General features: G+C 67.4%; 104 protein-coding genes, 1 pseudogene and 1 riboswitch (2 of these 106 cut by a window edge). Of the genes and pseudogenes, 60 read left to right on the forward strand and 45 right to left on the reverse strand.

What is annotated here, in order from left to right; genetic code table 11:
• Both WS89_RS03345 and WS89_RS03350 read left to right on the forward strand, forming a co-directional pair.
• Window positions 1-564: the 3' portion of a VRR-NUC domain-containing protein gene (locus tag WS89_RS03345; RefSeq protein WP_059505259.1), read on the forward strand. 1,131 nt of this gene lie to the left of the window's left edge; the window shows 564 of its 1,695 coding nt (coding positions 1,132-1,695); its start codon lies beyond the left edge, outside the window; its stop codon occupies window positions 562-564.
• Window positions 561-2,861: an ATP-dependent DNA helicase gene (locus WS89_RS03350; RefSeq protein WP_059789485.1), complete on the forward strand. Its 2,301-nt coding sequence runs from the start codon at window positions 561-563 to the stop codon at window positions 2,859-2,861. The genes WS89_RS03345 and WS89_RS03350 overlap by 4 nt, the downstream gene beginning before the upstream one ends.
• 107 nt (window positions 2,862-2,968) lie before the next feature.
• Here the strand turns inward: WS89_RS03350 and WS89_RS03355 are convergent, their stop codons facing one another.
• Window positions 2,969-3,739 carry an IclR family transcriptional regulator domain-containing protein gene (locus WS89_RS03355; protein WP_059505261.1) on the reverse strand — a complete coding sequence of 257 codons (771 nt, stop codon included), beginning with the start codon at window positions 3,737-3,739 and terminating at the stop codon, window positions 2,969-2,971.
• A 164-nt stretch (window positions 3,740-3,903) separates the two neighbouring features.
• On the opposite strand from WS89_RS03355, the gene WS89_RS03360 reads away from it, so the two are divergent.
• Both WS89_RS03360 and WS89_RS03365 read left to right on the forward strand, forming a co-directional pair.
• Window positions 3,904-4,137, forward strand: coding sequence for an AbrB/MazE/SpoVT family DNA-binding domain-containing protein (locus WS89_RS03360; protein ID WP_059789722.1), 234 nt, complete (start codon window positions 3,904-3,906; stop codon window positions 4,135-4,137).
• Window positions 4,124-4,537: a PIN domain-containing protein gene (locus WS89_RS03365; protein WP_059789486.1), complete on the forward strand. Its 414-nt coding sequence runs from the start codon at window positions 4,124-4,126 to the stop codon at window positions 4,535-4,537. Before WS89_RS03360 ends, WS89_RS03365 begins: the two co-directional genes overlap by 14 nt.
• A 72-nt stretch (window positions 4,538-4,609) precedes the next feature.
• Here the strand turns inward: WS89_RS03365 and WS89_RS03370 are convergent, their stop codons facing one another.
• Together WS89_RS03370 and shiA are read right to left on the reverse strand one after the other, a co-directional pair.
• Window positions 4,610-5,911, reverse strand: a complete 1,302-nt coding sequence (locus tag WS89_RS03370; protein ID WP_059789487.1) for a UDP-N-acetylglucosamine 1-carboxyvinyltransferase — start codon at window positions 5,909-5,911, stop codon at window positions 4,610-4,612.
• Window positions 5,912-6,123: 212 nt separating this feature from the next.
• Window positions 6,124-7,428, reverse strand: coding sequence for a shikimate transporter (shiA, locus tag WS89_RS03375; protein WP_059505267.1), 1,305 nt, complete (start codon window positions 7,426-7,428; stop codon window positions 6,124-6,126).
• Window positions 7,429-7,786: 358 nt separating this feature from the next.
• Here shiA and WS89_RS03380 point away from each other — a divergent pair, with 358 nt between their 5' ends.
• Window positions 7,787-8,914: a 4-hydroxyphenylpyruvate dioxygenase family protein gene (locus tag WS89_RS03380; RefSeq protein WP_059789488.1), complete on the forward strand. Its 1,128-nt coding sequence runs from the start codon at window positions 7,787-7,789 to the stop codon at window positions 8,912-8,914.
• Between the two features lie 158 nt (window positions 8,915-9,072).
• Here the strand turns inward: WS89_RS03380 and WS89_RS03385 are convergent, their stop codons facing one another.
• The 3 genes from WS89_RS03385 to WS89_RS03395 form a co-directional block, all read right to left on the reverse strand.
• Window positions 9,073-10,413, reverse strand: a complete 1,341-nt coding sequence (locus WS89_RS03385) for a type II toxin-antitoxin system HipA family toxin (RefSeq protein WP_059789489.1) — start codon at window positions 10,411-10,413, stop codon at window positions 9,073-9,075.
• 2 nt (window positions 10,414-10,415) lie between these two features.
• Window positions 10,416-10,820 carry a helix-turn-helix domain-containing protein gene (locus WS89_RS03390; RefSeq protein WP_059789490.1) on the reverse strand — a complete coding sequence of 135 codons (405 nt, stop codon included), beginning with the start codon at window positions 10,818-10,820 and terminating at the stop codon, window positions 10,416-10,418.
• Window positions 10,821-11,293: 473 nt separating this feature from the next.
• A complete protein-coding gene (locus WS89_RS03395; RefSeq protein ID WP_059789491.1) occupies window positions 11,294-11,959 on the reverse strand; it encodes a cation diffusion facilitator family transporter in 666 nt (221 codons plus the stop codon).
• Window positions 11,960-12,136: 177 nt separating this feature from the next.
• On the opposite strand from WS89_RS03395, the gene WS89_RS03400 reads away from it, so the two are divergent.
• From WS89_RS03400 to WS89_RS03445, 10 genes are all read left to right on the forward strand, one after another.
• Entirely contained in the window at window positions 12,137-12,958 is an 822-nt protein-coding gene (locus WS89_RS03400; RefSeq protein ID WP_257128110.1) for a hypothetical protein, read from the forward strand.
• Window positions 12,959-12,964: 6 nt separating this feature from the next.
• A complete protein-coding gene (locus WS89_RS03405; protein WP_059789493.1) occupies window positions 12,965-13,885 on the forward strand; it encodes an alpha/beta fold hydrolase in 921 nt (306 codons plus the stop codon).
• A 339-nt stretch (window positions 13,886-14,224) separates the two neighbouring features.
• On the forward strand, window positions 14,225-15,244 hold the full coding sequence (locus tag WS89_RS03410) for a DNA-binding protein (protein ID WP_059789494.1): 1,020 nt from the start codon (window positions 14,225-14,227) through the stop codon (window positions 15,242-15,244).
• Between the two features lie 169 nt (window positions 15,245-15,413).
• On the forward strand, window positions 15,414-16,037 hold the full coding sequence (locus WS89_RS03415; protein WP_059789495.1) for a TetR/AcrR family transcriptional regulator: 624 nt from the start codon (window positions 15,414-15,416) through the stop codon (window positions 16,035-16,037).
• Window positions 16,038-16,271: 234 nt separating this feature from the next.
• Window positions 16,272-17,330, forward strand: a complete 1,059-nt coding sequence (locus tag WS89_RS03420) for an NADP-dependent oxidoreductase (RefSeq protein ID WP_059789496.1) — start codon at window positions 16,272-16,274, stop codon at window positions 17,328-17,330.
• Between the two features lie 93 nt (window positions 17,331-17,423).
• A complete protein-coding gene (locus WS89_RS03425; protein ID WP_006482784.1) occupies window positions 17,424-17,723 on the forward strand; it encodes a putative quinol monooxygenase in 300 nt (99 codons plus the stop codon).
• Between the two features lie 148 nt (window positions 17,724-17,871).
• Window positions 17,872-18,327 carry a (2Fe-2S)-binding protein gene (locus tag WS89_RS03430; protein ID WP_059505285.1) on the forward strand — a complete coding sequence of 152 codons (456 nt, stop codon included), beginning with the start codon at window positions 17,872-17,874 and terminating at the stop codon, window positions 18,325-18,327.
• Between the two features lies 1 nt (window position 18,328).
• Window positions 18,329-20,548, forward strand: a complete 2,220-nt coding sequence (locus WS89_RS03435) for a xanthine dehydrogenase family protein molybdopterin-binding subunit (RefSeq protein ID WP_059789497.1) — start codon at window positions 18,329-18,331, stop codon at window positions 20,546-20,548.
• Between the two features lie 15 nt (window positions 20,549-20,563).
• Entirely contained in the window at window positions 20,564-21,874 is a 1,311-nt protein-coding gene (locus tag WS89_RS03440; protein ID WP_059789498.1) for a cytochrome c, read from the forward strand.
• Between the two features lie 153 nt (window positions 21,875-22,027).
• Window positions 22,028-23,473, forward strand: coding sequence for an NAD-dependent succinate-semialdehyde dehydrogenase (locus WS89_RS03445; RefSeq protein WP_059505291.1), 1,446 nt, complete (start codon window positions 22,028-22,030; stop codon window positions 23,471-23,473).
• An 82-nt stretch (window positions 23,474-23,555) separates the two neighbouring features.
• Here the strand turns inward: WS89_RS03445 and WS89_RS03450 are convergent, their stop codons facing one another.
• Entirely contained in the window at window positions 23,556-24,605 is a 1,050-nt protein-coding gene (locus tag WS89_RS03450) for a hypothetical protein (RefSeq protein WP_059789499.1), read from the reverse strand.
• A gap of 413 nt (window positions 24,606-25,018) precedes the next feature.
• Window positions 25,019-25,417 carry a RidA family protein gene (locus tag WS89_RS03455; protein WP_059789500.1) on the reverse strand — a complete coding sequence of 133 codons (399 nt, stop codon included), beginning with the start codon at window positions 25,415-25,417 and terminating at the stop codon, window positions 25,019-25,021.
• Window positions 25,418-25,527: 110 nt separating this feature from the next.
• Between WS89_RS03455 and WS89_RS03460 the strand changes: the two genes are divergently transcribed.
• From WS89_RS03460 to WS89_RS34150, 5 genes are all read left to right on the forward strand, one after another.
• The gene (locus WS89_RS03460; protein ID WP_059789501.1) at window positions 25,528-26,487 is read left to right on the forward strand and encodes a LysR substrate-binding domain-containing protein; all 960 of its coding nucleotides are present in this window, start codon (window positions 25,528-25,530) and stop codon (window positions 26,485-26,487) included.
• 287 nt (window positions 26,488-26,774) lie between these two features.
• Complete coding sequence (locus tag WS89_RS03465) at window positions 26,775-27,221, forward strand: VOC family protein (RefSeq protein ID WP_059789502.1); 447 nt, start codon at window positions 26,775-26,777, stop codon at window positions 27,219-27,221.
• A gap of 319 nt (window positions 27,222-27,540) precedes the next feature.
• Window positions 27,541-28,752, forward strand: coding sequence for a porin (locus WS89_RS03470; protein ID WP_059789503.1), 1,212 nt, complete (start codon window positions 27,541-27,543; stop codon window positions 28,750-28,752).
• A gap of 420 nt (window positions 28,753-29,172) precedes the next feature.
• Entirely contained in the window at window positions 29,173-29,664 is a 492-nt protein-coding gene (gene pal / locus WS89_RS03475; RefSeq protein ID WP_034206187.1) for a peptidoglycan-associated lipoprotein Pal, read from the forward strand.
• Window positions 29,665-29,797: 133 nt separating this feature from the next.
• Window positions 29,798-29,953, forward strand: a complete 156-nt coding sequence (locus WS89_RS34150) for a hypothetical protein (RefSeq protein ID WP_179949838.1) — start codon at window positions 29,798-29,800, stop codon at window positions 29,951-29,953.
• Between the two features lie 91 nt (window positions 29,954-30,044).
• On the opposite strand, the gene WS89_RS03480 is transcribed toward WS89_RS34150, so the two are convergent.
• Genes WS89_RS03480 through WS89_RS03490 form a run of 3 tightly spaced genes read right to left on the reverse strand, consistent with a single transcriptional unit; the run spans window position 30,045 to window position 34,872 of the window.
• A complete protein-coding gene (locus WS89_RS03480; protein WP_059789504.1) occupies window positions 30,045-31,304 on the reverse strand; it encodes a cytochrome c in 1,260 nt (419 codons plus the stop codon).
• The gene (locus tag WS89_RS03485; protein WP_059789505.1) at window positions 31,301-31,996 is read right to left on the reverse strand and encodes a (2Fe-2S)-binding protein; all 696 of its coding nucleotides are present in this window, start codon (window positions 31,994-31,996) and stop codon (window positions 31,301-31,303) included. The genes WS89_RS03480 and WS89_RS03485 overlap by 4 nt, the downstream gene beginning before the upstream one ends.
• On the reverse strand, window positions 31,993-34,872 hold the full coding sequence (locus WS89_RS03490; protein WP_059789506.1) for a xanthine dehydrogenase family protein molybdopterin-binding subunit: 2,880 nt from the start codon (window positions 34,870-34,872) through the stop codon (window positions 31,993-31,995). Before WS89_RS03490 ends, WS89_RS03485 begins: the two co-directional genes overlap by 4 nt.
• A gap of 453 nt (window positions 34,873-35,325) precedes the next feature.
• Between WS89_RS03490 and WS89_RS03495 the strand changes: the two genes are divergently transcribed.
• The 3 genes from WS89_RS03495 (at window position 35,326) to WS89_RS03505 (ending at window position 38,689) form a co-directional block, all read left to right on the forward strand.
• The gene (locus WS89_RS03495; protein WP_059505306.1) at window positions 35,326-36,876 is read left to right on the forward strand and encodes a sensor domain-containing diguanylate cyclase; all 1,551 of its coding nucleotides are present in this window, start codon (window positions 35,326-35,328) and stop codon (window positions 36,874-36,876) included.
• A 249-nt stretch (window positions 36,877-37,125) separates the two neighbouring features.
• On the forward strand, window positions 37,126-37,401 hold the full coding sequence (locus tag WS89_RS03500; protein ID WP_059505308.1) for a hypothetical protein: 276 nt from the start codon (window positions 37,126-37,128) through the stop codon (window positions 37,399-37,401).
• A 253-nt stretch (window positions 37,402-37,654) separates the two neighbouring features.
• Window positions 37,655-38,689, forward strand: a complete 1,035-nt coding sequence (locus WS89_RS03505) for a succinylglutamate desuccinylase/aspartoacylase family protein (protein ID WP_059789507.1) — start codon at window positions 37,655-37,657, stop codon at window positions 38,687-38,689.
• Window positions 38,690-38,750: 61 nt separating this feature from the next.
• On the opposite strand, the gene WS89_RS03510 is transcribed toward WS89_RS03505, so the two are convergent.
• Window positions 38,751-39,821, reverse strand: coding sequence for a hypothetical protein (locus WS89_RS03510; RefSeq protein WP_059789723.1), 1,071 nt, complete (start codon window positions 39,819-39,821; stop codon window positions 38,751-38,753).
• Window positions 39,822-40,698: 877 nt separating this feature from the next.
• Here WS89_RS03510 and WS89_RS03515 point away from each other — a divergent pair.
• From WS89_RS03515 to WS89_RS03550, 7 genes are all read left to right on the forward strand, one after another.
• Window positions 40,699-41,619, forward strand: a complete 921-nt coding sequence (locus WS89_RS03515) for a recombination-associated protein RdgC (protein ID WP_059789508.1) — start codon at window positions 40,699-40,701, stop codon at window positions 41,617-41,619.
• 491 nt (window positions 41,620-42,110) lie between these two features.
• Window positions 42,111-42,671 carry a GNAT family N-acetyltransferase gene (locus WS89_RS03520; RefSeq protein WP_059505503.1) on the forward strand — a complete coding sequence of 187 codons (561 nt, stop codon included), beginning with the start codon at window positions 42,111-42,113 and terminating at the stop codon, window positions 42,669-42,671.
• A gap of 66 nt (window positions 42,672-42,737) precedes the next feature.
• Window positions 42,738-43,691 carry an ABC transporter substrate-binding protein gene (locus WS89_RS03525; RefSeq protein WP_059789509.1) on the forward strand — a complete coding sequence of 318 codons (954 nt, stop codon included), beginning with the start codon at window positions 42,738-42,740 and terminating at the stop codon, window positions 43,689-43,691.
• Between the two features lie 53 nt (window positions 43,692-43,744).
• The gene (locus tag WS89_RS03530; RefSeq protein WP_059789510.1) at window positions 43,745-44,794 is read left to right on the forward strand and encodes an LLM class flavin-dependent oxidoreductase; all 1,050 of its coding nucleotides are present in this window, start codon (window positions 43,745-43,747) and stop codon (window positions 44,792-44,794) included.
• A gap of 10 nt (window positions 44,795-44,804) precedes the next feature.
• Window positions 44,805-46,157, forward strand: coding sequence for an LLM class flavin-dependent oxidoreductase (locus tag WS89_RS03535; protein ID WP_059789511.1), 1,353 nt, complete (start codon window positions 44,805-44,807; stop codon window positions 46,155-46,157).
• 60 nt (window positions 46,158-46,217) lie between these two features.
• Window positions 46,218-48,017, forward strand: coding sequence for an amino acid ABC transporter permease/ATP-binding protein (locus WS89_RS31700; RefSeq protein ID WP_082741772.1), 1,800 nt, complete (start codon window positions 46,218-46,220; stop codon window positions 48,015-48,017).
• 34 nt (window positions 48,018-48,051) lie between these two features.
• Entirely contained in the window at window positions 48,052-48,984 is a 933-nt protein-coding gene (locus WS89_RS03550) for an ABC transporter substrate-binding protein (RefSeq protein ID WP_059789512.1), read from the forward strand.
• 71 nt (window positions 48,985-49,055) lie between these two features.
• Here WS89_RS03550 and WS89_RS03555 read toward each other — a convergent pair whose 3' ends face one another.
• Together WS89_RS03555 and WS89_RS03560 are read right to left on the reverse strand one after the other, a co-directional pair.
• Window positions 49,056-50,150, reverse strand: coding sequence for an LLM class flavin-dependent oxidoreductase (locus WS89_RS03555; protein ID WP_059789513.1), 1,095 nt, complete (start codon window positions 50,148-50,150; stop codon window positions 49,056-49,058).
• Between the two features lie 52 nt (window positions 50,151-50,202).
• Entirely contained in the window at window positions 50,203-51,171 is a 969-nt protein-coding gene (locus WS89_RS03560; RefSeq protein WP_059505324.1) for an ABC transporter substrate-binding protein, read from the reverse strand.
• A gap of 295 nt (window positions 51,172-51,466) precedes the next feature.
• On the opposite strand from WS89_RS03560, the gene WS89_RS03565 reads away from it, so the two are divergent.
• The 3 genes from WS89_RS03565 to WS89_RS03575 all read left to right on the forward strand — a co-directional run bounded on the left by WS89_RS03565 (window position 51,467) and on the right by WS89_RS03575 (window position 54,712).
• Window positions 51,467-52,384, forward strand: coding sequence for an alpha/beta hydrolase family protein (locus WS89_RS03565; RefSeq protein ID WP_059789514.1), 918 nt, complete (start codon window positions 51,467-51,469; stop codon window positions 52,382-52,384).
• Complete coding sequence (locus tag WS89_RS03570; RefSeq protein ID WP_059789515.1) at window positions 52,381-52,812, forward strand: MarR family winged helix-turn-helix transcriptional regulator; 432 nt, start codon at window positions 52,381-52,383, stop codon at window positions 52,810-52,812. The genes WS89_RS03565 and WS89_RS03570 overlap by 4 nt, the downstream gene beginning before the upstream one ends.
• A gap of 454 nt (window positions 52,813-53,266) precedes the next feature.
• Entirely contained in the window at window positions 53,267-54,712 is a 1,446-nt protein-coding gene (locus WS89_RS03575) for a sialidase family protein (protein ID WP_059789516.1), read from the forward strand.
• A gap of 77 nt (window positions 54,713-54,789) precedes the next feature.
• On the opposite strand, the pseudogene WS89_RS34510 reads toward WS89_RS03575, so the two are convergent.
• Window positions 54,790-55,029, reverse strand: a pseudogene (locus WS89_RS34510) (zinc-dependent alcohol dehydrogenase); the annotation flags it as partial.
• A 309-nt stretch (window positions 55,030-55,338) separates the two neighbouring features.
• Here WS89_RS34510 and WS89_RS03585 point away from each other — a divergent pair.
• From WS89_RS03585 to otsA, 3 genes are all read left to right on the forward strand, one after another.
• Window positions 55,339-57,414 (forward strand): TonB-dependent receptor, encoded by a 2,076-nt coding sequence (locus WS89_RS03585; protein WP_082741773.1) that lies wholly within the window; start codon window positions 55,339-55,341, stop codon window positions 57,412-57,414.
• Window positions 57,415-57,860: 446 nt separating this feature from the next.
• Window positions 57,861-59,495, forward strand: a complete 1,635-nt coding sequence (locus WS89_RS03590; protein ID WP_059789518.1) for a methyl-accepting chemotaxis protein — start codon at window positions 57,861-57,863, stop codon at window positions 59,493-59,495.
• 351 nt (window positions 59,496-59,846) lie between these two features.
• Window positions 59,847-61,253, forward strand: coding sequence for an alpha,alpha-trehalose-phosphate synthase (UDP-forming) (gene otsA, locus WS89_RS03595; RefSeq protein ID WP_059789519.1), 1,407 nt, complete (start codon window positions 59,847-59,849; stop codon window positions 61,251-61,253).
• A 139-nt stretch (window positions 61,254-61,392) separates the two neighbouring features.
• Here the strand turns inward: otsA and ftsH are convergent, their stop codons facing one another.
• A complete protein-coding gene (gene ftsH, locus WS89_RS03600; RefSeq protein ID WP_059789520.1) occupies window positions 61,393-63,369 on the reverse strand; it encodes an ATP-dependent zinc metalloprotease FtsH in 1,977 nt (658 codons plus the stop codon).
• A 461-nt stretch (window positions 63,370-63,830) separates the two neighbouring features.
• On the opposite strand from ftsH, the gene WS89_RS03605 reads away from it, so the two are divergent.
• Window positions 63,831-65,495 carry an acid phosphatase gene (locus tag WS89_RS03605; RefSeq protein WP_059505336.1) on the forward strand — a complete coding sequence of 555 codons (1,665 nt, stop codon included), beginning with the start codon at window positions 63,831-63,833 and terminating at the stop codon, window positions 65,493-65,495.
• 140 nt (window positions 65,496-65,635) lie between these two features.
• On the opposite strand, the gene WS89_RS03610 is transcribed toward WS89_RS03605, so the two are convergent.
• Complete coding sequence (locus WS89_RS03610; RefSeq protein ID WP_059505338.1) at window positions 65,636-67,501, reverse strand: phosphoenolpyruvate carboxykinase (GTP); 1,866 nt, start codon at window positions 67,499-67,501, stop codon at window positions 65,636-65,638.
• 624 nt (window positions 67,502-68,125) lie between these two features.
• On the opposite strand from WS89_RS03610, the gene WS89_RS33585 reads away from it, so the two are divergent.
• Window positions 68,126-68,266 (forward strand): hypothetical protein, encoded by a 141-nt coding sequence (locus WS89_RS33585; protein ID WP_156440507.1) that lies wholly within the window; start codon window positions 68,126-68,128, stop codon window positions 68,264-68,266.
• A 72-nt stretch (window positions 68,267-68,338) separates the two neighbouring features.
• Here WS89_RS33585 and WS89_RS03615 read toward each other — a convergent pair whose 3' ends face one another.
• The gene (locus WS89_RS03615) at window positions 68,339-69,922 is read right to left on the reverse strand and encodes an isocitrate lyase (RefSeq protein ID WP_059789521.1); all 1,584 of its coding nucleotides are present in this window, start codon (window positions 69,920-69,922) and stop codon (window positions 68,339-68,341) included.
• A 404-nt stretch (window positions 69,923-70,326) separates the two neighbouring features.
• On the opposite strand from WS89_RS03615, the gene WS89_RS03620 reads away from it, so the two are divergent.
• From WS89_RS03620 to WS89_RS34515, 8 genes are all read left to right on the forward strand, one after another.
• Window positions 70,327-70,848: a YbaK/prolyl-tRNA synthetase associated domain-containing protein gene (locus tag WS89_RS03620; protein ID WP_059789522.1), complete on the forward strand. Its 522-nt coding sequence runs from the start codon at window positions 70,327-70,329 to the stop codon at window positions 70,846-70,848.
• The gene (locus WS89_RS03625; protein WP_059789523.1) at window positions 70,845-71,483 is read left to right on the forward strand and encodes a helix-turn-helix transcriptional regulator; all 639 of its coding nucleotides are present in this window, start codon (window positions 70,845-70,847) and stop codon (window positions 71,481-71,483) included. Before WS89_RS03620 ends, WS89_RS03625 begins: the two co-directional genes overlap by 4 nt.
• Before the next feature lie 69 nt (window positions 71,484-71,552).
• Complete coding sequence (locus tag WS89_RS03630; protein WP_059789524.1) at window positions 71,553-72,527, forward strand: threo-3-hydroxy-L-aspartate ammonia-lyase; 975 nt, start codon at window positions 71,553-71,555, stop codon at window positions 72,525-72,527.
• Window positions 72,528-72,644: 117 nt separating this feature from the next.
• Complete coding sequence (locus WS89_RS03635; RefSeq protein ID WP_059789525.1) at window positions 72,645-72,893, forward strand: hypothetical protein; 249 nt, start codon at window positions 72,645-72,647, stop codon at window positions 72,891-72,893.
• Between the two features lie 202 nt (window positions 72,894-73,095).
• Window positions 73,096-73,288: riboswitch (cobalamin riboswitch) on the forward strand.
• A 215-nt stretch (window positions 73,289-73,503) separates the two neighbouring features.
• Complete coding sequence (locus tag WS89_RS03640) at window positions 73,504-75,432, forward strand: TonB-dependent receptor domain-containing protein (RefSeq protein WP_059789526.1); 1,929 nt, start codon at window positions 73,504-73,506, stop codon at window positions 75,430-75,432.
• A 107-nt stretch (window positions 75,433-75,539) separates the two neighbouring features.
• Window positions 75,540-76,112: a TetR/AcrR family transcriptional regulator gene (locus tag WS89_RS03645; RefSeq protein ID WP_059789725.1), complete on the forward strand. Its 573-nt coding sequence runs from the start codon at window positions 75,540-75,542 to the stop codon at window positions 76,110-76,112.
• A 22-nt stretch (window positions 76,113-76,134) separates the two neighbouring features.
• Entirely contained in the window at window positions 76,135-77,136 is a 1,002-nt protein-coding gene (locus WS89_RS03650) for an alpha/beta hydrolase (RefSeq protein ID WP_059789527.1), read from the forward strand.
• A 7-nt stretch (window positions 77,137-77,143) separates the two neighbouring features.
• A complete protein-coding gene (locus tag WS89_RS34515; RefSeq protein WP_257127374.1) occupies window positions 77,144-77,275 on the forward strand; it encodes a hypothetical protein in 132 nt (43 codons plus the stop codon).
• Here WS89_RS34515 and WS89_RS03655 read toward each other — a convergent pair.
• On the reverse strand, window positions 77,272-77,904 hold the full coding sequence (locus tag WS89_RS03655; RefSeq protein ID WP_059789528.1) for a LysE family translocator: 633 nt from the start codon (window positions 77,902-77,904) through the stop codon (window positions 77,272-77,274). The two genes, WS89_RS34515 and WS89_RS03655, sit on opposite strands and share 4 nt — an antisense overlap.
• A 116-nt stretch (window positions 77,905-78,020) precedes the next feature.
• Here WS89_RS03655 and WS89_RS03660 point away from each other — a divergent pair, with 116 nt between their 5' ends.
• Window positions 78,021-78,482, forward strand: coding sequence for an Lrp/AsnC family transcriptional regulator (locus WS89_RS03660; RefSeq protein WP_059505357.1), 462 nt, complete (start codon window positions 78,021-78,023; stop codon window positions 78,480-78,482).
• 112 nt (window positions 78,483-78,594) lie between these two features.
• On the opposite strand, the gene WS89_RS34155 is transcribed toward WS89_RS03660, so the two are convergent.
• The 6 genes from WS89_RS34155 to WS89_RS34520 form a co-directional block, all read right to left on the reverse strand.
• Window positions 78,595-79,890 carry a collagen-like triple helix repeat-containing protein gene (locus tag WS89_RS34155; RefSeq protein ID WP_179949839.1) on the reverse strand — a complete coding sequence of 432 codons (1,296 nt, stop codon included), beginning with the start codon at window positions 79,888-79,890 and terminating at the stop codon, window positions 78,595-78,597.
• Window positions 79,891-80,150: 260 nt separating this feature from the next.
• The gene (locus WS89_RS03675; RefSeq protein ID WP_059789530.1) at window positions 80,151-80,498 is read right to left on the reverse strand and encodes a copper-binding protein; all 348 of its coding nucleotides are present in this window, start codon (window positions 80,496-80,498) and stop codon (window positions 80,151-80,153) included.
• 53 nt (window positions 80,499-80,551) lie between these two features.
• On the reverse strand, window positions 80,552-81,343 hold the full coding sequence (locus tag WS89_RS03680) for a DUF2182 domain-containing protein (RefSeq protein WP_059789531.1): 792 nt from the start codon (window positions 81,341-81,343) through the stop codon (window positions 80,552-80,554).
• A complete protein-coding gene (locus WS89_RS03685) occupies window positions 81,340-81,984 on the reverse strand; it encodes a DUF1326 domain-containing protein (protein WP_059505365.1) in 645 nt (214 codons plus the stop codon). The genes WS89_RS03680 and WS89_RS03685 overlap by 4 nt, the downstream gene beginning before the upstream one ends.
• Window positions 81,985-82,150: 166 nt before the next feature.
• Entirely contained in the window at window positions 82,151-82,450 is a 300-nt protein-coding gene (locus WS89_RS03690; RefSeq protein ID WP_059505367.1) for a hypothetical protein, read from the reverse strand.
• A gap of 219 nt (window positions 82,451-82,669) precedes the next feature.
• The gene (locus tag WS89_RS34520; protein WP_034204763.1) at window positions 82,670-82,918 is read right to left on the reverse strand and encodes a hypothetical protein; all 249 of its coding nucleotides are present in this window, start codon (window positions 82,916-82,918) and stop codon (window positions 82,670-82,672) included.
• Window positions 82,919-83,054: 136 nt separating this feature from the next.
• Here WS89_RS34520 and WS89_RS03700 point away from each other — a divergent pair, with 136 nt between their 5' ends.
• Complete coding sequence (locus WS89_RS03700) at window positions 83,055-83,462, forward strand: hypothetical protein (protein ID WP_156440509.1); 408 nt, start codon at window positions 83,055-83,057, stop codon at window positions 83,460-83,462.
• A gap of 12 nt (window positions 83,463-83,474) precedes the next feature.
• Here the strand turns inward: WS89_RS03700 and WS89_RS03705 are convergent, their stop codons facing one another.
• Window positions 83,475-83,804, reverse strand: coding sequence for a hypothetical protein (locus WS89_RS03705; RefSeq protein WP_257128111.1), 330 nt, complete (start codon window positions 83,802-83,804; stop codon window positions 83,475-83,477).
• 40 nt (window positions 83,805-83,844) lie between these two features.
• Here WS89_RS03705 and WS89_RS03710 point away from each other — a divergent pair, with 40 nt between their 5' ends.
• Window positions 83,845-85,233, forward strand: coding sequence for an MFS transporter (locus WS89_RS03710; RefSeq protein WP_059789534.1), 1,389 nt, complete (start codon window positions 83,845-83,847; stop codon window positions 85,231-85,233).
• Between the two features lie 488 nt (window positions 85,234-85,721).
• Here WS89_RS03710 and infA read toward each other — a convergent pair whose 3' ends face one another.
• The 4 genes from infA to WS89_RS03735 form a co-directional block, all read right to left on the reverse strand.
• Window positions 85,722-85,985, reverse strand: coding sequence for a translation initiation factor IF-1 (infA, locus tag WS89_RS03720; protein ID WP_027780754.1), 264 nt, complete (start codon window positions 85,983-85,985; stop codon window positions 85,722-85,724).
• A 468-nt stretch (window positions 85,986-86,453) separates the two neighbouring features.
• Window positions 86,454-86,657, reverse strand: a complete 204-nt coding sequence (locus tag WS89_RS03725; protein ID WP_006483056.1) for a cold-shock protein — start codon at window positions 86,655-86,657, stop codon at window positions 86,454-86,456.
• Window positions 86,658-87,080: 423 nt separating this feature from the next.
• Complete coding sequence (locus WS89_RS03730; RefSeq protein ID WP_257128112.1) at window positions 87,081-87,497, reverse strand: type II toxin-antitoxin system VapC family toxin; 417 nt, start codon at window positions 87,495-87,497, stop codon at window positions 87,081-87,083.
• A complete protein-coding gene (locus WS89_RS03735) occupies window positions 87,484-87,720 on the reverse strand; it encodes a FitA-like ribbon-helix-helix domain-containing protein (protein WP_059789726.1) in 237 nt (78 codons plus the stop codon). Before WS89_RS03735 ends, WS89_RS03730 begins: the two co-directional genes overlap by 14 nt.
• Before the next feature lie 492 nt (window positions 87,721-88,212).
• On the opposite strand from WS89_RS03735, the gene WS89_RS03740 reads away from it, so the two are divergent.
• Window positions 88,213-89,439, forward strand: a complete 1,227-nt coding sequence (locus WS89_RS03740) for an acyltransferase family protein (protein ID WP_059789536.1) — start codon at window positions 88,213-88,215, stop codon at window positions 89,437-89,439.
• A gap of 11 nt (window positions 89,440-89,450) precedes the next feature.
• Here WS89_RS03740 and WS89_RS03745 read toward each other — a convergent pair whose 3' ends face one another.
• The gene (locus tag WS89_RS03745; RefSeq protein ID WP_082741793.1) at window positions 89,451-90,128 is read right to left on the reverse strand and encodes a hypothetical protein; all 678 of its coding nucleotides are present in this window, start codon (window positions 90,126-90,128) and stop codon (window positions 89,451-89,453) included.
• Between the two features lie 830 nt (window positions 90,129-90,958).
• Between WS89_RS03745 and WS89_RS03750 the strand changes: the two genes are divergently transcribed.
• The gene (locus WS89_RS03750) at window positions 90,959-92,344 is read left to right on the forward strand and encodes a DHA2 family efflux MFS transporter permease subunit (protein ID WP_059789537.1); all 1,386 of its coding nucleotides are present in this window, start codon (window positions 90,959-90,961) and stop codon (window positions 92,342-92,344) included.
• Window positions 92,345-92,353: 9 nt separating this feature from the next.
• On the opposite strand, the gene WS89_RS03755 is transcribed toward WS89_RS03750, so the two are convergent.
• On the reverse strand, window positions 92,354-92,734 hold the full coding sequence (locus WS89_RS03755; RefSeq protein WP_059505384.1) for a DUF4377 domain-containing protein: 381 nt from the start codon (window positions 92,732-92,734) through the stop codon (window positions 92,354-92,356).
• Between the two features lie 296 nt (window positions 92,735-93,030).
• Between WS89_RS03755 and WS89_RS03760 the strand changes: the two genes are divergently transcribed.
• Complete coding sequence (locus WS89_RS03760) at window positions 93,031-94,227, forward strand: tyrosine-type recombinase/integrase (protein ID WP_059789538.1); 1,197 nt, start codon at window positions 93,031-93,033, stop codon at window positions 94,225-94,227.
• Between the two features lie 126 nt (window positions 94,228-94,353).
• Here the strand turns inward: WS89_RS03760 and WS89_RS03765 are convergent, their stop codons facing one another.
• The 7 genes from WS89_RS03765 to WS89_RS03795 form a co-directional block, all read right to left on the reverse strand.
• Window positions 94,354-94,572, reverse strand: a complete 219-nt coding sequence (locus WS89_RS03765; protein ID WP_059505388.1) for a YXWGXW repeat-containing protein — start codon at window positions 94,570-94,572, stop codon at window positions 94,354-94,356.
• 58 nt (window positions 94,573-94,630) lie between these two features.
• On the reverse strand, window positions 94,631-95,788 hold the full coding sequence (locus tag WS89_RS03770) for a DUF1501 domain-containing protein (RefSeq protein ID WP_059789539.1): 1,158 nt from the start codon (window positions 95,786-95,788) through the stop codon (window positions 94,631-94,633).
• 2 nt (window positions 95,789-95,790) lie between these two features.
• The gene (locus tag WS89_RS03775) at window positions 95,791-97,185 is read right to left on the reverse strand and encodes a DUF1800 domain-containing protein (protein ID WP_059789540.1); all 1,395 of its coding nucleotides are present in this window, start codon (window positions 97,183-97,185) and stop codon (window positions 95,791-95,793) included.
• Between the two features lie 229 nt (window positions 97,186-97,414).
• Window positions 97,415-97,918, reverse strand: a complete 504-nt coding sequence (locus tag WS89_RS03780; protein ID WP_059789541.1) for a periplasmic heavy metal sensor — start codon at window positions 97,916-97,918, stop codon at window positions 97,415-97,417.
• Entirely contained in the window at window positions 97,915-98,334 is a 420-nt protein-coding gene (locus WS89_RS03785; protein WP_059789542.1) for a hypothetical protein, read from the reverse strand. The genes WS89_RS03780 and WS89_RS03785 overlap by 4 nt, the downstream gene beginning before the upstream one ends.
• Window positions 98,331-99,116 carry an RNA polymerase sigma factor gene (locus tag WS89_RS03790; RefSeq protein WP_082741775.1) on the reverse strand — a complete coding sequence of 262 codons (786 nt, stop codon included), beginning with the start codon at window positions 99,114-99,116 and terminating at the stop codon, window positions 98,331-98,333. The genes WS89_RS03785 and WS89_RS03790 overlap by 4 nt, the downstream gene beginning before the upstream one ends.
• A gap of 226 nt (window positions 99,117-99,342) precedes the next feature.
• Window positions 99,343-99,642, reverse strand: coding sequence for a YXWGXW repeat-containing protein (locus WS89_RS03795; RefSeq protein ID WP_059789727.1), 300 nt, complete (start codon window positions 99,640-99,642; stop codon window positions 99,343-99,345).
• 321 nt (window positions 99,643-99,963) lie between these two features.
• On the opposite strand from WS89_RS03795, the gene WS89_RS03800 reads away from it, so the two are divergent.
• Both WS89_RS03800 and yddG read left to right on the forward strand, forming a co-directional pair.
• Window positions 99,964-101,649 carry a purple acid phosphatase family protein gene (locus tag WS89_RS03800; RefSeq protein WP_059789543.1) on the forward strand — a complete coding sequence of 562 codons (1,686 nt, stop codon included), beginning with the start codon at window positions 99,964-99,966 and terminating at the stop codon, window positions 101,647-101,649.
• A 579-nt stretch (window positions 101,650-102,228) separates the two neighbouring features.
• The gene (yddG, locus tag WS89_RS03805; RefSeq protein WP_156440510.1) at window positions 102,229-103,170 is read left to right on the forward strand and encodes an aromatic amino acid DMT transporter YddG; all 942 of its coding nucleotides are present in this window, start codon (window positions 102,229-102,231) and stop codon (window positions 103,168-103,170) included.
• A 70-nt stretch (window positions 103,171-103,240) separates the two neighbouring features.
• Here yddG and WS89_RS03810 read toward each other — a convergent pair whose 3' ends face one another.
• Window positions 103,241-103,873 carry a LysE family translocator gene (locus WS89_RS03810; RefSeq protein WP_179949841.1) on the reverse strand — a complete coding sequence of 211 codons (633 nt, stop codon included), beginning with the start codon at window positions 103,871-103,873 and terminating at the stop codon, window positions 103,241-103,243.
• A 118-nt stretch (window positions 103,874-103,991) separates the two neighbouring features.
• Window positions 103,992-104,888, reverse strand: coding sequence for a LysR family transcriptional regulator (locus WS89_RS03815; protein ID WP_059789545.1), 897 nt, complete (start codon window positions 104,886-104,888; stop codon window positions 103,992-103,994).
• A 616-nt stretch (window positions 104,889-105,504) separates the two neighbouring features.
• Between WS89_RS03815 and WS89_RS03820 the strand changes: the two genes are divergently transcribed.
• A complete protein-coding gene (locus WS89_RS03820) occupies window positions 105,505-105,762 on the forward strand; it encodes a hypothetical protein (protein ID WP_006478949.1) in 258 nt (85 codons plus the stop codon).
• A 286-nt stretch (window positions 105,763-106,048) separates the two neighbouring features.
• Entirely contained in the window at window positions 106,049-106,348 is a 300-nt protein-coding gene (locus tag WS89_RS03825) for a DUF4148 domain-containing protein (protein WP_059505405.1), read from the forward strand.
• Window positions 106,349-106,432: 84 nt separating this feature from the next.
• Here WS89_RS03825 and WS89_RS03830 read toward each other — a convergent pair whose 3' ends face one another.
• From WS89_RS03830 to WS89_RS03840, 3 genes are all read right to left on the reverse strand, one after another.
• Window positions 106,433-108,205: a diguanylate cyclase domain-containing protein gene (locus tag WS89_RS03830; RefSeq protein WP_059789546.1), complete on the reverse strand. Its 1,773-nt coding sequence runs from the start codon at window positions 108,203-108,205 to the stop codon at window positions 106,433-106,435.
• Window positions 108,202-109,332: an extracellular solute-binding protein gene (locus WS89_RS03835; protein WP_059789547.1), complete on the reverse strand. Its 1,131-nt coding sequence runs from the start codon at window positions 109,330-109,332 to the stop codon at window positions 108,202-108,204. The genes WS89_RS03830 and WS89_RS03835 overlap by 4 nt, the downstream gene beginning before the upstream one ends.
• Window positions 109,333-109,507: 175 nt before the next feature.
• Complete coding sequence (locus WS89_RS03840) at window positions 109,508-110,230, reverse strand: FadR/GntR family transcriptional regulator (protein WP_059789729.1); 723 nt, start codon at window positions 110,228-110,230, stop codon at window positions 109,508-109,510.
• 267 nt (window positions 110,231-110,497) lie between these two features.
• On the opposite strand from WS89_RS03840, the gene uxuA reads away from it, so the two are divergent.
• The 4 genes from uxuA to WS89_RS31740 all read left to right on the forward strand — a co-directional run bounded on the left by uxuA (window position 110,498) and on the right by WS89_RS31740 (window position 113,799).
• Window positions 110,498-111,559, forward strand: a complete 1,062-nt coding sequence (gene uxuA, locus WS89_RS03845; RefSeq protein WP_179949842.1) for a mannonate dehydratase — start codon at window positions 110,498-110,500, stop codon at window positions 111,557-111,559.
• Between the two features lie 72 nt (window positions 111,560-111,631).
• Window positions 111,632-112,942 (forward strand): MFS transporter, encoded by a 1,311-nt coding sequence (locus tag WS89_RS03850; RefSeq protein WP_059789548.1) that lies wholly within the window; start codon window positions 111,632-111,634, stop codon window positions 112,940-112,942.
• 306 nt (window positions 112,943-113,248) lie between these two features.
• The gene (locus WS89_RS03855; protein WP_059789731.1) at window positions 113,249-113,638 is read left to right on the forward strand and encodes a hypothetical protein; all 390 of its coding nucleotides are present in this window, start codon (window positions 113,249-113,251) and stop codon (window positions 113,636-113,638) included.
• A gap of 35 nt (window positions 113,639-113,673) precedes the next feature.
• Complete coding sequence (locus WS89_RS31740) at window positions 113,674-113,799, forward strand: hypothetical protein (protein ID WP_373557138.1); 126 nt, start codon at window positions 113,674-113,676, stop codon at window positions 113,797-113,799.
• 82 nt (window positions 113,800-113,881) lie between these two features.
• Here WS89_RS31740 and WS89_RS03860 read toward each other — a convergent pair whose 3' ends face one another.
• Window positions 113,882-113,890, reverse strand: partial view of a virulence factor family protein gene (locus tag WS89_RS03860; protein ID WP_059789549.1) — the 3' portion only. 1,272 nt of this gene lie beyond the right edge of the window; the window shows 9 of its 1,281 coding nt (coding positions 1,273-1,281); the start codon falls outside the window, past its right edge — the gene reads right to left on this strand; it ends in the stop codon at window positions 113,882-113,884.

Consider the following 113,890-nt stretch of genomic DNA (forward strand, 5'->3'; position numbering starts at 1 on the left):
TACGTCGAAAACACGCTGATCAATTCGCTGTTCGGGCTGCTGTGCTGGGAGCCCGTGTTCGCGGCCGTGCCCGGTGCGTTTTTTCACCCGTTCCAGCGCGGCCCGGCCGATCTGCACGCACCCGATTTCGCGATGCGCCGCGCGGCGGCCTTCGACGCATGCTTCGCGCAGCTCGATTCGGGCGCGTACCGCGACACGATCCGCCGGCATTTCGCGACGAAGGCCGGGCTGCAATCGCCGTTCGTGTTCTGGGGCGTGCTGACCGACACGCTGCTCGACGAAGCGCTCGCCTGCCTGCCGCCCGAGCATCTGCGGCTATGGTTCACGCGCCTGCTCGCGGATATCCGCAGCAACCGGTCCGGCCTGCCCGATCTCGTCCGCTTCTGGCCCGACGAACGCCGCTACGAGCTGATCGAGGTGAAGGGCCCCGGCGATCGGCTGCAGGACAACCAGACACGCTGGCTCGCCTACTGCGTCGCGCACCGCATGCCGGTGCGCGTCGTCGACGTCGAGTGGGCCGGCGCGGCCGCCGCGCACGCCGAAGCGGCGGGGTTGTCCGCATGAGCTACGTCGTCGCGGTGCGGGCCATGTGCGAGTTCACCGCGCGGCGCGGCGATCTCGACCTGCGCTTCACGCCCGCGCCGACCGCGCTCGAAGGCATCGCCGGCCACGGCGCGGTCACGTCGAAGCGCGGCGCGCGCTACGAAACCGAGATCGCGCTGACGGGCACGTGGGGCACGCTCACCGTGCGCGGCCGCGCGGACGGCTACGATCCCGTGGCGAACCGGCTCGAGGAAATCAAGACCTATCGCGGCAGCCTCGACGCGATGCCGGACAACCATCGTGCACTGCACTGGGCGCAGGCCAAGGTCTATGCGCACCTGATGTGCGACGCGCGCGATCTCGAGGAAATCGACGTCGCGCTCGTGTATTTCGACATCGTGTCCGAGCGCGAGACCGTGCTGACGGAAACGCTGGATGCCGGCACGCTCGCGACGTTCTTCGCCGAGCAGTGCGCGTGCTTCGTCGGCTGGGCCGAACGCGAGACGGCCCATCGCGCCGCACGCGACGCGGCGCTGCGCGCGCTCGCGTTTCCGCACGCGCAGTTCCGCAGCGGCCAGCGCGAGCTGGCGGTGGCCGTCTATCGCGCGGCGCGCGACGAACGCTGCCTGATGGCGCAGGCGCCGACCGGCATCGGCAAGACGCTCGGCACCGTGTTCCCGCTGCTGAAGGCATGCGGCGAAGGCGAGCTCGACCATGTGTTTTTCCTGACCGCGAAAACGCCCGGCCGTGCGCTCGCACTCGAAGCGGCGACGACGCTCGGCGCCGGCACGCCCGCGCTGCCGCTGCGCGTGCTGGAACTCGTCGCGCGCGACAAGGCGTGCGAGCATCCGGACAACGCGTGTCACGGCGAATCGTGCCCGCTTGCGAAAGGCTTCTACGACCGGCTGCCGGCCGCGCGCGATGCGGCGATCGACGCCGGGCTGCTCGATCGCGACACCGTGCGCGCCGCGGCGCTCGCGCACGACGTCTGTCCGTATTACCTGGCGCAGGAGCTCGCGCGCTGGTCGGACATGGTGATCGGCGACTACAACTACTACTACGACGGCAGCGCGATGCTGCACACGCTCGCGCAGCAGAACCAGTGGCGCGTCGGCGTGCTCGTCGACGAAGCGCACAACCTGCTCGACCGCGCCCGCAAGATGTACAGCGCGTCGCTCGATCCGTTCGCGTTCGCGGCCGCGCGCGAAGCCGCGCCCGCGGCGCTGCGCAAGGCGTTCGACCGGCTGGCCCGTGCGTGGGGCACGCTCAATCGCGCACAGGCCGAGCGCTATGCGGCCTATCCCGACGTGCCGGGCCCGATCGTGTCGGCCGTGCAAAACCTCGTCGCGGCGATCGGCGAACACCTGACCGACGCGCCGCGCGCGAACGGCGACGCGCTGCTGCGCTTTCATTTCGAGGCGATCCAGTTCGGCGTGCTGGCCGAAGCGTTCGACAGCGCATCGATCTTCGACGCGACGCTGCATGGCGAACCGATGCCGCGGCAGCCCGCGCTCGACGGCGTGGCGACGGCCGGCCGCCAGCGCCGCGTCCAGTCGACGCTGTGCGTGCGCAACGTGATCCCGGCCGGTTTCCTGGCGCCGCGCTACGAAGCCGCGCGCGCAACCGTGCTGTTCTCGGGCACGCTGAGCCCGTTCCATTTCTACCGCGACACGCTCGGGCTGCCCGGCGATACGGGCTGGCTCGACGTCGACGGGCCGTTCCGCGCCGAGCAACTGACGGTGCGCGTCGCGAGCCACGTGTCGACGCGCTGGCGCGACCGCGATCGCTCGCTCGAGCCGATCGCCGACCTGATCGCCGCGCAATACACGGCCCGGCCCGGCAACTATCTCGGCTTCCTGAGCAGCTTCGACTACCTCGGGCGCGTGGTCGCGCTGATGCAGACGCGCCATCCGGACGTCCCCGTGTGGGCGCAAGCGCCCGGCATGGCCGAAAGCGAGCGCGACGCGTTTCTCGCGCGCTTCGACGCGGCCGGCCGCGGCGTCGGTTTCGCGGTGCTGGGCGGGGCTTTCTCGGAAGGCGTCGACCTGGTCGGCGAGCGGCTGATCGGCGCGTTCATTGCGACACTCGGATTGCCGCAGGTCAACGACGTCAACGAGCAGATGCGGCGCGCGATGGACGCGCGCTTCGGCAACGGTTACGACTACATGTACCTGTACCCGGGGCTGCAGAAGGTCGTGCAGGCGGCCGGGCGCGTGATCCGGACCGAGCACGACGAGGGGGTCGTGCATCTGATCGACGACCGTTACCGGCGGCGCGAGGTGCGCAATCTGTTGCCGCGTTGGTGGCGGATCGGGTGAAGGGCAAAAACCGGCCGACGGACTGCCGGTTGCGGCGCAGGGCGCTATTCGTTACGTAGCGGGGTTGCAGGCGTTGCACCGGGGCCGTTCGCGGCGAGCAGGGTGCGCTACAGCACGTTGAGCATCGCGAGCGCCGCTTCCTGCAGATGCGGCAGCACGCGCCGCACGGCAGCGTCGGTCGTCTCCGCGCCGATCGGCATGTTCGTGCTCAGCGCGGCGACGACTTCGCCGTGACGGTTCTTCAGCGGCACCGCGATCCCGCGCACGCCAACCTGCAACTGCTGCTCGATCGCCGCGTAGCCGGCGTCGCGCGCCTGGTCGACCTGTTCGAGCAGCCGCGCCTTGTTGGTGATCGTGTGCGGCGTGAACGGCGGCAACTCGGTCTCGTCGAGCCACGCGCGCACGGCCTCGCGGTCGGGATGATGGGCGAGCAGCACGACACCGGGCGACGTCAGCGGCGCCGGCACGCGTGCGCCGAGCACGAAGCCCGTCGTCATCACGCGCGACACGCCGTTGCGGGCGATGAACACGAGTTCCCAGCCGTCGAGCACGCTGACGTACGCCGATTCGTTCAGCGACGCGCTCAGTTGCTGTAGATAAGGCTGGACCGTGCGCGGCAGCCGCGCCGAATCGAAGTACGACCAGCCGACCCGCAGCACGCGCGGCGTGAGGCCGTACAGCTTGCCGTCGGTGTACACGTAGCCGAGCGACTCGAGCGTCAGCAGGTAGCGCCGCGCGGCCGTGCGCGTGAGGCCGGTGCGGGCGGCGGCCTGCGTGGGCGTCATGCGCGCGTGCTGGCTGTCGAACGCCTCCAGGATCATCAGGCCTTTTTCGAGGCCGGCAATCCAGTCGCGTCGGTCGAGATCGGGCTTTTTCATCGTCGCAGGCGGGCAGTGGATGCGCGTTATTCGCGCGGAAGTGAGCGATTATCGCGCGAGTCATGGGTAATGGGGCGCGCGTGCCCGCCCAATTGTCCATTCAGCCGAATTGCGGATTCGCACCAACAATATACAATCGACGACGTATATCCATGGAGGCTCAGATGCAGGTCGCTAAATGGGGCAATAGCCTGGCGGTTCGTCTTCCGGCCAGTGTGGTCGACGCACTGGAACTTCGCGAAGGCGACGATATCGAGATCGTGGTCGACAGTCCCCGCGTTTTCGCGGTAAGTCGCAAGCCGAGGCCCGACGAGCTTCTGGAGCGACTGCGGCGTTTCAGGGGCAAGTTGCCCGCGGATTTCAAGTTCAGCCGGGACGATGCGAATGAGCGGGATTGAGACGGAGAAATCGTTCGTCGACAGCAATGTCGTGCTTTATCTGCTGTCCGAGGACGAAACCAAGGCAAATCGTGCGGAGGCGCTGTTCCTTCGACGGCCAACCCTCAGCGTCCAGGTATTGAATGAGGTCGCCAGTGTCTGCAACCGCAAACTGCGGATGCCGTGGCGCGAGGTAGGGGAGTTTCTGGAGCCGATCAAACGTTTGTGCGACGTCGTGCCGCTCACCGTCGATGCACACGACCTCGCGCGGCGGCTGGCGGAGCGGCATCGCTTGTCCTTCTACGACGCATGCATCGTCGCAACTGCTTCGATCGAGGGATGCGAATATCTGTACACCGAAGACATGCACGACGGCTTGCAAGTGGACGGCGGTCCGGTATTGCGCAACCCGTTTGCTTGAGGCCGGGCGAACCGGAAAAGCGGAGGAACCGGATGCGACGCGACCGTGACGCGCGTCGCATCCGTCATGGCCTTACTCGCTGCTCGTCCACTCGACGTTCGCGCCGACCGAACGCAGGTTCTCGACGAAATGCGGATGCGCGCGGCGGATCGGCAGCGCGTTCATGATTTCCGAGCGACCTTCGATGCTCGCGGCCACCATCAGCAGCGCGATCGCGACGCGGATGATGTACGGGCTCTCGACGCGCGCCGGCGTCAGTTGCAGTCCGCCGAACGTGATCAGCCGGTGCGGGTCGGACAACAACACGTGCGCGCCGAACTTCGACAGTTCGCCGGACCAGCCGAGCGCACCGTCGTAGACCTTGTTCCAGAACATCGCGCTGCCTTCCGCGCGCACGCCGAGCGCGATGAAGATCGGCAGCAGGTCGACCGGCAGGTACGGCCATGGCGCGGCCTCGACCTTGGTCAGGATGTTCTGCGTGAACGGCCGGCGCACGCGCAGCGGGCCATCGCGCTCCGCGCGCGACCAGCCGTCCCGGTGCGTGACGGTGACGCCGAATTTCGCGAACGTACGGTCGATCAGCGGGAAATGCTCGGGCGACGAATTGCGCACCGTGATGTCGCCGCCCGTGATCGCGCCGAGCGCAAGGAACGTCGCGATTTCATGGAAATCCTCGGCGAAGCGGAACTCGCCGCCGCCGAGCTTGCCGCCGCCCGTCACGCAGAGCCGCGACGTGCCGATGCCCTCGATCGAGACGCCGATCATCGCGAGGAACTGGCAGAACTCCTGCACGTGCGGCTCGGAGGCCGCGTTCATCAACGTCGACGTGCCGTTCGCGGCCGTCGCGCACAGCGCGAAGTTCTCGGTGGTCGTCACCGACGCGTAGTCGAGCCAATGAGCGTTGGCCGTCAGCGGCCCGTCGGTACGGACGATCAGCGAATCGGGCGTGCGCTCGATGTGTGCGCCGAAACGTTCGAACACCTCGACGTGCGGATCGATCTCGCGCACGCCGAGCGTGCAGCCCTTCACGTCGTTCTCGAGGCGCGCGACGCCGAAGCGCGCGAGCAGCGGCGGAATTAGCATGATCGACGAACGCATCGCCTCGGGCAGCCGGTGGATGGCCGGATCGAATTGCGTGTTGCGATGGTGAAGCTCGAGCAGACCCGTCGTGAAATCGACCGACACGTCGCTGCCGAGCGTGCGGAAGATGTCGAGGATCTTGCGTACGTCGGTGATGTCCGGCACGCCGACGAGGCGCAGCGGCTGATCGGTCAACAGGGTGGCGCACAGAATCGGCAGGACGGCGTTCTTGTTCGCGGACGGCTTGATGTCCCCGCGCAGCGGAGTGCCGCCGTGGACGATGAGATTCGACATGATATGGGGGCGTATCGGTGACTGACGTAGGCCCATATGATGCCATTGGTCGGCATGCGGCGTGGAGTGTTCGGAGGGGAAAAGGGGAATCGGCGCGCGTAACTGACAGTGTTTGACGTCGCGCCGCGATGCGGCGGGTCGAATGCCGGCCGGCATGGCCGAACGACCGCCGCGTTGGCCGACCGCGAATCGGGTCGGCCGACGGTCAGCCGTCATTGCGCGGCCCGCATCCGCGCGGCGACCGCCAGTGAGATCAGGCAGCCGAACGCCAGATAGCCGGCGACGAGGTGCCACGAACCGCCTGCCACGCTGACGAGGCCGACCGCGATGAACGGCGTGAACCCGCCGCCTACGACGCTCGCGAACTGGTAGCCGACACCCGCGCCGCTGTAGCGGTATTCGGCGCCGAACAGCTCGGTGAACAGCGGCTGCTGGACGCTCACGACCATGTCGTGCGCGGCGTTCGCCAGCAGGATCGAGAAGATCACGATCCACGCGATCGATCGAGCTTCCAGCGCGACGAAGAACGGCACCGCCGATACGAGGCCGATCAGCGCGCCGATCAGGTAGATGCGGCGCAGGCCGTAGCGGTCGGCCAGCCATGCGAAGCAGGGGATCGTCACGCAGCTCACCGCGCCCACCAGCAGGCCGATGTTCAGGAACAGGTCACGCGACATGCCGAGGTTCGTCGTCGAATAACTGAGCGCGAACGCGGTGACGATATACATCGTGAACAGTTCGGCGAGCCGCAGCGCGACGATCAGCAGGAACGCCTTAGGGTGGCGCGTCAGCGCCTCCAGCACCGGCAGGCGCAGTTTGCGGTTGCCGTGCTCGACCTTCTCGACGAACTCCTGCGATTCGTCCATGTTCTTGCGCACCCACAGTCCGATCAGCACCAGCACGATGCTGAACACGAACGGCAGGCGCCAGCCCCACGACTTGAACGCCGCCTCGCCGAGCGTATGGCTCAGGATCGAGACGATGCCGGTGGCCAGCACGAGCCCGACGCCGTAGCCGACTTGCACGCCGCTGCTGTAGAACGCCTTCTTCTGCTTCGGCGCGCTCTCGACGGCCATCAGCGCCGCGCCGCCCCATTCGCCGCCGACCGCGAAGCCCTGGATCGCGCGCATCAGCACCAGCAGCACGGGCGCCCACCAGCCGATCGTCGAGAACGTCGGCAGCAGGCCGATCGCGACCGTCGACAGCCCCATCAGCATCACGGTCAGCACGAGCATCCGCTTGCGGCCGAGCCGGTCGCCGTAGTGGCCGAACACGATGCCGCCGAGCGGCCGGAACAGGAAGCCGACGCCGAAGGTGGCGAATGCCGCGAGCGTGCCCATCGTCGGGCTGACTTTCGGGAAAAACTCGGAATTGAACACCAGCGCGGCGACGATCCCGTACAGCAGGAAGTCGTACCAGTCGACGACGGCGCCGACAAAGCTGCCGATCGCAGCCTTGCGGGCCTGGCTGCGGGCGCGAGCGCCGGCGGTGTCGAGGGTGTCGAAGGTGGGGGTCATGGCGATGTCTCCTGGCACGGCGCATCGTGGAATCGTGGCGGCGCCGCGTCCGATGCTGCATTGAAGTCGATGAGTGAACGGAGAATAGGGCGCGGGCCGCACGGCGGCAATTGGCCAATCGGACAATGTGCGCGATTATCGTTCAATTACGTGCGATTATCGAACGCTTTTGGGGTTTGCACTAAGCGGCGCGACGATATGCCGTTTGGCCGGGGTGTGCCGCGGTGAACGATCTGGTTAAAATCTGCAACATCGACAACTCGCCCGTTCGGGGCGGACGCGAGGCCGCCGCATCGGCCGCGCATGCCGCACGCGACAGGCACGAACCCCCATCGACCGCATGCCCCCGGAGACTGGAATGCCCGGCAATTTCCACCCCTTGTCCAGCGATACGCCGCCCGTTGCCGATCCGGCCGCCAATCCGCTCGGGATGGCCGGCCTCGAATTCGTCGAATTCGCGGCGCCCGTGCCGGAAGCGCTCGCGCAGCGCTTCGAGCAGTTCGGGTTCAAGGCGATCGCGCGGCACGTCAGCAAGAACGTCACGCTGTACCGGCAGGGGCAGATGCATTTCCTGATCAACGCCGAGCCCGATTCGTTCGCCGCGCGCTATGCGGAGGAATACGGGATGGGCGTCTGCGCGATCGGGTTGCGCGTGGCGAACGCCCGGCGCGCGTTCGAGCGCGCGATCCAGCTCGGGGCGTGGGCGTTCGAAGGCGAAAAGGTCGGCGTCGGCGAGCTGAAGATCCCGGCGATCCAGGGCATCGGCGATTCGCACCTGTATTTCGTCGATCGCTGGCGCGGGCGGGGCGGCCAGCGCGGCGGCGTCGGCGACATCTCGATCTTCGACATCGATTTCCGGCCGATCGACATCGCGACCGCGCATACCGATCTCGATCGCGCGGGCGTCGGCCTGCAGCAGGTCGACCACTTCACGCAAACCGTCGGCGCGGGCCGCATGCAGGAGTGGCTGGATTTCTACCACGACCTGCTGCATTTTCGCGAGATCCACCAGATCGACGCGCACTGGCATGTGTCGGAGGAGTCGCGCGTGATGGTGTCGCCGTGCGGCGCGGTGCGGATTCCGGTCTACGAGGAAGGTACGCGGCGCACCGAGCTGATGCATGCGTACCTGCCCGACCATCCGGGCGAGGGCGTGCAGCACGTCGCGCTGGCCACCGACGACATCCTGGCGTGCGTCGATGCGTTGCGCGCGAACGGCGTCGAATTCATCGAGCCGCCCGTACGCTATTACGACGACGTCGACGCGCGGCTGCCCGCGCACGGTGTCGATCTCGACGCGCTGCGCCGCCGCGCGGTGCTGGTCGACGGCGAGATCGGCGACGACGGGGTGCCGAGACTGTTCTTCCAGACCTTCGTCAAACGCCGCCCCGGCGAGATCTTCTTCGAGATCGTGCAGCGCAAGGGGCACCACGGGTTCGGCGAGGGCAACCTCGCGGCACTCGCCCGCGCGCGCGACGCCGGCTGAACGATCAAGCGCCGGCGGCCGGCAAGCGGTTCGGGGCGGGGCGTTCGATGTCCGTATCTGCGGCGGCATAACCGCTTCGGTCCTGCCAGGACCGCCCGTCGACCGAGGGTCGAAGTATTGCGGCGAAGACCGGCAGCCCGTCGCGGCCGGTCGATTTGTCACGCCGCGCCGGCCGCCGCGAGTTTGCGGCTTTGCCGACGCATGCCCGCGAATATCGCGTCTGCCACGTCCGCAGGAAAATCCGCCGGGATCTGTGCGGCGGCTTCGGCAATCGCGGGCTCCGTCCGTGCTGCGACGGCCGTCATCGCGGCCCGCACGTCGTCTTCGGTCAGGCCGACGCGCCGGCCCTGTGCGATCCAGTGGCGCGGCCGGATTTCCCCGATCACGTAGTGCCGGTTCTTCCCGCAGACGGCCATCGCCAGGCGCGCGCGGCTCGGCGGGATCTGATTGCGGCGCGTACCGATGATCGGATGCGCGGACAGCACGTCGTACAGCGGCGTGCTGCGATACGTATTACCGGGCAGGTGCGCGATGCTGAAGTTCTTCGCGTGGCCGTCGATCGCAGCCAACACCCAGAACACGAGCTGTGCGACGAAGAAATTCATCCGGTCGCGGGAAGCGTCGGCCGAATTCGCGAGGATACCCATGATCGTCTCGATGCCGGGGCCGCCGTCCGCTTCGTATTTCGCCCCCGACGGCGTGCCGGTCGCCTGACACATGTCCTCCTGCGGCAGCCGCAGGATCCACGAGCCGTCGCGCGACGGGCGCCGGTCGAAGCGCTCGACGATCAGCGCCTTCTGATCGTCGAACCGGCCGATCTCGCACGGTGCGACCGGCAAGCCGTACGCGGCGACGATCTTCGAGCACAACCATTCGTTTTCGACGGACGTGCGCATGTCGGCCTGCATGTTGCCGACGCGCCCGAGCGGCAGCTTGAAGATGTGGGTCGTCGGCGTGCTGCCCGACGGCCGCAGCCAGCGGTTGCGCTGACGCAGCAGCGCGGTCTTTTCCTGCGCGCCGGCAATCGACAGGCGCAGGTCGCCGTGCGGTTCCCCGTGGCCGGGCAGCGGCGCGGCGGTCGCGTGGCGCAGCACATCGGCAACGGCTGCGTCGTCGAGCGGCGCGCCTTCGATTCCGTTGAGATTGACCGGTGTCTCGTCGGGCGGCAGCATTTGAATCGCGCCGACGCAATCGCGGCCGATCGACGCGAGCAAGTCGAATGGCGCTGTCGACCGGAGCCGGTAACGCTGCGCGATGCGACGGCGGATCGGCTCGCTGTCCGGCAGCAGATTGTCGAAGTAGTCGGCCACGATCGCGCCCTGGTGCGGCTGGTTGCCGGGCGTGAAGGGCAGCGACAACGACAGCGGCCGGCCCTGGGGATCGTCGAGCCAGTCCGGCAGGTAGACGAGACGCTCGACCCCACGCCGGATTTCCCAGTAGCCGACAGGAATGCCGTTCATCCACAGGTCGAGCCGGTTGCTGCGGGCGCGTGCGACCATCGTCACCAGTCCTCCCGCTCCGACGCGCGAGGCCTGGCCCGCGTCGCTGTCGGGCGCTTCCGCGCAGTTCTAACGGCGGCCCCGGTCGGGGTTGTGGCGGCCGTGGTGCCGCGCTTGCTCGCGACCGGCTTGCGGCGCACCACCGGTTCGGCATCGGGAGCCGAATCGGCCGCTTCCGCCGGTGCATCCCGCTCGTCGAGGCTGAGCAACATGCGAACGCCAAGCGCGTTCATCACCTTGAAAAGCCGTTCGATGCTGACCGCCGACGGGTTGGCTTCGAGCTGAGCATAAGATTGCTGGGTGATGCCGAGGCGGGCGGCCAGTTGCGCCTGCGTGAGCCCCGCGGATTTGCGGAAACCGACGAGGATCGGGCGCAATTGGGTCAAGGTCTGGACAGGAAAGGCCATCGGGCGCTCCGCGAGATGACAGGTGATCGTTTGTAATCGGAAAATACAGTCTATGGCATGTATCGTCAAAATACAAACTAAAGACTGTATTAACAAAATACAAGCAATAGCCTGTTACGCGGAGCCCGATCGGTCAACCCGCCTGCGGTCGTCGCGCACGATGCCCGCGCATCGCCCCATCACGCCGCCTGTGGAGCATACGTGTGCGTCGCGGGATGCCGTGCAAGGCGGCCCGATATTCCATTGCGCGAAACCGTCCGATGTGTATGCCGCGGCCGTTGCCCGGCGGCGCTCGTGCGGATTTTGCCCGGGAGTGTCGTGCCGCTCGGGTGGGCGATAGCATCGGTACGCCAGGAACGACATGCCGATGGCGACATCTCGCAAAAGAGGCTCGCGGGGGGCGAGCCTCTTCTTCATTCCGTTCAGTCGATCACGCGCATCGAAGCATCGACGAGCGGCGCGACGATCCGCGTTCACGACCCGCGCGTCGAGCGATTCGCCCAATCGGCCAGTGCCGGCCACTGCGCATAGCCGCGCCGGATGAACCCGGCGCCCGTGCGGATCACGAGCGCACCGATCGCGAGCGCCGCCAGATCGTCGAGGCGGCCGAAGCCGAGCAGCGCCGCACTCATCGCGAGCGCCGCGAGCAACGACGACAGCGCATCGGTCCGCACGTGCCAGCCGCTCGCCTCGAGTAGCGCGGAGCCGGTCTCGCGCGCCTGGCGCAGCATCCAGTACGACAGCACGGCCTTGCCGGCGAGCGTGACGGCAGCCAGCGCGAGCGCGGTCGCGCCCGGCTGCACGACGGGCGGCGTATCGAACCGGGTCAGCGCATGCCAGATCATCTGCGCGCCGGTCGCGGCCAGCAACGCGCCGAGGCCCGCGAGTGCGAGCGGCTCGTAGGTCGGGCGCCGCTCCGGCGGCAGGCGCGCGTCGAACCGGCAGGCGACGAGGATCAGCGCATCGGCCGCAAGATCGATCGCGGCGTGCGCGACGTCCGCGAGCAGCCCCGACGAATGCGCGAACCATGCCGCCGCCGTCTCGACGGCGAGCAGCAGCAGGTTGATCGCGAGGCTGATAGCGAGGGCGCGGGACGTGGCTGCGTAAACGTGGGGCGTGGCGCGCGACGGGCGCTGCATGTCGGTTCGCTTGTCGGAATCGGGGCGGCTTCGAACGTTACCGGCCTACGGTGGCACGCGAATGACAGACCGAACGAAGGCCCTGAGCGACGATTAGGCCCCCGGCGATCCACTTTCCGCTCACCCGTAGCGCCCCCACGCTTTCGATCATGCTGAAAAAATTACAGCGCGCGTTCGTTGGTAGCGAATTCGACGGCATCGCATGAGGCTGCCGCGCCGTCGACGCAGGCCGCTCGCGCGAGCGTCGAAGCGCGACAAGCGCCGCTGCCGGCGTGCGGGCAGGACCGTGATTTGCTCGCGCGACAGCCCGGCATGTTCGCCCAAACGGCGTATGTTTTTTCTCGGACGCCATCGGGCACCGCCGAGCGACGAAATGTACCGCCCCTTCGCTTCAGCCATCAGATGCACGACAGTCAACGCCTTTCCCCGTCGGACACGATTCGCGAGTCGAGCACGATCGTCGTCGGCCGCGTCGTTCATCCGGGACGGGAAAGGCAATTCGATCGATGGGCGCGCGAGATCGACGCGGCAGCGCGGCGTTACCCGGGGCATCTCGGAAACGTTCGCCTGAACGATTCAAGCGGCATCAACTATCTGGTTTATCGTTTCGACTCGCCGGAGCACCTGCATGCGTGGGAGGCCTCCGGGGAACGGCGAAAGCTGGTTGCGAAGGGCGACGAGATATCGGACGAACATCGCGACGCCGCCGTCGGCATGGATGCGTGGTTCGCGATTGCCGGCAAGCCCGCTGCACCGAAGTGGAAGACGTTTCTCGTGACGTGGCTGGCGGTTTATCCGGTCCTGCTGTCGATCACCTTCCTTCTGAACGCGCTCCTTCCCGCGCTGGAGCGTCCTGTCCAACTCGCGCTCAGCTCCGCACTCCTGACTTCGTCGCTGACGTGGATCATCATGCCGCTCCTCACGAGGCAACTTCGGCCATGGCTGCTCCGCGGCGTGAAGCAGGTCGACAGGCTGAGCGACCGGCAACGTAACGGATGACGACTCATGCAGAATGAACGATCGATGTCAGGGATGCCGGCGGCCGGCTTGCCGGCCGGTTTCCATCGGCGATTCAGCCGGCGCTACGCGCAGGTCGACGACGTGCGTCTCCATTACGTGACCGGCGGGCCGGACGACGGCGAGATGGTGATCCTGCTGCATGGCTGGCCGCAAACCTGGTACACGTGGCGTCACGTGATGCCGGTGCTGGCGGAAGAGGGGTATCGCGTCGTCGCGGTCGATTACCGCGGCGCGGGCGAATCGGACAAGCCGCTCGGCGGCTACGACAAGGCCTCGATGGCAGGCGACATCCGGGCGCTCGTCCGCCAGTTGGGCGCGACGCGCATTCACCTCGTCGGCCGCGACATCGGCGTGATGGTTGCCTACGCGTACGCCGCGCAATGGCCTGCCGAGATCGCGAAGCTTGCGATGCTCGACGTTCCGGTGCCGGGCACGCGAATCTGGGACGAAGCGAAGGCCCGTGCCGATCCGCAGATCTGGCATTTCGGCTTGCATCAGCAGCGCGATATCGCCGAAATGCTGATTGCGGGCAAGGAGCACGCGTACATCCTCGATTTCTACAAGAAGAGAACCCACGTCCCACTGTCGGACGACGATATCGCCGTCTACGCCGCCGCTTATGCGGCGCCAGGCGCGCTACGCGCCGGATTCGAACTCTATCGCGCGTTTGCACAGGACGAGACGCAGTTCAAGGCGTTCATGAAGCACAAGCTCCCGATGCCGGTGCTGGCGCTCGCCGGCGACAAGAGCAACGGCGCCAAGGAACTCGACATGGCGAGGGAACTGGCGCTGGACGTGCGTGGAGCCGTTGCGCCGAACACCGGTCATTGGCTGCCGGACGAGAATCCGGCCTTCCTGACGCGCCAATTGATCGACTTCTTCAGGGAAGCGGCGCCCGGCCGCTGAAGGCAGGCGCGCTTCGCGCCATCGGCGCGCCCACGCTGGTGTTTGGTTGCCGCGCGTGTGGCGCGATCGTACTTGTCCGGCTGCCGTGCAAAGGGCGGCTGTCCCGATCCAGCGGATGCCCCGAGACGCTCGGTGAAATCTGCGGACATGACCCGATAGGGGATTCCGGCGTTTCGATGCCGCACCGCGCCACGCCGTAACGAGCGGGGCCGGCTTCGTTCATCTTCCCCTGAGAAATTCTCGACATTATAGAAATAATGTCAAACTGAAACCGGCCGATGATTGGATATTTAACGGTTTACGTTATATTATCGACGAAATTCCTCGATAGAACCCGCCATGTCCGATCTCGTCGTCGATGAACCTCGCCTGACCGCCGAAATCGAGCGCCTCAAGGCCGACTTCCCGAAAACGCGCGAGCTGTACCGCGAAGTCTGCGCGCTGTTGTTCTTCCGCTTCGGCATCACGCCGACGGCGAACCGCCTGTACCAGCTCGTTCGCAAGGGCAGCATGAGCACGCCGACGGCCGTTCTCGGCGAGTTCTGGGCCGAACTGCGGGAAAAAAGCCGCGTGCGCATCGAGCATCCGGACCTGCCGGCCGATCTGCAGGCGGCGGCCGGTGAACTCGTCGCGGCACTGTGGAACCGGTCGAGCACCGCCGCGGCAGCGGCCCTCGACGCGCTGCGCGCGGAAGTCGAAGCGCAGCGAGCCACGGCGCAAACGGAAGTCGCGACGTTGCAGGCCGAACTGGCCCGCACCGAAACCGCGCTGGAGCAACGCACGGCCGCGCTGCTGGCCGCGCAGGTCCGCATTCAGGAGCTGGAGCAGGCGAGGGCGGCCGACGATGCCTCCCGGCAAGCGCTGCAAGCCGATATCGAACGCCTGACGGCCGACAACGCGGAGGGCGATCGTGCGCTCGCCGAGGCCCGTGCGGATTTCACCACCCAGCTCGACCGGTTGCGCGACGACGCCGGCCGCGCCGAGGAACGCCTGCGCGCATCGGAGAAGCGGGCGCTTCAGGAAATCGATCGCGAGCGGCTCGCCGCCGCGCGATTGCAAAAGGAACTCGACGCGGCGACATCGCGCGCGGAACAACGCGATGCGCAGCAGCGGAAAGAAGTGGCCGCGCTACAGGCGCAACTCGGCGACGCGCTGCATCGCTGCGGCGTGCTTCAAGGGCAGCTCGATGGCGCACTGGCGACCGAGGCGGCGCGCGGCAACGAACTCGATGCGTTGAGGCGCGAGATGGCGGCACTGTTGCGGCGGCCGCCGTTGCGCGGGGTCAAGAGTGCCCCGGCCGCCGAACGGAGCGAGCGTCGGGCGCGCATGAGAAAGCGCGCCGACGAAGCGCCGCGCTGACGGCGCAACCGAGTCGCCGCGATGTCGTGCCACGCGTGTACGCCCCGGGCAGGCGAGAAGCGCGCCGGCCAGGCATTGGGCCCGTGGCGGGGATCGGGTAAAGTGCCGCTCAACATGCCGGTTCGACATTACTAGACGACCGGTCTAATCGTTGCTACCATACGCCATCATGAATGCATCTTCAGGCGCCGAAGTCCGCCAGCACATCCTGAATATCGCGAAGCCGATCATGCTCCACAAGGGGTTCTCGGCGGTCGGTCTGAACGAGATTCTCGCCGCGGCGGGCATCCCGAAGGGCTCGTTCTACCATTATTTCGGCTCGAAAGAGGCATTCGGCGAAGCGCTGCTCGAATCGTATTTCGAAGGCTATCTCGCGCATCTCGACAACCTGCTCAAGCAGCAGGCCGGCACCGGCGCCGAGCGCCTGATGACGTACTGGGGCAACTGGCTGCACACGCAATGCGCGGACGATCCGGAAGGCAAGTGCCTCGCGGTGAAGCTCGGTGCGGAAGTGTCGGATCTGTCGGAAGCGATGCGCACGGTGCTGCGGCGCGGCACCAGCCAGATCATCGAGCGGCTCGCGGGCGGCATCGAGGCCGGCCTCGCCGACGGTTCGCTGAGCGGCGTCGACGATCCGTCGTACACGGCCGCGATCCTGTACGAGCTGTGGCTGGGCGCGACGCTGCTGGAAAAGATTCACCGCAACCGCAAACCGCTCGAAAGGGCGATGGCCGAAACGCGGCGCATGCTGAACCTGCCGCCTGCCGCGCCACGCAACGGGGCGCAGTCGTAATCCGGGCGCGCTTGGGCGCGCCTTGTTTTTGCCCTGATTCTAGACGACTGGTCTACTCAATCATTCATGACGAATGCCTCACACCGCGTTACGCTGTCCCGATCGTTCCAATCGCCTGCCTGCGATCGCACCGGCTCGACCGCCGACGCCGCCGCAGGCGCGCCCTTTCCGCTGGTCCATCCCTGATCCGAGCGTGCGCACGCAGCACGTTCATTCCCGTTGACGGAGGCTCACATGCCGCAAAGCAAAACCGCAAACCGCCAGATCGTCCTGAATTCGCGCCCGGTCGGCGCACCGACGCCGGACAACTTCCGCGCCGAAACCGGCGACGTGCCGGTGCCTGGCCCCGGCCAGGTACTGCTGCGCACCGTCTGGTTGTCGCTCGACCCGTACATGCGCGGCCGGATGAGCGACGCGCCGTCCTATGCGCCGCCGGCCGAGCTGGGCCAGCCGATGGTCGGCGGCACGGTCAGCCGCGTGGTGGCGTCGAACCTGCCGGCGTTTCGCGAAGGCGATCTCGTCGTGGCCGGCGCCGGCTGGCAGGACTATGCGCTGTCCGACGGGCGCGACCTGATCCCGCTCGGCCGCGACTTCGCGCACCCGTCGTACGCGCTCGGCGTGCTGGGCATGCCGGGCTTCACCGCGTACACCGGGCTGCTGACGATCGGCGAACCGAAGGCCGGCGAAACCGTGGTCGTCGCGGCCGCGAGTGGCGCGGTCGGCGCGGTGGTCGGACAGATCGCGAAGCTGAAGGGTTGCCGCGTGGTCGGCGTCGCGGGCGGCGCCGACAAGTGCGCGTACGTGACCGGCACGCTCGGCTTCGACGCGTGCGTCGACCATCGCGATCCGGCGTTTGCCGCCAAGCTGAAGGACGCGTGCCCGAACGGCATCGACGTTTATTTCGAAAACGTCGGCGGCGCCGTGTTCGACGCGGTGTGGCCGCTGCTGAACGACCATGCGCGCGTGCCCGTCTGCGGAATCATCGCGCATTACAACGACGCGGCATACGACGACAAGGCCGTGTCGACCGGCCGCGACCGCGTGCCGGCGCTGATGGGCGCGATCCTGCGCAAGCGCATCCGCGTGCAGGGTTTCATCATTCTCGATCACTATGCAACCGGCTATGCGCCGTTCCTGAAGGACATGAGCGAGTGGGTCGCGCAAGGCAAGGTGAAGACGCTCGAGGACGTCGTTCCCGATCTCGCCGACGCGCCGCAAGCGCTGATCGGCCTGCTCGCCGGCAAGAATTTCGGCAAGGTCGTCGTGCGGGTCGGCCCGGACGAACTGGTCTGATCCCCGCTCGGCGATAGACCACCGCTGCACGCTGGCGTCGCGAGACGCCGGCTTGTGGCATGCTCGTTTCCGTTTTCAAAGGAGTGAAAAAAAATGGCGCTTCACGTGATTGCTTCGCTGTTCCTGAAACCCGAACACGCGCAGGCCGCCGAGGCCGAACTGCGCAGCATGGTCGCCAAGACGCGCACCGAACCGGGCAACCGGCGCTATGACCTGTTCCGCGAGCAGGACGGTTCGCCGAACCTGCATCTGTACGAAATCTACGACGACCAGGCGGCGTTCGACGCACACCTCGCGAGCCCGTATTTCGGCGAATTCCGTACGAAGTCGGCCGACTGGTTCACCGCACCGCCGGTCATCAAGGTGCTGTCGGGCATCGACGTGGCCGAGTAACGACGCAAGCATGCAACACCACCGCCGCGGCTCGCCCGCACCCGGGCCGCGCGGCAGCCGTTGCGCACGACGCAATGGCGACGACGACCCCACGGCGCAGCACGCCCCGTTCGCGCCGCTTCCCCAATACAACGGCCCCGGAGGCTGAATGATCACCCTCAACATCAACGGCGAAACCCGCTCGGTCGACGCCCCCGACGACATGCCCTTGCTCTGGGTGTTGCGCGACGTCGTCGGCCTCACCGGCACCAAGTTCGGCTGCGGGATCGCGCAATGCGGCGCGTGCACCGTGCATCTCGACGGCGTTGCCGCGCGTTCGTGCGTGCTGCCGGTCGCGGCCGTCGCGGGCCGCAAGATCACGACGATCGAAGCCGTCGGCGCAACGCCGGCCGGCCACAAGGTCCAGCAGGCGTGGCGCGAGCTCGACGTCGTCCAGTGCGGCTACTGCCAGTCGGGGCAGGTGATGGCCGCCACCGCGCTGATCGCGGCGAACCCGAATCCGAGCGATGCCGACATCGATGCGGCCATGGCCGGCAACATCTGCCGCTGCGGCACGTATCACCGGATTCGCGCGGCCGTCAAACAAGCCGCGAAGGAGGCCTGACATGTCACGTGGACTGATCGAAGCAGGTCGGGCCGGCGCGGGCGTGTCGCGCCGCGGGTTTCTCAAACTTGGGATGTCGCTCGGCGCGGCGGCCGGCGGCGGCTTGCTGCTCGGCTTCAGCCTGCCGGCGGCGGGCGACGATGCGCGCCGCTCGGTGATCGGCGGCGATGCAGCCGAACCCGCTGCGCCCGGCGTGTTCGCACCGAACGCATTCGTGCAGATCGACCGCGCCGGCAAGGTCACGCTCGTGATGCCGAAGGTCGAGATGGGGCAGGGTGTCTATACGGCGCTGCCGATGCTGATCGCGGAAGAACTCGAAGTGCCGCTGTCGAGCGTGACGCTCGATCATGCGCCGCCGAACGAGAAGCTGTTCCTCGACCCGCTGCTCGGCGGCCAGCTCACCGGCGGCTCGACGTCGGTGCGCTACGCGTGGGAACCGCTGCGCCGCGCGGGCGCCACGGCGCGCACGCTGCTGGTCGCGGCGGCCGCGAAGCAATGGAACGTCGATCCGGCCAGTTGCCGCGCGGCGAACGGCGAAGTGCAGCATGCGCAGAGCGGCCGGCGCGCATCGTACGGCCAGTTGGCCGACGCCGCGGCGAAGCTGCCGGTGCCGAAGGACGTCGTGCTGAAACAGCCGGCGGATTTCAAGCTGATCGGCACGCCCGCGAAGCGCCTCGATTCGCCGGAGAAGGTCGACGGCACCGCGCAGTTCGGGCTCGACGTGCGCGTGCCCGGCATGCTGTACGCGGTGATCGTGAACAGCCCGGTGTTCGGCGGCACGGTCGCGAGCGTCGACGACACGGCCGCGAGGAAGATCCCCGGCGTGCGCCAGGTCGTGCGCGTCGACAACGCGGTCGCGGTGGTCGGCGATCACACGTGGGCCGCGAAGCGCGGCGCATCGGCGCTCGTCGTGAAGTGGAACGAAGGCGCGGACGCAAAGGTGTCGACGAAGGATCTTTTCGCGGATCTCGCGCATGCGGCGGCGAACGGCAAGGGCGCGGTCGCGCGCAAGGAAGGCGACGTCGGCAAGGCGTTCGCGAACGCGAAGACGCGCGTCGACGCCGTCTACGAACAGCCGTTGCTCGCCCACGCGACGATGGAGCCCGTGAACTGCACGGTGCACGTGCGCGGCGACGGCTGCGAGATCTGGGTCGGCACGCAGGTGCCGACCCGCGTGCGCGACACGGCGCAGCAACTGACCGGGCTGGCGCCGGACAAGATCGTCGTGCACAACCATCTGCTCGGCGGCGGGTTCGGCCGGCGGCTCGAAACCGACATGGTCGGCCAGGCCGTGAAGGTCGGCAAACAGGTCGCGGCGCCGGTGAAGGTGATCTGGACGCGCGAGGAAGACGTCCAGCACGACATGTACCGGCCGTGCTACTACGACACGATCTCGGCCGGCCTCGACGCGAACGGCAAGCCGATCGCGTGGCAGCACCGGATCGTCGGCTCGTCGATTCTCGCGCGCTTCGCGCCGCCCGCGGTCAAGGACGGCGTCGATCCCGACGCGGTCGAGGTCGCGGCCGAGCTGCCGTACGACCTGCCGAACCAGCTCGTCGACTACGTCCGCCAGGAGCCGCGCCACGTGCCGACCGCGTTCTGGCGCGGCGTCGGGCCCACGCGCAGCACGTTCGTCGTCGAGAGCTTCATCGACGAACTGGCCGCGCAGACCAAGACCGACCCGGTGCAGTACCGCCGCGCACTGCTCGACAAGGCGCCGCGCGCGCGCAACGTGCTCGACGTCGCGACGAAGGCGGCCGGCTGGGGCGCGTCGCTGCCGAAGGGGCAAGGGCGCGGCGTGTCGGTCATGCACGCGTTCGGCAGCTTCTTTTCGATCGTCATCGACGTGGCGGTGGATGGCGGCGAGGTGCAGGTCAAGCGCGTCGTGTGCGCGGTCGACTGCGGCATGTACGTGAATCCGAACACGATCGAGGCGCAAGTGCAGGGCGGCATCATCTTCGGGATCACGGGCGCGCTGTACGGCGAGATCACGATCGAGGACGGCCGCGTCGTGCAGACCAACTTTACCGACTACCGGGTGATGCGAATCAACGAGACGCCGCCGATCGAAGTCCATCTGGTGAAGAGCGGCGAAGCGCCGGGCGGGATCGGCGAGCCGGGCACGGCCGCGACCGCGGCGGCGTTGTCGAACGCGATCTTCGCGGCCACTGGCACGCGGCTGCGCAAGCTGCCGGTCGGCAACCAGCTGAAAACGGCCTGAGGGGAGGGGACGACCATGCGACATCTCACCCTGAACCCGAGCCTGAATGCGCTCCGCGCCTCGTTGCTCGCGCTGTCCGCACTGGCGGTCGGCACGGTCGCGCATGCCGCGCAGACGGCGCCCGCCGACAGCGCGCTCGTCGCGCGCGGTGCGTATCTCGCGAAAGCCGGCGACTGCGTCGCGTGCCACACCGCGCCACGCGGCACGCCGTTCGCCGGCGGCCTGAAGATGGTCACGCCGATGGGCGCGATCTACACGACCAACATCACGCCCGATCCGGAGACGGGCATCGGCGGCTATACCGAAGCCGATTTCGCCGGCGCGTTGCGCAAGGGCGTCGCGAAGGACGGTCACAACCTGTATCCGGCGATGCCGTATCCGTCGTACGCGAAGCTGAAGGACGACGACGTGAAGGCGCTGTATGCGTACTTCATGCACGGCGTCGAACCGGTGAAGCAGGCGAACCGGCCGTCCGACATTCCGTGGCCGCTCAACATGCGCTGGCCGCTCGCGTTGTGGAACATGGTGTTCCTCGACACGACGCCCTACGCGGACAAGCCGGCGAAGGACGCGATGTGGAACCGCGGCGCGTATCTCGTGCAGGGGCTCGGACACTGCGGTTCGTGCCACACGCCGCGCGGCGTCGGCTTCCAGGAGAAGGCGCTCGACGAAAGCGGCGCGGCGTTCCTGTCGGGCGCCTCGATCGACAACTGGTTCGCATCGAACCTGACCGGCGAGCACAATACGGGGCTCGGCCGCTGGAACGAGGCCGACGTCGCGCAGTTCCTGAAGACCGGCGCGAACCAGCACGCGACCGCGTTCGGCTCGATGGTGAGCGTGATCAACCACAGCACGCAGGAACTGACCGACGACGATCTGGCCGCGATCTCGCGCTACCTGAAATCGCTGCCGGCGGCAGGCGGCACGGGCGCGCCGCCGTACCGCTACGATCCGAAGGCGACGCAGGCCGCGCTGGGCCGACCGGCAACCGATCCGGGCGCGAAGGTGTATAACGCTTACTGCCTGCACTGCCACGGCGTGGACGGGCGCGGCTATGCGCCGCTGCTTGCGCCGCTCGCCGGCAATCCGAACGTGCTGGAGGCCGATGCGTCGTCGCTGATCAACGTGACGCTGAACGGCAGCGACACGCTCGTGATCGGCGGCGTGCCGTCCGCCTATCCGATGCCGGCATTCTCGAACCAGTTGAACGACCGGCAGATCGCCGACGTGCTGACGTTCATGCGCGCCGGCTGGAACAACGGCGCGCCGGCGGTGCAGGCGGCGGACGTCGCGAAACTCCGCAAGGCGACGGCGGCCGCGCACTGAGCGCGGCACGCTGCGCAACGATGGCGGGCCGCCGTGCCTGCCGCCCATGCCGCCCGGTGCGTGCCTGCCCCGGCGGCGTGGCTTTTTCTGTCAACCGGCGCGCGGCCGTTCGCGGCAGCGCGCGTTTTATCGACGCAATGTAGGGGTGTCTGGATGGCTAACGTGACTTATACGGATACGCAACTGCTGATCGACGGCGAGTGGGTCGACGCCGCGAGCGGCAAGACGATCGACGTCGTGAACCCGGCGACCGGCAAGCCGATCGGCAAGGTGGCCCACGCGGGCATCGCCGATCTCGACCGTGCGCTCGCCGCCGCGCAGCGCGGCTTCGAAGCGTGGCGCAAGGTGCCCGCTCACGAGCGCGCGGCGACGATGCGCAAGGCGGCCGCGCTGGTGCGCGAACGCGCGGACACGATCGCGCAGTTGATGACGCAGGAGCAGGGCAAGCCGCTCACCGAAGCGCGCGTCGAAGTGCTGTCGGCGGCCGACATCATCGAATGGTTCGCGGACGAGGGCCGCCGCGTGTACGGCCGGATCGTGCCGCCGCGCAACCTCGGTGCGCAGCAGACGGTCGTGAAGGAGCCGGTCGGCCCGGTCGCGGCGTTCACGCCGTGGAATTTCCCGGTCAACCAGGTGGTGCGCAAGCTGAGCGCGGCGCTCGCGACCGGCTGTTCGTTCCTCGTGAAGGCGCCGGAAGAAACCCCGGCATCGCCGGCCGCGCTGCTGCGCGCGTTCGTCGACGCAGGCGTGCCGGCCGGCGTGATCGGCCTCGTGTACGGCGATCCGGCCGAAATCTCGTCGTACCTGATTCCGCACCCGGTGATCCGCAAGGTCACGTTCACGGGTTCGACGCCGGTCGGCAAGCAGTTGGCCGCGCTCGCGGGCCAGCACATGAAGCGCGCAACGATGGAACTGGGCGGCCACGCGCCGGTGATCGTCGCCGAGGATGCGGACGTCGCGCTCGCGGTGAAGGCCGCCGGCGGTGCGAAGTTCCGCAACGCGGGGCAGGTCTGCATTTCGCCGACGCGTTTCCTCGTGCACAACAGCATCCGCGACGAATTCACGCGCGCGCTGGTCAAGCATGCGGAAGGGCTGAAGGTCGGCAACGGCCTCGACGAAGGCACGACGCTCGGCGCGCTCGCGAACCCGCGACGGCTGACCGCGATGGCGTCGGTCGTGGACAACGCGCGCAAGGTCGGTGCGAGCATCGAGACCGGCGGCGAGCGCATCGGCGCGGAAGGCAACTTCTTCGCTCCGACCGTGATCGCGAACGTGCCGCTCGAAGCGGACGTGTTCAACAACGAGCCATTCGGCCCAGTCGCGGCGATTCGCGGCTTCGACAAGCTCGAGGATGCGATCGCCGAGGCGAACCGTCTGCCGTTCGGGCTGGCAGGCTACGCGTTCACGCGCTCGTTCGCGAACGTGCATCTGCTGACGCAGCGCCTCGAGGTCGGAATGCTGTGGATCAACCAGCCCGCGACGCCGTGGCCGGAAATGCCGTTCGGTGGCGTGAAGGATTCGGGCTACGGGTCGGAGGGCGGGCCGGAAGCGCTGGAGCCGTATCTCGTCACGAAGTCGGTGACCGTGATGGCGGTTTGACGACAGGTCGAGCATCGCGAGGCCGCCGCTTCCGAGTAGGGGGCGGCGGCTTTTTTTCGGGCGCGTCGACCGACGGCGAACCTCAGCGGATCGGCAGAATGCCCTCGAAGACACTTTTCACTGCGTTCTGCTGGTCGGGGTTCAGATCTCCGTAGCTGGGCGGAACCTCGCCGCATTCGGCGACCTTCGCGATTTTGACCTTTTCTTTCGCGACTGCCCACTCGCCGGACAGATGGCCTTCGAATCTCATGCCGAAGGGGCTATTGGCGCCTGCCGCCTGGCCCCAGCCGTTCACCATCATGGTTTCCTGCGCGCCGCCCCACGCGAGCGGGTGCTTGCCGTCCTGCGACTCGCGACGGTTCTGGCAGGAGTCGGCATTCGGCACGCAGTGGCCCCCGATGATTTGCTCCGGCGTGGCTTTCTTCAGGTCGGCCAGGTCCAGCAGCATGTAGTTCTCGAGATTGACGAGATAGTCGCGATTGCTTTCGGCGATCAGGATCGCCGCCATCGCGTTGCCGAGCGCCTGATCGTTCGCGGCGGCTCCGCTCAGGCCGCCCGCGTAAACCGTCTTCATCGCTTTGAGCAGTTCCGCCGACGTCCTGTCTTTGGCGGCCCTGGCAAACATCGTCGGGTAGTCGCTGGCGAAACACGTGCTCGGGTTCCCGTTCGCTCGGCCCCAGAAGTGAATGTAGTTCGAGTATTGTCCGCCTCCGCACTGGCGATAATAAATGGCCTCGTTCATCGAGAAGAACTGGCTCCGGCCTTCTGCACCAGCGCATTGATAGGCCGCGAGACGCAGGAACTTCAACGGGCTCACGACGTTGCCGAAGTAGTTGCGCTTGTCGGGACCGGCTGCAGGAAGGTGATCGTTCGCCCCGTCGCAACGTTTCGGGTCGGGCGGGGGCGCTTCCGGTCTCAGCGGCATATGCTCGGCAGTGTCGACTTTCGCGTTCGCGACCCTGAGCGCGGCTTCGCGCAACACATCCGACGTGACGTAGAGCGGCCCTCCGCGCATGGCGACGGCATAGCAGGCGGTCGCCCCTTGCGCCTGCGCGGCGAAAGAAAGTGCGGCGGCAAACGAACATGCGGCGATCCCCAAGGTGCCGCCGATACGGTGACAATCGATATCCATGAACGGGCTCCGGTGATTTCGTGGATGGGAAAGGGTCCGCGAGCGGGCATGCATCAACGACGAGCCGGCGCACGCAGATGGCTTATGGGCCGACAGCGCTGCCCGACGTCGCGGGATGAAGGACACAGAAGGAAGGACGCTCGGGACGAGCCGTTGTGAGCCGCCCGGGGAACCGAGGGGTGCCGGGCTTAGTCACGCATCGGACTGGCTGGATGGATCAAGCAGTTCTTGCAATGGGACAGGAAGTGACACACTTAATGAGCCAAGATACTCAATTTTACATAACGTGAATTATCGATAGTTTTGGTTGTACTGGCTAGATTGAAATGTCCGCTTTGGGGTTGCCCAAGCTGTCCGGCCGGCGGATACGCAGCGCCCGACGCGACAATAGCCGCAGCGCACGGCCAACGTTTCTACGACGACGCATCCGGGACGACCGCGATCGCTTCCACCTCGATCAGCGCGTCCGGCGAATACAGGGCGGAGACTTCGACGAGACTTTCCGCCGGATACGGCGCGGAAAACCATTCGCGACGGACGTCGACCATTCTGTCGAGGTACGACATCGACTTCAGGAAGATCGTCGTCTTGACGACATGGTTCATGCCCGAACCGGCCGCTTTCAATGCACGCTCCAGATTGCCGAATGCGCGTCTGGCCTGGCGATCGAAGTCTCCGGGCCCTTCGATTTCGCCGTCGTCGCCAATGGCAGGCTGCCCCGAAACGAAGACGAAACCGCCTACCCGAATTGCTTGAGATAATGCAAACGGCGCATAGGGATCGGGATTCGTGTGCACCTGTTCGATTTTCATGGAAGGCTCTCCGTCGAGTTCCGGGTGATTGTCAGGGATCGGAGTATCGATGGAGCTTTCGAGCGCAACAAATGGTCAATTCTCACCTTACAGATGAGCTTTTCTAACCCATGCGCAAACTGCCTCCGTTGAGCGCGCTACGTGCATTCGAAGCCGCGGCCCGGCGCGCCGGCTTTAAAGCGGCGGCTGAAGAACTCAACGTCACCCCTACCGCCATCAGCCACCAGATACGTCAACTCGAAGAATGGCTCGACGTCAAACTGTTCGAGCGCCAGACGCGCGGCGTCCGGCTGACGGAAAACGGCAAGGCGCTGTTCCCGGTTCTTCGTGACGGCTTCGACAGCTTCGAGCGCGCAATCGAGGCAGCGCGAAACATCGACGAAACCAAGGTTGCAACGCTCACGTCCACGGTGGCATTCACCGCGAAATGCCTCGCGGCTCGAGCAGGCGGATTTCGTGCCGCGTATCCCGATTGGACCCTTCGGCTCGACGCCACCAATGCCATCGTGGACCTCGACCAGTCCGCGCATGCGTCGATCCGTTACGGTTCGGGCTACTATCCCGGGCTCATGTCGGAACCGCTTTTCAGGGACCGGTTTACCCCGGTGTGTCGTCCGCATTTGTCGATCGCACACGAAAAAGACCTGCAGCGCGCGACGCTGATTCACTTCGATTGGGGTCCCTCCGTCCGCGACGATCCACGCGCAATTACATGGGCACGCTGGCTGGAGGCAGCCAAAATACGCGGCACCGATCCGAACGATGGCCTCCGATTCAACGACGAAGTCCATGCAATGCAGGCGACCCTTGCCGGACAGGGAATCGGCCTGATAAGCCTGACCCTGGTCTCCGACGAATTGGCCAACGGCACCTTGGTGCGGCCGTTCGACCTGGCGCTGGATAGCTTCCAGTACGATCTCGTTTACAGCCCTCGCTCCGCGACGAGACAGGCAACCGAAATATTGCGAGACTGGGTGCTTCGGGAATTTGCCGGGCATCGGTGTGCGGAAGCCGCCGAAACAAACGCAGGCGTGCTGCCCACTCCGGCGCCAGCCTTCGATACGACGTAATCGTTATCGAGAAATAGTCCTCCGTTGAGCGCCCTGCTTCAACACGGAACCCGACCGCCCACACCGTTGCCCATCATCGTGCACCAGCGCTGCGTGTCTTGTTGCAGCGACGGATACGGCAACCCGGTCCTCGGATCGATCGAGTTCAGCGGATTCGGCCTCGGGAGGTGGTTTGCCGCGTGCATCGCGGCGTTCTCCGCCATCTGGCGGCGATCAATTTCGTTCAAGACCGGGCACCGAATGCGCGATAGGATCGAGCCACACCCACACCCCCACCGGAGGGCACCATGGCGATTCACGAAGTCTTTCCGTATCTGCGCGCCAAACGCGCGGAGGACGCCATCGCGTTCTATGCGAAGGCATTCGGCGCGCAAGAGAAATTTCGGCTCGTCGAGCCGTCGGGGCGCATCGGTCACGCGGAATTGCAACTCGGGCCGTGCACGCTGATGATCTCGGACGAGTTCCCGGAATACGATCTCTTCGCCCTCGATCCGGACGGCAACGCGCCGATGGCGCTCCATCTTCATGTCGACGATGCCGATGCGACGATCGCCGCCGCCGTCGCTGCCGGCGCGCGCGTGACGCGTGCGCTCCAGGACCAGTTCTACGGCGAGCGTTCGGGCAGGATCCGCGATCCGTTCGGTTACGATTGGCTGATCGGGCATACGATCGAAGCGGTCGAACCCGACGAAATGCAGCGGCGTTACACGGCGCTGATGTCCGGCGATCAGTAAGCAATCCGGACGGCATACCCGGAGCGATCCCCTGACCTGACACGCGGCATGCAGTATGGCTGGCGCGGCGCGCACCGGGCCGCGCTGCCAATCGCCCGCCGCTAGCGCTCGGCACACCCTCGCGCGATGGCGCGCCGACTCGCACGCACCGCCACGCACGCCCCCTCCCCGACCGCCTCCCCGCAGCCGACGCATCGCGATTCCGAGCGATTCCGCAGAGGACCTTTCCTGTGCGACGCCTTAATCGGCCGCCGAAAGATTCCAATAATGGCCGCCCGATCCATCGGCCGCCAGGCCGGTCCAACAACAACAAACGCCTATGCCCTTCTCCCAAACGAACCAGCACGCCGGCGCACGCGTCGCGGGGACCGTCATTGCCGCCTGCCTGACCGGCTTCGTGCCGGATCTCGCGCTTGCCCAGAGCAGCGTGACGCTGTACGGCCTGATCGACACGTCGATCACCTACTCGACCAACCAGCGCACGCGCGGTGCCGGCTCGCCCGGCGGCGGCGGCGTCGCGATGACGAGCGGCGCACTGAACGCGTCGCGCTGGGGGCTGCGCGGCCGCGAGGATCTCGGCGGCGGAATGGCCGCGGTCTTCGCGCTCGAAAACGGCTTCTCGGGCACCACCGGCAAGCTGTCGCAGAAAGGCGTCGCCCTGTTCGGCCGCCAGGCATGGATCGGGCTGAGTTCGCAGACGGCCGGCACGCTGTCGTTCGGCCGCCAGTACGACCTGATCCTCGATTTCGTGACGCCGCTCGGTGCGTCCGGCCCCGGCTGGGGCGGCAACCTCGCGGTCCACCCGTACGACAACGACGATTCGAACCGCAACCTGCGCATCAACCACGCGGTGAAGTACACGAGCCCGACGGTTCGCGGGCTGAGGTTCGGCGCGATGGTCGGGTTCTCGAACATGGCCGGCCAGTTCTCCAACAACGCGGTGTGGAGCACGGGGGTGTCGTATGCGAACGGGCCGCTGAAGCTCGGCGCCGGCTACCTGAAGATCAGCCGGGACCGCAATGCGCCGAACCCGGACGGCGCGCTCAGCACGGTCGACGGCTCGGCGACGATCACGGGCGGCAATCAGCAGATCTGGGCGATGGCCGGGCGTTATGCGTTCGGGCCGCACTCGGTCGGCGCCGCGTGGTCGCATTCGACCACCGACGGCGTGACGGGCGTGCTCCAGGGCGGCAACATCGTGCCGCTGAAGGGCGAATCGCTGGTGTTCGACAACGTCACGATCGACGGACGCTATTTCGTCACGCGTGCGCTGAGCGTCGCCGCCGCGTACACATATACGATGGGCCGCTTCGACACCCGCACGGGCCAGACGCGCCCAAAATGGAACCAGATCGTCGCGCAGGCCGACTATGCGCTGTCGAAGCGCACGGATGCGTATCTCGAAGGCACGTACCAGAGCGTGAGCGGCGGCAACGGCCATCCGGCGTTCAACGCGACCGTCTGGACCTTGACCCCTTCCGCGAACGGCAATCAGGCCGTCGTCGCGCTGGGGCTGCGGCACAAATTCTGACGAGGCCGCGAGCGCTGCGGCGTCACGCGGACGACCGACGGCATCCGGCAAGTGCTCCCCGCATCACCCGCTCCCCCGTCGCCGCCACCGACAAGGCCGCGCCCCGTGCGCGGCTTTTTTCGCAGTGGCATGCGACGCATGCCGCACACCGCTCGCGGCAGCAAGAATGCCGCCCGGCTGTCGCATTTGCGCAAAAAATGCGGAGAAACTGGGCACGTTGTGACATTTTTCCTAATCTATTTGCAGCGACGCCGCGATCCGGCGTTCCGGTCGCAACATTCTTTCATCTGGCGCACCATCGGCTTACGAGCCCGCATCACGGCAACGGAGCCGGACCTTTCGCGCCACGGCGGCCGGACGGCTGCGTGCGGATGACACGCGCCCCGCTTTCAACGCAGTCAACCGCTGGAGAAACGAACGATGAGCAAAATGAACCGAATTGCGGTCCTGGCAACTTTCGTACTGCTGGCCGGTTGTCACAACGCGGCGAAAACGCCCGAGAATGCCGGCGCGGCGCCGACGCCATCGAGCGAAGCCGTCGCGACGGTGACGGCCGACGATCTGAACAATCCGAACAGCCCGCTCGCCAAGCGCAGCATCTACTTCGATTTCGACCAGTACTCGGTGAAGCCCGAATTCCAGTCGTTGCTGCAGGCGCACGCCGACTACCTGCGCAGCCACCCGGCGCGGCGCGTGCTGATCCAGGGCAACACCGACGAGCGCGGCACGTCCGAATACAACCTGGCGCTCGGCCAGCGCCGCTCGCAGGCCGTGATGAGCGCACTTGAAACGCTCGGCGTGCCGGCCACGCAACTCGAGGCGGTCAGCCTCGGCAAGGAAAAGCCGGTCGCGCTCGGCCACGACGAGGAAGCGTGGGCGCAGAACCGCCGCGCCGATCTCGTCTATCGTTGATCCACGCGCCGCCGCCGCGGCGATACGTAAAAAGCATGGAATAACCGCTTCGCCGAAACGTCTTCTCATCGCGCAGACGCGCGGTTCACGCGAGCCGCCTTTCCTGGCGCCTGCGCGCTGCAAGGAGATTGCAATGAAATCGGTAACGTTGGTTGCGGCGCTGATCGCGGCGCTGGTGCTCGTGCTGTCTGCGGGCTGTACGTCGTCGGGCAGCGGCATGCCGCAAGGACCGGGCATGAGCCGGTATGGCGGCTCGGGCGGAAGCGGAGGCGGAGGCGGCGGTTACTGACGCGCCGCGGCAAGGAAAACGGGGCGGCGCATCGCGCGCGATCGCCGGAAACCGGCTGCCTCGCTCGCGACGCCCCGCCCCGGGGCACGGCTCAACGCATCGCCTTCACGTCGGCCGGCGTGACGCTCGCGGGCTGGCCGCCCCACGTCGCGCGCAGGTAGTTCGCGAGCTGCGCGAGTTCGTCGTCGCTCAGCGTGTGCGCGAAGCCCGGCATCGGCTGCAGGTTTTCGACGCCGGCGAACTTCTGCTCGTCGATGCCGTCGAGCATCGCGACCAGCAGGTTGCGCGGATCGCCCTGCCGCACCGTCGAGTTGCCGTTCATCGGCACCGCCACGTGCGGCTTGCCTTCGCCGTTGAAGCCGTGACAGCCGGCACAGACCGCGAGATACACCGAGCGGCCGGCGGCCAGTTGCGCGGCATCGGCCGACACCGGCTTCGCCGGTTGCGGCGCGGGTGGCGTATCGCCGAGCAGGTACGTCGACAGCGCGCGCAGGTCGTCCTTCGTCAGGTACTGCGTGCTCAGGTGCACGACCGGATACATCTCGCCGAACGCCGAGCCTTGCGGCGCGATGCCGACGCCGAAGAACGTCTGCAGGTCGGTGCCCGTCCAGCCGCGCGCGGCGAGGCCGGCCGGCGTGATGTCGGGTGCGGCCACGCGGCCGAGCGCGGCCCCCGCGAACGGCTTCGCGCCGTCGAGCTGCCCCGTGAACGCGCGCGGCGTGTGACATTCCGCGCAGTGGCCGAGCGCACCCGCGAGATAGCGGCCGCGCTGCCAGTCGGCGGATTGCCCGGCCGACGCATCCGGCAGGCTGTCCTTCAGGAACACCATGTCCCAGAACACCATGCCGAAGCGCAGGTTGTACGGGAACTTGAGTTCATGCGCGCGGTTTTCCTGCGCGACCGGCTTGACCGTCTTCAGGTACGCGTACATCGCGTCGGCGTCGGCGCGCGTGAGCTGCCGGTAAGACGTGTACGGCATCGACGGATACAGGCGCTTGCCCGGCGCCTTGCCGTCGTGCAGCGCGGCGTAGAAGTCGTCCGCGCTCCAGTTGCCGATCCCGTGATCCTTGTCGGGCGTGATGTTCGAGCCGTAGAACGTGCCGAACGGCGATTCGAGCGCCGCGCCGCCGGCGAACGGCGCACCGTCCTTCGCGGTATGGCACGCCGCGCAGTCGGCGGCCCTGACGAGATAGCGGCCGCGCGCGATCTGGTCGGCGCCGGGGGCGCCGGACGCCGCGCTCGACGCCGGCGCGTCGCGACCGCCGCAGGCGGCGAGCAGCAGCGCGCAGGCCGCTGCGAGCGCGGGCAGGCCCGCGGCCCGCGCGGCACGATGAGCGAATGTGCGTTTCATGCGCTGTCCTTCACGAGTCCCGGCGTCGTCAGCACCACGTCCTTGACGGCTTCGTAGTAGCGGACATAGCCCGTGCAGCGACAAAGATGCGCGTCGAGCGCGTCGGTGATCGTGCGCTCCACGTCCGTCTTCGCGATCGGCTCGCGCTTCAGGCGTTCGATCAGCACGGTCGCCGCGTTGACGAAGCCCGGCGTGCAGTAGCCGCACTGGAAGCTGAAGTGCTCGAGGAATTTCTGCTGGATCGGCGACAGCTCGACCACTTCGCCGGCTTCGTTGCGCTTCGCGTGGCCTTCGATCGTGCGGATCGAACGGCCGTGGAAGAAGTGCGCGCCGGTAATGCAGGTACGCATCTCCTCGCTCGTGCCGTCCGGCTTGTCGACGATCACGACGCACGCGTGGCAGATCCCCTGCCCGCAGCCGAGCCGCGAGCCGGTGAGGCCCACGTACTCGTGCAGGAACTCGATCATCATCAGCCCTTCCGGCACCTGCATCGGGCCGACGGACTTGCCGTTGATGTTCACCGACAGCGGTTTCTGCTGAAACCGGACGAGCGGACGCTCGACGGCTGCCGGTGCCGATGCCGGCGCGGCAGACGCAAACGCCGGTGCGACGGAAGCCGCATTCGGCGCGGCAGCGCCGGTCGCAGCCGCGCCGGCGCTCGCGGCCGAAGCCGCGGTTTGGGTGGTCGTCATGCGAGCACCTCCTGAATCTTTTGCGGGGTCACCGGCAAGTCGGTGAAACGATGGCCGATCGCGTGCGCGATGCCGTTCACGATCGCGCCGACGACGGGGATCATCACCACTTCGGCGACACCCTTGGGCGGATCGGTTTCCGACAGCGGCGGCAGCACGTCGCCCGTCTGCGTCCAGACGGCGACGTCGGATGCGCGCGGCAACCGATAACGGTTGAAGTTCCACGTGCCGTTGCCGGGGCCATCCTCGTAGAGCGGCAGGTACTCGTGCAGCGCATGGCCGATGCCCATCGCGAGACCGCCCTGCAACTGCCCCGACACGAGCTGCGGCGAAATCTGGTTGCCGCATTCCATGATCGAGTGGTGCGTGAGCAGTTCGACCTTGCCGGTCGCTTCGTGCACGGCCAGCTCGACGAGCGTGCCGACCGCCGTGTAGTACGTGACGGCCGCGTTGTTGCGGCTCGTCGGCGGGATGAACACGCGCTTGCGATCGAGCACGCGATAGCCGTTCGCGGTCGGCGGCAGCGTGCCGTGCAGCGCGGTCGCGCCGGCCGGTGCGGCGGTGCCGGGCAACGGGCCGTCGTCGGCGCCCGTCTTCGGCGCGCCGATACGCAGCGACAGCCCGTCGATCGGCAGACGCTCGAGCGCGCCGCCGATCTCGAATTCGGCATCGGTCCACTGCCAGCGGTTGAACACGTGCACGACGGCGCCGGTGGGCAGGCCGAGCGCATGCGCCTGCTTCGCGAGTTGCTCGAACGTCAGCGGCTCGAGGCCGTCGGCGGTCAGCTTGCCGTCGACCCAGCGCGCATCTTCGATACGAATCGTGTACGGCGCGGCCTGGCCGCCGCCCAGGCCGCGCGTCCAGATCGACATCGCGGCCGGCCACAGCCCGTAGCGGAATACGGCGCGCGCAGCCTCGCGCGTGCTGTGCGTGAAGTAGTACGCGGAGTTCGTCGCGCTCGACGGCGACGCATAGCCGGGCGACCAGCGCGGGTTCGTGCTCAGGCGGTCCTGGTCGGCCTGCGACATCAGGTACGGATCGCCGCTCGTCTCGACCGGCAGGTCCGGCCATTCGGTCACGGCCACGCGGACGTCGGTCGCCGGGCGGCCGAGCCATTTCGCGACCGCGACGGCCTGCGACGTCGACATCCCGGTGCCGATCTCCGCGGCCGTGTGTTGCAGCGACACCTTGCCGTGCGCGTCGAATTCGACCTTGGCGAACGACGCTTCCGCGCCCGTGCCGAAATCCTTCTGCACGCACGCGAAACCGACGCCGTAGCGCTTGCCCGGATGTGCGGCCTCGAATTCGGCCTTGCGCGCGGCGCGGTGCGTCCACAGCGGATGCTGCTTCGCTCGCTCCAGCACTTCGTCGACGCGCAGCGCGCCGGCGGGGATCGCGCCCTGCGTGTTCTTCATCCCCGAACGCAGCGCGTTGCGCAGGCGGAAGTCGATCGGGTCGATGTTCAGTTGCGCGGCGATCTCGTCGACCGCCATCTCGGTCGCGGCCATGCTCTGCAGCGTGCCGTAGCCGCGTGCGGAGCCGGCGTCGATCGCGCGCGATGCGATCGCGACCGCCGCGAGGTCGCTCTTTGGGAAGTAGTAGATCGATTGCGCAGCGGTGGCGCCGACCATCGCGACCGACGGCGAGAAGTTGGAGCGGCCGCCGCCGTTCGCCTCGAAGTCGCCCTTGAACGATTGCAGCAGGCCCGTGTTGCGGTCGACCGCGATCCGGTAACGCATCTTGAACGCGTGACGCTTCAGCGAGGTCTGGAACTGCTCGTAGCGGTCGTTCGCGAAACGCACCGGACGGCCGTCCGCGTACAGCGCGCAGACGAGGCCGTAGAACGGCACGTTGAAGTGATCCTTCGAGCCGTAGCCGACCGTGTAGCACGGATGCACGAACAGCTTCTTCACCGGGAAGCGGCATTTCGCGACCATCGCGGCCGCGTTCTCCGACACTTCGCGCGGCGACTGGGTCGGCACGACGAGATGCAGCGCTTGCGTCGCGGCGTCGTACCAGCAGTTCGCGTTGTCGGGTTCGAGCGCGGCCGTATCGACCGACTGCGTGTTGTATTCGCGATCGAACACGAGCCAGTCGGCCGGCGGATGGTCGAGCTCGCCGGCGATCTGCCCGGCGAGGAACATGCCCTGCTCGTCGAGCTTGCCGTGCTCCTTGCCGTCCGGCCAGACCGGCAGGTGCTTGCGCATCATGCTCGGGAAGATCGGTGCGTCCTTCAGGCTCGAATAGACGTCGTCGTCATAGGCGGTCTTGCCGCCCACGCGCACGTAACGGAAGGTGCCCCACGGATCGCGCTCGAGCGGGCCGGTGACCGCGCCGTAGCGGATCACGTCGTCGCGGAACTTCAGCGCGTTCTTCGCGAAGCGGAAGCGCGCGAAGTCGTGATAGATCAGGATCGCGACCGCATGGCCGAGATACGCGGGCGTCTTGCCGGCCGGCAACAGCATGTCGTCGCCGTAGAACGCCGGGAATGCGACGCCGTCGCGCGCGAGATCGTCGGCCGTGACCACGCGGTCCGGCTTCAGCTCGTCGCCGAGCAGCGACAAGTCGAAGCCTTCGTACGTGCGGTCGGCCTGCGTGACGCGCAGGATCAGCGCATGCGACTGCTGCTGCGGCCAGTGCGGCATGTCCGCGGCGCGCACGTCGCGGGCGAACACTTTCGCGCCCGTGACCTTCGCAATGCCGTCGATGCGGAATTGGGGGATGCCGGTGACGCTATCCCATTTGACGGGCGTGAGGAGTTTTTCTTCGAAGAGCGCCGCGAACGCGCGGCTGCCGATGGGCGCGACATACACCGCGACGCCCGCCAGCACGCTGGCTTTCAGAAAACCCCGCCGTGACAGGCCGTGGTTTTTCATTGGGGGGAACCTCCTGAGGCGGCTCGGACGGCGATCGGGTGTCGCGGCGTTCGGAGCGGCGCGCATTCTGGCATTGTTTTCGATATATCGCCTATAGTATTTCCCGCATGAAATACTTATTGAATTTCTTATAACTGGACTCGGCCAGACTGCGGCCGGCGGTCCCGTTGGCCGTTTGCGTGCGGCTGGATGCCGTCGCGCCGGCTTCGCGGTCGCCGGTCGGCCGCCCGCATCGTTCCGTTCGCAACGACGCCGCCTTCGCACCGACGAATCCGCAAGCCGCTCGCGGCCGCGGTCGACGACCCTCGCGCGAGACAGTGCGCGGCGCCCGCCGGCCGGCCCGCGCCGCGGGTTTTTCATGGTAATGTCGTGCGCATCCGGCTCGGCCGGGCTTCCGCCACGTGCCGTGCGGGCGCCGCGAGCCATCGCGATATCGTGTCGAGGTCAATAACCATGGCAGTCAGGGCATCTCTCCTGAACTCCGTTCTCGCCACTCCCCCCTCCGGCAACCACCGCGTGACGGCCGCGCTGCGTCCGTCGATGCTCGTGACGCTGTTCGAGGACGTGCGTCCGATGGCGCTGTCCGGGCTCGCGAGCGGTTTCGTCGCCGCCGTCGCGCTGCTCCGGCTGCAGCAGCTGTGGTGCCTCGCGTGGCTCGTTGCCGACGTCGGCCTGCTCGTTGCGCGCCTGTCGATCGCACGGGCGTACACGGTGCGGCGCAACGCCGGCGACGATCGCGCCGAATACTGGGCGATGCGCTATGCGCCGGTGTCGCTCGTCGCGTGCCTGGTGCTCGGCCTCGGCGCGATGGGCTGCGTGCAGGCCGCCGACGTCGAGCTCGGCACGCTGTCCGTGATGGTCGCGGGCGGCGTGTTCGGCGGGATCGCATCGCGCAATTCGGCGCTGCCGCGGCTCGCGATGACGCAGATCGCGCTCGGCGTGTTGCCGATCGGTGTCGGTGCGCTGCTGGCCCCTCGGCCGGGCGCGTGGCTGCTCGTGCCGCCGCTCGCGATCTATCTCGCGGCGATGCGCACGGTCGTGCAGCGCCACTATCGCGTGCTCGTCGCGCTGATCGCCGCGCGCCAGCGCAACGCCGAACTCGTTGCCCGCTTCGACGCCGCGCTCACCTACATGCCGCACGGCCTGTGCATGATCGACGGCGACAGCCGCGTGATCGTCGCGAACCGACGCACCGCGCAACTGTTCGGCTCGCCGCGCGAGATCATGCTCGATACGCCGCTTCCGGCCGTCGTCGCCGCGCTCGGCGCCCATGCCGCGATCGATCCCGGCGGCGCCGGCCTCGCCGCGCAGTGCGACGACTGGCTGAGCCGCCACGAGCCCGGGCCGCTCGACATCGCGCTCGCCGACGGCCGCCAGCTCGAACTGACGCGTCACCGCGTGCCGGACGGCAACGCGGTGATCATCGTCGAGGACGTCACCGCGCGCCGACAGACCGAACAGCACATCCGGCACCTCGCGCGACACGACGCGCTGACGGGTTTGCCGAATCGCCACGAACTGCATGCGGAGCTCGAGCGGATGCTCGCGCGCCGGCCGCGGTTGCCGAGCCCGGCGTTCGCGGTCATGTATCTCGACCTCGACGGTTTCAAATCGATCAACGATCGCTTCGGCCACCAGGCCGGCGACGAAGTGCTCACGCAGGTCGCCGAGCGGCTGGGCAAGACGCTGCCGCCGGGCGAGCTCGCGGCACGTATCGGCGGCGACGAATTCATCGTCGCGATCGACGACACGACGATGCAAGCATGCTCGATCCTCGCCGCGCGGATCATCCGGCAGATTTCGGCGCCGTATGCGCTGTCGATCGGCGAAACCGTCTGCATCGGCATCAGCATCGGCATCGCGCTCGACGACGGGCACGGCTCGCCCGACGAGTTGATCCGGCAGGCCGACAGCGCGCTGTACGACGCGAAATCGGCCGGCAAGGGCATCTACTGCTTCTATTCGAGCGGCAGCCGCCGCATGGCGCCGGCCACCGCAAGCTGAGCCGGCGACGCGCCGCGCATTGCCCTTTGCGCACCCGCGCGGCCTCCCGACGATTCAATGCCGAAACGTTTTGCCGGTTCGCACGCGGCGCCGCGCGTTCGCGTGTCACGTGACGTGTTCCGTAACATCGCCGCCCGGCACGCCGAAAGATGACTGCAGAAGCCTGCACGATCGAGGCCGAGTGCGGCATTTCGCGGTTGGCACCCTTATTGCTCCTTGATGAGGAAAGCACGTTTCAGGGAGCCCCACATGAATACCGTCGACGTCCTCGCACGAACCGAAATCATCGACGAACAGGCAGTGATCGACGGCGCATCGCTGATTCGCCGGCTCGTGTCCGACAGCCGGCCGCCGGCGGCGTACGAAGCCGCATGCGTCGACAATCCGCCGCTCACGCTGTACGGCGCGTTTCGCCAGGGCGTCGCCGATCACGCTGCGGGGCGCGCGAATCCGTATCGCGCCGGCAGCCGTTTCTGGGCCCTGTGGGAAGAAGGACGTCTCGAAGCTGAAACATCCGGCCGGTAACCCGGTTGCGCGCGCCGACCCTGTCGCGGCAAGGGATCGGCGCGAGATCCGACGTATGCATGCGGCCGGCCGGCGCGCCGGCATGCGTTCATCGCTGCAACATCCGCATCGGTCTGGCGGGGCATCGTCGTCGATACGGGAACTGTGTTTCGATCGACGCGTGCAGGCGTTCGGCACCGAACGCGCCCGGTGCGGCGCGCAGCGCTCGTTTCCTCTATAAGATGGCAGATTCCATGCATCGAACGACGCTGCCATGACCGCTTCCTCCTCACACCGAAATCCCATTCACTGCGAAATCGATCTCGACGCGCCGGGCAAGCACGCGGGTTACCTGCGGCTGCCGCACTCCGTGCACCGCTCCGCATACGGCTGGCTGCCGATCCCGATCGCGTCGATCCGCAACGGCGACGGTCCGGTCGCGCTCGTGATGGCCGGCAACCACGGCGACGAGTACGAAGGCCAGATCATCGTGTCGCAACTGATGCGCGAGATCGAACCCGAGATGGTCAGCGGGCAATTGATCCTGCTGCCGATGGCGAATTTTCCGGCGGCGGATGCGGGCCTGCGCGTGTCGCCGCTCGACGAAGGCAACCTGAACCGCAGCTTTCCCGGCGACCCGACCGGCACGCCGACGCAGATGATCGCCCACTACATCGAGCACGCACTGCTGTCGCGCGCGCAGTACCTGGTCGATCTGCACTCGGGCGGCAGTTCGCTGCTCTACCAGGGCGGCAACATGCTCGCGATCGATCCGCTCGACGCGGACGAAGCCGCGAAGCTCAACGGGCTGCTGAACGCGTTCGGGCTGCAGAATGCGCTGCTGCACGCGCCGAATCCCGTGCATTCGGCGTCGGCCGCGCGCCGGCAAGGCGCGATCTCGATCGTCACCGAACTCGGCGGCGCCGGGATGGCCGATCCGTCGCTGATCCGGCTCGGCCGGCACGGGTTGCTGCATTACCTCGGCTATATCGGGCTGCTGCACGGCGCGCTCGTGCCCGACGCGCCGCCGACCGTCACGCGCTTCATGCGCGTCGACGGCGATCGCCATTTCGTCTATACGTACGAGTGCGGGCTGTACGAGCCGCTCGTCGAACTCGGCGACCAGGTGAAGGCCGGGCAGCCGGCCGCGTGGGTGCATTTTCCCGATACGCCGTTGCGCGAACCGGTGCTGCACCGGTTCAACGGCGACGGCGAGGTGGTGTGCAAGCGTGTGCCCGCGCAGGTGCGGCGAGGAGATTGCCTGTTTCAGTTGGCGGAGTTGTCGACGCCGCCGCGTGTCATCGAGTGACGCAACCGACTGGCGTGTTCGCGACCGTCGCAAGTCGACGCCGGTGCGTACGCGCCGATTGTCAGTCGGACGACACCGGCGACTCATTTCCCTGCGCAACGCCGCATTGATGGCAATGCGGGAAAAAGAAGAAATTCCGGCCACCGCATTCGCCGCAACGATTGAAAAGTCTCAAGCCGCAATGTACGCAGAACGTGGAATCGTCGCCGCCGAGATTCCACTGTTTGTCGCACGACGGGCAGCGCTTTTTTTCGAGTGACCGGACGGCTTTTTCGTATCCGATCGTGCGTGCGCGTTCGCCCTGATCCTGCTGCAATTCGAGCCGCTTGCGTTCGGCATAGCGCTGAAACGCCTTCATCATGTAAAGACCGGCGAATACCGTGAGCACGATGCCGACCAGAACCCGGACATAGCCGCCGAAATTCGGCAAGTACGGCACCAGTTCAATGAAAAACGCACTCAGCGCAAACAGGCCGAAACCGTACACGAACGGCCAGTAGCGCGCCTTGCGGTAGCGGATGAACAGCCAGATCGCAACCAGCAGGATCGGTAACGTCAGCGCTAGCCGCAGCCCGAACACCTGCATTTCGTAGTGCCGCGTTGCTTCGTCGAAGCGCCGTTCGGCTGCTGCGTCCGCTTCGGCGATTTGCGTGTCGACTTGATTTTGCTGCGACGTCAGTGCCCGTTGCTGGTCGCCGATCGCATCGATCTGATGCTGCCAGTTGACCACCACGGCCTGGAGCGTATCGAGCTTGCGCGTTCTCGCCAGAATGTCCGGATCTCTCGCACCGTCTCCCGTCACTGCGCGGGTTGCCAGCCAGTTGCGGAAACTTTCCTTCTCGGCCGTGTATTCCTTCGCGGCTCGGCCGCGCGCCACTTCCATCGTGTCGACCTTCTCGGCAAGTGCGTCGCGCTGCGCCAGCAGATGGCGCCGCGCCGCGTCGAGCCGCGCCTTTGCCGGAGCATCGGCGAATTGCTCGACGACCGGCGGCCCCCCACTCGGAGCGAACGCCATGTCCCGGATCACGAGGCTGCCGAGCATGTTCAGAAAGACCGCGAAGGCGATCGCGATTACCCATGACGCGAGTCGCAGGAGCCGTGCAGGGCTGGTCAGGCCGTCGCCGGAAATCATCATTGTTTTTTCCCCTCTTGTTGGAATGGTTTCCATTGTCATCAATCTTGATGCAACCGTCGATTCTCTCTTTCTCGCCGGTTACAGCCCGATTCCGCTGCGATGCCGAATGCCGATCGGTTACGGTTCTTCGGCGCCATCAAGCTTTGGTATCCTTGATCCGCAAAGCGAACGGTCACATGGGGCCGGGAATTCCCGGTAAGAAAGATGTCCCCTCGCCCTAGCGAGTCTTTGGCCTGACGCAGCGATTCATAGGGCGTGCACCCTGACTCCACGGAATATGCTCGATATCGTCCGATTCGTCATCGTCGCGATCGTTTTCTATGGTTCCGGGATCGAGGCTATACGCTGGCTGTCCGGCTGGAAGGAGCTTGAGCGATATGCGGCAAGCCGGAATGCCCCGAACGGAAGGCAAGTCTCCAATGGCTCCTATCGCTGGGTTTCGTGCCGATCAAAATGGACAAGATTTGCCGTGGCCGTTGAACTCTATCCTCAACACTTATGGCTACGACCCGGCTTTCCCCTGAACTTGCGACTTCCCGCGATCTGCATACCTTGGGACGCCATAAACGCGTCACAAAAAGAAATATTCCTTTCACGCACGGTCACGTTACGTATTCAAGGTCGCTCTACCGCTCTGCGCTTTTGCGGCGCGGTAGGCCAGCGAATCCTGGCGGAAGTTGAAACGCAAAGAGCGAGACGCGTAGCCCCTGACTCCGTTGATCACGCCAACGGGCGCACCGGCCTTTGAGCTTTGGCATCCCGTCCAGTGACCGCGTCCAGGTACGAGTCGGGCGCTGTCATCGGCTAACCCAGCTGCCGCTCCGGCCACTGACCATCCCCGTCAGATAGAATGACGCGCTTTGCCCGTACGCCTATGTGGTTCAAGAACCTTCAGCTTCACCGTCTTCCGGCACCCTGGGCCGTTACCCCCGATCAGATGGAAAAATGGCTGGCGCCTCACGCGTTCCAGCCGGGCAGCAGCGTCGAAATGCAGCGCGTCGGCTGGGCATCGCCGCGTGACGACGGCGCGCTCGTGTATTCGATCAACCGGCAGATGCTGCTGCTGTTCCGCTCCGAAAAGAAGCTGCTCCCGGCGTCGGTCGTCAATCAGGTGACCAAGGCGCGTGCGCTCGAAGTCGAAGAGCAGCAGGGCTTCAAGGTTGGCCGCAAACAACTGCGCGAACTCAAGGAACAGGTTACCGACGAACTGCTGCCGCGCGCGTTCAGCATTCGCCGCGATACCCGCGTGTGGATCGACACGGCGAACGGCTGGCTCGTCATCGATGCGGCTGCCCAGGCGCTCGCCGACGACGTTCGCAGCCTGCTCGTCAAATCGATCGACGCGTTGCCGCTCGCGGGCGTGCAGGTGGCGCGTTCGCCGGTCGCCGCGATGACGGACTGGCTGTTGTCCGGCGACGCGCCGGGCGGATTCACCGTGGACCAGGACGCCGAGTTGCGCTCGAGCGGCGAAGGCGGCGCCACGGTGCGATACGTCGGCCACGCGCTGGAAGCGAACGACATGCGCCGGCACATCGAAGCCGGCAAGCAATGCATGCGCCTCGCGATGACCTGGGATGACCGGATCTCGTTCGTGCTGACCCCGTCGCTGACGATCAAGCGCGTCACGCCGCTCGACGTGATCAAGGAGGTGGCGGATCCGACCGCGCAGAACGACGACGAACGCTTCGACTCGGATGTCGCGCTGATGACGGGTGAGCTGGCGCGGATGCTGGCGAGTCTCGTCGATAGCCTGGGCGGCGAGCGGCAGGACGCGACTCGTCAGGAAGCAGCCTGAACGCCGTCGTCGTCGAGGATCGTCGCCCCGCGACGGTGGGGCTTCGCGCCGACGCGACGATTGGAGGAGAACCGTCGCCACCCTGGCGGCGGCGAATCGCGGTCGGGCGCGCGCGATCCTGAACAACCCGCCCCGAATCGGCGCGACCGGCAGGCCATCGAAACGACGACACGCCGCCGGTCCGCGGCGCTCGTCTGCGTCGCCCACACGTCGAACGGGCACGGCGCCGGCCACCCCCGTTCGCCCCACCCCACTCCCGCTGCAAGCCTTCTTCCGCCTCCCGCGAAATCCTTATCGAAATTGCTTCGTTCGCCTTTGCCGGCCGCGCCGCTAACGTGTTCGAAACACGGCGGCGCGCCGGGATGCCTCGCACGAAGCACGACAGCCGCCGCCATCACGACAACTGCGTCGCGATAACGGAACGGACCGCACGGGTCGCGTGCCCGCACCCGGGCCAGGAACGTCCGCATCGCGCGCCATTCGCGATGCCCATGGCCACGAACGACCGCATCATCGACACGACGCCGCTCGACGTCCGCGCGCAACCGCTGATCGACGCGCTGATCGACGAGTATTCGACCCGTTACGACGCGTACCGTCCCGACAGCCGCGCGTCGGCCCGCGACGAGCTCGCGCGCTACCCGGCCGAACTGTTCGCGCCGCCCGACGGCGCGTTCGTGCTGCTGCTACGCGACGGCGAAACGATCGGCGGCGGCGCGTTCAAGCGCTACGACGCGCAGACCGCCGAACTGAAACGCATCTGGACGCGCACCGATCTGCGCCGCCAGGGCCTCGCGCGACTCGTCGTCGAAGCGCTCGAACTGCGCGCCGTCCAGCAGGGCTACCGCCGCCTCTATCTGACGACCGGCTTTCGCCAGCCCGAAGCGTGGGCGCTGTACGACCGCACCGGCTATACGCGGCTATTCGACTCGTCGATCGATCCCGAAGCGTATTTCCATCTGCGCTTCGGCAAGGACCTCGTCGATCCGTCGCGTACGTCGACGCTGGCCGACCTCTGGGCGCCCGTGCCCGAACCGGTGCTGCCGCGCTGAGCGCACGGCGTCCCGCCTTTCACGTTGCCCGTTCCGCTTTCCACGCTTTCACGACAGGACGTTTTCATGCATCGAGCCGTACCGCTTTCATTCCGTGCCGTGCGTACGCTGGCCACCGCGCTGATCGGCCTGAGCGCCTTCGTCGCCGTCGCGGCCGCGTCCGCCGCGACGTTCGACCTGAGCCCCGAGCAGCGCGGCCGCCCGCGCGGCGCAGCCGATGCGGCGGTCGAGCGCGCGGTGCCTGCGTCGTTCAGGTTCGCCGAACCCGGCACGCTGACGATCGGCATCGCGCCGAGCCTGCCGCCGATCAGCTCGTATGCGACCGACGCACGCACGGTGGTCGGCTTCGACGCCGACATCGGCCAGCTCGTCGCCGACAGCCTCGGCCGCAAGCTGAAGATCGTCGCGCTCGCCTGGGCCGACTGGCCGCTGGCGCTCGAATCGGGGAAAGTCGACGCGGTGATCTCGAACGTGACCGTCACCGAGGAACGCAAGCAGAAGTTCGATTTTTCAACCTATCGCAAGGATCAGGTCGGCTTCTACGTGCGCAACGACAGCAAGATCCAGGCGATCCGCGAGCCTAAGGACGTCGCCGGGCTGCGCATCGTGACCGATGCCGGCACCAACCAGGAAAAGATCCTGCTCGCGTGGGACCGCGAGAACATCGCGCACGGGCTCAAACCCGTGCAGATCCAGTACTACGACGACCAGGCGATGCGCATCGTCGCCGTGCAGTCGGGCCGGGCGGACGCGGTGTTCAGCGTGAACTCGGTGCTCGCATATCAAAGCGCGCAGCAAGGCAAGACGCGGCTCGTCGGCGCGATCAGCGGCGGCTGGCCGCGCACGGCCGACATCGCGATCGCCACGCGCCGCGGCAGCGGTCTCGCCGAGCCGCTGACCGTCGCGCTGAACGGGCTGATCAAGAGCGGCCGCTACCGGCAGGTGCTCGACCGGTGGAACCTCGCGTCCGAAGCGATCGACCAGTCGCGCACGAATCCGCCCGGGCTGCCGAAGAGCTGAGTGCCGTACGCCCGCAACCGTCCATCCACGCTCACGCAGGAACGCCGCTCACCATGTCTTATTCGCTTTCGTTGCTGGACAAGAGTCCGATCGCCGACGGCGCGAACGCCGCCGACGCGCTGCGCTTCACCACGGCGCTCGCGCAACGCGCCGAACAGCTCGGCTACGCGCGCTTCTGGGTCGCCGAACATCACGGCACGCCGGGCTTCGCGAGCTCGGCGCCGGAGATCGTCGTCGCGCATCTGCTCGCGCGCACGTCGCGCATCCGCGTCGGCTCGGGCGGCGTGATGCTGCAGCACTACAGCCCGTTCAAGGTGGCCGAGACGTTCAAGCTGCTGGCCGCGCTCGCGCCGGGTCGCGTCGATCTCGGCATCGGCAAGGCGCCCGGCGGGCTGCCGCTGACCACACGCGCGCTGCAGTGGTTCCACGACAAGGCGCGCAAGCCCGACTTCGCGGGGCAGTTCGCGGAGCTCGAGGCGTTTCTGGGCTGGGGCGTGGCCGAAGATCATCCGCTCGCCGGCGCGGTCGCGATGCCGGTGCCGCCGCAGTTGCCCGAACGGATCCTGCTCGGCGGCTCGCCGGACAGCGGCGCGCTCGCCGCGCGCAACGGCTGGCGCTTCTGCTACGCGGGCCATTTCAACGGCGACGACGCGAATCTCGAACGCTCGCTCGACGCATACCGCAGCGCGGGCGGCCAGAAGCCGCTCGTCGCGCTGTACGCCGTCGCCGCCCCGACGCGCGACGAGGCCGAGCGACTGATCGGGCCGCTGAAGATCTTCAAGCTGCAGTTCGCGGGCGGCCAGAGCTTCAACCTCGCCAGCGCGCAGGCGGCCGCCGAATTCGCGCGGCAAAGCGGCGCGTCCGACTACCGGATCGACGAGCTGCGACCGACGGTGCTGGCCGATACGCCCGACCGCGTGCACCGCGCGCTCGACGCGCTGAGCCGGCGCCTCGACGTCGATGCGTTCGTGATCGATTCGCCGGTGTCCGACTACGCGGCACGGCTCGCGTCGGCCGAATGGCTCGGCGGCGCGCTGTCGACCACGCCGTTGCAGGCGGCCCTCGCGGCCGACCGTTCCCTTTCCCCCGACCAGAACGCGTGACGCTCCCATCATGACGACCCGACGATCGATCCCCTTCGGCCTGATGCTGCAAGGCGCAGGCAGCCACATGAACGCGTGGCGGCATCCGAGCAACCCGCCCGACGCGAGCATCAACCTCGACTTCGCGATCGGCGTCGCGCGCAAGGCGGAGGCCGCCGGCATCGCGTTCGCGTTCGTCGCGGACGGCCTCTACATCAACGAGAAGTCGATCCCGCACTTCCTGAACCGCTTCGAGCCGCTGACCGTGCTGTCCGCGCTCGCGGTCGCGACGAAGAAGATCGGGCTCGCCGGCACGATCTCGACGTCGTACAGCGAGCCGTTCACGGTCGCGCGCCAACTCGCGTCGCTCGACGCGATCAGCGGCGGGCGCGCGGGCTGGAACGTCGTGACGACGCCACTCGAAGGCACCGCGAAGAATTTCGGCAAGACGCACCCGGATCACGAACTGCGCTACGAGATCGCCGACGAATACCTCGAGGTCGTGCAGGGCCTGTGGGACAGTTGGGACGACGATGCATTCGTGCGCGACCGCGCGACCGGCCGCTTCTTCGATCGCGACAAGCTCCATACGCTCGATCACCGCGGCCGCTTCTTCCAGGTCGCGGGCCCGCTGAACATCCAGCGCTCGCCGCAGGGGCAACCCGTGATCTTCCAGGCCGGCTCGTCCGACACCGGGATCGGCCTCGCGGGCAAATACGCGGATGCAGTATTCACGCATTCGCCGTCGATCGAGGAGACGGCCGCGTTCACGCAGCGCGTGAAACGGAGCGCGATCGAGCATGGGCGGCAAGCCGGCGACGTGAAGATCTTCCCCGGCGTCGGGCCGATCGTCGGCCGCACGGCCGCCGAAGCGGAGGACAAATACCAGGCGATCCGCGACCTGCTGACGATCGACGAGGCGCTCGCGTACCTCGGCCGCTATTTCGATCACCACGATTTCACGCAGTACGCGCTCGACGCGCCGTTCCCGGAACTCGGCGAGCTCGGCCGCAACAGCTTTCGCTCGACCACCGACCGGATCAAGGCCGATGCGAAACAAAAAGGCCTGTCGCTGCGCGAAACCGCGCTTGCGGTCGCGACGCCGCGCCCGAACTTCATCGGCACGGCCGAGCACGTCGCCGACGAGTTGATCCGCTGGCACGACGCCGGCGCCGGCGACGGTTTCATCCTCGGTTTTCCGGTACAGGCGCAGGGCATCGACGATTTCGTCGAACTCGTGATTCCGGTGCTCGAGGCGCGCGGCCGCTACAGCCGCGACCTGCCCGGCGTCACGCTGCGCGATCACCTCGGCCTGCCGCGCAAGGCGAGCCGCTACGCGACGCCCGGCGCCGCACGGGAAACGGCCGCCGAAGCGCACGCCTGACGCCGTACGCCGCCCGTGCGCGGGGCGCCCGCCGATCATCCATTCGAGGATTCAAACGACATGAGCGACACGACCCATCTCGGCGGCGCGCTGCCGCCGCTCTCTTCCCCCGGTGCCCGAGCGCCCGGCGCGGGTTTGCGGATCGTACCCGCGCGCCACCGGTCGCGCACGGCCGGCACCGTGCTCGCGCTCGTGCTGATCGCGATCACGCTGCATTCGATCCTCGGCAACCCGCAATGGGGCTGGCCGGTGTTCGCCGAATGGTTCCTGTCGCCGCCGGTGCTGTCGGGGCTCGCGCGCACGCTGATGCTGACGCTGCTCGGCGCGGTGTTCGGCTTCGTGCTCGGCGCGTTCGTCGCGTTGGCCCGGCTGTCGCGTTCTCGCCTGCTGTCCGCCAGCGCGTGGACCTTCGTGTGGCTGTTCCGCTCGATTCCGCTGATCGTGCTGCTGCTGATCCTGAACAACCTCGGCTACCTGTACGAGCATGTGCGGCTCGGGGTACCGTTCACCGACATCGTGTGGTTCGACACGCCGACCACAGATCTCGTCAGCCCGTTCCTCGCGGCCGTGCTCGGCCTCACGCTGAACCATGCGGCGTTTTCCGCGGAAGTGATTCGCGGCGGCATTCTCGCGGTCGACCAGGGGCAACTCGAAGCCGCCGCCGCGCTCGGGCTGCCGCGCGGCCGGCAAACGTCGCGGATCGTGCTGCCGCAGGCGATGCGCGCGATCCTGCCGACCGCGTTCAACGACCTGATCACGCTCGCGAAAGGCACGTCGATGGTGTACGTGCTCGCGATGCCGGAGTTGTTCTATACGGTGCAGGTGATCTATCGCCGCAACCTCGAAGTGATTCCGCTGCTGATGGTCGCGACCGTCTGGTATCTGATCATCCTGACCGTGCTGTCCGCGATCCAGGTGCAGGTCGAGCGGCACTATGCGCGCGGCGCGTTGCGCAATCCGCCGCCGTCCGTGGTCACGTTCGCGCTTGCGCGCATCGGCGGGCTGTGGCGACGCGTCGCGTCGCGCCGCGCGGCATCGAGCGCCAGTGCACGAAGCGATGCCGGCACGCATGCCGATGCCGCGGCCGCCGTGTCGCGCACCGGCGGCGAAGTGGCCGTGCATGGCGTGTCGAAACAGTTCGGCATGCAACGCGTGCTCGACAACGTGTCGTTCGTCGCGCCGCGCGGCAGCGTGACCGTGATCGTCGGGCCGTCCGGCTCCGGCAAGTCGACGCTGCTGCGTACGATCAACCATCTCGAACGCGTCGACGATGGGTTCATCGACATCGATGGTGAATTGATCGGCTATCGCCGCGACGGCGACGTGCTGCACGAATTGAACGAACGCGACGTGCTGAAGCGGCGCACGGCCGTCGGCATGGTGTTCCAGAACTTCAACCTGTTCCCGCACCTGACGGTGCTCGAGAACCTGGTCGAAGCGCCGGTCGCCGTCGCCGGCATGGCGCGCGATGCGGCCGAGCGCGCCGCGCGCACGCTGCTCGCGCGGGTCGGCCTCGCGGATAAGGCCGATGCATACCCGCGCCAGTTGTCCGGCGGGCAGCAGCAACGCGTCGCGATCGCGCGGGCGCTCGCATTACGGCCGAAGGTGCTGCTGTTCGACGAACCGACGTCGGCGCTCGATCCGGAACTCGTCAACGAAGTGCTCGACGTAATCAAGGAACTCGCGCGCTCGGGTACGACGCTCGTGATCGTCACGCACGAGATCGGCTTCGCACGCGAAGTGGCGGACAACGTGCTGTTCATGGAACGCGGGCGCATCGTCGAGGCCGGCCCGCCTGCTGTCGTGCTCGATGCACCGGCACATGCGCGCACGCGCGCGTTCCTGTCGCGGGTGCTGTGATGCGCGCCGCTTCCGACTCGCAAGGTGCCGCACGATGACCGATCGACGCCAGTTCGTCACGGCCGCGCTGGTCGCGGCATCGGGCCTGCCGTGGCGTGCGGCTCGCGCAGCCGCCGCGACGGCCGACCTCGACCCGCGCCAGGCCGGCCGCGTGCGCGCCGGCCCCGACGACGCGGCCATTCGCGCGGCAAGCGGCTACCGCTGGGTGCGCGACGGCGCGTTCACGGTCGCGATTTCGCCGCATGCGCCGCCCGTATCGACCTATGCGACCGACGCGCGCACCGTGGTCGGCGCCGATCCCGACTATGCGCAGCTCGTTGCCGACGCGCTCGGCCGTACGCTCGTGCTGGTGCCGATCGCATGGGCCGACTGGCCGCTCGGGCTGACGTCCGGCAAGTACGACGCGGTGATCTCGAACGTCGGCGTGACCGAGAAGCGCAAGGAGAAATACGATTTCACGACCTATCGGCTCGGGCTGCGCGGCTTCTACGTGCGCACCGCCAGCCCGATCGCGAAGATCACGGAACCGAAGGACGTCGCCGGCCTGCGTATCATCACCGGCGCCGGCACGAGCCAGGAGCGCATCCTGCTCGAATGGAGCAAGCGCAACGTCGCGCAGGGGCTCAAGCCGGCCGAGCTGCTCTATTTCGACGACGACGCGACGGCGCGCGTCGCGCTGCTGTCGGGCCGTGCGGACGCGGAGCTGAACCCGAACGCGTCACTCGCGTACGAGGCCGCGCGCAGCGGCAAGATCCGCCGCGTTGGCGTCGTCAATGCCGGCTGGCCGGCGAATGCGGACGTCGCGATCGCGACGCGTCGCGGCAGCGGGCTCGCGCCCGCGCTGACGCTCGCGACCAATGCGCTGATCGGAAACGGCCGCTACGGGCAGGCGCTCGCGCGCTGGGGTTTGCAGAGCGAGGCGATCGCGCGGGCGGAGACCAATCCGCCGGGGCTGCCGTCGTTCTGAACGCGCCATGCAAGCGCCCCGGCATGCCGTGACGGCGATGCCGGGGGCACGCGACTCGCGGGCAGGCTCGTCTACGCCGGCACCGCGGCCCGATATCGGTCGAGTTCCGCGATATGCGCATGAATCGCCGGGATCAGGTCGCGCCCGTAGGCCAGCGCATCGTCGAGCGGATCGAAACCGCGGATCAGGAACGTCGATACGCCGAGCCGGTAATACGCCCCCAGCGCCCGCGCGACCTGCTCGGGCGTGCCGACCAGCGCGGTCGAGTTCCAGCGCGCGCCGGTCAGGTTCGCGACGCCCATCCACAGGCGCTCGTCGAGCACGTCGCCCTGCGCGGCGGCCGCCATCAGCCGCTGCGAGCCGGCATTCTGCGGCGCATGGCCGGCGATCGGCTGGCCGTTCGCGAGCCGCGCCGCGCGCACGCGCTCGCGAATCGCCTCGGCCTTCTCCCACGCGGCCGCCTCGGTATCGGCGACGATCGGCCGGAACGACACGCTGATGCGCGGCGCCCGCCCGAACGGCGCGGCCGCGGCCCGCACGCGGGCGATCTGCTCGCGCACCGCGTCGAGCGGTTCGCCCCACGTCATGTAAACATCCGCGTGTTCGCCCGCGACCGCGAGCGCGGCCGGCGACGAGCCGCCGAAATAGATCGGCACATGCGGCCGCTGCGCGCCCTTCACGACCGGCGACGCGCCGCGCAGCCGATAAAACGCGCCGTCGTGGTCTACCGGCGCATCGGCCAGCCAGATCCGTTTCAGCACGTCGAGATATTCGCGGGTGCGGCGATAGCGAGCATCGTGCGGCACGAAGTCGCCGTCGCGCTGCAAGTCCGCATCGTCGCCGCCGGACACCACGTTCAGCGCCAGCCTTCCGCCGCTGAACACGTCGAGCGTCGCTATCTGCCGCGCGGCGGCCGACGGCACGATCACGCCCGGCCGGTGCGCGAGCAGCAGGCGGATGCGTTCGGTCGCAGCCGCCGCGAACGACGCGACGATGAAGCCGTCCGCCGCGTTGCTGAAATGGCCGACCAGAATCTGGTCGAAGCCGGCGGCCTCGTGCGCCTGCGCGAAGCGGCGCACGTAGTCGGGCTGCACAGCCGCGCCGCCCGGTACGTCGACCTCCGCGCCGGGTGTCGCGGTGATCATGCCGATGATGTCGACTGGCATGTCGGGATGTCCTTGGATATATCGATTGGAAATCGTGAAGCGTGCCGCACGGTCATTGTGCGGCGGCCGTCTTTTGCGCAGGCACGGCGAACGCGCCCGCATACGAGCGGTCGAGCAGCTTCGACGTGTCGTACGCGGCGGGAATCACGCCGGCCTTGTGCAGGAAGTCGGCCGTGTTCTGCGCATCTTTGGCGGCCGCTTCGTCTACCGGGCCGACGCGTTGTTTGGCGTTGCCGAGCCAGCGATACGCGACGTCGGGCTCGAGCTTCGCGCGCTTCGCCCACAGGTCCGCGTACTCGCGCGGATGGCTGTCGACCCACTGGCGCGCGGCCACCACGCGCCGCAGGAAATCGGTGATCTCGGCACGCTTGCCCGAGGCGGCCTGCTCGTTCGCGGCGACGAAGCTCAGCGCCGGCATCAGCCCCTGTGCGGTCGTCACGGGCCGCGCGCCCTGCCGCAACGCGAGCGTGCTGACGAACGGCTCCCACAGCGATACCGCATCGACCGAACCGTTCGCGAGCGCATTGGTGGCGTCGATCGGCATCAGGTACGCGTACTTCACCGAATCGGCGCGCAGGCCCGCGTGTTCGAGCGCGCGCAGCACGAGCTGCTGGCTCCAGGCGCCGCGCCATACCGCGATGGTCTTGCCCTGCAGGTCGGCGACGGTGCGCACCGGCGAATGCTTCGGCACTAGGATCGCGACGCCGTCGAGGCTCTGCCGCGACACCGCGACGACCTTGACCGGCGCGCCGCGCGCGGCCAGCGTGAGCAGCGCGGAATCGCCGAGGAAGCCGATGTCGATCGCGTTGCCGTTCAGGCTTTCGGCGACCGGCGCGGCGGCCTGGAAATGTTTCCATTCGATCGCGTAAGGCAGGTCCTTCAGCACGCCGGACGCTTCCATCGATGCCTGGATGTTGAAGTAGTTCTGTTCACCGACGCGCAGCGTGACGGTGTCCTTGGCGATGCCCGGCTGCGCGGCAAGCGCCAGCATGAGCGCCGTGACGATTCGGCTCAGCAACATGATCTCCCGGAAGGTTGGCGGACGGCCGCGCGACGGCGCGCCCTCTTTCCGCCTGCGCGACGGCCGGCGGAACGGATGGAACCGGTGAAGATACGTCGATCCACTTCATGACACAAGCGCAATATTCTTCTATACAAAGATGCAAATATTTTATGAAGCGCGCGCACTTGCGCGGCGCTCGCCGCCGGCCGCCGGACTACGGAGTTCGAACGATTCCTCGATAAATATTTCGCGCACGAAATAAATCGCGGACTATAGTTCGCATACGAAATAACTGCCCCGAGCGAGGACGACCATGACCTCCCACCCCATCGAATTTTCCGCCGCCGACGGCTATGTCCTGCACGGCACGCTGTGGTCGCCGGCCGCGACGCCGCGTGCGCTGGTCCTGATCCATCCGGCCACGGCCGTGCCCGAGCGGCTGTATGCGGGCTTCGCGCGCTTTCTGACCGAACGCGGTTTCGCGGCGCTGACCTACGACTATCGCGGCATCGGCGCCTCGCGGCCTGCGCGTCTGGGCGCGCTGCAGGCCCGCATGCGCGACTGGATGGAGCTCGACGTGGGCGCCGCGACCGCGTGGGCCCGGCACACGCATGAAGGGCTGCCGCTGCTCGCGGTCGGCCATAGCGTCGGCGGCCACGCGATCGGGCTGTCCGGCGCGACGCCCCATCTGCGCGCCGCCGTGCTGGTCGCCGCGCATGCGGGCAGCACGCGGCTGATCGCGCAGGCGGCCGAACGCCTGAAGGTGCGGCTGATCCTGCGCGTGCTCGGGCCGCTGATGTCCGCGCTGCTCGGCTACGTGCCCGGCAAGCGGCTCGGGCTCGGCGAGGATCTGCCGGCCGGCGTGTTTCGCGAATGGAGCCGCTGGACGACGCTGCCGCACTACTTCTTCGACGATCCGACACTCGGCGCGGCCGAGCGCTTCTCGAAGCAGCAGTTGCCGATCCTCGCGCTCGGCTTCGACGACGATCCGTGGGCGAACCCTGCCGCGATCGGCCTGCTGGTAAGCTATCTGACCCGCGCGAAGGTCGAACGCCGCCAGATCGATCCGCGCGCGGCAGGCAGCGGCCCGGTCGGGCACATGGGCTTCTTTCGCAGCCGGCCCGGCGCCGTGCTGTGGCCCGACGTCGCCGACTGGCTCGCGCAGGCGCTCGACACGCCTCGCGCCGCGGGCCGCCCCTCCCTTTCCATCGCAGCCGGGAACCCAGCTTGAGCGAAGACCGACGCCTGTTTTTCATGTTGAACATCGGCCAGCGGCGCGTGCAGCGCTGGATCGATCGCAAGGCCGAAACCGAGACGCGCGCGAGCGCCGCGCAGGCCGGCGTGCTGTTCTGCCTCGCGAAGCAGGCCGGCGCGCTGATCGGCGAAGTCGGCGCCGCATTGCAGCTCGCGCCGTCCGCGATGACGGGGCTCGCCGACCGGATGGCGAAAGCCGGCCTCATTACGCGTCATGCCGATTCGGACGACGGCCGCGCGACGCGGCTGTACCTGACCGACGAAGGCCACGCGGCACTCAAGCGCGCGCGCGTGCTGCTGCGCGAACTCAACGGCAAGCTGTGCGACGGGTTTTCCGACGACGAACTCGATGTCGTCGCGCGCTGGCTGCACGCGTTGCAGGAGCGGTTTCCGGCCGAGCGCTGAGCAGCGCATCGCGCGCTCGCAACCGGCTCGCGCCGGCCGCAATCGCAAGCGATTGCGATTCGCGTTTTCGATTCGATTTTCATGCCGGCGCAGCGGCAAATCTTGCGTGCCCGCGCCGGCTTCCGGCAACGCTTTCCGGCTACGCTCTGTTACAAAAAACCGCCTGTCGCGCCGCATTCGAATCGCCTACATTGCAATCCACTTCGACACATTCGTCGCATGCTCTGACCGGCTTTCCCGTCGGGTCGACATCGCAGGCACACCCGACAAGCAATGAAAATGAAGAGGAGTCTTAACCGAAGCGCTGGCGGCATCCAGCGCACGCGGATGGCGATGACCGAAGCGGCATGCTGAACGACCCGTAACGACGTGCGCGGCATGATCGGCCGCGCCCCGGATCGGGTCGCCTCGTCGTGCCCCGCCAGCGCATCCGCACCTCATCGAGGAGTCGTCCATGCGACGCATGATCGTGTCCCATCCGCTTGTCACCCGCCTGTCCGCCGCGATGGCGCTGGCCGCCGCTGCCGCGGCGCACGCCGAGCCCACCGTCGTGTCCGGCCCGAGCCCGTTCGCCGCGTGCACCATCGGCGGCCCGGGCGTCAACTACGTGAATGCTGAAGTCGAACCGTGGCTCGCGGTCAACCCCGCGAACCCGAACAACATGATCGGCGTGTGGCAGCAGGACCGCTGGTCGAACGGCGGCGCCCACGGGCTCGTCGCCGGCTACTCGTTCGATGCCGGCGCAACCTGGGCGCGCACGCCGCAGCCGTTCAGCGCATGCGCGCCGGGCGGACTGAAGTACGAGCGCGCATCCGATCCATGGGTATCGTTCGGGCCGGACGGCACCGCGTATTCGGTGTCGATCTCGTTCAATCAGTCGAACAACAGCAATGCGGTCGGCGCATCGGTCTCGACCGACGGCGGACAGACGTGGAGCAGCCCTGCCGTGCTGATCGCGAACGATGAACCGACGACGCAATTCTTCAACGACAAGGAATCGGTGACCGCCAACCCGGTGAAGGCCGGCACCGCGTACGCGGTATGGGACCGCCTCGAACTGCCGAACGGCAACCCGTACGCGAACCTGCACACGCAGGCGTTCCGCGGGCCGACGCTGTTCTCGAAGACGACCGACGGCGGCAAGACGTGGAGCGCCGCGAAGGTCATCGTCGACGTTCCTTCGCGTCAGCAGACGATCGGCAACCAGATCGTCGTCGATCCGAAGAGCGGCACGCTCTACGATTTCTTCGACCTGATCCAGCCGCCGTTCAGCAAGGCGGCCGGCAAGGTCGCGTTCATCAAGTCGACCGACGACGGCGCGACGTGGACCAAGCCGCAGGTGATCGCGGGACTGCAGACGGTCGGCGTCACGGATCCGAACACCGGCGAACCCGTGCGCACCGGCGACATCATTCCGGAGCCGGCGATCGACCCGGCATCGGGACAACTCTACGTCGTGTGGCAAGACAGCCGCTTCAACGGCGGCACGTACGACGAGATCGCGATATCGACGTCGAAGAATGGCGGCGCGACATGGAGTGCGCCGCTACAGGTGAACACGCCGACCGGGCGCCCCGCGTTCAATCCGTCGGTGCGCGTCGACAACACGGGCGCGGTGATGGTCACGTACTACGACTTCCGCGACCTGCAGGCCGGCAACACGACGACGCTGCCGACCGGCTTCTGGCGCAAGATCTCGCACGACGGCGGCGCCACGTTCGCCGACGAGCGGCGCGTCGGCGGCCCGTTCGACATGAAGCTCGCGCCCAACGCCGAAGGGTTCTTCATCGGCGACTACCAGGGGCTCGACGTCCTCCCGTCGTCGTCGTTCCATCCGTTCTTCGTCCAGACCAACGCTGGCAACCTGACGAACCGCACCGACGTGTTCTTCGCGCCGTGATGCGAGGATGACCGCTCCGGCGCCGCACGACGCCATGCGTCGCGCGGCGCCGTGCGCTTGTTCAGGGCATCGGGCGCGATGCGTCCGTCGACCGTCCCTTCCCTCGGCTTCGCGAATACGTCGTCGATGCTGGCGAGCCGGTCGCGGCGGATACGCGCGCACCAGGCGTGCGCCGCGAAATCGAGCGACTCCTGAAGATTGCGCGGCTTGCCGACGATCGACCTGCGTACGGTGATGCCATTCAGCACGGTCGAGAAGATCGGCAACGGGAAATCGCCCGGAGGCGGGCCGTTGAGCGCCACCGTGCCGCCGCGCCGGTCGATGCGGCTTCGCGCCGGTCGACGCGAAAGCCCGCGCCGGCGGTTGCACGCCGCCCCGCTGCTGCCGCGACCCTAGCCGATCCGACAGAAACCCGACAGGATCCTGCCGTTCGGCTTGGAATTTGACATGATATAACATATCATTTCGCGTGCTCGTCCGCCTGACGCCGTTCCAACCCAGGTGGCTGCGCCTCGCCGAGCCATGTTCCAACGGGTCATTGCGCGTCAGTGACGCAACAATATATCGTATCCAGCGATGATCCGCATGGCTCGTTATCCGATCCGATTCCAACCGATTCACCGACCATGCGCGACCTCCCTCGCTTACCGCTTCGCCCGCTCTCGTCCTTGTCGCTGATACTGTTCGCCGCCGTCGCCCACGCGCAGACCGATGCGTCCGGCACGCCGGCCGCCGCACCTGCGCCGCTCGCACCGATCTTCGTGACCGCGAACCCGCTCGGCGACACCGAACTGATCGCACCGACCGTCCAGCTTTCCGGCGATGCGCTGACGCGCCGCCAGGCCGATTCGCTCGGCGAAACGCTCAACGGGCTGCCCGGCGTGTCGACCACCACCTACGGGCCGATGGTCGGCCGTCCGATCATCCGCGGGATGGACGGCGACCGGATCCGGCTGCTGCAGAACGGCGTCGCGGCGTATGACGCGTCGTCGCTGTCGTACGACCATGCGGTGCCGCAGGATCCGCTGTCGATCGAGCGCGTCGAAATCGTGCGCGGGCCGGCCGCGCTGCTGTACGGCGGCAACGCGGTGGGCGGCGTGGTCAACACGATCGACAACCGGATTCCGCGCGAAGCGATCGAGGGTGTGACCGGCGCGCTCGACGCGCGCTACGGCGGCGCGAATTCCGTGCGCGCGGGTGCCGCGCAGGTCGAAGGCGGCAACGGCCGCTTCGCGTTCCACGTCGATGCATTCGATCGCGAAACGAGCAAGCTGCGGATTCCCGGCTACGCGCGCAGCAGCCAGCAACGCGCGATCGACGGCCCCGACACGCCGCAACCGGAAGGCAGCGTGCCGAACAGCGACGGCCGCGTGCACGGCGGTGCGGTCGGCGCGTCGTACACGTGGGCGGACGGTTTCGCAGGCCTGTCGTACAGCGGCTACGAATCGAACTACGGCTCCGTCGCGGAAAGCGACGTGCGGCTGCGGATGCGCCAGGAACGCCTCGCGCTCGCGTCCGAGGTGCGCAACCTGAGCGGACCCTTCACGACGCTGAAATTCGACTTCGCGTACACCGACTACCGCCACAAGGAAGTCGACAACGGCGAGACGGCGACCACCTTCCGCAACCGCGGCTACGAGGCGCGCATCGAGGCGCGCCATCGCAAGATCGGCCCGTTCGAAGGTGCGATCGGCGTGCAGTTCGGCCAGAACACTTTTTCCGCGCTCGGCGACGAATTGCTCGTGCCGTCCACGCGCACCAACAGCGTCGCGCTGTTCGGCCTGGAGGAATGGCAGGTCGTCCCGGCGCTGAAGCTGAGCCTCGGCGGCCGCTTCGAGCACGTGAAGGTCGATCCCGATCCGGCGGGCGTCGAGAAATTCGCGCTCGCGCAGCCGCGCGATCTCAACGCCGGCAGCCTGTCGGCCGGCGCGCTGTTCTCGCTGACGCCGGTATGGTCGGTCGCCGCGAACGTCGCCTACACCGAACGCGCGCCGACCTTCTACGAGTTGTATTCGAACGGCCCGCACGATGCGACCGGCCAGTTCCTGATCGGCAACCCGAACGCGTCGAAGGAAAAAGCCGTGTCGACCGACCTGTCGCTGCGCTATGCGAGCGGGCCGAACCGCGGCAGCGTCGGCGTGTTCTACAACCGCTTCTCGAACTACCTGACCGAGTACAACACCGGCCGCGTGGTGGACGACGACGGCGAGCCCGTCGCGCCCGGCACCGACGGCTCGCTCAACGAGGCGATCTATCGCGGCGTGCGCGCCGAGTTCTACGGCATCGAGCTGGACGGCAAGTGGCGTGCATTCGCGCGGCGCGGCCATACGGTCGATCTCGAACTGACGGCCGACTACACGCACGCGCGCAACGTCGATACGGGCCAGCCGCTGCCGCGCATCGCGCCGCTGCGTGCGACGCTTGCGGCCGACTACGGTTACGGCCCGTTCGGTGCGCGTGCGCAGGTCACGCACGCTTGGTCGCAGCATCGCGTACCCGACAACGACTTCTCGACGGACGGCTACACGTCGCTCGGCGTGATGCTGACCTACAAGTTCCGTGTCGGCGCGACGCACTGGCTCGCGTACCTGCGCGGCGACAACCTGACGAACCAGGAGATCCGCTACTCGACTTCGGTGGTACGCGGTTTCGCACCGGAAGGCGGCCGCAGCGTGATGGCCGGATTGCGCACCACGTTCTGACCCTCGTACGGCTCGCGGCGCCCGCCGCGGGCCTTTTACCGGCGCGAACCGAACCGGCCGCGCCGCTCCGTTTATTCGTCAATCCATCGCGCCGATTACTTCGATTACGTCGCTCACGTCGAACGCGCGCACCGCAACGAAATTCCCTTATTCGTCGGCAAATCAGAACGAAATCATCAGACAAATATCATAAAAAAGATGTTTTTTGTTTCACCAGTAAAAACACATTCAAATTCCGCGCATAACACATCGAATAAAAGCACCCCACGAGCCTTTTGATCAAGATCAAGAACGACCGCCCAATAAGGCCGTCAGTGCCAAGAAAAATGAATGTAAGGGTTTTCGAAGGGTAAAGAATCATCCCGAATACCCGTTAAAACCGGCACGAACCCGTATCTGGTCGAACGATAAATTCCATTTACAACCACACGCACAGGGGCCGAAACGTGAAAATCGTCAGAATCAGCATCAAAACGAAACTCCTCGGCGGCTTCGGCCTGCTGGCCGCGGTGGTCGTGACCGTATCGGGCATGGCGCTCAAGGCACTGTCCGATACGAACGCCGAGTTTTCACGCTACATGAACGGCATCAACGCGCGGGCCAGCCTGGCCGCACAAATCCGCACCGCGGTCGACCGGCGCGCGATCGCCGCGCGCAATCTCGTGCTCGCCACGCGGCCGTCCGACATCGAGGCCGAACTGGCCGAGGTGAACCACGCGCACAAGGACGTGCAGGACCATCTCGCAAAGCTCAACGACCTCATGGCGAACGCGACCGACACGTCCGATCGCGCACGCGAGCTGGTAGCCGAGATCGTGCGCATCGAAACCCGCTACGGGCCCGTTGCGCTGCGCATCGTCGGGCTCGCGCAGGCCGGCAGGAAGGACGACGCGATCGCCGACATCGACGACAATTGCCGCCCGCTGCTCGCGCAACTGGTGCGTGCGACCGACGCCTACGCGACCTATACGCATGAACGCGAAATCGCGATCGCGCAGGCATTCGCGGATCGCTACACGGGGGAGCGCAACCTGCTGGCCGGCATCTGCCTGATCGCCGTCGCGATCGCGGCCGGCGGCGGCCTGTGGCTCACGCGCAAGATCACGGCGCCGATCGGCTCGGCCGTCGACGTCGCGCGCACGGTGGCGAACGGCGATCTCGGCAGCCGCATCGAGGTGCGCGGCAACGACGAAACGCGCGACCTGCTCGATGCGCTGCGGACGATGAACGAGCGGCTGACCGGCATCGTCGGCCGCGTACGCGACTCGTCGAACAGCATCGCGCACGCGGTGAGCGAGATCGCATCGGGCAACCTCGACTTGAGCCAGCGCACCGAGGAACAGGCTGCTTCACTGCAGGAAACCGCGGCGACGATGGAGCAATTCACGTCCACGGTGCGCCTGAACGCGGAAAACGCGCAGCAGGCGAGCACGCTCGCCGCGAATGCGTCGGACGTCGCGCAACGCGGCAGCTCGGTGGTCGGCCGCGTGGTCGACACGATGACGGAGATCGGCCACAGCTCGTCGAAGATCGCCGACATCACCGGCATCATCGAAGGCATCGCGTTCCAGACCAACATCCTCGCACTCAACGCGGCGGTCGAAGCCGCCCGTGCGGGCGAACAGGGTCGCGGCTTCGCGGTCGTCGCGAGCGAGGTGCGCAGTCTCGCGCAGCGCTCGTCGACGGCGGCGAAGGAAATCAAGGCGCTGATCTCCGCGTCGGTGCAGACGATCCGCGACGGCTCCGCGCTCGCGGGCGAAGCCGGCAAGACGATGTCCGACGTCACGCAGGCCGTGGCGCGCGTGACGGACATCATGGGCGAGATCGCGGCCGCGTCGGCCGAGCAGAGCCGCGGCATCGACCAGGTGAACCTGACGATCACGCAGATGGACCAGACGACGCAACAGAACGCGGCGCTCGTCGAGCAGGCGGCCGCCGCATCGAAGTCGCTCGAGGCGCAGGGCCGCGAGTTGTCCGAAACGGTCGCCGCGTTCCGGATGCCGGCTGGCGCGCATGCGGTATCGCCCGGCACGCATGCACTGGAAGCCGACACGCGCCACTGGCAACCGGCCGCCGCGTAACGGCATGCGCGTCGTCCGCACCATTGCGCCCGACGCGCCGCATGACCCGGCACACACTGCGTCGCAGCGCGGCGCAAGTTTCGGTCCCGCCCGGGCAGCGCCGGTTGCAGGACCGGCGCCATCGATACGTGCGACCTGTTCGTCCGAGCCGTTCGTCGACACGGACTTTTAAAACGCACGAATGACGAGTATCCTAAAAAAGCACTTTTCGACCGGACGGCGAATCGCGTGCCCTGACTCCCGTCCGATCGCCATGCGGCCCCGTCGTATCGCGCACCGCGCGCCGATGGCGGCGTCTGCCTCTCGCGCCTTGGCCGCACGAACCTTCCCCAACAATCGTCAGGAGAGCTGGTGAGCCGACTCGTCGTCGTATCCAATCGCATCGCAGATCCCCGTAAAGCCGCGGCCGGCGGCCTCGCCGTAGCCGTGAAGGACAGCCTGCAGGAAACCGGCGGCGTCTGGTTCGGCTGGAGCGGCAGGCTACGCAGCGGCGACGAGCAAAGCGCGCATGGCGACGACGTGCAGGTCCAGAACGTCGGCGGCATCCAGCTCGCGACGGTCGATCTCGATCCGCAGGATTACGACGCTTACTATCTCGGTTACTCGAACAACGTGCTGTGGCCGGTGTTTCACTACCGGCTCGATCTCGCGCAGTTCGACCGGCGCTTCGCCGACGGCTACCGACGCGTGAACCAGCTGTTCGCGCGCAAGCTGCGCACGCTGCTGCGGCCCGACGACACCATCTGGGTCCACGACTATCAGCTGATTCCGCTCGCGGCCGAACTGCGCGCGATGGGCTGCACGAATCCGATCGGCTTCTTCCTGCACATCCCGATGCCGCCGCCGCCGATCATGGCCGCGATTCCCGAGCACGAATGGCTGATGCGCGCGCTGTTCGCGTACGACCTCGTCGGCTTCCAGACCGAATCGGATCTGCTCCACTTCGAACACTACGTCGAAGCGGAAGCCGGGGCGGCACGGCTGCCGGACGGCCGACTGCGCGCGTTCGGCCGCACGCTGTCGGCCGGCGCGTTTCCGATCGGCATCAACGTCGACGAATTCGAGTCGCTCGCGCGCGACCGCGACGGCCTCGCGATGTTCGAACGCATGCGCGACGAATATTCGCGCCGCCAGTTGCTGGTCGGGGTCGACCGGCTCGATTACACGAAAGGGCTGCCGCAGCGCGTGCACGCGTTCCGCGAGTTGCTCGAGCAGTATCCGGAGAACCGCGACCGTGCGACGCTGATCCAGATCGCCGCACCGAGCCGCGAGGATCTCGGCGCCTACGACGACCTGCGGCGCGAGATGGACAGCCTGTGCGGCGCGATCAACGGCGACTACGGCGAGCTCGAATGGATGCCGATGCGCTACATTCACCGCACCGTCGCGCGCAAGCGCCTGCCGGGCCTCTACCGCGCGAGCCGGGTCGCCCTCGTCACGCCGCTGCGCGACGGGATGAATCTCGTCGCGAAAGAGTTCCTCGCCGCGCAGGACGCGGCCGACCCCGGCGTGCTCGTGCTGTCGCGTTTCGCGGGCGCGGCCGAGCAACTGAAATCGGCGCTGCTCGTCAATCCGTACGACACGCAAGGCACCGCGCAGGCGATCCAGCGCGCGCTCACGATGCCGCTCGAAGAGCGCCGCCAGCGTCACGCCGCGCTGATGGCGATCGTGCGCAAGACCGACGTGCACTGGTGGCGCACGCGCTTTCTCGACGCGCTCGCCGAAGCGGCCGAAGTTGCGGCCGCGACCGAATCCTGACGCGCTGACGCGCGCGCCCCCCTTCGTCGTGCATGCCAGCACGACACCGTTCGATCGATGCGTGCGCGCCGCTCATCGCGACTCCATGGCGAAATAGAAGGAATATCGACGCGCGCCGTCGCCGGCCCGCGCAACGACTTCAGCGATCGGATTCGTGCGGCCGTCCGTACGCGACGAAATCGCGTTCGACGGCGGAGGCCTGCTCCGTTCCGATCGCGCCGCCGCGCGCATTCGTTTCGTCGCCCGGTAACGCCGACGTCGCCGACGACGGTTCGATGCGTCCGTCGATCAGCGCCTGCAGCGCGTCGCGTTCGAGCACCTCGCATCGCAACAGCCGTTGCGCGATGCGCTCGAGCGCGTCGCGCCGTTCGCCGAGCGTCGCCGCGACGCGCGCATGCGCATCGGTCAGCAGCGTGCGCACTTCTTCGTCGATCATGCGCGCGGTGTGCTCGCTGCAGCGGCCGCCGTCCGCATGCCACGTGCCGGGCATGCCCGTGCGCGCGTCGCCGTCGTCGAACGTCGCGAGCCCGATCTTCTCGCTCATCCCGTACTGCATGACCATGTGGCGCGCCATCGCGGTCGCGCGTTCGAGGTCGTTCTGCGCACCGGTCGAGACATCGCCGAACACGAGCTCTTCCGCCACGCGCCCGCCGAGCAACGCATCGATCCGGTCGAGCAGCTCGCTGCGGCGCAGGACGTAGCGATCCTCGGTCGGCACCTGCTGCGTGTAGCCGAGTGCGGCAACGCCGCGCGGAATGATCGACACCTTCTTCACCGGGTCGCAATGCGCGCGGCTTTCCGCGACGAGCGCATGGCCGGCTTCGTGATACGCGATCGTCAGCTTCTCCTGCTCGTTCATCACGCGGCTCTTGCGCTCGAGGCCCGTCAGCGCGCGGTCGATCGCCTCGTCGAAGTCGGCCATGCCGATCGCCGGCTTGCCGAGTTCGGCCGCATGCAGCGCGGCCTCGTTGACGACGTTCGCGAGATCGGCGCCGACGAAGCCCGGCGTGCGCGACGCAAGCTCGCCGAGATCGACGTCGGCCGCAAGCTTCACGTGCTTCACGTGCACGCCGAGAATCTGGCGGCGGCCGTTCACGTCGGGCCGGTCGATCGCGATGTGCCGGTCGAAACGGCCCGGCCGCAGCAGCGCGGGATCGAGGATCTCGGGCCGGTTCGTCGCGGCCATGATGATCACGCCGGAGCCGGCCTGGAAGCCGTCCATCTCGACCAGCAACTGGTTGAGCGTCTGTTCGCGCTCGTCGTTGCCCGACATCGGGCCGACGCCGCGCACCTTGCCGAGTGCATCGAGCTCGTCGACGAACACGATGCACGGCGCCTTCTGCTGCGCCTGCTCGAACAGGTCGCGCACGCGCGCGGCGCCCACGCCGACGAACATCTCGACGAACGCCGAGCCGCTGATCGAGAAGAACGGCACGGCCGCCTCGCCGGCCACCGCGCGTGCGAGCAGCGTCTTGCCCGTGCCCGGCGCGCCGACGACGAGCACGCCTTTCGGAATCTTGCCGCCGAGCCGCTGGTAGCGATCGGGATTGCGCAGAAACGCGACGAGCTGCTGCAATTCGGCCTTCGCTTCGTCGATGCCCGCGATGTCGTCGAACGTGATGCCGGTTTCCTGCTGCACGTACACGCGCGCACGGCTCTTGCCCATCCCGGTAAAGTCCTGCAGCCCGCCGCGCTTGCGCAGCATCATGTTCCACACGAACACGAACAGCATGAGCGGCAGCAGCCACGACGCGAGCGACGCGATCCAGCCGGTATCGGGCGTGCCGTGATAGCGGATGCCGGCGGCGGTCAGCGTGTCGATCAGGTGTTCGTCGGTCACGCGGCTGGTCGTGAAGCGCCACGGCGCGCCGGCCTGCTGCACGACCGCCGCGTCGGACGCCGGCAGCATCGTGCCGGCCTGCGGCATCTTCAGCGCGCCCGAGATCGACGCGGGGCCGACCTCGAGATCGTCGACGAGCCGCGCAGCGACGAGCCGGTGGAAATCGCTGTACGCGATCGGCGTCGACGTCGGGTGCAGCATCAGCAACTGCGCGGCGAACAGCACGAAGAAGCCCGCCGCGATCAGCAATCCCGGGTAGTCGAATTTCTTGTCCATGGCATCGGACCGGCCGTCTCTGCTGCGCGGCGTGCGCTCACGCCGGCACGCGCGCGGAACCGGTACTTGGCCGCCATGCGAAAACGGCAAGCATCCACGCCATCGTCGCCTCGCTGTCTCGCATCGTTCGCTGCATCGATGCCGCCTCGGCAACACCGTCGGCCGGCGTCGCGGGGCGATCCTCGCCCGGGCGGCACGCCGCGACGCGCCGCCCCTGGTTCCAGTCTAGTTCGCGCGCGGGCGTCGCGCACCGCTCGCCGCGCGAGCGTCGAATCGTCCGACGAACGGCTTTCATCTGCCCCCTTGGCGCGCTATAGTCGCGTTCATGACATTTATGTGACAGCCGCGTCGCGCCACCGCGCGATGCCAGCCGTTGCATTCCGTCCTGTGTCGCGGCAACCCGCGCGACGCCGGCGCGCATCGAACGACAACGCCCACCGCCCATCCGAGGAGCCCACGACGTGAACGACACCCCCGATCGCCCCGACGACCTGCCCGCCGATCCCGACCGCCGCCGTGTGCTCGGCGGCCTCGCTGCGTTCGGTGCCGGCGTCGCGCTCGCCGGTTGCGAAACCACCGCGGGCAACGCGCCGCGTTCGGCCGCCGACCTGCGCATCGACGAAGCGTTGCGCCAGCGCGTGCGCCACATCGTCGTGATCTATGCGGAAAATCGCAGCTTCGCGAACCTGTACGGCGATTTCCCGGGCGTGCGCTATCCGCTCGGCGAAGTGCGGCCCGAACAGGCACGACAGCTCGATCGCGACGGCAAGACGCCATTGCCGGTGCTGCCGAAGATCTGGGGCGGGCTCGTGCCGCAGGCGCAGGAAGTGGACGGCAAGCGCTACGCGATCGCCGAGCGCGACATCGACAAGCTGCCGAACGCGCCGTTCCCGATTACCGACGCGCAGGGCAAGCCGCTGCCGAACGGTGTGATCACGCGCGATCTATGGCATCGCTTCTACCAGAACCAGATGCAGATCGCGGGCGGCCGCAACGACCAGTTCGCCGCATGGGCCGATTCGGGCGGCCTCGTGATGGGCCACTACCGCAATTCGGCCGACACGCTGCGCCTGTGGAATCTCGCCCGGCAATACACGCTGTGCGACAACTTCTTCATGGCGGCCTTCGGCGGTTCGTGGCTGAACCACATGTTCCTGATCTCCGCGCAGCCGCCGCGGTATCCGGACGCGCACAAGCATCCGCATGCGGCGAAACTGCTGTCGCAGGTCGAAGGCGACGACCCGGCCGGCACGCGCCTGAAGCTCGCCGACGATTCGCCCGCGTCCGCGCTCGACGGCCCGCCGAAGTTCGCGGCCGACGGCCCGCTGACGCCGGACGGCTACGGCGTGAACACGATGGCGCCGCCGTACCAGCCGAGCTACGTGCCGCCGCCCGATCCGGGCAACGCTGCGTATGCGGATCCGGCCGACCATCGCGTGATGCCGCCGCAGGGCTACGCGACGATCGGCGACCGCCTGTCGGAAAAGAACATCGACTGGGCGTGGTACAGCGGCGCGTGGCAGTACGCGCTCGAGCATCGCGACACCGGCGCCGTGCCCGACTTTCAGTACCACCACCAGCCGTTCAACTACTTCGCGAACTACGCGCCCGGCACCGAAGCCCGCCGCAAGCACCTGCGCGATGCAGGGCTCGGCGACGCGCCGTCGACCAACCGCTTCATCGCCGACATCGACGCGGGCCGCCTGCCGGCCGTCACGTTCTACAAGCCGCAGGGCAACCTGAACATGCATGCGGGCTATGCGGACATCGAATCGGGCGACCGTCACATCGCGACCGTGATCGACCATATCCGGCGCGGGCCGCAATGGGAAAACACCGTGATCGTGATGACGCACGACGAGAACGGCGGCTGGTGGGATCACGTCGCGCCGCCGGTCGGCGATCGCTGGGGCCCCGGCTCGCGGATCCCGGCGCTCGTGATCTCGCCGTTCGCGAAAAAGGGCTTCGTCGATCACACGCTGTACGACACGAACTCGATCCTGCGCTTCATCAGCCGCGTGCACGGCCTCGCGCCGCTCGACGGCGTGGTCCTGCGCAACAACGCGTTCGCCGCACGCGGCGCGACGCCGCCGGGCGATTTGACGAACGCGCTCGATCTCGGCTGATCGCCCGTCGATCACCGGAAACAACGACGCCCCGGGCCACGCGATGGATGGCCCGGGGCGTCGTTCGTTTTCGGCCCGGCGATGCCATGCGGCGCCGGGCCATGCGCCGCGCGCAACGTGCGCGACGCCGATTCCGCGCGTCAGCCGCCGATACGCTGCTCGATCTTCTTCATCGTGTCGGTCATTTCAGCCGGCAAGCGCAGCTTCAACGTCTCGAACAGCGCCGCATGCAGCTTCAGCTCCTCACGCCATTCGTCCGCGTTCATCGACGTCACCGCATCGAACTGATCGCGCGTGAAATCGAGACCGTCCCAGTGCAGGTCTTCATACGAAGGCGACACGCCGAACGCATGCTCGCCGCCACCGCCGGTGCCTTCCAGACGATCGAGCATCCACTTCAGCACGCGCATGTTCTCGCCGAAGCCGGGCCACACGAACTTGCCGTTCGCATCCTTGCGGAACCAGTTCACGCAATAGATCTTCGGCGGCTTCGCACCGGCGGCTTCGAGCTGCTTGCCGAGTTCGAGCCAGTGCGCGAAATAATCGCTGACGTTGTAACCGCAGAACGGCAGCATCGCGAACGGATCGCGGCGCACGATGCCCTGCTTGCCGACGGCTGCCGCGGTCGTCTCGGAACCCATCGTCGCGGCCATGTACACGCCTTCCACCCAGTCGCGCGCCTCGGTCACGAGCGGCACCGTCGTCGAGCGGCGGCCACCGAAGATGAACGCGTCGATCGGCACGCCGGCCGGGTTTTCCCAGTCGTCGTCGATCGACGGGCACTGCGCAGCCGGCGCGGTGAAGCGCGAGTTCGGATGCGCGGCCTTGCGCCCGGTTTCCTTGGCCGTTTCGGGCGTCCACGGATTGCCCTGCCAGTCGGTCAGCTTCGCGGGCGGCGTGTCGGTCAGCCCTTCCCACCACACGTCGCCGTCTTCCGTCAGCGCGACGTTCGTGAAGATCACGTTTTCCTTCAGCGTGGCGATCGCGTTCGGATTGGTCTTCACGCCCGTGCCCGGCGCCACGCCGAAGAAGCCGGCTTCCGGATTGATCGCATACAGGCGGCCGTCGCGGCCGGGCTTCAACCACGCGATGTCGTCGCCGATCGTCGTGACCTTCCAGCCGTCGAAGCCCTGCGGCGGGATCAGCATCGCGAAGTTGGTCTTGCCGCACGCGGACGGAAACGCGGCCGCGACGTGATACTTCTTGCCGGCCGGCGACGTCACGCCGAGGATCAGCATGTGTTCGGCGAGCCAGCCCTGATCGCGGCCCATCGTCGACGCGATGCGCAGTGCGAAACACTTCTTGCCGAGCAGCGCGTTGCCGCCGTAGCCCGAGCCGAAGCTCCAGATCTCGCGCGTTTCCGGGAAGTGCACGATGTACTTGACCGGATTGCACGGCCACGGCACGTCCTGCTGGCCGGCCTCGAGCGGATGGCCGACGCTGTGCACGCAAGGCACGAAATCGCCGTCCTCGCCGAGCACGTCGTACACGTCGCGCCCCATGCGCGTCATGATCCGCATGTTCACCGCGACGTACGGGCTGTCGGACAGCTCGACGCCGACGTGCGCGATCGGCGAGCCGAGCGGCCCCATCGAGAACGGCACGACGTACAACGTGCGACCGCGCATCGAACCGCGGAACAGCCCGTTGAGCGTCTCGCGCATTTCGGCCGGATCGATCCAGTTGTTGGTCGGGCCGACGTCGTCGCGCGACGCCGCGCAGATGAACGTGCGATCCTCGACGCGCGCGACGTCCGACGGATCGGATTGCGCGAGATACGAGTTCGGGCGCTTCGCCGGATTCAGGCGTGTGAGCGTGCCCTGGTCGACCATCGCCTGGCACAGCGCGTCGTATTCTTCCTGCGAACCGTCACACCATACGATGCGCTCGGGCTCCGTGAGCGCCGCAATGCGCGCTACCCAGTCGATCAGCTTGCGATGTTTGACGAAAGCCGGCGGAGCGATCAGCGGGCCGTGCGTCGCTTCGGCCAAAGTGTTTTGCGACATGGGGATGTCTCCAGATTATTGGGCGGGGATGGGGGATGCGGGCTAGCCCGCGAGATGGGGAATGCGTGCGGAGCGCAGGAAGATGCGGCACGTGGAACGGGACGCGCGAGCGGAGCGCGCGTCGATGCCGCGATGCGTGCGAGAGAAGGTGAAGTCTCGTTAGAGGGTGCGAACGCGAGTTTCGCCATGCAAGCAACCTGCCATACAACTCCATGCCGGCCAGCATACCATCGCCGTTATTGGGCGGGCGTTGCGTTGCAACAAGAAACAACTGTGACGGCGCACCGGCACGCGCGTTGCAGACAGGTGCTTTTTTACGGTGTCATCGCAGGCGACTGGGGGACAAAACGGCCGCAACAGCCGCCCGGCAAGGGTTTCGCGCGAGCGGTAATTTCAACCCGCGTATCGTCCATGCGGGCAATGCGAACACGCACAGCGCCCATTCGCGTTTTCGCTACTCAGGCAAACCCTGAATTAGGTTGCGCACACAAACATCCTGATCGAATGCCCCGATGCAGCCACCGCTCATGACGGTACGCGTGGCAATCCGGGGTAATACGCGCCCGGCTACGACGCGAATCGTCGAGGAGTACTGCCGGTCGCCGCGATGACGATCCGCCGGCATTGTTCGACGCGGTTGGCGACGACGCACGATTCCGGCACGACGTGGGCGAGATGATCGACAGTCACGGATGCTTCGTCGATCTCGACGAGATCGACGGCGTGCCGACGAACCGGCACGCCGCGAAGGGCGTGCGCGGGTAACGCACTTGCTCGGGCAGGCAAAAAAAACGCCAACCCCAAGGGGCTGGCGTCGTGCTTCGGGTCGGACGACGATCAGAACTGGTTCATCGTGTTGTCCTTGCCTGCTGCCTTCAGCGCCGCTTCGCCGCTGAAGTATTCCTTGTGATCGTCACCGATGTCCGAACCGGACATGTTCTGGTGCTTCACGCAGGCGATGCCCTGACGGATTTCCTTGCGCTGCACGCCCGCCACGTAGCCGAGCATGCCCTGGTCGCCGAAGTATTCCTTGGCCAGATTGTCGGTCGACAGCGCGGCCGTGTGGTACGTCGGCAGCGTGATCAGGTGGTGGAAGATGCCTGCTTCACGCGATGCATCGGCCTGGAACGTACGGATCTTCTCGTCGGCCAGCTTGGCCAGTTCGGATTCGTCGTATTCGACGCTCATCAGCTGCGCACGGTCGTAAGCCGACACGTCCTTGCCTTCGGCCTTCATCGCGTCGTAGGCCTGCTGGCGGAAATTCAGCGTCCAGTTGAACGACGGGCTGTTGTTGTACACCAGCTTCGCGTTCGGGATCACCTTGCGGATCTCGCGGACCATGCCGCCGATCTGCGCGATGTGCGGCTTTTCGGTTTCGATCCACAGCAGGTCGGCGCCGTTCTGCAGCGACGTGATGCAGTCGAGCACGCAACGCGCTTCGCCCGTGCCGGCGCGGAACTGGAACAGGTTGCTCGGCAGGCGCTTCGGACGCAGCAGCTTGCCGTCGCGCTTGATGACGACGTCACCGTTGCCCAGTTGGTCGGCCGACAGCTCTTCGCAATCGAGGAACGAGTTGTACTGGTCGCCCAGGTCGCCCGGCGCGTTGGTCACGGCGATCTGCTTGGTCAGGCCGGCGCCCAGCGAATCGGTACGCGCGACGATGATGCCGTCGTCCACGCCCAGCTCCAGGAACGCATAGCGGATCGCGCGGATCTTCGCGAGGAAGTCCTCGTGCGGCACCGTGACCTTGCCGTCCTGGTGGCCGCACTGCTTCTCGTCCGACACCTGGTTTTCGATCTGGATGCAGCATGCGCCCGCTTCGATGAACTGCTTGGCCAGCAGGTAGGTCGCTTCCGCATTGCCGAAACCGGCGTCGATGTCGGCGATGATCGGCACGACGTGCGTGGCGTGGTTGTCGATCTTTTGCTGGATCGCGGCCTTGGCGGCCGCGTCCTTCGCGGCATCCAGCTCGCGGAACAGGCCGCCCAGCTCGCGGGCGTCGGCCTGGCGCAGGAACGTATACAGCTCGCGGATCAGCGCGCTGACGGAGGTCTTTTCGTGCATCGACTGGTCCGGCAGCGGGCCGAACTCCGAGCGCAGCGCGGCGACCATCCAGCCCGACAGGTACAGGTAGCGGCGTTCGGTGCTGTTGAAGTGCTTCTTGATGGAGATCATCTTCTGCTGGCCGATGAAGCCGTGCCAGCAGCCCAGCGACTGCGTGTACTTGGACGGATCGGCATCGTACGCGGCCATGTCGGCGCGCATGATCTTCGCGGTGTACTTCGCGATGTCCAGCCCGGTCTTGAACTTGTTCTGGGCACGCATGCGGGCGGCGTATTCCGGGTTGATGGCATTCCACGCGCTGCCGTGGTTTTCCTTCAAACCTGCCACTGCCTTGATGTCGTCTTGATATTGGGACATGTCTATCTCCTGGGAACGAAGCGCATTTGAGTAAAGGGTTCAGCGTGCCCGCCGCGTGTGACGAAGCGAACTGCATGGACTCAATAGTAATCCCGCCCGGCGCGATTTCGGTCAAGTCTTATATAAGACATAAGATATAAATTTCTATTGTTTTTCAATGAGATAGCCAAGCGTTTTTGCGATGCAAAACACGGTTTCAAGCGGCGGTAAAACGCGGCGGCAGGAATCCGGCCAGCATCTCGCGATATGAAATGCCCTTTCGGCTGCTGAAGGACGGGCACGCTTCGATCAGGCCGGGAGCAACGACGACCGTCAGGCTTTGTCATCACCATGACAAAACGTCTATACTTGGACGATTATTTGATACGCGCGCGTCAGCGCATCGGCCTGCGTCCCGGATCGACATGAACGACTCTCCCGTTTTCGACACCCTTTGCGAACTGCTGAATACGTCCGGCGCGCGTTTCCGCGTGCTCGAGCATCCGGCGGAAGGCAAATCCGACGCGATCGCCGCGCTGCGCGGCACACGCCCCGAACAGGGCGCGAAGGCGATGCTCTGCACGTTCAAGGATGGCGGCGACACCGCCGCGCTCGCGGTGATTCCCGGCCATCTGAAGATCGACTTCCGCAAGGTCGCCGATGCGGTGGGCCGGCGCAAGGCGACGCTCGCGTCGCCCGACGTCGCGGCCGCCGTCACGCGCTGCGTGATGGGCGCCGTGCCGCCATTCGTATTCGATCCGAACGTGACGCTCGTCGTCGATCCGGCCCTGGTCGAGCGCAACGCCGAGATCGCGTTCAACGCGGGCCGCCTCGACCGCTCGGTCGTGCTCGACGCGGCCGACTATGTCCGGATCGCGCGCCCGCTGCTGGCCGACATCACGCGGCCGGAAACGACGGACACGCCCGCCTCCCAGGACCACGCATGAGCACGAACCGCAAATCGCCGCCGTCGGAGCAGGCATCGCTGATCGAGCAGGTGCAGCGCATCGCCGAAGGGCTCGGCGAGATGTTCGCGCCGTTCACCGAGGTCGTCGTGCACGACCTGCGCACGCCCGAGCATGCGATCCTCGCGATCCACAACAACCTGTCCGGACGCGCGGTTGGCGATCCCGCGACCGAACTCGGCCTCGCCCGCATCGCCGACGACGATTTCCCGCAGGTGCTCGCGAATTACCCGAACCGCTTCGCCGACGGCCGCACCGCGAAAAGCACGTCGATCGGCATCAAGGATTCGGCCGGGCGCTACGTGGCCGCGCTGTGCCTGAATGCCGACGTCACGCTGTTCCGTGGCTTCCAGGGCATGCTCAACCAGTTCTGCCGCACGGACGGCGAAGCCGTCGTCGAAACGCTCGACCCGGCCGGTGCCGACGCGATCCGGCAGCGCATCGACGCATTCGCGACGCGCCTCGCGACGACGCCGCGCGAGCTGAAGACCGACCAGCGCCGCGAGCTGATGCAGACGCTGAAGGCCGACGGCTTCCTCGAGGTGCGCCGCGCGATGGAGATCGTGTCGCAGCATCTCGGCGTCTCGCGCGCCACCGTCTACAACGACGCGAAGTGACGCGTCGCGCGTCCGGCCTCCCCATTTCGAGTTTTCCCGTTGACTGATCTTTTCGACTCTCGAGCGACCATGAACTCTCCGATGCTTCCCACGTACGACGACGTCGCCGCCGCGGCGGCCCGGCTCGAAGGCCACGCACACCGCACGCCCGTCATGACGTCGCGCACGGTCGACGACACACTCGGCGCGCAGGTGTTCTTCAAGTGCGAAAACCTGCAGCGCATGGGCGCCTTCAAGTTCCGCGGCGCATTCAACGCGCTGTCGCGCTTCAACGCGGAACAGCGGCGCCACGGCGTCGTCGCGTTCTCGTCGGGCAACCATGCGCAGGCGATCGCGCTGTCGGCACGCATCCTCGGCATTCCCGCGACGATCGTGATGCCGCAGGACGCGCCGGCCGCGAAAATGGCCGCGACGCGCGGCTACGGCGGCAATGTCGTGACCTACGACCGCTACACCGAGGATCGCGAGCAGATCGGGCGCGCGCTCGCGGAGAAGCACGGGCTCACGCTGGTTCCGCCCTACGATCACCCGGACGTGATCGCCGGCCAGGGCACCGCGGCCAAGGAACTGTTCGACGAAGTCGGCCCGCTCGACGCGGTGTTCACGCCGCTCGGCGGCGGCGGGCTGCTGTCGGGCACCGCGCTCGCCACGCGTGCGCTGTCGCCGCATGCGAAGCTGTACGGCGTCGAGCCCGAAGCCGGCAACGACGCCCAGCAATCGTTCCGGTCCGGCACGATCGTGCACATCGACACGCCGCGTACGATCGCCGACGGCGCGCAGACGCAGCATCTCGGCAACCTGACGTTCCCGATCCTGCGCCGCGACGTCGACGACATCCTGACCGCGACGGACGCGGAACTCGTCGACTGCATGCGCTTCTTCGCCACGCGGATGAAGATCGTCGTCGAGCCGACCGGCTGCCTGTCGTTCGCCGCCGTGCGGCGGATGAAGGATGCGCTGCAGGGCAAGCGCGTCGGCGTGGTGATCAGCGGCGGCAACGTCGATCTCGAGAACTTCTGCGCGCTGGTGTCGGCGCCGGCCTGACCGTCTGCGCGCGCATGAAGATCCTGTCATGCGCGCGCCGCCCGGCCTTCACGCCGCGTTAAGTTTCGCTCCCTAGACTGATTACGTCGCCCCGAAATCGGTCATGCAGGAGTGTTCATGAATACGCACGCGATCGTCGCCGCCGCCCTGGCGGCCGCTTCCCTGGCGGCGTTCGCTCAACCGGACGTGACGTCATCCGGTGTTTCCGCCGCCTCGCCTCACCCCGCAGTCGGGCACGCGATGCACCGTTCGCCCGCCGCGTGGCCGCCCGCCGGCTTCGTGCTCGCGAAGATCGATCAGAACAATACGCCGCCCGATCGCGGCGGCGAACCGGGCGGCCGCACGCACGCCGGCACGCATATGTAACGACACGCGCCGGCCATCGGGATTCGGCACGACGGCAGCCGGTTCCGGCACGGCGGCATGCGGTCGAACCCGGCCGTTTTCTTCAGACCTGAAACGCCGTCCGCGCACATCGAACGAAAGGATCTGGAAAGCCGGCGCCGATCGATGACGTTTTTTCGCATCCGCGCGCAGACGAACGATTGACGTGCCCGAGCGCACGCCATTACCCTTGCGCGCTGATGGTTCCCGGAGACGGGATCAAAAGGGAACGCAGGCGAGGCGACGCCTCGAATCTGCGGCTGCCCCCGCAACTGTGAGCGGCGAATCCGTGCCACCGCGTGCCACTGGGAAACCGGGAAGGCCTGCACGGATGGCGACCCGCGAGCCAGGAGACCTGCCATCGACCCGAGGTCCAGCAGCCGCACCGGGCGGGGTGTCCCGATGTGCAAGCACCGCCGTTGGCGGCCGCCCGTTGCATGGACGACCCGACCTCAGGATCCGCCAGATGTCCATCGTTCCCGAATCCGCTTCCCGGCCGGAAGCGTCGCACCGACACGCCGTCGGCATGCGTCCCCTGTCCGCCTTGCGCTCACGATCGCCGTACCCGCCCTACGCTTTGTCCCGCCGCCTCATGAACATTCGTCACCTGCTCGCCACGTCCGTCGCCACCGCGCTGTTTTCCCCGCTCGCCCATGCGGCCGGCGACACTGCGCCTGCACGGCCCGCCGCGCCCGCCGACGGCACGGACCTGCCGACGATCAGCGTGACCGACACGCGGCACCTGCCCGAATCGTTCGACCGGCGCTATGCGTCGACGCAGGTGCTCACGCGCGAGGATCTCGACCGGCTGTCGCCGACCGACCCGAGCATCACGCAGGCGCTCGCGACGCTGCCGGGCGTGACCGTCGTGCAGAACGGCGGGCCCGGCTCGTCCGCGACGGTCAGCATTCGCGGCGCGTCGGCGAGCCAGGTCGCCGTATTCATCGACGGCATCCGGATCGGCTCGCCGACCACCGGCATCGCGCCGTGGGCCAACCTGCCGACCGAAGCGTTCGAGCGCGTCGAAGTGATCTCCGGCCCGGCCGCCGCATCGTTCGGCAACAACGCGATGGGTGGCGTCGTGCAGTTGTTCACGCGCCGCGCCGCCAACCAGCCGAACCAGACCACCGTGTCGTTCGGCGGCGGCTCGAACAAGACGTTCGACACGCAGTTCCGCACGTCGGGCACGGTGCCGTCGACGGGGCCCCTCGCCGCACTCGGCGGGCTCACCTATTCGCTCGGGCTGCACGACTACAACACGGCCGGCATCGATGCGACGCGGCCGTTCTTCTACGGCCACGAAGACGGCCGCAATCCGTATCACGCGCAGGATCTCGATGCGCGGCTCGGGTATGCGCGCGACAACTGGTCGATCTCGACGTTCGCGCTGTATCACCGCTCCGATCTGTCCTACGACAACAGCGGCTACGCCAATCGCGAGCTGGATCACCAACTGACGACCGGCGTTGCGTTCCATCTCGACATCACGCCCGATACGCAGTTCGACCAGTCGTTCGGTTATGCGAACGATCGCCAGTTCATCCATGCGGACAACCCGGCCCTCGCGACGGACCAGATCGACTCGCAGCGGATCAGCACGTCGACGTCGCTGACCCATCAGGAGCGCGGGTTTCACCTGTTCGGCCTGCCGCTGTCGGGCGAATCGAAGCTCGCCTACGACTTCACGCGCGAACAGGCGTTCCTGCCGGCCGACATTCCCGGCGGCGTGCCGACACGCAACGACTCCGCGTTCTCGCTGCACCAGTCGGCGACGCTCGGCAGCGTGACGATGTTCGTCGCCGGCCGTCACGAGATCATCGCCGGGCAAGCCGTGAACACCGGCAACGCCGCGCTGTCGTGGGCGATCACGCCGGTCTACGCGGCGCGCGTATCGTACGGCAATGCGTTCCACCTGCCGACGTTCAACGACCTGTACTACCCCGGCTACGGCAATCCGACCCTCAGCCCGGAGCGCAGCACGTCGGTCGAGGCCGCGCTCGACGCGAACACGGCATACGGCACGTTCACCGCAGCGATCTACGACACGCGCGTCAACAACCTGATCGCGTACAACCCGGCGACGTTCTCGCCGATGAACATCGGCCGTTCGCACATTCGCGGCATCGACCTGTCGTACAAGGGGACGATCGGCCGCTCGACGCCGGTGAGCGTTGCCGTCGGCATCCTGAATCCACAGGACGAGACCAACCAGACCTGGCTCAGCCGCCGGCCGCGCCAGACGGGCAGCGTAAACGTCGACCACACGTGGGACGAACTGAAGCTGCACGCGTTGAGCACGGGTGCGTCGCTGCTGTACGGCGGCTCTACGTTCGACGATCCGGCCAACCGGCAGTATCTGGCGTCGTACCTGACGGTGAGCCTGCGCGCGTCGTACAGGATCAATTCGCACCTGACGGTGTCGGCGTCGCTGTCGAACCTGTTCGACCGGCAGTACATGACCGCGTACGGCTACAACACGCTCGGGCGCACCGCGTTCGGCAAGGTCAGCTACACGTTCTGACGGCCCGGCGCATCGACGCAACGCGCCACACCGGCACGCGCGGGAAATTGACATCGCGGCAAAAGCTAATAGAATTAGTTTTTTGACTCACCCGCATGGTATTCGTCATGGCGCGTGCCGGTATCACCGTGGACAAGCTCGTCGAAGCCGGCGCGCAGCTGGCCGATGAAACCGGCTTCGAGCAACTGACCGGCGCGGCGCTCGCGCGGCATTTCGACGTCAAGCTCGCGAGCCTGTATTCCCATATCCCGAGCTTCGACGATCTCAAGAGCCGCATCGCGCTGTTCGCGCTGCAGGAGCTGGCCGATCGCGCCACCGACGCGCTGGCCAGCCGCACCGGCAAGGACGCGCTGGCCGCGCTCGCGAACGTCTATCGCGACTACGCGCGTGCGCATCCGGGCCGCTTCGCGGCCGCTCGCCATCCGGTGAGCGCCGAGCGCGCCGCCGCGAGCGCGGGCGGGCAGCTCGTCAGGATGACGTCGGCGGTGCTGCGCGGCTACGGCCTGCCCGATACCGAACACGCGCATGCGATCCGCCTGCTTGGCGGCTTCTTCATGGGCTACGTGACGCTCGAAAACGCCGGCGGCTTCTCGCACAGCGCGCCGGATGCCGACGCGTCGTGGTCGCGCTGCCTCGATGCGCTCGACGTGATGTTGCGCCACTGGCCTTCGGCCGCATGACGCCCCGAACGAAACCCGGGTGATGAAAGACAAACCAGACGGCGTCGTGCTGCCGAGCCGAGTCGTCCCCTTCCCGACCTCGATCAGCGACGAAGCGCGCGCGGCGCTGCAACGCCTGACCGGCGACGACGGCGTGCCGCTGAACGCAGCGCACGTAATGCCGGCCCCGGACGACATCGACGCGTGGATGCGCGTGAAGGCCAGCGCCGACGCGCATTACGCGACCGCGGTCGAGCAGCTCGCCGGCTATTTGCGTTCGCACGTCGAAACGGTCCGCGTCGGCGATGCGGACGTGCATGTCGCGACCCCCGAAGCGGCGGCTTCCGACGCCTGCGCGATCATCGATCTGCATGGCGGCGCGCTGGTCGTCGGCGGCGGCGCCGCGTGCCGCGCCGGCGCGCAGATGCAGGCCGATCGGCTCGGCATTCGCTGCTACGGCGTCGACTACCGGATGCCGCCGGAACACCCGTATCCGGCCGCGCTCGACGACTGCATCGCGGCCTATGCCTACGTGCTGGAGCGTTACGCCCCGGAAAACGTCGTCATCGGCGGCCGGTCGGCCGGCGGCAATCTCGCTGCCGCGATGGTGCTGCGGGCCCGCGACGAGGGCCTGCCGCTGCCGGCCGCGCTCGTGCTGCTGTCGCCGGAAGCCGACCTGACCGAATCCGGCGACAGTTTCGAGACCAACCGGCTCGTCGACGTCGTGTTGCCGGGGCCACTGATGGCGAACAACCTGCTCTACGCGAACGGCGCCGATCTCGCGCATCCGTACCTGTCGCCGCTGTTCGGTGATTTCGCCGCCGGCTTCCCGCCGACCTTCATCCAGAGCGGCACACGCGACCTGTTTCTGTCGAACGCCGTTCGCCTGCATCGCGCACTGCGGCGCGCGCAGGTGCCGACCGAATTGCACGTGTTCGAGGCGATGCCGCATGGCGGGTTCATGGGCGCGCCGGAGGATATCGAGCTGAGCCGGGAAATCGCACGCTTCGTGCATGCGCACTTGCATTTGCACGCATCGAATTGAGCCGGCGATGAACGGAAAAGCACACGAGGACGACATCGGCATCGGCCCGGATCGCTGGATCGAATGCGGCGGTCTCGCAGGCGGCCACGGGCATGCGGTCGACGCGATCCGGTCGGCCCGCGCAGCCCCGCACGACTAGATCAGCCCGCGCACGCCGGCGACCACCTGGATCGCGCCGAATATCGCGACGACGGCCGCCGACGCGCGCGACAACCCGTGCATGAACGCGACCGACAGCTTCGCGCGCAGCGCGGCGGTCGCGCTGCTCAGGCACAGCCACCACGTGGCCGAGCCGACGAACACGCCGGCGACCATCCGCGCGACGGTCGCCCACATCGCGCCTTCCCGCGCACCCGGCAGCGGGCCGAGCGCCGCGAAGATCCCGACGAACGACACGATCGTCATCGGGTTCGACAGCGTGAGACCGAACGTCGTCAGGAAATCGCGCAGGACGGTCGTACGCGGCAGCTCGCGTTGCCCCGCCGGTGCGGCCGGCGCCTGGCGCGCGATGGTCCACGCGAGCCACACGAGAAACGCGCCGCCGCCGATTTTCAGGCCGACGGTCAGCATCGGGAACGCAGTGACGATGCCCGCGACGCCCAGCGCGCCGAGCAGGCCGTAAATCGCATCGGCGCATGCGGCGCCGATGCCCGTCGCAAATCCCGCCCGGAAGCCACGGCTCAGGCTGCGCTGAATGCACAGCATGCCGATCGGGCCGACCGGCACCGCGATCGACAACCCCATCACGACCGATTTGACGAACAGCATCGCCTGCCCCTTCCAACATCCCGTGGATCGAACAGGCATCGTAGGGAAAGTCCGCTCCCCGTTGAATGCGGTTTTTAAGGAAAAATGGCGGCTCCACCTTAAAAATTCCCGCTGCGATGGACGATCTGGACTGGAAGATACTGGCGCTGTTGCAGGACAACGGACGCATCAGCTATACGGAGCTCGCGCGCCAGGTTCACCTGTCGGTGCCGGCGGTGACGGAACGCGTGAAGCGTCTTGAAGCAGCCGGTGTGGTCGAAGGCTACACCGCGCGGGTCAATCCGTCCGCGGCCGGCTATCCGGTGAGCGCGCTGATCGGCATCACGGTGCCGCAACCGGCGAAAGCGAAGTTCCTCAAGCTGCTGGAGACGATTCCCGAAGTCGTCGAATGCCATCACGTGACAGGCGCTGATTCGTATGTGATGCGGTTCGTCGCCGTCAGCATGGCCCATCTCGAACGACTGATCGAACGCATCAACCTGTACGGCGAAACGCGCACGTCGATCGTGATGTCGACGCCGCTGCCGGCGCGCGGGATGGCGCGCCCGGCTGCGAAGCCCGGCGACGGCCGCAGGTAGCGAGTCGCGGTTTCGCGATCGTCGGCCGGTTCCGTGCGGGGACCGGCGACGATCGACGGCGGCCGTCCGCACTCATGCGACCGGTTCCCGCATGACGATCGGTACGCGCCGGCTATTTGCCGACCGCGCCGCCGAGCAGGCCGCCCACCAGCGACGTCACCGGCGCGAGCGGATTGGCGAGGCCGCCCAGCGGCGAGCTGCCCCCCGTACCGGTCGCGGCGCCGTCGTGCACGGTGGCCGGAATGCCGCCGACCACGCTCGTCACCAGCCCGGAGATCGGCACCGCGCCGTTCGCACCGGCCGGGTTCACGAGGCCGCCCACATTGGTTACCGTGTTGCCGACCGCACGGACGAGGTCGCCGACGCCACCGACGATCGGCTGCGGCGACGCGGCGGTCACCTTCCATCCGGCCGACGTGATCGCCCCGCCGACCTGTCCGAGCAGGCCAGCGACCGGCTGCCCGAGGCCGGTTGCGGTGCCGACCTGCTGCGTGAGGTGGCCCACCGTCGTCACGAGCGGCGTGATCGCGGTGCTGACCGCCTGCGTCGCCTGCTGGACCGGGGCCGACGACAGCGACGCGCCGAGCGTCGCGCCGCCCGTGCGCAAACCGCTCGCCACCGTGTCGAGCAGCCCGCTGACCGGCGTCGTGATCGGCGCCAGCGGCGACAGCGGGCCGGAGCCGAGCGCCTTGACGGTTTCGCTGATGCCGCTGACCGGATTGCCGGTCGCGGCAACGACCGTGCCGAGGCTGCCGACCGTCGTGCCGACCGGGTTCGGTACGATGCCGATCTGGCCGAGACCGCCGCTCACGGCGTTCGACGTATCGCGGATGATCGTGCCGACACCGGTTACCGTATCGGCCGGCCCGACGGTGACGCCCTTGCTGACGCCGGGCACGCTCACGCTGCCGAGCGTGGCGCCCGCGTCCATCACGATTCCGCCGATGGAACTGACGATACCGTTCGTACCCGGCGCGCCGCTCGTGCCCCAGCCGCTGGTGTTGCCGCTGCTCGTGCCACTGCTGCTCGTGCCACTGCTGCTCGTGCCGCTACTGCTCGTGCCGCTGCTGCTTGTGCCGCTGCTGCTTGTGCCGCTGCTGCTTGTGCCACTGCTGCTGGTGCCACTGCTGCTGGTGCCGCTACTACTCGTGCCACTGCTGCTCGTGCCACTGCTGCTCGTGCCACTGCTGCTGGTGCCACTGCTGGTGCCGCTGCTGCTTGTGCCACTGCTGCTGGTGCCGCTACTGCCGCTTGAGCCACTACTACCGCTCGTCCCGCTCGTGCTCGTCCCAATGTTGTTACCAGCAAGCGTCGGCGCCGTAATGTCACTTCCGCCGCACGCCGCGAGCGTACATGCCGCGGCCATAGCGGCGAGCGCAACGTTCGCCGTGATGAAATGATTTCGCATGGAAGCCCCCGTCCATTATTCAGCGCAAGCATTCCATCAAGCATCTACCGTGCCATTTCCATCGGCCTCCTTCACAGTTTCACAATTGCCTTGCACCGGCCGTCCGGGCCGCGCTGCAGGGCAGCGCGCATCGGATCCGGATCGTGCCGCCCGGCTCGGCCCGTGCAGGCCGTCCGATAACGCTGACGTAACACCGCCCCTGCGTTACGTAGCACGAGAAGAGAAAATCGACGGCGCACCGTACACGCGCCGCATCGTCGTCACGGCCGCTTCACCAGCTTCACGATCGTCAGTGTGCCGTTGACGTTTTCTACCCGAACCCGGACCTTGTCGCCCACATGCAGCGACGGGATCATCGCCGCGTCGCCGGCCTTGAATGCCATCGTCATCGGCGGCATCCCGATGTTGTCGAGTGCGCCGGGCTTCAGCGTCACGAGTCTGCGCCCCGCATCGATTTCCCTGACTTCGGCATCGGTCAGCTTCGCACCCTGCGTCGACATGCTCGCGTCGCCTGAATTCATGCCCGACATGTCGCCGCCTGCGAGTGCCGGCATTGCAACGACCGCCATCGCACACGACATCGCGACAGCGTGAAAGCGGATCTTCATCGAGCGTCTCCCTTCGCGTCCGGCGTGTTTCTGCTGCCAGCCGGTGCCGCGCCTTACACGATCAACGTCACGCCGGCCCAGGCAATCAGCACGACGCCCAGCACCCGGCCGATACGATCGCCGCCGGGCAGGACCTTTTCCACGAACACGAACAGCGACAACGCGACGATCCACACGACATTCATCACGCCGCCGACGAACAGCAGCGCCATCAACAACCAGCAGCAGCCCACGCAAACCATGCCGTGCCGCGCGCCCAGCAGAAAGCTGCCTGCGACGCCGGGACGCCAGTGCGCGATCAGGAACGCCGCCGGCGCGCGGCATTGCCGCAGACACGCGCGTTTCAGCGGCGAGAATTGATAGAGTCCGGCCAGCGCCAGCACGATGGCGGAAAGGCGCGCGCTCTTCGACCACAACATCATCGCCGAGATCAGCCCGGCCGGCTGCAGCAGCGCCTGAAGCAACGCCGCACCGATCGAGAACGCGAGCCATGTCGTCAGATAGCCGGCCAGCAGCGCCACCGACGTGAACGCCGATCCCGCCGCCCCGTTGCCGTGCTGCAGCAGCACGCGCCGGTACAGCATCACGACCGGCGCCGCGCCGGGTGTCATCATCGCGATCATCATCACCCACCACATCGCGATCACGATCGGCAGAGACGGATCCATGCTGCCCATGCCGTCCGCCAGCCGATGCGGAAACAGCGCGACGGCCGTCATCTCCCGCGCCGACATGCCGGTTCCCGCGCCCGTCCACAGGTAGAACCAGCACAGGCCGACGAGCGCGGCCATGCCGATCAGCATGACGGCGCGCTCGCGCGCGAGCCAGGTGTCGAACGGCGTCATGCCGCGGCGCGATGCCGGATCAGCCCGTGGTTGTTCAGATGCAGTCGCGCGAATTGCGCATACGTTCCGTCGAGATTCAGCGCGATGTTGCCCTGCGAGCGCCCCGTGCCCGAACCGACCTCGGCAAGCTCGTATTCGAAACCGTTCGGCAGGTCGATCCGCACACGATGCTCGGCACCCGTCACCGGATTGTGGATGGGTTCGCCGGCGACGTCGAACACGCCGTCCACGTGAATCCGGCCGCGCCGTGCATCGACATCGACGTCGAAATCGATCTTCGTGAAGATCGGATCGAACGCGTGCTCGAGCGTCGACGCATACACCGAGAACATCGTCGCGAATGGATCGGTATCCTGACCGGTCATGATCTTCAGCACGGCATCGCGTTGCGCCGGACTCGCGCGCTCGTCGACGATCGGCTGGCACTTGCCCTTGCCTTCGTGAACGGCGCCCGGCCACTGGAACACCACCGCGATCCTGACGCCGTCGAGTACCACGTCGCCGTAGTGGCCGCTGTCGATCGAAATCGCCCCCATCGCTTCGCAGTTGCCGTTGGTCGGCAGCGCATTGAACTGGCAAGGGCAACCGTATGAGCAATTGCAACTGATCATTTCGGTGCCCTGAATCTCCCACGGCGTCATGGCTCCACCTCGCGCTCTGAAACGGACGAACGCTTCGAATCTAGTGCACGCCATCGGGGAAAGCAAAGCGGTAATGGCAGCGTGAAAAACGTGGGTGCCGGCCTCACGTAAGACATTTCCGAATGCGTTCGCCGCGCGGCTCCGGAAACCGTCTCGTCATCCGTTCTCACACGAATAACGACGCGACGATCGCCCACCACACCGCGCCCGCGCCGCACAGAAACACGCGCCGCGCGACGAACATTCGCGATTCGTCGTCCGGTGTTTTCATCGGCGACGTCGCGAGAAACGGCACGCTGGCGAGGCATGCGAAACCGGCTAGCGCGAGCACGATCACGACGTAGTCGCCGAACCGCCAGGGCGATGCTTCGTGCAATCCCCAGTAGCCGAGAAACAGCATGCCGATCGAGAACATCGTCGCCGCAGCCGAGCTGAGCGCGACCACCGATCCTGTTGGAAATTGCACGGGAACCTCCCCTCGCGCAGCGCGCGATGCAACGCCTGTCTCCGGAGATCGGCATAATCTTGTCCGCCGGCAGCGGAATCAGGCGTTCGTTTCGGACCCGCATGCATGAGCACACCGTCTCCGCTCTTCGGCGAATGCGCGTTGTCACGGATTGACGGGTTCGGTCCGGACGAGCGGTATTTCGTGCCCGTTCAATCGGGCAGCACGACCATGACGTTGCTAGCCCGGTTTCTTCGTGCCCTGCGCAACGGAAATCCACCCGACTACCGCCGCGGCGACCCAGCAACAGGTGATCATCAGGTCCAGATCCATCAGGCCCTGGAAATTCGTACTGTTTTCGAAACTGCAGCGCTGATGGCCCCTGACCCACATGCAACCGCTGATCAACTGCTGGATATGCATGTAGATGCTGTACACGGCAACGGCCGACGCGATGACGGCGACCCGCAGGCGTATGCTCTTTTTCATTGGCGCTGAAGGCTTGGGATGATCTCCCGACCGATCTTAAGTCAATGGCGATGCGCGACGCAATCGACCCGGTATCGACCCGATTGACCGGCATGCAGAAATGCCCATCGAACTCGCGCCGGCAATGCGGACCACCATGACCACACGGAACACGATTGCACTGATCGTCGATCCCGACAGCGGCGAGCGAATTCGCGACATCGCCGCGCACGCGCGGCATACGTGGGTCGTGACGAGCGACACGAACGATCCCGTGATCAGGCAGATCTGGAATACGCGTCGGGTGGAGTCGGACCGAGCCGCCGAAGGCGGCGTGACCCTGTTCCTGCGTCATGGCGACGACCGCGAAAGCTGGTGCGCCGGAATACTGGATGCGGTGGACGACCATCACGGCGACGCGATGCATCTCGACGGCCACGCGATTCTGGCGGTTTACGGCACGCCGCTTTCCGCGCGCCTGCGACACGCGTTGTCCGCGTTCGGATTTTCTGGCTTCGTGTCGACGGTGGAGGGATTTCGAGCGATCAAGCGCGGCGCCGCATGAATCGCGGGCGGCTCAAAGCGCCCCCGCCCAACCGGCGATCGACCTGATGGTCTTCAGGTAGTCCGCCGCCGGTTGCCAATGGATCCGCGTGCCGTTCGCCTTCGCGTCGCTCTGTTGCCTCACGACACGTGCGGGCATGCTCGCAAGCGGCACGTCGTAGCCGGCCTCACGAATACCCCGGGTCGCGACGATCGTCGTTGCGCCGATCGTTGCGCCGTCCATCACGACCCTACTGACGCCGACGGAAACCGGGGCGCAAACCACGTCGTCATGTGACGCGCGGGCATGCCGCTTGCACGCCGGATGTTTCTCGGCTGCTGACACCACGCTGTCAGCAGGCAACGTCCAGACTCGATCGACCGACACCCGAGGAGCACCGCCCTTGGCCCATACCGAAGGACTGGCCGCACTGGCCGAACGCACCGTCAAACGCCGCGGCGTGACCCTGTTCACGCTGTGCGTCGCCGTACTCGTGGCCCAGGTCGACACGGCCGTCGTCAATCTCGCCACGCGCGCGATCGGCGCCTATTTCCATGCCGGTGTCGGCGCATTGCAATGGGTCGTCGACAGCTACAACCTCACGTACGCTGTGCTGCTGCTGACCGGTGGGCTGCTCGCCGACCTGTACGGCCGCCGTCGCGTCTTCGTGGCCGGCGCGGCCGTCTTCACCATCGCGTCGCTGCTGTGCGCGCTTGCGCCGTCGGTGTCGGTGCTGATCGCCGCCCGCGCGCTGGCCGGCGTCGGCGCGGCGTTGTTGCTGCCGGCGTCGCTGGCGATCGTGCGGGTCGTGTGGCGCGACCCGGTCGAACGCGGCCGCGCGCTCGGCATCTGGGCCGCGTGCAACGGCGTGGCGATGGCGATCGGGCCGACGCTCGGCGGCGTACTGATCCGGCACTTCGGCTGGCGCAGCATCTTTTTCGTCGTCGTGCCGCTGAGCATCGCCGCGATGCTGCTCGCGATCCCGGCCGTGCCCGAGTCGTCCGATCCGCACGGCCGGCATTTCGACGGCGCGGCGCAAGTCATGGGCGCAGTCGCACTCGGCGCGCTCGCGTATGCGGCGATCGTGTTCCGCGAGACGCCGGTCGCATGCGCGATCGCCGGCTGCATCGCGGTCGCGTCGTTCGTCGCGTTCGTGGCGATCGAGCGCCGCCACGGCGAATCCGCGCTGGTGCCGCTCGACATTTTCCGGATCGGCGCGTTTCGCGGCGCGATCGCCGCGACCACCGGCATGACGTTCGGGATGTACGGCGTGCTGTTCCTGCTGCCGCTGACGTGGCAGAGCACCGGCCGCCTCGATTCGACCGGCGCCGGCCTCGCATTGCTGCCGATGGCGCTCGTGTTCGTCGCCGTATCGCCGTGCTCGGGGCGGTTGTCGGAGCACATCGGCACGCGGGTGACGACGGCCGGTGGGGTCGCGGTGATCGCGAGCGGCCTCGCCGCGATCGGTGCATCGGCCGGTTCGTCGAGCCTGCTCGGTGCCGAGATCGGGCTCGCCATGACGGGGCTCGGGATGGGGATCGCAACTGGCCCGCTGATGACCGTCGCGGTCGGCGCCGTCGATGCCGCGCGCTCGGGCACCGCGAGCGCGCTCGTCAACGTCGCGCGGATGACCGGCGCGACGCTCGGGATCGCGGTGCTCGGCACGCTGTTCGCGGTCGCGCATGGCGGCACCGCGGGGTTGCGCGCGGCGATGTTCGCCGGTGCCGCGGTGCAGTTGGCGGGCGCTGCCGGATCGGCGGTCAGTGTGCGACGCGCGCGGCAATCGGCGTGACGCTGCGCGGCCGGCCGCACGAAGGCCGGCGCGCATCGCATGCGACCGTCGCAAATGACGGCCATAGCCTATACCCGCCGCCCGAATCAACGATGCTCCCGGCCATGCTTGCGCGCCCGATGTTCGGCGCGCTTCTGCAACAGCGCGGCATCAGTTCCTCGATGTATTGCCGCACCTGCCCGTGCGTAAAGCCGCAGGCGAACGGCGTCGCAACGCGTTCGTTCAGTCGTCGGCCGGTGCGAACGACGATGCGTTTCGCCGACGCGTGCGGATCGTGATGATGGAGTTTCCTGCGGGACGCGGCCGCCTGAGCGTGGAACACGCGCGGCGCCGGTAAAGGCGGGAGAGGTGGGAGAGGCGGGAAAAGCCGCCGCGGCGCGACGGCACCGCCGGCGATCGATGAACGGCGCACCGTGCGCCGTTCATCCGGTTCATCCGGCCGAACAGGTGTCAACCGGTGCGCGCGGATGCGCACCGGTCGTGGCCGCTCAGCGGCGCGGCTGGCCGCTTCGCGGCGGACGCGGCGAGTTCGCGTCCTTGTGCCGGAAGTTGATGCGGCCCTTGGTGAGGTCGTACATCGACAGTTCCAGCGTCACGCGATCGCCCGCGAGAATGCGGATGTGGTTCTTGCGCATGCGGCCCGACGCGTACGCGCCGACCACGACGCCGTTTTCCAGCGTGACACGGTATTTGCTGTCCGGCAGCACTTCGTCGACGATTCCGTCCAGTTCCAGCAGTTCTTCTTTTGCCAAACCAATTCCTCCAGACAAGGTGATTGACCGCGGCCGCGGCGACTGCCCGGCGCCGGCTCCCCCAAACGGGACGGCGGCCGGCAGGCGGCCGGGATCGGTTCGTTCAGACGGGCCACTGGCCTGTCTTGCGATCGGAGCCCGGCGCGTTGCGGCGTTCGGGCGGTCGGTGGCGGCGGCGCAATGAGCGCCGCGCAAGTCGGGACCGCGCCGGCTACGGGGCATGGCGGCGGCCTGCTCGGGTTGATGCGTTGAAGCGGTGATGCGCAGGCGAAGCGCCAGGCGCTTCGCGAGGGCGTTGCGTCGCACGCGGGTCACGCATGCGATGGGGGAGGCGTCACGACCGATGCATCGTGAATGTCGCGATGCATCGGTCGTGCGCATCGGAACGCACAGGCCGCCGTCATGCGGCGCCCCGCGCGATACTCCATCCGGCAGCGGCCGCCGCTCGGCGACCGCTGCCGATGCGGCTTACTGCGGCGTGATGTTCGACGCTTGCAGACCCTTCGGGCCGCGCTTCACTTCGAAGCTGACCTTCTGGCCTTCGGCCAGGGTCTTGAAGCCCGTGCCGCGAATTTCCGAGAAATGGGCGAACAGATCGTCGCCGCCGTTGTCCGGGGAAATGAAACCAAAGCCCTTGGTTTCGTTGAACCACTTGACGGTACCGGTATCCACAAATACTTCCTTAATACAAATAATTGAACATGCGCCCGCGACGGGCACAGAAAGAATCAAAGAGGGAGAGACCAACGACTGCCGCACGGTGTGCGGCCAATGATGAGCAATCGGACTTCTTGACGACTTCGGTCTCGGACACTACGCGGTAACGACCGCCTCGTCAAGTTATTTTGATGCAGCGCACAAGCGCGGACCTTCAGGCGCCGTCAAGGAGGCCGATCGGTCGAGCGCGTTACATCGTCTGTCGGGACGGGAGCATGGACGGTAAAAGGCGGAGTTGCGCCGCGAAAGCGCGCCGGCAGACGATTCGGTGCCCGGGGCGCGAAATGTGGCGGCCGTGTCGAACCGGCCACGAGAGCCAGACGTCGTGCGCTAGCCTGGCCGCCCGACTTCACACGACGTCGGGCGGCCGCCGCGACGCTAGTCGAACGGATTCAGCAACCGGACGCCGGTGCGGGCGAAATCGTCGACGTTGCGCGTGACGACCGTCAGATCGTTGATCAGCGCGGTGGCTGCGATCAGCTTGTCGAGTTCGTGCGTCGGATCGGGCACACGCAAATGCCCCCACATCTGGCTGATCTCGATATCGACCGGCAGGATGTTCGGCGCATAGCCGGACAGGATCATCGCGATCCAGGCCTCGAGCGCCGACGCCTGGCTGTGATCGCCGCGATGACGGATCAGATCGACACCGCGCCGCAACTCGGCCACCGTCACGACCGACAGGTAAAGCGGGCTCGCGTCCGCTTCGGCCTGCCTGAAGAACGCCCGCACGCCGCGGTTGGTTCGCTTGCCCTTCCTGATTTCGCTGATGACGTTCGAATCAATCAAAAACACGCCGGACCTCGCCTGAATCCTGAATACGTTGGAAATCCGCGTCTTCGCCAACCTCCGGCATGCTCATCAGCACTTGCGCGAAAGTCCGCCGCTTCGGCCGGCCGAGCGCGTCGGCCAGAATGGCCCGGTGTTCGGCCTCGGCGCTCCTGCCATTGGCCGCTGCCTGCTCGCGCAGGCTTTGAACGATAGTGTCATCCACGTTACGCACCAGAAGATTTGCCATGAGTACCTCCATCCAGATTTGCTATCAATGATAGCGCCATGAAGGTAAATTGCAAGCATTGCTATCACCTTCATGGCCGGACGGACCACTGAGTCGGCGCGGACCTGCGGCAATCGACGACAAGAATTTCGTCCATCTTCCGCCGCCGGTCCGACGCATCGAACTGCTGTCGCTCAAGGTAAGCCGGAGCGGGACGGCGTGGAAGCCGGCCGGATGGCCAGTCGAGCGCCGTCGATCACGACGCATGCCCGGCCGGCGAGGAACGGGATTTGCGCCGCGAGCACCGTCGGCGACAAGCGTCACGAATCCGGCCGTCGCCTCGATTCGCGCTGAAACATCGTGTTGCACAACCGGCCGCGGCCGTCGCCATCGTTTGATACCATCGGATCACAAGACCGGCGATCGAACGCCGTGCGAAGCGCGCAGAAGACCTTGCATCGACGCGGACCCTCCGTGCCTGAAATCCCGATCCAAGACACGAGACGCTCTTCAGTGGACTTCGTTACGCCCTCTCTGGAAACCCTGTTCTCCCCGACACCCGACAAACTCTACTTCCCGGCATGCGTTGCGGCCGTGGCGATCATCGCGTGGCTGGTTGCCCGGCACGTGCCGTTCTACCGAGCGGCCGTCGACAAGTCGCTGTCGATGCGCTATCGCAATCTCGACGGGTTTCGCGGCCTCCTGGCCACCTCCGTGGTGTTCCATCATTTCGCGTGCAACCAGGCGTTGCTGTCGACCGGCGTCTGGGGCGCCGGCACCGACTTCCTGCGCAATCTCGGGACGATTCCCGTCGCGATGTTCTTCATGGTCACCGGCCTGCTGTTCTGGGAACGCGCATGCAGAGGCACGCTCGACGTGCGGACCTTTTTCGTCGGACGCGTACGACGCCTCGCGCCGCTCTATCTGTTTTACGCGGCCGTCATCGTCGTCTGCACGCTTTACTGGTTTCCCCGCCATGCCGTCGACGCACCGACGCAGTTGCTGGCCGACCTGCTCAAGACCGTTTCGCTCGGCTGGTTCGGCGCGTTCCCGATCAACGGGGCGCAGCGCACGCCGTATCTGAGCGGCGTCTGGTGGACCCTCGCCTACGAATGGCGGTTCTACGTCGCCGTTCCGTTTCTCGCGTGGTTCGTCGCCACGCGTGCGTGGCGCAAGCTGCTTGCGCTCGCGATCGTCACGGCCTGCGCGGCGCTGTTCGGGCCGCCCGGCGGCATGGCGCTGCTGTTCGCGTTCGGCGCGGTGGCCTACGAGGTGTCGCGGCACCCCGCGGTCCGTGCGCGGCTCGCCACGAAACCGGCGGCGACGGTCGCGCTGCTGATTCTCGCGATGTCTCCGTCTCCCGCCGAACGGTATTCGATCGCGGGCGCACTGCCGCTGCTACCGGCGTTTCTCTGCATCGCCAGCGGGAACACGTTCTACGGCGTGCTCAAGACCCGGCCGCTCGCGCTGCTCGGCACCGCCAGTTTCAGCATCTACATGATCCACATGGTGATCGTGTACATGATCGTTCACGCGTTCAACCATTTCGTTTTCCCGATCAATTCGGTCGACGATTCAGGCATCTGGGCGCTCGCGCTGGCGTGCGCGCTGGTTGCCGTCTTCTGTGCGCTGCTGACTTACCGCTACGTCGAGCATCCGTTCATCGCAAAGCGCCACGACGCCCGCCCGGCACGCCGTGCGGCGGAGCCCGCTCGCGAGCGTCAAACGGTCACGCCGTGACCCGTGCGCGCTCAGAAACGGTACGAGATGCCGATCTGCAGGACCGGATACCACCGATAGCGCGACATCGTCTGCCGCAGCGAGTCGAGCCCGCTCGCGATCAGCACCTGGCTCTTCGCCGGTCCGGCCGCCGCGGCCAGTGCCGGCGACAGCGTGTACGAACATTTCGGTATCCCGTACGCGACGCCGATATCGGCAACGAACCCGAGCCCTTTCGACGCCGGCCGATGCCCGTAGCCGATTCCGACATACGGCATCACGGTCGGATAACGCGCTTGCGCGACCGCGTACATGCCCGGAAGCGCCGGATAACGCTTGCCGCCGAATACGTAGGTTCCGTTGGTCGGTACGGACACGCCGTGAAGCTCGTCGTCGTTGAAGCGCAACCCGAGCGTCGCGCGAAAGCCGCTGCCTCGCCACGGAAAGACATCGGCATACAGGCCGCCCTGGCGCAGCTTCAGGTCGTCCTGATAGCGATTGCCGGCTACCGTGAAGTCATGTGTCAGATCGATCGCGTTGAAATCCGCGTGCGCGCCCAGCATCGAATTGAAGCTCACGGCCGCCCCGATGCCGACGCCCTGCGTGCCGCCCTGCAGGTAGATTTCCTGCGCATGCGCGCTCGCGACGAACATCGCCGCGACCGCTGCCCATTGATTCACCGTCGTTTTCACGGGCGCCTCCCCCGACATGTGCCGGGCGCGACGCGACGCACACGCGGCCTTCGTCGCGATGCGCGATGCGAACCCCGGCACGACACCTTGCAAGCACGCTTGCTGTTCGACGGATCGGAGCGCGTTGCGCGGTGCGCGTGGCCGATACGACACGCGCTGCGCATGCACCGTGGCACACGGCGCGCGCGACCCGATCCGGTTCCCCGTTTGTTTCGATGTCGTTACATGCCGCCGATGCGCGGATCGTTCTGGCGAAATTCGTCGGCGCGGGCGGCATCGGGTGAACCGCAAAGGGTGTGCCATGCGGCGCTGACCGAAGCGGAAAAAGCGCCATCAGTCGGCACAGGTGGTGGCGCGAGTCGCAATCGAGCGGAAATGTTTCATGAACGTATCCGTATTCGGCGAGCGACACCCAAACACGCGATGTACCGTGTTGCGTGTCAACCGCGCATTGATGGCGCAATGCCCGCGGAGCGAAGCCGGACGGCCGTCAGCGCACGCGCGTTGCCGTTGCGATCGGTCGCATACGGAACGGCGCATTGAAAATGCGTTGCAAAAATGCAGCTTCGTGCCGGGCCCGGGCGTCGCCGATGCACGATCCGGCGCGACGAAGCAGGATGAATACCGATGCATGCGCATGCATCTTGTCCGGCCACGCGCGACATGCTGCGCGAGCCCGGTCGGCTCAGGTCGTGCGACGTCGTCGAACGGATGCAGAAGCGGAAAGCCGGATCATGTCCCCGATGCGGTTGGCGAGACCGCTTCCCGACGACCGGCGGAATCGGTACCATCGAGCGGGCGCCGCACGACCCTGCACCGGCACCGACCTTCGTACCACCGATTTCGCCATGTCCCGGGAACCCACACATTCCGCGTTGCTCTGGATCGTCGCCGCTGCCTTCTTCATGCAGTCGCTCGATACGACGATCGTCAACACCGCGTTGCCCTCGATCGCACAAAGCCTGCATGCGTCGCCGCTCGCGATGCAGCCCGTCGTGGTCGTCTACACGCTCACGATGGCGATGCTCACGCCGGCCTCCGGCTGGCTCGCCGACCGGTTCGGCACGCGCCGCGTGTTCTCGGTCGCGATCCTCGTGTTCGTGCTCGCGTCGATCGGCTGCGCGGCATCGCACACGCTCGGCCAGCTCGTCGTCGCGCGCGCCGTGCAGGGCATCGGCGGCTCGATGCTGCTGCCGATCGGGCGGCTCGCCGTACTGCGCCGCGTGCCGGGCGAACAGTACGTCGCGGCGATCGCGTTCGTGTCGATCGCCGGCCAGCTCGGCCCGATCGTCGGGCCGACGCTCGGCGGCTGGCTCACGCAGGCGATTTCGTGGCACTGGGTGTTCATCGTCAACGTGCCGGTCGGCGTGATCGGCTTCATCGCGGTTCAGCGCTATCTGCCGCACGACCAGGCGACGCAGCCGCCGCCGTTCGACTTCGTCGGCTGTGCGCTGCTGTCGGCTGCGATGATCGCGCTGTCGCTCGCGATCGACCCGCCGATGTCCACGCACCGCGCCGCGTGGTCTGCCGCGCTCGCCGGGCTCGGCCTGGTGAGCGCGCTGGCGTACCTGCCCCACGCGCGGCGACGCACGCAGCCGCTGTTCCGGCTCGGGTTGTTCCGCGAGCCGAACTTCGGGTCGGGGCTGCTCGGCAACCTGCTGTGCCGGATCGGCACGAGTTCGGTACCGTTCATGCTGCCGCTGCTGATGCAGGTGCAGCTCGGCTATACGCCGCTGCGATCGGGGCTGATGATGCTGCCGGCCGCAATCGCGGGCGTCATCGCGAAGCGGTGGATCGCGCCGCTCGTGAAGCGCTTCGGCTATGCCGCGTTTCTGGTCGTGAATACGGGGATCGTCGGCTGCGCGATCGCGGGGTTCGCGCTGGTGTCGGCGCGGCCCGCGCCGGTGCTGGAAGGCGTGCTGCTGATCGTGTTCGGCGCGGCGAATTCGATGCAGTTCGCGGCGATGAACGGCGTGACGCTCAAGGGGCTGTCGCACGCCGACGCGGGCAGCGGCAACAGCCTGTTCACGATGATGCAGATGCTCGCGATGGGGCTGGGCGTGTCGATCGGCGGCGGGCTCGTCAATCTGTTCGCCGCCTATCGGGGCTCGACGGCGCACGGGTTCATGCTGTCGTTCGCGTGCATGGGCGCGGTGACCCTGCTGTCGTCCGTCGTGTTCCGGCGGATCGATACGGCCGCGCCGGCCGGTGCGGCGGCGCGCCCTTCCGCGTGATCGCGGCCGTCAGTTCACCTGGCGGCGCTCGACGACGCGCTTGAGCACCCAGCGGATCGACGAGCCGTCGGCCGGCGGCCGCGCGACGCGGTATTCGTCGACTTCGAGCGTGTACAGGTAGCCGGGCTGGTACGCAAACCCTTCGATCCCCGCGTACCACAGGCTCCACGGCTCGCTCGGGCTGCTACGCACCTGCAGGCACTCCATCGGCGCGACGCCCGTGCAACGCGCGGACTGCGGCGCGACGTAGACGGTCTTGGCCACGGGCTCGCCGTCGGCCGGGCGGGCGGCGTTCGACGCGGTGGCCGCCGCATCGGTCTGGCATCCGGCGAGGAGCGTGCTGCCGGCCAGGATGGCCGCGCCAAGCAGCGTTCGGATCTTGCGAATCATCTGATATGCCTCCGGGAGCGTTGAAGGGCCAATTAGACGAGCCGCCCGGCGAGAAGGTTCACGAACACCTTACGGAGCGCGTTCGAGCACGCTCATTCATCGGATGTCGCGCGCGAGCCGATACGTTACGCTGTTCCGGCGCCGCCGCGCGCATCATCGCCGGCTACGCGATCGCCGTCGACGGCGGCTTCACCGTGCGGCGATCGTGTACCATCGACGCTTTCCGATACGCCTTGGCGCGCCGCGTTCGTCCCCCAGGCCAAGCCCGCGCGGTTCGCACGGCGCGTTCCCTTCGCATGACCTTATCCGTTCCGTCCGACACCGCGCTGCGCCCGCTGCCGATCGATACGCTGGCCGTGCCGGCCGCGCTCGACGGACGCACGGGCACCAACCGCTCGGGCAGCGCGCATCCGCAGATCGCCGCGACCAACGACCTCGACGCCGTGCGCGCGTGGCTCGCCCGCTTCGTCGATACGCCGACCACGTTCCAGAACTACCGCAAGGAAGCCGAACGCCTGCTGCTGTGGGCCGTGATCGCGTGCGGCAAGCCGCTGTCGTCGCTCACGCACGAGGATCTCGCGGTCTACCGGCAGTTCCTGCTTGCGCCCGCGCCGGCCGATCTGTGGTGCGCGAACGGCGGCCGCAAGCATCCGCGCGACGATCCGCGCTGGCGGCCGTTTTACGGGCCGCTGTCGGCAGCCAGCCAGCGGCAGGCGCTGGTGATCCTGAACGTGATGTTCTCGTGGCTCGTGCAGGCCGGCTATTTGGCCGGCAATCCGCTCGCGTTGTCGCGACAGCGGCAGCGCCGGCCCTCGCCGCGCGTCACGCGCCATCTCGGGCAGCCGCTGTGGCAATCGGTGAAGGACGCGATCGCCGCGATGCCGCGCGACGATGCCCGCGCATGCTTCCATGCGGATCGCGCACGCTGGCTGTTCACGCTGCTGTATCTCGGCGGGCTGCGCATCACCGAAGCGGCCGATACGACGATGGGGCGATTCTTCTGCCGGCGCGATGCGAACGGGCACGAGCGCTGGTGGCTCGACGTGACGGGCAAAGGCGGCCGGCAGCGGCTCGTGCCGGCCACCGACGAGATGATGGCCGAGCTGGCGCGCTACCGGCGCGCGCACGGCCTGCCCGCGCTGCCGCTCGACGACGAACCGACGCCGCTCGTGCTGCCGTTCGGCCAGACGCGCAAGCCGCTCACGCGCGCGGCGCTGCACCGGATCGTGAAGCAGGTGTTCCGGCTCGCGGCCGACCGGCTGCGTGCTCGAGGGGATGCCGGCGAACAACCGGCGCGCGTGCTCGAACAGGCGTCCGCGCACTGGCTGCGTCACAGCGCGGGCTCGCACATGGCCGACGGCCGCGTCGACCTGCGGCTCGTGCGCGACAACCTCGGCCATGTGTCGCTCACGACGACGAGCCAGTATCTTCACGCGGACGACGACTGGCGCCATCGCGAGACGGAAGAGAAGCACCGGATCGGGTGGGACTAGACTGCGTTCCGCCGCTCGACGGACGAGGTCGATCCCGCCGGATCCACCGTTGCTGCGGCACTTCGCACGGTCGCGCGTCTCCGGCACGTTGATCTCGCCGCACGACACGTCGACACGCTTGCCGTGTCAGTACACCGCCACCCAGTGCCCGGGCACCCACGCCCAGTGATTGCCGGCCCACCGGTAATGCCCCTTGGCCCAGCGATAGCCGGGCGCGGGCGGCGGCGGCGCCACCTCGACGACGGGCGCCGGCTGCGGCGGCCGCACGGGTTCGACCACGCACGCGGACATCAGCACGGCACTCGCGCTCGCCAGCACGGCGAGCGAAACGGATCGGATCTTCATTGTCGATTCTCCCTGTTGTGTAATCGATCGGCGGGGCCAATCGCCGATACGTGCCGCGTCACGCGGCCCCGCGAATCAGGCCGCTCATCGGCCGCGTCGCGCCGCTTTCCGCGAACAGCGCTGCCGCGGTGCGGCGGGGATCGAGCCGCAGGCTTTCGGCAGCCGCGCCCGCGATCAGCGCGTCGAGCGACGCAGTCGGCTTCAGGTCGCGCCCCTCGTACAGATCGCCGGGCCGCAGCCCCGGCCAGTCGGCGATCACACGGCCGCCTGCCACCGCGCCGCCCGCAAGCATCGCGACCGACGCCTGCCCGTGATCGGTGCCGCCCGTGCCGTTCGCGGCGGCCGTCCGGCCGAACTCGGTCGCGACCAGCACCGTGGCCTGCCGCCACGCAGCCCCGAGGCCGTCGCGCAACGCGGCGAGCATCGTGTCGAGCGCCTTCAACTGATTCGCGAGCCGCGCGTTCTGCGCGCTGTGCGTATCCCAGCCGCCCGTCTCGATCATCGCGATCCGCGGGCCGTCGTCGCGCGCGAGAAACGTCGCGGCGAGCTTGCCGACGCCGGCCGGGTCCTGCCGTGCATGCGCATCGCCGGCGAGACCGCGCGCCTCCATCGCCGCTTGCCACAACGGGCCGAGCTGCGCGTCGGCTTCGTAGAGCGCCGACACGCGCGTGAGCAGATCGTCCGGCGCGGCCGGTAAGCCGGACGGCGCATACGACGCGGCCTGCACCGTGCCGCGCAGCGCGAGCGGCACGGTCGGCGCGAATGCGATCGCGCTGTCGCGCGTCGCCGGCAGCAGCGCGGCGAGCCGGTTCAGCCAGCCGTCCTTCACCTGGTACGGCGCACGGCCGCCCGTTTCGAGCACGTTCTGGCCGTCGAAATGCGAGCGGTCGCGATACGGCGATGCAATCGCATGGACGAACAGCGCCTGGCCGTCGCGATACAACTGCGCGGTCTGCGCGAGCGACGGATGCAGCGCGAACGTACCGTCGAGCTTCGTCGCGGCCGCCGTGTCGATCGCGAGCGGGCCGCGCAGCGACGCATACGCGGGCTCCGCGTACGGGACGACGATGTTCAGGCCGTCGGCCGCGCCGCGCTGGATCACGAACACGAAGCGCCGGTCGGTGTCGACATTCGCGAACACGATCCGCGGCGCAACGAGGATCGCGCCCGTGCCGGCGGCGGCAACGCTGAGAAATTGTCGGCGGGACAGTGCCATGGTCATCTCCGTTGGAAATCGGGCGACACGAGCAGCAGCGCGAGCGACGTCGTCGCGCTTTCGGCGCGCGCGAGCGCGGTCGCGGTCGGCGCGCTCATCGAACCGGCGAGCAGCGTGTTGCCGAGCGTGCGCGGGTCGAGCCGGTCGCCCGTGCGCGCGGCCAGACGCTGCGCGATCTCGACGCGGCGCACGAGCGCGTCGGGCGCGGCCCAGCTCGCGGCCACGTCGTCGTAGCCGGCCGGCGAGCCCGGCCGCCACACCGGCTGGCCGAGTTGAGCCAGCAGCGGCGCGGCCTTCAGATCGCCGGTGTCGCGCCAGCCGAGCCCGCGCAGCGACGATACGGCCCACTCCCACGGCGTCTTGAACTTGCGGTCGACCGGCGACCACGCGTCGGGCGCGTCGACGAGCGCGCGATAGACGGCCGGCAGGTCGCCACCGCTCGCATCGAACGCACGCGCGAGCCGTTCGGTCAGCGCGGGCGGCGGCGTATCGGCGACGAAATGACGGGCGAGCTTGAATGCGATGTGCCGGCCGGTCGCCTCCGATCGCGCGAGATCGTGCAGGATCGCGCGCGCCTGCGCTTCGCCCGGCCGATCGTAGGTGCGGCCCATCACCGTGCGCGTGCCCGGTTCGTGCAGATTCGGGCGGAACACGAATGCGCCGGGTGCTGCATCGCCCGGTTGCGGCCCGCGGCCGCCGGCGATGCTCCAGCCGGTCAATGCGCGGGCGAATTCCGTTACGTCAGCCTGCGTGTAACCGGTGCGCACGCCGAGCGTATGCAGCTCCATGATTTCGCGTGCGAGGTTCTCGTTGAGCCCTCGCTTCGCGGAAGGATTGCGTGCTTGCGCACGCAGCGCGGCCGGGCTGTCGGGGCCGACCGAGCGCGCCTGATCGAGGAACGTCTGCATCGCCGGATGCTGCTCGACGGCGACGAGCATGTCCTCGAAACGGCCGAGCACGTGCGGGCGGATCGCGTCGCGTTCGAATGCGCCCGCGTATGCGGCCACCTGCCCCTTGTCGACCGATACCGCGAAATGGTTCGCCCAGAAATGCACGAGACGCTCGACGAACGGCGCGGGCGTGCTCAGCGCGCTGTTCATGCGCGCGGCGACTGCGCTGCGATACGCGTCGTAGCCGTCGCGGCGGATCGACTGCGCGGTTGCGCGCTTGGCGGCCGCGTCGTCGCTCGTCATCGCGTTGCGGGTGTTCGCGAAGCGCGTCGCGAGCGTGACCGCGTCCGGCTCGCCGGCCCATGCGGCCGGCCGTGCGTCGTATCGGTCGAACTGGGCAAGCAAGGCGGCCTTCGGGTCGGTGGGCGGTGCTTCGTCGGCTCGCGCGCCGAGGCCGAAACGGTTCAGCGCGATCGCGGCCGGCGTGGAGTCGTTCGGGTGGTCCATGACGGGCTCTCTTGCGGTGCGTACTCACGTTCAACGTAAGGGCACCGGGAAATCCGTCGCGGGAGGGGAAATATTTTTTGCGATCGGGGAAACGGCAGGCGGAAGTTTCGCAGCACGGCGGCATGCATCGTCAACGGACGACGACCGCGCGACTCGCCGGAACCGGCATACGCATGACGCGCGAGCAACACGCAGATCGAATCGCGGGCCGCCCGCGCACGGTTTCCTTTTACTCGCTCGCCGATGCGTCGGGCTTCTTCTGCAGCTTCGGCGGCAAACGCCAGTTGCCGCTGCGCTGCAACCCGTCGACGAACTTCGCGCGCTCGTCGGGCGTCAGCGTCGCCGCGAATTCGACGACGCTGCGCTCGACCTGCGCCCGCAGCGCGGTGTCGGCCGCGCGCGTACGGTCGAGCGCGGCGTCGATCGCCGCGCGATCGAGTTGCGGCGCGGCAAGCAGGTCCAGCACGGTGATCCGGCCGTCGCGCCCTTCTCGTGCGAAATCGCGGCCGCTCTTGCGCGCCGCCTTCAGCACGGCGGCGAACTCGCGCTGGCGCGCATCGGGCAATTCATCCGCCGCGAAACGCAACGCGGTACGCGATGCGGGCGTGCCGGGCACATGCTGGTCGCGGTAGGTCGAGAACCATTGATATGCGCCGCCGCCGATCGCGCCGAGCATGAACACGTTCAGCACGACCGAGCCGACGAGGGTGAATTTCCAGCCGCGCTCGGTCATTCGTCGCCCCCGTCCACGCTCGGACCGCCGAACGTCGTCGTCAGATAGCCCGGCTCGTGCTGTACCGACGGCGCGCTGCCGAGCATCAGCATCGACACGGCCACCGCCCCCGCGAGCGCGCCGGCCAGGCCGACGCCGGCGAACGCCGCGCCCGACCACCATACGGCGCCGCGCCGGCGTGCGCGCTGTGGCGCGGGCGCCGTTGCGACGATGCGCTCGACGAGCGCCGGCGCGGGCGGCGCGACCGTGTCGCATGCGAGCCATGCGTCGAGGTCGGCCGCCTCGTCGAGCGCCAGCAGCGCTTCGCGCGGGTTCGCATGCGCCCATGCCTCGGCGGCAGCGCGCTCGCCGGCCGGCCAGCGCCGCGCGTCCGAGCCGTACGCGGCGACGATGGTACGAAATCGTTCGGGTGTCATCGCTTGTCCTCGCTAGGTGGGTCGCCGGCCAGTTGCGCGCGCAGGTTGCGCCGCGCACGGGCAAGCAGGCTTTCCAGCGCATCGACGGTGATGCCCATCAGGTTGGCCGCTTCCACATTCGACATTTCCTGATAGTACTGGAGCACCAGCGCTTCCCGCTGCCTCGGCGGCAACGCGGCCAGCGCCCGCCGCACGCGCGCGTCGCGCGAACGCAGTTCCGCATGCGCGGCCGGCTCCGGTTGCGTGTCGGGCACGTCGGGCAGCGTGTCGACGGGCTCCTCGCGGCGGCCTCGCAACCGGTCGTAGCACAGGTTCAGCACGACGCGATGCAGCCACGTGTCGAAGCGGGCTTCGCCTTCCCGCCAGCGCGGCGCCTGCTTCCAGATTCGCAGGAACGTCTCCTGCGCGACATCCTCGGCTTCGTTCCGGTCGCCAAGCATGCGCGTCGCCAGGGCGAGCAGCCGCGGCAGCTTGCGCGCGACGAGCACGCGTACCGCCGACGCATCGCGCGCGCCGACGCGCGCAACGAGTTCCGCGTCCGGATCGCGGTCGCCGCGATCGTTCAACGTCGCCTGCTCCGTCGCGCGGCGCGCGGGCGCCGCACTGTCACGGCAGGGATCCCCGCCGCCCGGCTGAAGCTCATCGTCGTGCTCTCCTTGCATGCGTCGGGCCATCGCCGGACGGCGCCATGCCGCCCCTTCGTCGACGCCGCGCGCATCGCGCCCGGCATCGCACACGGCGTCGGCCGTGCCGATTTCATCGACATCCGGTTCGCGCCGCATGTCGATCCTGTCGGCCGGCCGCGCGACCGTCGGCCGGCGCGCTCAATATACGACGACCGGCGCGGGCCGGTAATACACCGGACGGGCCGGCACCACGACGCAGCCGGCCAGCACGATGGCTGCGACCGCCAGTATCACGATGGTTCGAAAAGGCATCGCCACGACTCATGATGTTGCGTGAAAAATCCGCTGCGCCGGCACCGCGTGCCGCGCGCCGGCGTGCACGTCAGGCCCACTGGCCCGGCACCCAGCGCCAGGCCGGGCCGCGCGCGGCCCAGTGTCCGGGCACCCAGCGGTAACCGACGCGCGCGACCTGCCAGTGGCCCGGAATCCATACGTAGCGGCCCTGCCGCCAATGCCAGTGCCCCTGATCCCAGACGTAACCCGCACGGGGGGCCGGCATCACTTCGACGCGCGGCGGCGGCGGCGCGTAAGGCGCGACGATGACGGCCTGCGCGAATGCGGCCGACGTCGCGAGCGCAGCCAGGCAACCGGCGGCCAATCGCAATGGAACAGAAAGTTTCATGAAAGACTCCGAAATAACGGGCATCGACCGGAAGCGGTCGTTCATGCGTTAAACGGAGCAAGCGGGAGAAATCCGTCGCGGTATCGGCAAATTAATTTCGGGGAATCGAACGTGCGCGGAAGCGGATCGCAGGCCGCGACGCGCGCCCCTGCACATCGGCCGCCGCAGGCGCAGGGTTGCGGCACTGTCACAACGCGGCAAAACTGCCCTTCGACAATGCATGCGACCGGGATCCCGCTCGTTTCCGGCCCACGCCCCGGCCGTGTTCGCGCATGGCCGCGCGGTTCCACGTCTCGCGTCCCTTCAACGAAAACACCGACCATGTCGAACCAGGACACTCTCCCTGACCAGCCGAACGAGCCGGCCGCCTCCGTGTCGCGTCGCGGCTTCCTGAAACTTGCCGGCGTCTCCGGCCTCGCCACCGCCGCCGGCGGGCTCGCGGCAGCCCGTGCCGCCGCGTCGAATCCGGACGGCACACCCGAGCAGGTTCACCTGACGTGGGGCAACGACCCGACGTCCGAAGTCGTCATCTCGTGGGCGTCGCTCGCCGCGGCCGTCAATCCGCGCGCGCGCATCGTCGCCGACGGCGAGCCGGCGCGCACCGTGCACGGCGTCCAGCGCCTGTACACCGACGGCCTGAACGGCGAGACCGTGTTCGCGTACCACGCGCGCGTGCACGGGCTGAAGCCGGATACGCGCTACCGCTACGAGATCACCGCCGACAACGACAGCAATGCCGCGCAGCCGTTTTCCGCGAATTTCTCGACCGCGCCGCGCGGCCGGGCGCCGTTTCGTTTCACGAGCTACGGCGATCTCGCGACGCCGAACGGCGCGTGGGTGCTGTCGTCGCCGCAGAGCCGCTTCGCGGTGCAGGCCGTCGAGCAGTTCCAGCCGCTGTTCCACCTGCTGAACGGCGACCTCTGCTACGCGAACCTGAACCCGGCGCACCAGCCGGACGTGTGGCGCGATTTCGGCAACAACAACCAGACGTCAGCCGCGAATCGTCCGTGGATGCCATGCCCCGGCAATCACGAGATCGAATTCAACAACGGTCCGCAGGGGCTCGACTCGTACCTTGCACGCTATACGCTGCCGGAGAACGGCACGCATTTCCCGGGCCGCTGGTACAGCTTCCGCGTGAGCTCCGTGCTGTTCGTGTCGCTCGACGCCGACGACGTCGTGTACCAGGATGCCGCCGCGTTCGTCGGCGGCCCTGCGCCGCTCGTGCCGGCCGCGAGCACCGGCCGCCCGCCGATCGAGCCCGGCACGTCGTTCTACGTGCGCGGCTACAGCAACGGCGAGCAGACGCGCTGGCTCGAGCGCACGCTGCGTCATGCCGCGCATGACGACGACATCGACTGGATCGTCGTGCAGATGCATCAGGACGCGCTCAGTTCGTCGAAGACGGGCAACGGGTCCGACAAGGGCATTCGCGAAGCGTGGTTGCCGCTGTTCGACCGTTACGGCGTCGATCTCGTGCTGTGCGGCCACGATCACGACTACGAGCGCAGCTACCCGGTGCGCGGCTGCAATCACCGCGCGGGCGTCGATGCGAAAACCGGCGAAGTGGTCGAGACGCTGCAGCCGCGGCCGGTCGGCTCGAACGATCCGAACCGTACGACGTTCGACACGAGCCACGGCACGATCCACCTGATCCTCGGCGGCGGCGGCACCAGCGCGCCGCTCGACGTGTACGGCGAAAACCCGTCGACCGGCTTCGCGCAGGCGAAGGTGTTCACGAAGCCGAACCGGCCGGTGCCGGGCACCGCGCCGAACACGTTCGTACGCCAGCCGGCCGATGCGCTCGAGGACGCGATCTGGTCCGCGCGCCGCGATACGGGCACCGGCTACGGAATCGCGGTGTTCGACCACGATCCGGGCAAACCGGGCGGCCACACGACGATCACGATGCGCTACTACCATGCGCCGGGCGCCGATCAGCACCCGACCGCGCAGTACGAACTGTTCGAGACGATCGAGCTGAGCAAGAAGCGGCGCGAGCGGTGATCGACGCATCGGGTGCTCGCCGCGGCGGGCGCCCGATGCGTTACCGTCGGCGGACGGCAGGTGCGGCGCAAGTTGCACTGCCGCCGCGCACACCGGTCCATGCGGATGCGTTTCGAATACCGCATTCGCACGCGTCCGCCTCCTCCTTCGGCCGGCGTATTCCATGCCATCGCAACGATGCTGCGGCAAGCACATCGCGACATCGGCGTAGGTCCATACGAACGACGGCTCGAAATTCGCGATGCGACCGGCGGCCGACCGCCGATCGATCTGTCGACCGAGGAACCCGGCTTCCTCCTTGTCACCACGCTCGGTCCGACGGGAATGCGATGCTCGACGCGATCGGACCCGCGCGATCGGGAATCGGCGCCGCGTGGCGTATCGACTACGTGCGATCGGCTCGCGCGACCCAATCGATCGTACGCGCCGATCCACCTGCGTCGCTGCAACCGCCGCCCCACCGTAAAATGCGCGTTTCCCGCGAAATCTTCCCGTTGTCTCGCCGTTCGTGATGGCGGCACGCGCAGGCGGACTCACATCATCCGAAATCGAATGGGCATGTTGAAACAGGCAGCACGCATGAAACGCAAGAACAAGGCAACGCTCATCGGGCTCGGCGCGGTGCTGTTATGGGCCTCGGTGGTCGCGCTCGTTCGCGGGGTCAGCGAAAGCCTCGGCGCAACCGGCGGCGCGGCGATGATCTATACGGTGGCATCCGTGCTTCTGGTGTTCTCGATCGGCTTCCCCGACCTGAGCCGATTTCCGAAAAACTATCTGCTGTGGGGCGGGCTGCTGTTCGTGTCGTACGAGCTGTGCCTGGCGTTGTCGATCGGCTACGCGAGCAACGGTCGGCAAGCGATCGAAGTCGCGATGGTCAACTATCTGTGGCCGAGCCTCACGCTCGTCGCCGCCATCGTGTTCAACAAGCAGCGTGCGAACCTGCTGGTCGTGCCCGGCGTCCTGCTGTCGATGCTCGGCATCTGCCGGGTGCTCGGCGGCGGCCAGGGGCTCGATCCGGCGGACATGCTGCGCAACGTCGCGGACAATCCGCTCAGCTACGGCCTGGCGTTCTTCGGCGCGCTGATCTGGGCCGGCTATTGCACGGTGACCGCGCGCATCGCCGACGGCAAGAACGGCGTCACGCCGTTCTTCATGCTGGTCGCCGCGGTGCTGTGGATCAAATTCGCGATCGAAGGCGGCGGCGGCATGACGTTCAGTTTTCACGCGGTCGTGTACATCGTGCTCGCGGCGTCGGCGCTCGGGTTCGGCTATGCGGCCTGGAACACGGGCATCATGCACGGCAACGTGACGATCATCGTCGGCGCATCGTACTTCACGCCGGTGCTCGCCGCCGCCTTCGCCGCCGCGCTGCTGGATGCGCCGCTGTCGGCCGAATTCTGGCAAGGCGCGGCGATGGTGTGCGGCGGCTCGATCCTGTGCTGGCTCGCGACGCGCAGGCGGCGCGACGAGGCCGAGCCCGTGCGGATCGCCAAGGAGGCCGAAGGCAATTGCCACGGGTGACGATGGCCGGTACCTTCAACGGAAGGCCGGATCGCGGCCGGCCATGCGCCGACGCGTCGACCGCCGCGCCCTAACGCTGCGATTCCAGCGCAATCCGCACGGCCAGCCCCGCCAGCACCGTCCCCATCAACCAGCGCTGAACCGCGGCCCAGAGCGGCCGCCCTGCAAGAAAACCCGCGATCGACCCGGCCGCGCAGGCAATCAGCGCATTGACGCTGACGCTCACCGCGATCTGCACGCAGCCGAGCGCCAGCGATTGCGCGAGCACGCTGCCGTGCCCCGGCACGACGAATTGCGGCAGCAAAGACAGATACATCACCGCAATCTTCGGGTTCGCGAGATTCGTGACGAAGCCCATCGCGAACAGCCTGACGCGGCTGTCGTGCGACAACTGCCGGACCTGGAATGCGGAGCGCCCACCCGGTTTCAGCGCCTGCCACGCCAGGTACGCCAGATACAGCGCGCCGGCCACGCGCAGCGCATCGTACGCATACGGCACGGTCATCACCAGCGCGGTGATGCCCACTGCCGCGCACACCATGTAGAACACGAATCCCAGCGCGACGCCGCCGAGCGACACCAGCCCGGCGCGGCGGCCCTGGCAGATCGAGCGCGACACCAGATAGATCATGTTCGGTCCCGGCGTCAGCACCATACCGAGCGACACGAGTCCGAACGCAACGAGGGTGGGCAAGGCCGGCACGGCATGCTCCTTCATGGCAACGACAACGAGGTTCGAACAATGTATTGCATCTCGGCCATCGGTGGCATGAATAAACTGCAAGCCCCTCATGAGCGCCGTTCATCGTGCGCGCCAGTTGCTATCGGCCCTTTTTCGCGCGCGTCCGAATCGCCTTTTCCGCCTTCGCACGTTGTGCGTCGACGAGCCGCACGAACGCGTCGGTAACCGCGTTGCCGGCGGTATTCCACGCCAATCGCACGGAGCGATGCAGCCGCGGGGACAGTGCCAGCACGCGGCCGCCGAACGGCGTGTACGTGAGCGTGATGCGCGGCACGATCGATACGCCCATGCCGGCCTCCGCCATCGACAGGATCGTGCGCATCTCGACCACGTTGAACGCGGCCCGAAGCGGTACGCCGCCGCGCGCGAAGTAATCCGCGATCACCGGCCCGCATCCCGCCTTCGAGAAAATGAACGGCGCCCCGGCCAACTGTCTGGCCGACACGCTCTTGCGGCCAACGAACCTGTCGTCGGCCGCCACCGCGACGAAATCCTCGTCGAGCAACGGCAGGTTGTGCGCGAACGTCTTCGCGCCGGCGACCACGCCGACGTCGGCCGTCCCGTCGTCGATCCACCCTTCGACTTCGCTGTCCGTCCCTTCGAGCAGCACCGCCGATACGCCGGGGTGCATCTCCTTCAACGCCTCGAGCGCGGGAACGACGAACGCCAGCGACACGCTCGGCAGCGACGCGACCACCAGCTTCCCTTCGAGTTTGCCGCGCGACAGGCTGAACTGCTGGCGCAGCATCTGTGCTTCCCGCACCACGCTCTGGACATACGGCCACAGGCGTTCGCCGGCCGCCGTCAGGACGACCGGCTGCCGGTCGCGCCAGAGCAGCTTGACCTGCGTGATGTCCTCCAGCTCCGTCAGCGCGTGGCTGATCGCGGATTGACTGCGGCTGAGCCGGTCTGCCGCGGCCGTCAGCGAGCCGAGTTCGACCACGGCGGCCAGTGCCTGCAACTGGGCGAGCGTCATCGGGTTTCCTTGTTCGGGGGTTGTATGTCGTACATGAAGCGACCGATCGACTTGAATTATATTGAACCGATGCGACGGTCACGCAGCCGACAGGCGCACCTCGCCACGCGCGCGCCGAATGCCTCGCGCGACGCTCGGGTACGGCGCACGATCGAACTGCCGGCACGCTGCATGCAACCGATCGCACATGCGTTCTGAAAGCTGCAACGCGCAGTATTCGCAGACCGGGCGTATCGCCGCCACGGACGGCCCGATACGGGACCGGTTTTGCTGCACGTATGCCGATGTCGACGTCGGCGTTGCCATGTTTTCAAAGGCACGAAATGGAAACCTATGTGTTGCTGGGCTGCGGACTGGGCCTTGGCCTGCTGATCGCGATCTGGGGTATCTGGTCGCTCCGATGACGCGCGCCGGCCCCGTCCACGCGCAAGGATTCCGTATGGAGAAGGATGGAAAACCGAAGTTGTAGGCGAACCGTTCCGGCTCACTTGATTCGTAGTCCGGTTCAGTCTGCCCAGCGCCTGCATTCGGAGCCGCCGGCGCCTCTGCCGCCTGACGCATGGTACGTCCGGCGCCAAGCCCTGCTTCAATTCCGAAGACGCGTTAGACTAGATGGATGGAACAATGCCGTTATTGTCAGAGAATCCGCGATGAATGGGATTGCCATGGCGACGAATGCCGCCGCGCGATCGCCAAGGCGCTGCGCCGGCAGCGCGCGGGCCTGCCGATGGTCCCCGATCGCATCCGCAACGAGCTGCCCTCCGGCGCGCCGACCCAGCAGGTGATCGCCGTCCTGTCGCGCCAGCGACTGCGCGCGCGCCGCGGCAACGAGGAACGCCGCGAGCGCAAGGAAATCGACGACGACGGGGTCTGAGCAGCCCTGACGCGATCCCGCCGCGAGACATTCGCCGGTCCTGCGCAGCCGGGTGCGCGCCTGTGCGCCCGTGCACGACATCCCGCCCTTCACTTTCCCAGTATTGCCTGCAATCTCCGCAATACAGCATGGGGACAGTACATGTCTGCCTCGAAATTATTACTCCGAGCGCAACGATCTTTCACTCAAACTCACGTTTACCCTAGGTAAGCCGGCGCCTACGATGTAATCAACCGCTGACGACATGGTGTCGAACGCGGAAAGCCAATAAACATCGGAGGTCATCATGAAATCGCTCGTTTCCGCAGTCGCCGCCGCCGTCGCGCTGTCCGCCTCGTTCGGCGCATTCGCACAAAGCACCGTGACCCGCGCCCAGGTGCGCAACGAACTGGTCCAGCTCGAGAACGCCGGCTACAAGCCCAGCCAGTCGAGCCCGTACTACCCGGCCGACATCCAGGCCGCGCAAGCCCGCGTGCATGGCATCGACAACAGCGGCTTCGGTTCGCAACCGGCCGCAGCCGTCGAGAGTGGCGCACCGGCCGGCCGCGCACGGAACCCGCGCGACTCGGTCTACTTCGGCCACTAAGCGTGCCGCTGCGCGCCACGCGCGTGCGGCCCGCACCGGAGACGAGCCCGTCCAGCGACGGGCTCGTTGCGTTCCGGCGCGCCGTCAGCGGTTGCCGCCCGACGCAACGCGGCCAGTCTCGTCAGGCACGCCGCCACGCATCAAATCCTGATAGCGCACGCACACGCACTGCGCGGACGCCTTCGCCGCGTACATCGCCGCGTCGGCCTTGACGAGCAACTCCTCGGCCGACGCGCCATCCGCCGGAAACTCGCTGACGCCGATGCTCGCGCCGACGGCCATGCGTCCTTCGTCGAACTCCAGTTCCTCGGCCATCACGATCTGGATGCGCGTCGCGACATCGCCGATCACCGCCGGCGAACGCACGTCCGAAATCAGCACGATGAATTCGTCGCCGCCGAGCCGCGCCACCATGTCGCCGCTGCGCAGCACCTGGCTCAACCGCTTGGCGACGGTGACGAGCGTGCGGTCGCCGGCCGAGTGCCCGTGCTGGTCGTTGATCTGCTTGAAGCGGTCGAGATCGACGAACATCACCGCCAGCCCCTCGCCCACCGCGGCCGCATGCCGGATCGCGGCATCGAGATGCTCCATGAACAGCAGGCGATTCGGCAGGCCGGTCAGCGGGTCGTGACCGGCGAGGTGTGTCAGTTCCAGTTGCTTTGCGCGCAACATCGCCATCTGCGTGCGAATCTCGACGCGCATGCTGTCGAAACAGCGCGCGAGCACGCCGATCTCGTCGGCCCGCGCAACGGGCAGCCGTTCGGCTGCCGGATCGTCGAACACGTGCGTCGCGGCACGCGCGAGCGTCTGCAGCGGCCGCGTGATCGCCCGCGCGAACAGGATCGCGAGAATCACCGCCAGCACGCTCGATACGAGCACCATCCTGACGATCCGTTCGCCCAGCATGCCGGCCGGCGCGAGCACGTCCGCGAGCGGGCGGGCCATCCCGAGCACGACGAAGCGGTTGCGCTCGTCGTGCCCGAACGGCGTGCGCACGAACGCGAACATCTGTCCCGGCGCCTCGTCGGGCTGGGCAAGCCCATTGAGCGTCACGTTCGTGCGCTCGCCGTCGAACAGTGCGCGCGTACCGGCGAAGCGGTCCTGCATCAGCACGCGCCGGCCGCGATCGAAGCCGAACGTCTGCTGCGGATCGGGATGCACGAGAAAATCGCCCCACTCGTTCGCGAGATAGATCCCATAGTCATCCGGCAGATCGCGTTCGAGCCGGGCGAACACCCGAGAGAGTTCAACATCGACGACGAGTGCCCCGACCGTCCGGCCCGATGCGTCGGTCACCGGCGTCCCCACGCGCAGGATCGGCAGGCCTTCGGCCGCATGCGATCCCGTCTCGTGATTGATCGCGATCGGCGACAGGTAGATATGGCCGGGCGCCGTCGCGAGCGTATCGAATACGTAGGAGAACTGCCCTTTCTCCTGAAACACGCTTTCTGGCAGTACGACGATGCCGTGCGCATCGCGATCGAGCCGAATGCGTTCGATCCCGAAATGCCCGCTCGCGATCAGGCGGATCTGCAGGTATTCCGCGTGATTGCTCATGAAGCTGTAATACACCTGCTCGAGCCGCATGCGTCGCGCGGCGTCCGGATGGTCGCCGCCCGCGACGAACGCGGAAGACGGCAACTGCGCGAGCACGAGCGCATCGTCGGCAACGTCGGCGAGCGCGGTCGTGAAGCGCTGCCCGAGCAGTTGCGTCGACATCAGCAGACTGTGCTGCGCCTCCTGCACGAGCATCGCGCGGTTGGCGCGATACGCGTAGTAGCCGGTCGTGCCGGACGCGATCACGCCGATGCACGCGAACAGCACCGACAGCTTCGACGTGAGCCCGAGCCGGATCATTTTCCGAACCGCTCCGGCCGATCGCCCGACACGATGCGGCTCCACAGCGACTCGCGGCGCGCGATGTCTTCCACGGGCTGAAGCCACACGAGATGCTGATGCCCGGTATCCAGGCCGCGCGGCGGCTCGAGCGTGTTTGCGAGCCCCTGACGCTCGGTCAGCAGCGCGCCGATCGCCGGTTCGAGCATGTAGTTGATCCATGCGAATGCAAGCTCGGGACGAAGCGCGCCGCGCGTGACGGCCCAGCAATCGAGCCACGCGAGCGCGCCTTCGTCCGGGATCACGTAGCCGACGTCCGCGCCGGCGCGACGCAACTGCTCGACCTGCTGCGTGCCGTAGTTGCCGAACATCAGCGCCGCGCGATGCTGGACGAACAGCGCGGTCGCTTCTTCAGGAAGCGTGTAATACGTCAGCAGGTTGCGGCGCAGGTCGATCAGCTTGCGGGCCACGACGAGCGTCTGGGCGGGCGACAGGCGGAACGGATCGGGATAGCCGAGCGCCAGCGCCGTGAACGAAAAATTGTGCTGCGCACTGTTGAAGTCGAGCACCTTGCCGCGATAGCGCGGATTCCACAGCTCGCGCATCGAGTGCGGCGCGGCCGGCACCTGCTTGCGGTCGTAGATCAGCCCCATCGACGAATACGTAAACGGGATCGCGTACGATGCGCCGTCCTGCACGAGCCCGCCAATCGTCGCGAGCTGCTGGAAATTCGGTAATTGCCGCCGCCGGTTCGGGATGCGCGACAGGTCGATCGGCGCGAGCAGGTGTTCGCGCGCATAGCGCTGGATCTCTGCCGTGTTCGCGGCGAGCACGTCGTAAGGCGGCGGCGAAGCGCCGTGCATCCGCGTCCACAGCGCTTCGTCGGAATCGACCAGCGTCACCTCGACGCGCACGTGAAACTGCGCCTCGAATGCGCTGACGATATCGCTGTCCGCGTAACCGGGCCAGGCCAGCACGCGCAGCACGTTGTCGTTGACGGTTTCGGGAGAGACGGCGAAGGCTGGCAGAGCGAGCGCAAGTAAGCCCAGCGTCGATACGATGCGCAGCGTGCGCACGGCGCCGCGGGCGCGTGTGCGTACGCCGATTCCCCTGATCAATCGCACCCCGCGTGAATCGCCCGGCTGCATTCGACTGTCCTTTTTCGAGTCGATGCGATATCCCGCAACGAGACCATAAAACGCAGGGTCACGCAATCGGAACAAGCCGCACATCGCGCATTTTCATCGGGCCTCACGGTGGAATGCGACCCAATTACATCGGCCCGCGTCGGGCCGCGATTACACGAATACGCGAATACGACCGTCAGCGCCAGGCCTGCGTGAATTCGGCGATCACGCGCGACAGGTGGGCGCGCATCGCGTCGCGCGCTCCGTCTGCATCGCGCGCCATGATCGCCGCGAAGATTCGCTGGTGATCCTCCTGCGACGCCTCGCGCAATGCGGTCGAGTGAAAGTGCTCCTCGATCTTGTCCCACAGCGGATCGCTGCGCGCGCAGTCCCACATCGCCGTGACCATGTGCAGCAGCACCGTATTGCCGGTGGATTCCGCGATTCGCAGGTGAAACTGGCGATCGGCCGCGTCGTAGGCGGCCTTGTCGCTCATCTGCTCGCGCATCGTCGTCAGCGAGAAAAACAGGCGATCGAGATCGGCATCCTTGCGTTCGGTCGCCGCGAGCGCCGCGACTTCCGCCTCGATCAGCCCGCGCGCGCGCAGCGTCTCGATCGGCCCCGGCCCGCGCGGCACGTCGAACGTCACCGGCCGCGCGGCATCGGCCGCCGACACGTAGATGCCCGAGCCGATCCGCACCTCGACGATCCCCTGCACCTCGAGCGCGATGATCGCCTCGCGCACCTGCGTGCGGCTCACGCCGAACTGGTCGGCCAGGCTGCGCTCCGACGGCAGCCGTGCGCCGGCCTCGAACGCGCCGGCGGCCACCATCGCGTGAATCTGTCGCGCAAGGCCGATATAGGAGCGGTCCGCGGCATCGGTGTCGCGGTTGGCGGACAGGGTGGAAAGATCGGTCATCGAAAGGCTCGCAACGGGCTGGCCGGCGCCGCTGCGGCACCGGATCGCCAAAATGGTACACCAATTTGGTTCGAAGCCGGTTCGCCCTGCCGGCCGGCCCTGCCAGCCGTTTCCCGGACTGTCGCGCCGACCGTCGCCCACGCGGATAACTGGTAAACCACTATCCCGCACAACTGGCATACCAATCATAATTCGCACACCGACGCCGGGCCGGCACACCGCCGCCCGGTCGTCCGCCGCATGAACCGCCAGCCAGGAGCCGCTCCAGTGAAGATGTCTTTCCGTTGGTACGGCGAGTCCGATCCGGTCTCGCTGCAATACATCCGCCAGATCCCCGGCGTCACGCATATCGTGTCCGCGATCTACGACGAACCGGTGGGCGAGGTCTGGCCCGTGCACAAGATCGACGCGCTGAAGGCGACGATCGAACGCGCGGGCCTGCAATTCGACGTCGTCGAATCGGTGCCCGTGCACGAGGACATCAAGCTCGGCAAGCCGACCCGCGACCGCCTGATCGACCACTACCGGCAGACCATTCGCCATCTCGGCGCGGCCGACATCCGCGTCGTCTGCTACAACTTCATGCCCGTGTTCGACTGGACGCGCACCGAGCTGTCGAAGACGCTCGACGACGGATCGACCTGCCTTGCGTTCAGCACCGACGCGGTCGACCGGATCGATCCGAACGACGGCATCGCGCTGCCCGGCTGGGATTCGAGCTACCGGCCCGAACAGTTGCAGGCGCTGCTCGCCGACTACCGCGACGTCGACGAGAACGCGCTGTGGGCCAACCTCGAATACTTCCTGAAGGCAATCATCCCGGTGGCCGAGGAAGCCGGCGTGAAGATGGCGATCCATCCCGACGATCCGCCGCGCCCGATCTTCGGGCTGCCGCGCATCGTGAAGAACCGCGACGATCTCGCGCGGATCGTGCGCATCGTCGACTCGCCCGCGAACGGGCTGACGCTGTGCTCGGGCTCGCTCGGCGCAGGCCCCGAGAACGATGTCGAAGCGCTCGTGCGCGAATTCGGCGCGATGGGCCGGATTCATTTCGCGCACATCCGCAACGTGAAGGTCGACGCGAACGGCGATTTCGAGGAAACCGCGCACCTGTCGAGCTGCGGCTCGCTCGACATCGCCGCGATCGTGAAGGCGTATCACGATACCGGCTTCACCGGCTACGTGCGCCCCGACCACGGCCGCATGATCTGGGGCGAGACCGGCAAGCCCGGCTATGGCCTCTACGACCGCGCGCTCGGCGCGGTCTACCTGAACGGCCTGTGGGAAGCGCTGGCGAAGTTCGACCGCGCGCCGCAAGCGTCGCGGTAATTTGCCCTTCGAGGCGGCCGGCGCCGCGGATCGCCGGTCGCCCGCCACGATATTCCGCGCGGAGACACCTGCATGCCACGCATCCGATGGGCCATGATCCTGATGTGCTTCCTGGCCAACGTCATCAACTTCATCGACCGCGCGAACCTCGCGATCGCGGCGCCCAGCATCCGTGCCGACCTCGGCCTCGACGCGGTCGGCATGGGGCTCGTGCTGAGCGCGTTCTTCTGGACCTATGCGTTCCTGCAATTGCCGGCCGGCTGGTTCATCGACAAGGTCGGCGTGCGCGTGAGCCTCGCGCTGGCCGTCGGCTGGTGGTCGGCGTTCACCGTCGCGACGGGCGCCGCGCGCGGCCTCGCGCAACTCGTCGGCGTGCGGTTGATGCTCGGCGTCGGCGAAGCGGCCGCGATCCCTTCGTTCGCGAAGGTCGCGTTCAACTGGTTTCCGCGCAGCGAGCGCGGCCTGGCCAGCAGCATCTTCGACAGCGGCTCGCGCGTCGGCTCCGCGCTGTCGCTGCCGCTCGTCGCGTGGCTAATCTCGATCGTCGGCTGGCGCGGGTCGTTCGTGATCACGGGCGGCATCGGCATCGTGTGGGCGCTGGCATGGTGGTTCGTCTATCGCGACCCGGAACGCTATCGCGCAATCGCGCCGGACGCCGTCGATGCGCTGCTCGCGCAACGCGGCGCACCGTCGGTTGCGGCCGCAACCGACGGCCCGAAGGTGTCGTGGCTCGACCTGTTCCGCTACCGCACCGTGTGGGGCATGATGATCGGCCTGTTCTGCCTGAACTTCGCGATCTACTTCTTCATCACGTGGTTCCCGAGTTACCTGTTGCAGTCGCGCGGCTTCTCGCTCGCGTCGCTCGGCACGTGGGGCATGCTGCCCGCGCTGCTCGCGATTCCCGGCGGCTGGCTCGGCGGCTACGTGTCGGACAGCCTGTTCCGCCGCGGCTGGAGCGCCACCGCCGCGCGCAAGACCTGCCTCGTGCTCGGCATGCTGCTGTCGTCGTCGATCGCGCTGTCCGCGTTCGTCGAAAACGTCTGGGCCTGCCTCGGCCTGTTCGCGCTCGCGTATGCCAGCCTGTCGTTCGCCGGCGCCAACGTGTGGACGCTCGTCGGCGAAGTCGCGCCGACGCCGGCGCACGTCGCATCGCTAGGCGGCATCCAGAACTTCGCGGGCAATCTCGCGGGGATCTTCATCACGACCTTCACCGGCGTGATGCTGTCGATCACGAAAGGCTCGTTCGTCGTGCCGCTCGCAGTGGCCGGTGCGCTGTGCGTGGTCGGCGCGCTGTCGTACCTGTTCGTCGTCGGCAAGGTCGAGCCGTTGCCGCCGCTGCGACGCGGCGGCAGCGAGAGGAATGTCGAGCCGAACGCGGCCTGACCCAGCGGGACGGCGCGGCCGACATACCCGCGCTTTCCCTTCGGGCCGCGCATCGGACAATGAGCCGCGCCCGCCGTTTCGGGCGCGCTCGACCTCGAACGCTGCGTGCGCGTGAACCTCGGCCATCCGTGGAGCCGCGACATCGAACGTGCGATCCGCGTGCTCGACGAACCGGTCGTGCAGCCGTCGGTCCGCAAGGCCGGCCGAATCGCGCGACGAGTATGCTGCGCTGGCTGCATCACGGCCATGCAGCCGATCGGCGCGCGGGTTACATTGCAACTCCCGCCGCCCTTTTCCCGATTGCCCATGAGCCCGCTGCCTTACCTCGATCACGACGCGCTGCTGACACTGGCGGCCGAAGCCGCGCACGTCACGCAGCCGTGCACGTGCACGAAAACCTCGCTCGCCGGCTGGACGACCCTGCCGCTGTCGCTGCCGGACACGCAATTGATCGAAGTGGCCACGCTCGCGCCGCCGGACGACGCGGAGCCGACCTACGCGGAACATCATCCGGCCGGCACGCGCTATGCGTCGGACGACGCGCCGATCGCGCCGCGCCATTTCCCGTACAACCGCTGCACCGTCAGCCGCTGCCGCGCGTGCGGCCGCCTGTTCCTGCGCTACCAGGAAGGCGGCGGCTACTTCATCGACCAGCGCATCCGCGCGCTCGATCCGGCGCTCGTCGTCGACGCATGACCGCGTAACGTACGGGGTTTTCGGGCTCGGTGCCCATGCTCGGCGACGACACCGACCTCGCGGCCGCACGGCGGCTGCTCGACCGCTTTCCGGGCTTCCTGCAGCACGATGCGAGAACGCTCATGCCGCCGCAGGACGCGACAGCGCAGGCCGGAAAATGAAACGGGCGGCTCGCTGGCCGCCCGTACGATGAACCGGAAGCAAACCGGCCGACGCCCGCCGTCACGCCAGCGCCGCCGGCGTTCAGTGCGC

This window comes from Burkholderia sp. MSMB1072 (assembly GCF_001524725.1).
Classification (GTDB): Bacteria; Pseudomonadota; Gammaproteobacteria; order Burkholderiales; family Burkholderiaceae; genus Burkholderia.

Bases quoted from the DNA above. Each gene is read 5' to 3' on its own strand.
- WS89_RS03350 (WP_059789485.1), top strand. From the start codon at position 561: ATGAGCTACGTCGTCGCGGTGCGGGCCATGTGCGAGTTCACCGCGCGG.
- WS89_RS03355 (WP_059505261.1), bottom strand. From the start codon at position 3,739: ATGAAAAAGCCCGATCTCGACCGACGCGACTGGATTGCCGGCCTCGAA.
- WS89_RS03360 (WP_059789722.1), top strand. From the start codon at position 3,904: ATGCAGGTCGCTAAATGGGGCAATAGCCTGGCGGTTCGTCTTCCGGCC.
- WS89_RS03365 (WP_059789486.1), top strand. From the start codon at position 4,124: ATGAGCGGGATTGAGACGGAGAAATCGTTCGTCGACAGCAATGTCGTG.
- WS89_RS03370 (WP_059789487.1), bottom strand. From the start codon at position 5,911: ATGTCGAATCTCATCGTCCACGGCGGCACTCCGCTGCGCGGGGACATC.
- shiA (WP_059505267.1), bottom strand. From the start codon at position 7,428: ATGACCCCCACCTTCGACACCCTCGACACCGCCGGCGCTCGCGCCCGC.
- WS89_RS03380 (WP_059789488.1), top strand. From the start codon at position 7,787: ATGCCCGGCAATTTCCACCCCTTGTCCAGCGATACGCCGCCCGTTGCC.
- WS89_RS03385 (WP_059789489.1), bottom strand. From the start codon at position 10,413: ATGGTCGCACGCGCCCGCAGCAACCGGCTCGACCTGTGGATGAACGGC.
- WS89_RS03390 (WP_059789490.1), bottom strand. From the start codon at position 10,820: ATGGCCTTTCCTGTCCAGACCTTGACCCAATTGCGCCCGATCCTCGTC.
- WS89_RS03395 (WP_059789491.1), bottom strand. From the start codon at position 11,959: ATGCAGCGCCCGTCGCGCGCCACGCCCCACGTTTACGCAGCCACGTCC.
- WS89_RS03405 (WP_059789493.1), top strand. From the start codon at position 12,965: ATGCAGAATGAACGATCGATGTCAGGGATGCCGGCGGCCGGCTTGCCG.
- WS89_RS03410 (WP_059789494.1), top strand. From the start codon at position 14,225: ATGTCCGATCTCGTCGTCGATGAACCTCGCCTGACCGCCGAAATCGAG.
- WS89_RS03415 (WP_059789495.1), top strand. From the start codon at position 15,414: ATGAATGCATCTTCAGGCGCCGAAGTCCGCCAGCACATCCTGAATATC.
- WS89_RS03420 (WP_059789496.1), top strand. From the start codon at position 16,272: ATGCCGCAAAGCAAAACCGCAAACCGCCAGATCGTCCTGAATTCGCGC.
- WS89_RS03425 (WP_006482784.1), top strand. From the start codon at position 17,424: ATGGCGCTTCACGTGATTGCTTCGCTGTTCCTGAAACCCGAACACGCG.
- WS89_RS03430 (WP_059505285.1), top strand. From the start codon at position 17,872: ATGATCACCCTCAACATCAACGGCGAAACCCGCTCGGTCGACGCCCCC.
- WS89_RS03435 (WP_059789497.1), top strand. From the start codon at position 18,329: ATGTCACGTGGACTGATCGAAGCAGGTCGGGCCGGCGCGGGCGTGTCG.
- WS89_RS03440 (WP_059789498.1), top strand. From the start codon at position 20,564: ATGCGACATCTCACCCTGAACCCGAGCCTGAATGCGCTCCGCGCCTCG.
- WS89_RS03445 (WP_059505291.1), top strand. From the start codon at position 22,028: ATGGCTAACGTGACTTATACGGATACGCAACTGCTGATCGACGGCGAG.
- WS89_RS03450 (WP_059789499.1), bottom strand. From the start codon at position 24,605: ATGGATATCGATTGTCACCGTATCGGCGGCACCTTGGGGATCGCCGCA.
- WS89_RS03455 (WP_059789500.1), bottom strand. From the start codon at position 25,417: ATGAAAATCGAACAGGTGCACACGAATCCCGATCCCTATGCGCCGTTT.
- WS89_RS03460 (WP_059789501.1), top strand. From the start codon at position 25,528: ATGCGCAAACTGCCTCCGTTGAGCGCGCTACGTGCATTCGAAGCCGCG.
- WS89_RS03465 (WP_059789502.1), top strand. From the start codon at position 26,775: ATGGCGATTCACGAAGTCTTTCCGTATCTGCGCGCCAAACGCGCGGAG.
- WS89_RS03470 (WP_059789503.1), top strand. From the start codon at position 27,541: ATGCCCTTCTCCCAAACGAACCAGCACGCCGGCGCACGCGTCGCGGGG.
- pal (WP_034206187.1), top strand. From the start codon at position 29,173: ATGAGCAAAATGAACCGAATTGCGGTCCTGGCAACTTTCGTACTGCTG.
- WS89_RS34150 (WP_179949838.1), top strand. From the start codon at position 29,798: ATGAAATCGGTAACGTTGGTTGCGGCGCTGATCGCGGCGCTGGTGCTC.
- WS89_RS03480 (WP_059789504.1), bottom strand. From the start codon at position 31,304: ATGAAACGCACATTCGCTCATCGTGCCGCGCGGGCCGCGGGCCTGCCC.
- WS89_RS03485 (WP_059789505.1), bottom strand. From the start codon at position 31,996: ATGACGACCACCCAAACCGCGGCTTCGGCCGCGAGCGCCGGCGCGGCT.
- WS89_RS03490 (WP_059789506.1), bottom strand. From the start codon at position 34,872: ATGAAAAACCACGGCCTGTCACGGCGGGGTTTTCTGAAAGCCAGCGTG.
- WS89_RS03495 (WP_059505306.1), top strand. From the start codon at position 35,326: ATGGCAGTCAGGGCATCTCTCCTGAACTCCGTTCTCGCCACTCCCCCC.
- WS89_RS03500 (WP_059505308.1), top strand. From the start codon at position 37,126: ATGAATACCGTCGACGTCCTCGCACGAACCGAAATCATCGACGAACAG.
- WS89_RS03505 (WP_059789507.1), top strand. From the start codon at position 37,655: ATGACCGCTTCCTCCTCACACCGAAATCCCATTCACTGCGAAATCGAT.
- WS89_RS03510 (WP_059789723.1), bottom strand. From the start codon at position 39,821: ATGATTTCCGGCGACGGCCTGACCAGCCCTGCACGGCTCCTGCGACTC.
- WS89_RS03515 (WP_059789508.1), top strand. From the start codon at position 40,699: ATGTGGTTCAAGAACCTTCAGCTTCACCGTCTTCCGGCACCCTGGGCC.
- WS89_RS03520 (WP_059505503.1), top strand. From the start codon at position 42,111: ATGGCCACGAACGACCGCATCATCGACACGACGCCGCTCGACGTCCGC.
- WS89_RS03525 (WP_059789509.1), top strand. From the start codon at position 42,738: ATGCATCGAGCCGTACCGCTTTCATTCCGTGCCGTGCGTACGCTGGCC.
- WS89_RS03530 (WP_059789510.1), top strand. From the start codon at position 43,745: ATGTCTTATTCGCTTTCGTTGCTGGACAAGAGTCCGATCGCCGACGGC.
- WS89_RS03535 (WP_059789511.1), top strand. From the start codon at position 44,805: ATGACGACCCGACGATCGATCCCCTTCGGCCTGATGCTGCAAGGCGCA.
- WS89_RS31700 (WP_082741772.1), top strand. From the start codon at position 46,218: ATGAGCGACACGACCCATCTCGGCGGCGCGCTGCCGCCGCTCTCTTCC.
- WS89_RS03550 (WP_059789512.1), top strand. From the start codon at position 48,052: ATGACCGATCGACGCCAGTTCGTCACGGCCGCGCTGGTCGCGGCATCG.
- WS89_RS03555 (WP_059789513.1), bottom strand. From the start codon at position 50,150: ATGCCAGTCGACATCATCGGCATGATCACCGCGACACCCGGCGCGGAG.
- WS89_RS03560 (WP_059505324.1), bottom strand. From the start codon at position 51,171: ATGTTGCTGAGCCGAATCGTCACGGCGCTCATGCTGGCGCTTGCCGCG.
- WS89_RS03565 (WP_059789514.1), top strand. From the start codon at position 51,467: ATGACCTCCCACCCCATCGAATTTTCCGCCGCCGACGGCTATGTCCTG.
- WS89_RS03575 (WP_059789516.1), top strand. From the start codon at position 53,267: ATGCGACGCATGATCGTGTCCCATCCGCTTGTCACCCGCCTGTCCGCC.
- WS89_RS03585 (WP_082741773.1), top strand. From the start codon at position 55,339: ATGCGCGACCTCCCTCGCTTACCGCTTCGCCCGCTCTCGTCCTTGTCG.
- ftsH (WP_059789520.1), bottom strand. From the start codon at position 63,369: ATGGACAAGAAATTCGACTACCCGGGATTGCTGATCGCGGCGGGCTTC.
- WS89_RS03610 (WP_059505338.1), bottom strand. From the start codon at position 67,501: ATGTCGCAAAACACTTTGGCCGAAGCGACGCACGGCCCGCTGATCGCT.
- WS89_RS03615 (WP_059789521.1), bottom strand. From the start codon at position 69,922: ATGTCCCAATATCAAGACGACATCAAGGCAGTGGCAGGTTTGAAGGAA.
- WS89_RS03620 (WP_059789522.1), top strand. From the start codon at position 70,327: ATGAACGACTCTCCCGTTTTCGACACCCTTTGCGAACTGCTGAATACG.
- WS89_RS03625 (WP_059789523.1), top strand. From the start codon at position 70,845: ATGAGCACGAACCGCAAATCGCCGCCGTCGGAGCAGGCATCGCTGATC.
- WS89_RS03630 (WP_059789524.1), top strand. From the start codon at position 71,553: ATGAACTCTCCGATGCTTCCCACGTACGACGACGTCGCCGCCGCGGCG.
- WS89_RS03635 (WP_059789525.1), top strand. From the start codon at position 72,645: ATGAATACGCACGCGATCGTCGCCGCCGCCCTGGCGGCCGCTTCCCTG.
- WS89_RS03640 (WP_059789526.1), top strand. From the start codon at position 73,504: ATGAACATTCGTCACCTGCTCGCCACGTCCGTCGCCACCGCGCTGTTT.
- WS89_RS03645 (WP_059789725.1), top strand. From the start codon at position 75,540: ATGGCGCGTGCCGGTATCACCGTGGACAAGCTCGTCGAAGCCGGCGCG.
- WS89_RS03650 (WP_059789527.1), top strand. From the start codon at position 76,135: ATGAAAGACAAACCAGACGGCGTCGTGCTGCCGAGCCGAGTCGTCCCC.
- WS89_RS34515 (WP_257127374.1), top strand. From the start codon at position 77,144: ATGAACGGAAAAGCACACGAGGACGACATCGGCATCGGCCCGGATCGC.
- WS89_RS03655 (WP_059789528.1), bottom strand. From the start codon at position 77,904: ATGCTGTTCGTCAAATCGGTCGTGATGGGGTTGTCGATCGCGGTGCCG.
- WS89_RS03660 (WP_059505357.1), top strand. From the start codon at position 78,021: ATGGACGATCTGGACTGGAAGATACTGGCGCTGTTGCAGGACAACGGA.
- WS89_RS34155 (WP_179949839.1), bottom strand. From the start codon at position 79,890: ATGCGAAATCATTTCATCACGGCGAACGTTGCGCTCGCCGCTATGGCC.
- WS89_RS03675 (WP_059789530.1), bottom strand. From the start codon at position 80,498: ATGAAGATCCGCTTTCACGCTGTCGCGATGTCGTGTGCGATGGCGGTC.
- WS89_RS03680 (WP_059789531.1), bottom strand. From the start codon at position 81,343: ATGACGCCGTTCGACACCTGGCTCGCGCGCGAGCGCGCCGTCATGCTG.
- WS89_RS03685 (WP_059505365.1), bottom strand. From the start codon at position 81,984: ATGACGCCGTGGGAGATTCAGGGCACCGAAATGATCAGTTGCAATTGC.
- WS89_RS34520 (WP_034204763.1), bottom strand. From the start codon at position 82,918: ATGAAAAAGAGCATACGCCTGCGGGTCGCCGTCATCGCGTCGGCCGTT.
- WS89_RS03700 (WP_156440509.1), top strand. From the start codon at position 83,055: ATGACCACACGGAACACGATTGCACTGATCGTCGATCCCGACAGCGGC.
- WS89_RS03735 (WP_059789726.1), bottom strand. From the start codon at position 87,720: ATGGCAAATCTTCTGGTGCGTAACGTGGATGACACTATCGTTCAAAGC.
- WS89_RS03745 (WP_082741793.1), bottom strand. From the start codon at position 90,128: ATGTCGGGGGAGGCGCCCGTGAAAACGACGGTGAATCAATGGGCAGCG.
- WS89_RS03750 (WP_059789537.1), top strand. From the start codon at position 90,959: ATGTCCCGGGAACCCACACATTCCGCGTTGCTCTGGATCGTCGCCGCT.
- WS89_RS03755 (WP_059505384.1), bottom strand. From the start codon at position 92,734: ATGATTCGCAAGATCCGAACGCTGCTTGGCGCGGCCATCCTGGCCGGC.
- WS89_RS03760 (WP_059789538.1), top strand. From the start codon at position 93,031: ATGACCTTATCCGTTCCGTCCGACACCGCGCTGCGCCCGCTGCCGATC.
- WS89_RS03765 (WP_059505388.1), bottom strand. From the start codon at position 94,572: ATGAAGATCCGATCCGTTTCGCTCGCCGTGCTGGCGAGCGCGAGTGCC.
- WS89_RS03770 (WP_059789539.1), bottom strand. From the start codon at position 95,788: ATGGCACTGTCCCGCCGACAATTTCTCAGCGTTGCCGCCGCCGGCACG.
- WS89_RS03775 (WP_059789540.1), bottom strand. From the start codon at position 97,185: ATGGACCACCCGAACGACTCCACGCCGGCCGCGATCGCGCTGAACCGT.
- WS89_RS03780 (WP_059789541.1), bottom strand. From the start codon at position 97,918: ATGACCGAGCGCGGCTGGAAATTCACCCTCGTCGGCTCGGTCGTGCTG.
- WS89_RS03785 (WP_059789542.1), bottom strand. From the start codon at position 98,334: ATGACACCCGAACGATTTCGTACCATCGTCGCCGCGTACGGCTCGGAC.
- WS89_RS03790 (WP_082741775.1), bottom strand. From the start codon at position 99,116: ATGCGGCGCGAACCGGATGTCGATGAAATCGGCACGGCCGACGCCGTG.
- WS89_RS03795 (WP_059789727.1), bottom strand. From the start codon at position 99,642: ATGAAACTTTCTGTTCCATTGCGATTGGCCGCCGGTTGCCTGGCTGCG.
- WS89_RS03800 (WP_059789543.1), top strand. From the start codon at position 99,964: ATGTCGAACCAGGACACTCTCCCTGACCAGCCGAACGAGCCGGCCGCC.
- yddG (WP_156440510.1), top strand. From the start codon at position 102,229: ATGAAACGCAAGAACAAGGCAACGCTCATCGGGCTCGGCGCGGTGCTG.
- WS89_RS03815 (WP_059789545.1), bottom strand. From the start codon at position 104,888: ATGACGCTCGCCCAGTTGCAGGCACTGGCCGCCGTGGTCGAACTCGGC.
- WS89_RS03820 (WP_006478949.1), top strand. From the start codon at position 105,505: ATGGAACAATGCCGTTATTGTCAGAGAATCCGCGATGAATGGGATTGC.
- WS89_RS03825 (WP_059505405.1), top strand. From the start codon at position 106,049: ATGAAATCGCTCGTTTCCGCAGTCGCCGCCGCCGTCGCGCTGTCCGCC.
- WS89_RS03830 (WP_059789546.1), bottom strand. From the start codon at position 108,205: ATGATCCGGCTCGGGCTCACGTCGAAGCTGTCGGTGCTGTTCGCGTGC.
- WS89_RS03835 (WP_059789547.1), bottom strand. From the start codon at position 109,332: ATGCAGCCGGGCGATTCACGCGGGGTGCGATTGATCAGGGGAATCGGC.
- WS89_RS03840 (WP_059789729.1), bottom strand. From the start codon at position 110,230: ATGACCGATCTTTCCACCCTGTCCGCCAACCGCGACACCGATGCCGCG.
- WS89_RS03850 (WP_059789548.1), top strand. From the start codon at position 111,632: ATGCCACGCATCCGATGGGCCATGATCCTGATGTGCTTCCTGGCCAAC.
- WS89_RS03855 (WP_059789731.1), top strand. From the start codon at position 113,249: ATGAGCCCGCTGCCTTACCTCGATCACGACGCGCTGCTGACACTGGCG.
- WS89_RS31740 (WP_373557138.1), top strand. From the start codon at position 113,674: ATGCTCGGCGACGACACCGACCTCGCGGCCGCACGGCGGCTGCTCGAC.